Here is an 85739-nt window from a genome sequence, read left to right as displayed (position 1 = left end):
GTAAAATTCAAGTCCTTCTGGGCCCACCAATGATAGCTAAACCCGGGATTAAGTTTAATTCCGGGTTTTTTGTTTTTAAATCAGCGGGTCGGAGGCCCGCCTGTGGCGGGTAAAATTCAAGTCCTTCTGGGCCCACCAATGATAGCTAAACCCGGGATTAAGTTTTAATTCCGGGTTTTTTGTTTTTAAATCAGCGGGTCGGAGGCTGCATGTGGTGAGTAAAAATTTAAGTAACTCAAGATCATAAAAATTAAAACCGGCAATTTTTTTATACGTTTGTTTATATCTTATTTAATCTTTACAGATAGTTGAATTTAATTTAAGTAAATAAAAAACCTCATTCCTGTTAAAGAAATGAGGTTTTTTAATTTTATTGTATTGCCCATTCGTAAAGCTTATAATCGAGTTACTATTTTCAGGACATATCTTTCTTTATCATCATTAAAATGAAAATTTGTTAGATTATTTAAAAAGAGACGTCCCAGACTTTTGTCAATTCATCATTACCCTCCGGACCTTCAACATAAAGCGTTACATTGTAATCCCCTCCTTTTTCATATTGATGAATTGGGTTTTGCTCGTATGAAAAGTTACCATCGCCGAAATCCCATTTCCACTTTTTAATATTACCTATCGATTGATCCTGAAATGCAACAATCCGTTTGTCAAAATTGATTATCTTAAAATCCCAGTCTGCTTTAATTCTGGGAAGATATTCTGGCAGCATCGGCATTAATTTGAAAAGACACAAATAAGATGCATTGCCGTACATTGTATGTTCACGCGAGAGATTCCAGAATCCATTATGACTTGTTGAAGTCGAATCGTCATAATCGATAACCGCCCACGATAGTCCAATAAAATTATTTTCTTTCAGTTTTGATTCTACCGCTCTCGTAGGACCATCAGCAGGCGCATAGTCAAACAGTGTAATGTAAAATTCGAGGATCAACTTACCGGCGTCACCAGCTTTATTAAAATCATATCTGCAGGCTGAGAGAGCGTACGGGAATTCTTTTATCCATGGCTGTACACCCCACACCATACACCAATCCTTTTTACCCGGCGGTGTAAAGATATGATAGTTTTGAGCGTGCACTCCGTGCATTGACCTATGTTCGTCCTCCGGTTTAATTCTCGGATCAAGCTTAACTCTTGCAGTACCTACTGCATCTTCGCGCCAGACTTTATAATGAACATGGTCGACCAGAGGACCGCCTGATAAATCGCCGTCGACTACGACTTCGAAAATGTCGTTGTGATGATCCCTTCGTGAAAAATTCCAGAAATTGTCGTAAGCCTCATATAGAAAATAGAGTCGATTTAATCCTTTGACCCAGCCAACTTTTACCTTTACATCAAGATTTTTTTTATCAACTCTATCTTGCTTTCCTGAGTCCTCCCACAGCTGTTCTATTCCAATTGCAAATGAATCGGGTACTATTGACCAATCATTTATATTACCATCGATAACAGGAATTTTATTATGTGGAAACTGGAATATTTTAAAGGTTGTATCCTCCCGCATCTGGGGAAAACTGGATATTGTTATTAAAAGAAGCAACGATATACTTCTTAATGATGTCATCATTTCTTATTCCTATAGAAATAAAATATCGTCATATTGATCTGGATTGGCAGAATTTCCGTAAAAAGATTTAATCCTTACGTTTTCTGAATTTTCAACCTTTATGGCATTTGAGAAATATTCAGGCAAATTTTCGCCCCATTTGACCGAGGAGTTTACTATAGAAACATTTTTTGAATATTTTATACTTATTGCCGGATTGTCTCTGTATTCAATCGGTTCGTAAACTTTTGTAGGACGATTATCAAACAGGCCACCTTTGTATTTAGTCCATCGTTCGAATTTTACCGATACATTTTCTAGTGTAACATTTTCGATAATACTCTCTTTCGTGCCGTTAATACGGATGCTGTTTTCAGCTTTCCCAAAAACATTTTTCACAAGTATATTACGAATTATACCTGAATTTGTGTCAGGATTTCTCGGAATAGCTGTAAATGAAATAGCTTCTCCTCGTCCCCACCATGGGTCAGAATGATATCTCGATATAAATTCGATATTCCTGAAAGCTATATCGCTTACAATTCCGTTATCCCTGAGTTGAATGTTTATTCCTCTGCAGCTCGACTTTATCTTACAATTTTCAAAAACAACATTATTAATATTACTCGTAGTTTCTGTACCAATTTTCAGTCCAGAATCCTGAGTTTCTAGTATACAATCATAAACACGAATATCTGAAGACGCACCGTAATCTTTCTCCTGTCTGGTAGCTTTAACAACAATTGCGTCGTCGCCGCAAACAATGTCGCAATTCTTTATTTCAACTTTTCTACAATGATCGGGGTCAATACCATCGGAATTAGGTACATCCAGATAATTCCTTACCCGTATTCCATCGACAAGGACATTTTCGCATCCGAGCATATGCACGCCCCATTCGGGTGCTTTACTGAAAGAAAAATCTTTCAGTTGTAGGTTTTTGCATTCTTTCAGAATAAACATTTTCGGGCGCCATTCCTTGGGAATCCACCATTCGTTTTCTTCTTCGTAGTGTGACATAAATTCTGTGGCACGTCCTTCAATATTACCGTAACCCGATATAGTCAATCCTTCCGCTCCTTCTGCATAAAACACCGTCGAATTTTTATAATCTGATTGATTTGTACTTATTATTAGTTCGGCACCCTGATCGATAAAAAATTCAATTCCGCTTTGTAAAACAATAGTACCGATCAAAAATTTGTATCCTTCAGGGATAATAACTTTTGCATTGCCTCCGCTTGCATATGCTCTGTCAATTGCTTCCTGTATGGCTTTTGTATCGAGCGTCTTTCCGTCTCCAGTTGCACCAAATTTAAGTACGTTATATTCTTTTCCCTTTCCTCCTTTTGATGCAAAGATAAAAGGACTCAATGACGGCGAAATGGTAGTCAATGCAATGGCGCCAACAGTTTTTATAATGGCATCACGACGTTTCATAAAATTTCCCTTGTTATGTTTTTGTACAAAATATCAGACCTATAAAAAACTAACTCTATTTTACAAAAAAGAGCAGAATATTATAAATCGTATTAGACCTTAGTAATCTACTTTGTCTAAAAAAGTAATATTTAGGATGGAATAAAAATTACCGATATATCATCGTAAATAATTGAGTAAATGAGATGAAAGAAGTTAGACGGTTTATAATGATCTGCCCTTTACAAATAAATTACTTTCTCTTACTGAGTACATCTTTTTCGTAATTTTCAATTACTGTAATATAATCTTCGCCCACAGGGACGTCGTTAATAAGGCAATAATAATCGTATACAGCTCCGAATGGTTTTGTCTTCAGCAATTCAAGAAAAGCCAGGCGTTCAAAATATTGTCCGTTTTCTTCATATTCTCTAAGCTTATCAGTTGGTTCAAGCAGTGCAAAGAGAAATGCAAGTTGTGTTGCTCTTGTGCCAATGACGTATGCCCCGATGCGATTCATGCTTCCGTCGAAGAAATCGAGACCAATATTAATTCTTTTCAGAGCATTGGCTCTCACAATCTCTTCAGCTATTAATTTAACTTCGTCGTTAAAAATTACAACGTGGTCGCTGTCCCAGCGGACGCCCCTGCTGATATGCAGAAGTAATTCATCAACGAATAATAATAATGAAGAAATCTTATCCCCGATTTGTTCAGTTGGATGGAAATGACCGCTGTCGATACAAATCAATTTATTATTCTTAACTGCGTAACCGGTATAAAATTCGTGAGATCCAACAACCATCGATTCGGAGCCGATGCCAAAGAGTTTGCTTTCGAGCGAGTCTTTAAGATATTCTTTTGGAAATTCCGTTTCGAAAATTTCATCCAGCGATTTCTTTAACAGAGCGCGATGTGTTGCTCTGTCTACTGGTATATCTTTCGAACCGTCGGGAATCCAGATATTGTTAACTGAAGGTTTACCCAATTGTTTTCCTATTTCAGCAGCAATTTCTCTTGTACGTTTGACGTGTTCGATCCAAAATTTTCTGTGCTTTTCGTTTTTGCTCGATAAAGTATATCCATCTTCGGCGTATGGATGTGAAAAGCAAGTAGGATTGAAATCAATACCAATATCGAGTTTTTTTGCCCAGTCGATCCAGCTTTGAAAATGTTTTATTTCAATCTGGTCGCGGTCAACTTTTTTACCCTGGAAATCTCCGTAGATAGCATGAAGGTTAAGACGCTGTTTGCCAGGAAGCAAGCTCATAACTTTTTCAATATCAGCTTTTAGTTCTTCAAGAGTTCGGGCTTTCCCGGGATAATTTCCTGTAACCTGGATTCCTCCTCCACTCAATTCTGCATCGGGAGTTTCGAATCCGCCGACATCATCGGCCTGCCAGCAGTGAAGACTTATGTTCACCTCTTCCATTTTTTTAAGTGCTTCGTCGGTATCTACACCTAACTCAGCATATACTTCTCTGGCAATTTGATATGCCTGTTCAACTGCTTTTGGATTTTTCATTTAATCCTCCGTATTAGTGTATGATTATAATTTGATTACAAATGTGGAAAGAATTAATATCACTAAACCGACAATCAAAGTAGCAAGTGTACCGGCACCCGCATTTTTCCATTCCTTAAGCAACAAGCCCCATACATTGCTGAATAGAATATTAAGCGCCATCAAAATACTCCAGCCAAAGACAAACATTTCTTCGGGTAGTTTGCTCTGCCCCATTCCAAAGAAAAAAAATTGCAAATACCAGAGCGTTCCACCAAGGAGACTGAAAAGCAGATTATTTAGCAGTACCTGTTTATTTACATTTACATAATCGCTGAAGGTTTTGTTCTGATAATTTAGATACATGCAATAAACAAAATTCGTCACAAAACCTCCGAACATCACAATAATATATACGGGATTTACAACGAAGAGAGGGTCAGTCCCATAAGAAGCAGCAACTTTTTGAATTTCATAGCCTGCGTCGATTACACCGGGAATACCGTTAATTCCAAAATTAAAACAGGCACTCATTAAACCCGAAAGAACGGCTATCAGCAATCCTTTTTTAAGAGCAAAATCTTTTATGGCTTCCCTTCTGGCTTCCTCAGGCATATTGCGTGAACGGAGAACGCCTGCGTATCCGACGATTGCAATACCAGTCACACAGAGAGCCACACCTAATAAAATTAATCTTCCTTCATAAGTTGTAAATAAATTTCTTCCCGAGACAAAAGGTGGAATCAAAGTTCCAAGGGCAGCCGTAAAACCGAGCGCAACCGATTGTCCGAGTCCAACTCCCAGATATCTCATACTCAATCCAAATGTCAAACCGCCCACGCCCCAGAGTGCTCCAAAGATGAATGCGGCCCATACAGCATTGCCGTCAGAATTAATCAAAACGTCCAGAAGATTTGGAACTGTGAAATAAGCAAAAATCCATGGTGCCAGTATCCACGATACCACTCCTTGAACAATCCAGTACGATTCCCACGACCATTCTTTGATCTTTTTAATGGGGACATAAAAGCTGGCAGCGCATATACTGCCGAATGCAATAAGAATAATACTCATTAATGAGTCCATATTATTTATCCTTTTATTTATTAGTCCATATGAAATACCATCTCGAGAGGGACGGTAACAGGTGAATTGTCTGGATTGGTCTCCATTATGTCAGCCATATATTTCCACCATTTCTGGACAATAGGATTTGAACCCAGATCCTGCGAGGAAGAATCGCCCGCAAGTTTTTGTACGGCAAAGAGAGTATTTGTTTCTTCATCCAGAAATATTGAATAATCTCTAACACCACTTTGTAACAATAGAGTTTTTAACTCCGGCCAGATGGCGTCATGCCTTTTTTTGTATTCTTCTTTGTAGCCGGGTTTAAGTTTCATTTTAAAGGCAAATGTTTTCATAAATTCACCTCACTTATTTTTCAATTTCTCTTTTAACCTGATGATTTCAATTCCTGCATCTATTACTGAACCGATACCATGTTTTTCATTTAATCTGGCAGGACGTTCATAATAAAAAACAAGATTATCCTCAATACCTGTACCTACGCAAATATCGTTTACCTGACCATCAGACCTGATTTTATATTTTTTCAAGCCTTCCCATCCTTTAAGTGCAACGGATGCGTAGCGTTTGTCGATCCATCCCTGGTTAACCGCACGTGCTATCGAATAGACAAACATTGCCGAACAGGACGATTCGAGGTAAGAATCATTTTTATCGAGCAATTGATGCCATAGACCTTCAGGACTTTGGTATTTGGCAATGCCGAGTATCTGTCTTTCGAGGTCTTTTCTAACTTCTTCCCTGCCGGGATAATTTTCAGGTAAGATATTTAAAAGATGAACTTTAGCCATCATTACCCATCCATTGCACCTACCCCAATGTGCCACACCATTGCGTTTCACATCGCTATAGTAACAATGCCAGTATAATTCTTTATTATCATCCCACAGGTATTTTGTAAAGTTTTTAATCTGAAGGATTGCATCGTTCCAATATTTTGTATCGCCCGAGAATCTACCCATTCTTGCCAAAAACGGGACGCTCATATAAAGATCGTCTGCCCATAGTGTCATTTCGTGTGGAAATTTTCTGACCAGTGTTCCATCTTCAAGACGTTCCTGACCTTCGGAAATATGTCTGGCGGCATCTTCAATGTACTTTTTGTAGTCATCGCGTTTAACATATTCATAGACATCCATCATGCTTGCCCCCATTGCACCGCAATCGTCGAGTTCACTCATTGTCCACAATTGCCCAAATGGGAAGTTATAGTGTGGTCCATCTTTTTCTTCATTATATCTCGTCTGGAAATATTTATAATTGTCCATGCCAAAGGATACGTGCGCTGCAGCGTAATCTGCATACTTTTTATCACCGGTGAATTTAGACAGATTAATTAGAGCCATATTAATAACGCCGTTTGTATAATGCCATTCACCGAAGGGAGAAATAAACCGTAGTTGTGCCCCATCAGGAGCATCCTGGGTTGACTGATAAATTTTTCCCGTCTTCAAGTCTTTAAAACCAAGAACTCCATGTTCCACAATATAGTCGGCTACTTTTCTGATTACTTTTTCGTCTTCACTATTGACCTGTGCAAATAAGACTGAACTGCTAAATAAGATTATTGCAAAAATTAACGTTCGTTTCACAGTTTATCTCCTTTTTATTTTTTAAATAAGTAAATGTCGCTAATCTTATTACTTGAGCCAATTATCCGGAAGAGGAATGATACAAATATTCATCGATTTGCCATCTTCTGAAAGCATTGCAGATTGAATCATAATTTTAGTACCATCAGGACTGAAAGAAGGATGAGGATGATCTGCGGCTGTAGTTTTATGGCCAGCAGAGAGTAAGATCATTTCATGGGAATGTCGGTTGATTAAATAAACTTCGCGTGCAAAATTATCGCCGGCAACAAATCGCCCGTCAGAAGATCCGGTGACATGCCAGAATCCACTTCCATATGGTATTTGGCCTTCGATTATCATTTCTCGTGTCTTAATGTTTACTATTGCCAGTCCCGTCGGTTTTTCTCTTGTTCCGCAATTGCCCCATTCGATTTCCTGTCCTGGTTCGTCTATTATCGTATCGTTTGAAACGTTGCTATTATCGAAGTGAATTTTACGGTGCCCCATTATTGCGAAGGCAACTTCTTCGGGGGTAATTACTACTTCGTGAGTAACCCATTCATATGGAGCTTCTGGATAAAGTGGTCTTAAGCCAGTACCATCTGAATTTACAATCCATGTACGTTGAGGAGATTTTCCGCCAGTTTCCCAGCAGAAAATAATCTGGCCAGGCACCCAGGGATTAGTTTGAATGTGCCCAACCTGAAATGGGACTGATACTACATACTTAATTTCTCCCGTATTAATATTAATACCGGCAATACCTCCTGGACCGGCACCCATATTACGCGGGCCGAAGTTATTTTCGATTTTAGTACCTTCAGGTAGATACTGCATTGCTTTTTTTCTTCCTACACGGAACCACAGCCATTCTTCGTCTGCATCAAAAGCAAGTTCGCCGTTGGCTTCGTATTCAGCCGGAATAATTCCACAAACTTTTTGATAAAAAGATGCATCTTTCAAAGTGCCTTTTTCACTGTCTTCAAATAATCTGTCAAGTTTAACTTCGATAATTTCTCTTGGACTATTTTCGTCGCTAAATCTTTTCATATAATAGAGTTTCATCGATTTTCTGGCAACTATTAACGTTCCAACGTAACCTCCTTCGGTAACCTGTACGATATCGCCGCTTGTTTCGTTAACGGCCAGAGCTTCGCCTCTAACTCTTCTCGACCTGAAAATAATCCAATTACCGTCTGATGTCCATTGATTGTGTGTAGGATAAATTTTAGAATCGCCCGCTGCAGTGCTTGTTAAAAAAATCAGTTTTACTCCCGTAATAGGATCTTTAATCACCTTCCGTTCGGATGGAAATCTTTTTCCTATTTGTGAAAAGACATTTGAATAAAATACCCCGTTTATTATTAGAGCAAGCCATATAAATATTATTTTTGTTCTCACTTTTAATTCCAGTATGAATTAAATTATTTCAAGCGGTACACTTTAAAGTCGTCAACTTCCTGGTGCGATTTAACAGTGCGGAACCCGAAATATCCTTCGGTCAATGGTTCGCTATCTTTGTAACTAAAGTATAAATTGCCGTCGACAAAAAAACTTGTAGTACCGTTATAAACTACAATCTGTATAAAGTAGGTTTTATTAGGTTGAAGTAGATGTTTTTCGTCATTAAAGTCGTAAATGAGAGTCCGTTGGCCATTGCCCTGATATTTACGGAATCTCGTTGTTGTATTACTATTACCACCAATGCCGGCATAATAAAGGCACAGCGAATCATATGAAGAAAATGTGCCGTCGCGTGTAAACAAATTTTTATTACGTGGATCTAAAGCCATCCAGAATTGATTGAGATCTGATAATCTATCGTTGTAACCTTTGTCAACAATTACTTTTCTTTTATATTCAATCAACAAATTGCCTTCGAGTTTTTCTTTGAACCAAATAGTAGTGCCGTATTCGACATCGATACTCAATTTCCCGTTAATGATTCCGACTTTTGAAAAGGGAGATTTTTTTGTTTCAACGATCCAATTATTCAGTCCATTTTCAAAGTCGTCACTGTACAACAAATCGCCTATCTGGTATTGTTCTGTACAAAGGCTATCGCTAAATTTTTGGATAATACTTTCAGGAATTTTATCGCCCACAAGTTCAAGTAATTCAATTGCATTCAGACACCACTGTACCGTATTGTTCGTAGAAACTCCCTGAACTTCACATACAGGTTGCAAACTCTGAATACTATCGAATTTAGTTATATTGAAAACTGTACGGAAGTATCTTGGTTTTGCATCAAGAAATTCTTCCCAGGCACGGACAGCATAGACAGAATCTTTTGAAACTTTAGCATACCAGGCAGGTAATCTGGCGTACCATGAACCTGGAGTACCAAGTTCGACTTTCTTTCCGAATTCCTTCTCTATTTCCGAAACAGGTGCGCCGTATAATTTGCAAAATTGATTCCACAGTTTATTCCATTTTTCATTCTTCAATAAATTTGTTAATTCGAATGCAACTTCCGGTCCTCCCATTAATACCGAAAGATGCGCCGAACCAATATCATTGTCATTGAGACGATAGAGCTTATAAGTTTCAGGATCGTATCCAAATGCTGCATCTTTTCCAGAGAAGAAACCATACGGCATTTCGTAGAGACTATTAATACCAGTCATAATTCTGTTACGATAAATAGTATCGCCAGTTCTCTCCCATTCAGTCATCCAGTTGCCAACAAGCGCAAGCCAGTCGGGACCGAAGCGAACGTGTGTAGGATAATTACTTTTTTCTTTAATTAAACGCAAAGGGTCAATTCTTCCAATAGCTTCGTTAGCTGCGTCAGTAACTTCATGCATTATATCGCCCAACCTTTCATCGGTGGTAAGATAATAATAGAATCGATTTAATGCTGCTTGAGATATACGTACTTCTTTTGCACCGCATCCCCAATGAACAACATTATGTCTGCTGCCCAATCCTTTTAAAGGTCCGAGATGATAAACATCCACCTCGCTGTTGTGTCGTGTCATAGCCTCTGCCATTCTAAAAATGTCACTTCGGCCGGTTCTTAAAAAGCTATACCAGAGCCATAAATTAGGCATCAGTTCTGTATTAGCCCAGGCGAAGCCTCCCATATCGTACTTCCACGTATGTCGGCGACGGTCGTAACTATGTTGTATATCCCCGTAATGCCAGAAACCGTACCAGTGACGCTGCTCTACTTCCAGTTGATAATACTTGAATGCGTTTTCGAGCTGGTTTTCAATCCAGCATTTTACATTATTACTTTTATCTGGCAAACTCCATACCCCGAAGACGGGGATACTGTGTAAGTAATCAGGAGTAGCCACAAGAAGCGGAGGTTGATTGACCGTTTTTATCATTCGATGAAGGGTTTCGTAACTGGGTACATTGTCAGAAAGGAACAGAACTAATTCGCTTGTGCGGGCAACACCTGTTGCAATACTGAATCCTGGTTGAACGTCTTCGTAACTTGCATCGAGATTATGACCCCAGGCTAATGTATCGTAGTGGCGCATGTCCATTGCCTCTGCGTCTGGTGTCCACAACCAGGTTTTTAAGTGTGCTATATCTTTTTTGACATCAGATATTTCAAAAGCGGAAGGAAATGATTGCCAGAAATCTCTCAGACACACAGTCAATCCACCAGATACATCGCCGACAAAAGCCAATCCACTCGCCCGATTACCGTAACCTGCATCTATCCATGTACTTTTATCGTTTGTTCTTTTCAGGATTCTGAAGCCGTCAGCATTGAGCTGAATTAATTTATAGTCGTTCCACGAAGCCCAATTATTTATGAGGAATTGCTGTTGTTTTGAAAGCGAATCCGGCTCCGGAATTCGTAGACCTCTTAGCTGTCTGTCGTAATATTCTTCTCTGCGGTCTAACGGATATCTCCCGCTCAATGGCTGACATGGCTCATCCCACAATCTACCATTGTCACCAGAAAATCGAATATGTCGATTGTACAATTGTTCGTCGAGCGGGATATCAAACACAAATCCCAATCCTTTTATGAAATCTACATTCTGATCACCATCATAAATTATTGTATGAACAATACGCATCGATTGTTGCCCTGCATAGAAATAGAGTCGCACAATAAATGGTAACCAGCTTCTGTTTCTCGATTCAGAATGATGTTTACCTTCAATTTTTATTACTGCTCTCACTGGACCATTCTGTTCTATTGTTACCTTTTCAATCATTCCTACAAATCTTTCAATAGACGGTTGCTCTCCATATTCTTTAGAAGAACCATTTTGCAATAAGCATATTAAACTTCCGCTACTTGAAATCAATTTATTATTATATAGAATTTGTTTAATCAATCGAGTACCACTTTTGGGTACTCTACATTCTATAACACCTGTATTAATTTCAATATCGTTATCGTTTTCATTCACTATTACTTTTTGTTTCGTAAGTTCTTCAGTAATATCTTCATTTAACATTAAGTGTAATGAAGAACCGACACTCGGTGTGACAACAGTGCTCAAGCCGATCCATTTCAACGTACCGTCTGGCCAATAAGCCAATGGCCAGAATTGAAGCGGTAAGGTTTTACCGGATTCATCCTTTAAAATAAATTTTGCGGATGTATCGATTTTACCTTCAGGAAATGGTACACCCCAGCTAACTCCAGTTGAAAATTCAGGAGGAGCATTGTCTAACCATTTTAGTTTTACCGATTTGAAATCCTGTGCATCTGCTAAACCAAGGTAGAGGCTATGAATAATTATAAAAAGTGATACATTAATTATTCTATTGATGCAGACCTCGTAAACAAAATCGATTTTTTTCATGATATCTTATTTATCGTTGAATAGTTATTTCATATAAACTAATTTTTCCATAAAAACTTTATTAGCTTTTTTGTATCGTATAATTATTTTGAGTAGATAAACACCGTTAGATAAATACTTCCCTTGATAATTTATTTTATGGAAACCAGCGTTAAGCGTTTTATTGAGAAAGGTTTCTATTAATTGACCTTGCAAATCATAAAGTTCAATTCTAACATCGCTTATTTCTGGTAAACTAAATGAAATCGTTGTTTGAGGATTGAATGGATTTGGATATGCAGGATAAACTACTGCTTCTGCAGGAACATTCGATGTATACGATGAAATATCTGTAATGTCACCTGCCATTTTATATATTTCACTCCCGGCAAGCAGGAAAGCTCCAAGTCCATAGTCTTCAAAATTTGGAGCTTTGTCGTAAGTAACTGGTTGACCATCGGATGGTTGTTTCCCTGTACTTTGAACGTAACCTAAAAATCCGTTTTCATGGAGTGCATCTTCAGAAAGCGCAATCCAGCCTTTGATTGCTGATTGTTTGTAAGTCGGAGCGCTCAATAACCCTTTATTAATACCCCAGGCTAAGCCAAACGTAAACAACGCCGTTCCCGATGATTCTTTTCCACCATATTCGCTGGGATCGTGTAAGCTTACATTCCAGAATCCATCTTCTCGCTGGACACTAATTATTGCTTCTGCCATTTCGATAAATGTTTCAATGTACTCATCTCGATGAGGAGCGTTTTCTGGAAGTACATCCAGGACGCGAGCGAGTGCTGCAAAGACCCAGCCGTTTCCTCTTGACCAGTAAGTATCTTCACCATTTGGAGATTTGTGGGGCGGGTCGAAGTTTTTATCCCGCCACCATAAATGATCAATTTTATTGTACAAACCCGAATCACCTTCAACAGTTTTTGTGTGCATATACATTTCATACATTCGATTAAAATATGTCGTATCGTTATAGATAGTACCAAGTTTTGCAAATACAGGCATTGCCATATGCAAAGCATCAATCCACCACCAATCGTTAATCTCAGGACTGTTAATCATATTGTCGATGACAGATTTAATTTTCTCGATTCGTTCCGGCTTCGGATCAATTTGATATAACTCAATGTAAGTTTGACCGCAGGCTTGATTATCAGCATTACGAGTCGTAGTGCCTCCGTACGCAGGTTCCCAGTTGTGACTTTCTGCCCATTGAACTGCATAGTTATAAAACTTTTCGTCAGGATCAATTCTGTATAATGCCATTAATCCTTCGTAATACGTAGCACGAGTCCATATATTGCTTGGTCTTCTTTTGTCTGTAACAATGTCAATAGTTGGGTCCGGCCATTTATTCATAAAATATTCATTAGCCAGGAGCATCTTTCCAAGTATGACAGATCTATCGGGTAAGTTTTGAGCTATTAAACTTGTGGTACTTATACAAATCAATAAGAAGAGAGAACGAATAACTCGTAGTTTAATGTAAAAGAGAAAATAATTATTAAAATTTTTTTTCATAATATATGATAAGATTGTCATGCCAGGCTGTGCCTTAGATTTCACAACCTGGCGTTGAAATAGGACTGGCTACTTCAAAAGCATAAGTTTTTTTACACTGATAAAATCATCTGCTTCGATGCGATAGAAATATACTCCAGATGAAAGATTGGCTGCATTGAACTGAACCGAGTAGACTCCAGGATCATACTCCGCATTTACAAGTTGATGAACAAATCTACCCAATAGATCATAAATCGTAATTTTAACATTACTTTTTTTCGGCACTGAAAACTTAATAGTCGTTGTAGGATTAAACGGATTGGGATAATTTTGTTCTAAAGTATAGGTCTTTGGTAGATTATTTTTTTCATTGACTGAGACAGGTTTTGGTACCTTTCCAAGCGAAGCCATACGAACTATCTCATTTTGAATTACCTGTCCGCTAACCTTTGTATAATTATAGAAATTGAACAAAGAAGCATTTCCAGTGGTAGCGTAGGCATGGTCGTTACCATTACCAATCAAAGTCCGATATCCAGCCGGCATGTCGCCTGAACCATTATAAAATTCGACCCACGGTTCCCATCGAACAAAGAGTACATTATTATTTCCAGCATCTCTTGCTAATACAGTGCCGTTACCACCATCTGACGTCTCCAGGTAATCATAAGGCGAAGTAGCCCAGGGCAAAGTGCTATCGGAAGAAAATACAATCCCCTGGAAAACAGGATCGTCTGGTAATTCTATCTTGGCTTTTAGAGTATCACCTGCGACATCAAAGGTTGTAACAGTTGCTGTAGGCAACCAATTTAATCTATTATTACGAGCAACCCATGGATGCAGGAGTAATAAAGGAGAGGTAATACTATTCCATGCCTCTTTATGAGTTGAACCAAAGTCTGCACTTGCACCAGAGCGCCCGATAATGACTAAATCAACTGAATTCAATGTATCAATCAAGCCCTGAGAAGCATTTTCCAATGCTGCAGAATAAAGTGTGTAAACTTTATACCCCATTTCCAATAAATTATTAATTACTGGCTGGTCTGCACTTAGATTTGTAATTGGGTCGATATTATCCGCCTTAGTTATTAGAGCAATTGTTTTACCCAGGCCGACTGGTCGGGGTGGTGGTTCAGGTAAATTTACCATTCTTTCAACTTCTCTCAGATATACCTGTTTAGCTTCTGGAGTAAAGTTATAATAATTAAAGGGACCTGCATGGTCGTTACCGTTACCAATTAAAGTACGGTATCCTGCTGGCATATCACCTGCACCATCATAAAATTCTACCCATGGTTCCCATCGAACGAATAAGACATTTGACGTTCCGGCTTCACGTGCAAGAACAGTTCCGTTTCCGCCACTGGTTGTTGCCATAAAATCATAAGGAGATACAACCCAATTCATGGTACTATCTTCTGCAAGTGTTATACCTGCAAATACGGGGTCAGCCGGCAATACAATTTTGGCTTTTATAGTATCCCCAGCATTATCATACGAAGTGGTTGTACCAGTAGGCAACCAGTTCAAACGATTGTTGCGCGCAGCCCACAAATGGAGTAGCATAATCGGTGCTTTGATATTATTCCAGGCAGTTTTATGAGAACCGCCGAAATCACCGCTTGCACCTGAACGACCGATAATTACCAGATCTGCTGAATTTAAACTGTCCAGTAAACCTTGAGACGCAGTTTCAAGAGAATTTGTATAAACTGTAAAAACTTCATAACCTGCAGCTATCAAGTCATCGATAAAAGGCTTATCCGCATTCTCATTAGTTGCCGGGTCAATTTTGTCGGGAAGACTCACAAAAGCAATTACCTTCGGAAGCCATTCAGTATTAATGTTAGGATCGAAAGTCTCGCTGGAAGTTATGATGATATGGTCAAGCATGGCATTTGGCTCTCGCCCGAAGAAATCGATAGAATGTACACCTACAGAATCAATGATAAAAGGAGCACTCCCTTTATGCCACGACCATGAACCTCGCGGTTGGCCGGATACCTGTCCAATAACTTTTCCATCAACGCCATAGAAGAAAGAATCGCTATTGCCGTCGGGGAAAAATACATACGCCCAAATATAATGCGTGCCTGTATCAACAAAGTTAACATAGTAAGATAATTTAATATTGATTGTCTCGGCGTTGCTTGTACTACCGTCACCTTTAGCCATATATGCGCGCATATAACCCTGACCCATAAAGCCTTCGATAGAATCCTCCAATGCAAAAGTGTCACCAACTTTAGCCTCCAGACCAGGTCGATATACATCGTACTTTTCTGCTGGCATCACTACCAACCCGAGTGAATCACTTCTTTGCACAAATTGTGCGTTCAAAGCACTTATGCAAAGCACAGAGAACAATAAGAAAAGAAACGTGAACCTATGCTTCATAACCCCTCCTCGTTAATAAATTAGTTATTATTTTTTTTGATATGAATTTAGAAAGGCATTTCAAGAGAACTATATCTCTTAAATTAAATTCATATTTTGCGCCCTTGACGGTGTTATAGTTAGAAATCTATTTCACTGGTTTTAAATCGTCTGTGGATTGTTTTGTATGGAAATCAATAGCTGGTGGGCGATCTTTCTTTTCAAACAGTTCTTCGATGATTGAATAATCCACTTTGTATTCGGGATTAAATTTATTTGACAGCATATATTTTGTTATACTATAGAGTAATTGCCTTGCCACCGGTCGTTCATTTAAGTTATTCTGTAAATCCGCACTGCACACCATAATTTTTCCATTCTCAACCCGCGCTTCAAATAACACTGCCAATCTTCTATTCAAAAACCAGGTATCGATTGTTTGTATTAAAGGTTTAAATTGAGGTGGAAATAATTCAAGGTTCATTACCTGTTGACGATTGAGAATTTCCCACCATTGGAGATTACTATGAAAATCCGTGGGGAAATATGAAAATACCGGATGCTCAGGGTTGCATAGGATTCCAAGCGTATGTGGCGGTCTCATTTTAAACCATGAAGTATTCCAGAAGACGGGATTTAAATACTGAACAACATCCTTCCCATTTTCAACTTTCCCAGCCGCAAATAAAAATACTTTTCCGCCTTTAATTAAGACCGATTTGGCTTCAGCATCAAGTTTATCCGTAAAATAAATTTCACTGTGATCTATTTCAGGAAGTTCAGATGGATAGACCCAGAAATCCCAGCTGTTTTTGTATTGACCAATCGAAACTTCAAGAGTAAGTTTTATTGCAGAATTAAATTGTGAAAGTGGAAAAGTAATACTGCCCAGTTTAGTACAATTATCTATTGGAATATCTGTCGTATTTAATTTCCCTTCAGCAATAGTATTCATCTCTGAATCAATCAATTTCCATTGAGGTGTAACATTCAATAATTGATGCTTGCCGAAATGAAAAGCTTCGATATCAGCCTGGAATATTTCATTGTTATAAAAGACGAATTTTGGAATTCTTGCTAAAGGTACAGTTTCCCCGAAAAATTGTTTGAATTTCTTTGCGTCGATATATCCTTTTTCGTCCCAGAATGCGTCGAGTAGACCAACGAGTGCAGTTCCCTGTCCGGGATAATCGTTAAGAGCAAGCAATTGTATACCGGCTAAACCTTTTGTGCGGAGCGCTGCCTCAATTTCAGCTTTGTAAGAAATCACCTGTAATTTCCCCGAAGCCATTAAAAATTCCTGAGCCATGTCACCCATATGATTCTTTTCTAATAGTTCTTTAAACAATTCAAAATTCTTGGCTTTATATACCCCAGTATATTTTTTTATTTCATTAAAGTTTGGGAAGACACAGTGCTGCCCCATTTCATGAACTACATAAGGGACAGAATAATTTTCGATTCTTTTAGAATAATCGAATAAACTACTGGGGCGTTGATCCCATGGAAGTCCTCTCGGTTCAGAGCGAACAATAAATTGACTTTCCGGAACGAGTGGCCAGCTCTTACCAATTGAAGCAGATGTATAGACGTGGCGATTGTCAATCGATTTCCAATAATTGACAAGATTCCCGAGGTACTGAACCTGGTTTTTACCGGCAGGTTCATTCCCGTAAGCCATCATACAAAAAGAAGGATGATTTCCATAAGTATCTAATATACGTTTGGTTTCTTCATAGATATACTGGTCAATTGGCAAACCATCGCCTAATGTAACTCCGTGATTAGCCCAGCTGGGACCTTCAACCTGAAGATAAAATCCTAACTTATCTGCAGCATGGAATGCGGCTTCGGGCGGACACCAAGAGTGAAATCTCATATGGTTTAGACCAAAATCTTTACAAATCTTGAATATCCTTTCCCACGATTCAACATCTGTAGGTGGATAACCTGTTAAAGGGAATACACAATTTTCAACCGTTCCCCTTAAAAATACTGGTCGATTATTAATTTTGAAGCGGGTACCATTAATTGTAAAAGCTCTCATTCCAAATTGAATTTCTTTTTCGTCTATATTACCCGATTCATCAATTAACTCTATCGTCATTTTATAGAGAGCTGGATTGAATTCATCCCATAATTGAATATTCTCTCCCATCGGATAAATTATCTCAACGTCAGTCTTCCCTTTATTAATTTTAATATCTCTGATCAAAGGAGCTACTTCATCTACTTTTTCAGTATTAAATGATTTTGCTTTTAATACAATCTTTGCAGCTCTCTCTTTCTCAGTAATATTAGATAATACTGCTCTTACAGCTACGGTTTTATTATTGATATCAGGGAAAAGTTTAATGTCATAAAAAGACACTGGAGAAGTTGAACTGAGATAGATATCGCCCACGATTCCATTCCAGTTCCCCTGAGTTTGATCGGTAATACTGTGTGAATCGGGTCCTACATTAATTTCTTTAATTCTATTATCCACACGAATAGTAAGCAGATGACGACCTGGTGTCAATTTATGCGATAAATCGTACCTGTGTGGTGTTGAAAGACTATTTTGCATTCCAATTTCAATGCTGTCAATCCAGAGCGTCGTTTCCCAATGAGGGCGTTCTAAAAACAATTCTATTTTACGACCTTTCCAATCATCCGGGATTTTTACTTCGAGCTGGTACCAGGCAACTCCAACATAATGTTTATTGGGTGTAAGCCAGAATGGAAATTTCAGGTTCTCTTTTTCCCTATATTTTGCCATATCGGGTCGAAAATACCACGAACTGTCGTAAATGCTACCTGTCCATATTGTATTAACTGAAAGATCATCTCCTTTGTTGTTATCTCTCATCGAACCGGGTAGAATAATAACATCCGTAAATTTTGTTTGATACCATTTTTCTTTGACACCAATATCTTCCCGGTCAATTTGAAAGTTCCACTTTCCTTTTAACCAGATGGTATCGTTATTTGATGGTCTGGCGTTGATAATCACCGAGAGAATTGATATCGAACATAAAAAAATTAATGAACTTACAAGTTTTCTTGACATGTTATTCATAACTCTCTACTATATTAGTTAATAATTAATTTACAATGATGTGATAAGATAGAGAAAGAATATTAGCATATTCAGTAGATAATAATTCTGCTAATAGATAAACCAGGATCGAGAAGCGACAGCTGTAGCTTGACCATGCTATTCACGTTTAGATTAAATTCCGTTCTGGCAGAAGCAAAACCCCTGAGAACATTCAGACTCCACTCCGCAGTTCCAGAGATCGTGTTTACGTCGATGATATCGATAAGGCGATTATCTATCGATATTGCCGTGCGAAGTCCGCGTGTCTCATTTACGGAATGCGTCGGCAAACAGATTAATTCAATAATATGCTTGCCTGATGGAAGTTGCAATTGAATGGAGGCAGTTGGAGCATCTAACGCATTTCCTTCGTCATAGATGGGGCCAGTAAAGTTTTTCCATGACAGACTTTCGCCGTCGATTCCCAATCCTGGCAGGAGGCATAATTTTGTTGTATCAAATTTTAATTCTCTGACATAAATAATTTTTATCGGTTTTAGTCGGTTATCCTTTGAAACGGATTTATAAAAATTATTCATTGAATCCGGCGCATTAAAAACTGGTCGATTACGAGGATTCATAGAGATCATACCGTTCCATTTGCCATTGGCAATTTTAGTATTATAAATATCTGTCAGTTTCTTTATTTCATTGTAAGCACGGCTAGCCTTCTGGTAATCTCCCATTCGAGCATAAAATATTTTTTCATTCATGTATGCAGCACTTAAAATGGGATAGAGGATTAATTCAAAATAAGCATTCTGGAGACGTTCTGGAATTATTTCCTTCAAGCTTCTGGCTTTACGTGCAATCTTCTGATACGTTGCAAGACGTTCTTTAACTTCATTTTCTGTAAAATCGATTTTATCGAGATGTTCAGGTTTTCCGGAGGCTGCCAATCGATAATATAAAGTTTTTATTTCAGCTATTTCTTTTGCGTATTCTTTCCCGAAAGTTTTTGATGCCCAATATTCAATATATTTTTCTGAATTTACTGGATTCCACGAATTGATATCCCATGCTAAATCCATAGCAAATTCAATTTCCATTTCGGCAGGTTTAATATCGCCTACATTAAAGATCCATAGACGATCAGCGCCGTATTCATAAGCTTTACTCATTTCATAAGAAATAAGAGAAGGAGATGTTGAACACAACCAGAGATAGTCTTCAGGGTAGCCCCAGTAGGATAAATGGTAATAGACTCCGCTTCTTCCGCTTCTTTTTTGTTCTTCAGATGTCGAGAGTTTGCGAATATAGCCGTAATTATCGTCAGCCCAAACAATCGTAACATCGTCTGGTATTTTTGCGCCAGCATAATAGAGATCGAGCACTTCTTTGTAGGGACAGAATATTTGAGGAATTTCAGCAGCATCTTTTTTGAAATGTTTGGCCAGTAAATCTCTCTGATCTTCTATCACTTTATTCAGGAGTTCAACTTTATCCTCTAATTTGTCAGGTCCGGGCATACCGCTATCGTGAATTCCACGCATCCCGATGGTTACTACAGTTTCCAGATTTAAATACGCTAATTCTTTGATTCTGTCTTCCCAGTATGTTTTAATCTCGTCGGAATTAGTATCGTAACGCCATTCGCTAGGTTCTTTTCCGTACTCATTGATAAAATTATTATTCCATTCATCCACATTATTCCTTAGCATCGGCTCGGCGTGACTTGAACCAAGGACTATATTATATTTTTTAGCCATTAAAGGATTTGCTTTGTAGTAGAAAAATGCTTTCGTGCATGGATGCATTGCAGGCCAAATAAAATTTGCTTTGAGTCTCAGCAGAAGCTCGAAAATACGGGCATATGTTTTAGGACCAATATCCTTAATATCGGTATCTATATTCTTAGCAGCCCACGGCTGCAAACCCCAGTCTTCGTCATTGAGAAAAATTCCGCGATATTTTACTGAAGGCGGCCCCATTACAATTTTATCGATCGATATTTCAAGTTCTTTTTGCTTTTGCGGCAACACATCAGCCCAGTAAACCCAGGGTGAAATTCCAAGAAGTCTGGACAATTCGAATATGCCAAAAGCTGTTCCGCGCGGGTCGCTACCACAAACTACAAGTGCCTGGTTTAAACCATATAAGGGATTATTTATTTTTTGAATTACAAAGCTCTCCCATTTGCCTTCAATTGATGCAACAGATAATTTTCCCGTTGCCTTAATACTGTCGATGATTTTTGATTTCCCAATTGTACCCACAATAATTGCTGACTCATCATTGACTTCTAAATTGTTATGAATATCAGGCATTATATCGGTAATTAGTTTTATATCATTTGCCAGTGCAACTGCACAATTATAAACTACTTCAGCATCGTTCTTATCATAGATGATTGGCACACTATTTCCTTTAGATACAATTCGGAAATTGCCGCTTCCAAAATTGTTGTAGCTCAGTGCAAAATTCGAATTTGTAAGAAAGCAAAAGAGAAGAGGTACTAAACCAATTTTAGCTAAACAAGTTAATCTTCTGGAATAAAATAACATCACAATTTTTTTAATATGCCCATATAAAATTTATTTATCTCTGATAAGTTAAAAATAATACGAAGGGTATACTCATTATTCAGCAACAAGACCAATTAATTTTACTGGACCAACCAAACCTGAATCCAGCGGTTCCCAGTTTTGGGCAGTGAACAAACCATTTTCATCCATGTTTTCTCTTTCATGAGCAGCAAAGTTTATATTGTAAAATTTTTTGTAATTAATTTTATTTCTATCCATGTAGATAATTCTATTTGCCATCAAATTTGTCACTAATATTTCGAGAGTATTTATTTCTCTTAGTTTTTCTAAATCAATAACAACACGATACTGAGGTCCAACAAGTGTTGATAACTTGTGACCGTTAAGAAAAACAACAGCCGATTGAAAAACTTTACCGAGATCCAGTTGAATTGCATCAGTAGCAAAATCTGGCTTTGCGAATGTGATTGTATATTTTGCAGTACCGGAGAACCATTTTAGCTCGTCAGAAAATTTTGTCCATGTATCCAGTGTATGAGTAGACATTGAATCCGGTAAAGTGGGGACTCCTTTAACAAAAGTTACTTTCCATTCGCCGTTTAATTCAACGGTATCTTTTGTTGCACGATAGAATTTATATTCATCGACGTTTTGACTGTTTGAATACCACTGCAAAATTATAGATTCACCTTTGTCGAGTTTAAGATAGACATCTGCAAATTCATTGTTGACGACTTTCACTTTTGCTTTTCCAAACTTTCTTTCCATCGGGTTGAACCAGAGGGCATCACTCCCACTCCTTCGTATTCTGACCCACTTATCAAATTCATTATCGCTCCAGTTACTAATAAAATAACAGAGCCCCTCCTTACGTTTAACTCGATTAAACCAGAGTCCTTCTTTCAATAAATTTTCTGGCTTAATATTTATATCATTCAAAACTTCCTGAATATTTTCAGCTATAATTAATCTTCCTCTTCCTAATTTGCTTAGAAGGCATTGGTCAGCTTTTTCAAATTTAATATTGCTTTTGAGTTTCTCGAATCTTTTTCTTCGCTCTGCGAGGTTATGAAGGCCGGGTACGTCAGCAGGTAAGTTTTTACTAAATACTACTGTTGCTCCTGCTTTAGTTAATTCAATAATTTTTTTGAAGGTATTAAGCGGTAAAAAAATTGTCTCAGGAATTATTAAGACTCTGTATTCTGCAAAATTAGCGGATACAATCTTACCGTTCTTTACCGACAACATTCGCAATAGATTATCGGAAACAAAGTCAAACTGATACCCTTCATTCAAAAACAAATTGCTAAGCCGTTTTAGGTCCTCTGTTAATTCATCATTATTTGTGCCCAGATGTTTTAATAAATTTCCATCTTGTTTTGACCAGATATCATAAATAGGGAAATAGAGTAAAATATCGTTATCAGGTCTGGAGGATTGTAGAAATGCCTGACAATTGGCTACATAAGAATTTACAGCTTTAAGGTCGTCCCACCAGGTATTTGTGGGTGCAAAATGGACAGAGGCGTAAAAGAGCCGTCCAGGCCAGTCTTCTGATTGTGGTGAATACGGCGTGCCGTGATAAACCAGATGATTGACACCATTTGCAAAATAGCGATCGAAATTTTTTTTAACATCCGATAATGTCGATAAAAAATGCTCGTTTAGCCATGTAGCAGCTTCAGCAGAGATTAATTGTTTACCAGATAGATGCCCTGCTGAAGTAGCAAGTTTAATTCGTAGAGGCAAGGTGCCTTCGGTTTCTGGAATATCGCTTGCCGCATAAAGGTCAAGAACATTTGCCGGCGAACCATGTGCTTGATTACGGACAACTGAGTTATAATTACGGGACCATTTTTGCCAGACTTTAGTAAAACGCTTCAATAGTAAATCGGAAACAGTTTCTCTGAAATCAGTGAGCACTCGAGAATTCATCTCATCAGAATCTTTTCCGAAAAGAGCAGGTAAATAGTTCTTCAGGTCGTAGCCTCTCAAACTTTTAAATTCCTCGAACATAAGTGGAGTCCAGTTCGCTTCGCCTATGGCATCGTCTACCTCGTAAGAATCGTTGAAAAATGCTCTTATACCGTCAAGATTTTTCCCTTTTGCATTTTTATCAAATTGCTCTAAAAAATGCTTAAGCGCTTTTTCTGAAAAATGGTCGATTACATTTCCTTCTCCTCCTCTACTTGCTCGCTCTACCATTTTACCGTGCCATCCTTGAAAGAGTGCATAAATTTCCCAATTCCCTTCAGGAGCTGTCCAGAGTAATTTACCACTTTTGTCAACTCTATTTGTTATGTCGAGCATTGCACCGTTACTGTTGTAAGCAATCAGTGCAATTAAAGGCAATTTCCTTTCGAAGCGTACTTGATCCAGCGCTAACTCTTGTAAATTCGGATTTGCATTGATTGGGAATTTTATCTCCGAAATATCAACTTTGCGTCCTACGGCTCTAACTAACGGTTCCTGAATAAATTCTATCTCTTCTTTTAATTTTTCTCCTCCTTTCAAACTATAAATTTTATACTGGATATTCTTACAAGCATCTTCCTCAGAAATCCAGGGACCGCCAAAAGGCCATCCGGATGCATTGGCAACATCAACTCCAAGTCCCAATTCTTTAGCTTCATTCAAAGTATATTTCAAAATATCGATCCATTCCGGAGTCAAAAACTTTATATCATAATCTTCGTAGCCTTTTACACCATAAATTGCAGTTATTTCAACGCCTCCGAAGCCGGCTTTGCTCAATTCTTCCATATTAAATTTCAGGTCATCCTTTGTAACTGCGCTCCCGTGCCACCACCATCTTGTCCATGGTTTTGTAGTATAATTTATTTCAGGCCATAAATCTTTTTGTCCTAAACTGATTTCATTGCGCAAAAAAAAGATTACAACAATTAATAAAAAGAAGAAGAAATCACCACTATGAGAATTATACTTAGTCATATTAATTCTTAATGAATGAATAATTTTTATTTAAGCAGCGTCATTTGTTTCATAATTGATTTATCATTTATATCCAATTTATAAAAATAAATTCCACTTGCCAGACCGTTGCCGTCAAATGTCAATTTATAATAGCCCTGTTTTTGGTACTCATTAACAAGTGTACTAATTTTCTCCCCGATGGAATTATAAATTGCAAGTTTTACTTCAGCTGGTTCTTTCAAATAATATGTAATATTTGTCTCCAGATTAAAAGGATTGGGATAATTCTGATATAAGCTGAAGTTAGCGGGTAAATTAGTGTCGTTATAATTAATAGAAGTGATGAATTCCGATTCGATGGCACCCAAATCGGGTGCATTCCCGAAATAAGGAAATCCAATAATTGTTCCTGCATCAATAACCTTGTTGGTTTGAACAGGACGCATAAAATCGATTTCTGGTAAACTACCGTCTTCCTTTCTTGGAGACATAAGTAAATTTATATCGAGACTTTTAAAATCGGCGTCGTTAAGTGATAAGTTGAACTGCCAGGAATTGGTAATGAGTGTATTTTTGCTTGTATCGATATTAGCAAAATCTATTAAGCCAAATCCCTTTTGATAACTCAAATTATTTATTAATACATGGTCGTATCCATCGCCATCAATATTAGTCGCATCCTCACGTTTTGGGCGATTCAGCATATTAAAGTTGACACTATTTTTATAGGCCGTATTATTATACCACTCATTGCCGCTCAAGTGATGATTTGAATAGAAACCGTTTGATTTGTTTCCAGCTGCAATACAGAATTCGATTTTGTGCTTCGGTACAGGATCAGGAATTTTATCCTGGGTATCGTGAGCAAAGCCACCGGCTTTAAATCCATTACCATCACCCAGACTCTGGAATGAAGTTGAATAGCCATTAAAGAAAGCCCAGCAACTATCGAATATAACAGATTCGTCGGCTCTTATTATATCAAAGCCGTCGTCACTATTAAACCATGCACGACAACCTTTGAAGACATTCCCTTTCCCACCTGCATCTGGGTGGCAACCAAAGCCATCATTGTTTCCACCAAGTTTATTTTCAGAAACATTATCCCAATTCCTGTATGAATCACAATTTAAGAATAAATTATATCCACCCGAATAATGCCTTAAGCCTGTTCCTACGTTGTCGTGCATACTAATTCGTTCAAATATATTGTGATTCCCTTTACTATAAATGCAATATGATTCCGTATGCGTTGTAATTGTGGTCTGAATGCCTGTCATTTCGATTCCCTTCAAATGGATATAGTTGCCTATTACATAAATACCCACTACTCTTTGATTGGCAGGTTTAACTTCCGAAAAATCGAATACAGGAGTTTCACCAGGATAAGCCCAGTATTTGATAGTTTTCCCTTCCGAACCACTTTTATCCAGATAAGTAACACACGCAAAAAGATTCGATACTATTCGGGAAATTTGATCTTCTTTAATTTTGTAAAGTCCTCCTCGTATATATATCGTATCGCCGGCTTTAGCCAGTGCCTGCGCCTTCTGGAGCGATCTGAGTGGTTTATCGATAGTTCCAGGATTTGCATCGTTCCCATCCGCGGCAACATAAATTTGTGACTGAACGTTAAGTGCTGTAGATAATAAAATCGTAAGAGTAAAAATTATTTTTTTATACATACCTTCCTCTTCTTAAATCAAGGGGATTACTCTTGAAGCAGAATTAATTGATATAAAATAGAGTTAGAACTCAGAGAGCTAAAAGATTATTTTTATTGCCAATTTTCTCTCGATTCGAGTTCTTTGAGGTTATACCTGATTCTGGTTCTTTCGACTGATTCTTTATATAGTTCATTCAAGTCAGGCAAAATCAAATTTGAGCCCTTACGTATGAAGAAAGGTGTTTTATAAGATGGAGCATCAACTTCAATAAATTGTCCACCGTTATATTCTTTCTTATCCCACTGATCGATCCACACTTCGCCTTCGGGTAAATAGATTTTCTTTTTTGTTTTACCTTCTTCCCAAATAATCGATACAAGAATATCATTTCCAAATTTATAGGTAGTCCAATCTTTCCAGCACTCTTTTTGCTCGGGATATTCGAGAAAGAGTGGCCTTATAATCGGCATGCCAGTTTCATTTGCAATTTTAGCATGATTATAAATATAGTCTACAAGGTACATTCTCAACTTTGCATAGAATCGCCACACTGCTAGAAGTTCGTCATCAAAAGAAGGTTCATAATCCATATCCCAGAAGACTCGATTATTTGTGGGTCCCACTTCCATAATTGGAGAGAAACATGAAAAACCCAGCCAGCGTTTTGTAACTTCTCTATTAATATTTCTAGGATAGCCACCGGTATCAGAACCCCAGATAGGATATCCCATAATAGCACATCTTTGAGCCCCAATTATTACAGACCTGAGACCTTCGGGAGGATTTCCTGTATCGCCAGCCCACATTCCTCCATATCTTGCGCTTCCAGTGTATTGTGCACGTGGGAATAAAATAAAATCGTCGCCCAAAATCGGTTTAACTGCCTCGTAAGTTGCTTTTACATATTGCCGCGGATAATCGTTATAGTTTTCTCTGTAACTAGTACCAATTGATGTAAATAAATGTAATGAATCCAGAAGCTTTTCACCGTCTGCTCGATCGAGCTTAAAACCTTTTATGCCGATTTTAGCCAATTTTGCAGGTCCGTTTTCCCCCCACCATTTACAGGCTTCTTTATTAGTGAAATCGATTAAAGCCTGTCGGGAATTTTTCCAGATACGACTTTTCAACTCGTAGCCTTTAGCTGCTGCCGTATCAGCCATTTTCCCCATTACGAACGGACCTATCCAGAGCATTGTTTTAATATTTTTCGAATCCAACCATTTAATCATTTTTTCAAAATTGGGTAGGCGTTCATAATCAATTTTGTAGTCGTCAAAACCTCTTACACCCGGTCCCCACGGTCTGTCGATCCAATATGCTGTACATGGTATATCGTAAGCAGCCATTAATAATATTTCTTCGGTTATCTGTGAATTGTAAGGAGATTCTACAATTGTACTGTCATAGTATTTTTTATTATTAAAATGTTCATCGCGCCATCTCCACGGTCCGAAGGCCCATTTAGGAGGCACAAATGACGGACCGGTCTCAAGCGCATGTCTCTTAACAAGTTCTGCAGGCGATTCATCCATCATTAATGAAAAAGAGAATTGAGAACCTTCAAAGGATATATGAACCACATTTTCAAACTCTTTACAAAAATCGATTATACCTGGCCACGTTCCTTTAACAAACAGAGCATAATTTCCCGATGAGATATAGAAGGGAGCATAAGCAGATACTGTTGGTTTTAGCTTTACTTCAACTCGCTGTCCTCTTAAATCAAGTCCTTCTTTGATATCTTTTTCCCACGATTTTTCTTGAGGGCCATCAACAACTCTTTCGAAAATGCCAGTAAAATATTCATCGGGCTCAGCCTTTGTATTTATTATCCAGCCGGAAGGTTGGACATCTTTATTTACCAATCTGAAATTAAATTGAATTTCTTTATCCGTTTCTCTGGTAACTAAAATGACTGTGTCGGAATCGTTTTCCCATAAATACATAAATTGATTATCGGAAGATTTTTTTATTTCGGGTACTCCCATAAGCCAATTAACTTTGCCGCCAACTACAAAACCAATAGCACCCAGAGTATCTGCCGGTACAATTAAAATATTATGGCCGTACCTGTTTTCTATCTTGAATGAAGTAAATGATTCGTTACTATTCAGTACAGTCAATTTGCCAGGTTTTCCGCAAACTGTTAGTCCCATTAAAAATAGTATTACAAATGAAAGTGCTGACAGATTTGATTTTCTTATAGGATTAACTATCATAGATTTTCCTGTATTTTTTTAATCCACAAAATTGAGAAGAAAATGAATCATACAAGTATTGTCAATATAAAAAATTTATTTAAGTAGAATCATCTTCTTTGTCGAGATATAATTGCCTGCCGATAATTGATAAAAGTAGATACCGCTTGGTAAATCATCCGCTTTGAATTCGACTGTGTAAATTCCCGGTTCTTTTTGTTCGTCTACAAGTGTTGCAACCTGACGGCCAAGTGCATCATAAACTTTCAATAACACGTGGATTCTTGAATTATCGGCTTTATTTGATACTGGTATAGTATAACTGATAATTGTAGATGGATTAAAAGGATTTGGATAATTCTGATAAAGTACGAATTTAGCAGGTAACTCGGAGATTGTTTCTACGGTTGTAAGAAAAGTAGATTTGATAATAATTTCATCTAAATTTCCGAAATCTGAACCTGTGGCAGAAAAACTGATTGTGTTATTGTATCCTTCATTTAAATTTACTTCAACACTGTCTATGACATAATTAGTCCAGTCGCCGGTGTTTCGCATAGTAAGATTAGTCGCTTTCCCATTGACTATCAGACTTCCAGTTCTGTCGGTATTTCCCAGCGCATAACGGAATAATAAAGTCTTAGGACCGCCGCCGTAACCGGGCATACTGGTAAATTCAACTGTACTATTGCTGGCGTCGAAATTTGTAAAGGCAGATCCGTGATATCCAAGATGATTATTTTCCACAAAGACAGTTCCAATTAAATTTGCATCCTCTGATTGATAAACAAAAGAATCTGCTGGTGTAATTTGAATTACTCCCGTTCGTAAAGATTCCACATTATTTGTATCTGTAACCGTTAATGCGTAGTAATAATTTTTCCCTTTAGTTAGATTTTTATCCTCGTATGAAGTTACATTCTTTTCCGCCTTGAATTTTACTGGCGAGGATAAATCTTTTGACTCCGATCTGTAAATATTTATTTGTGAAATTAAATTGATATCTGAATACTCCCACATAAGCAAACACGAATTATTATCGTGCCGATACGAAATGGCGGTTGGAGGCTCCGGTCTTAAAGTTGGAGTAACAGAAATTACGTCTGATAAATCTGACTTATTACCGTGAAAATCGTATGCTCTCAATGCATAGAAATATGTAGTATCATATTTAACATTTGTATCGAGGTAAGACGTCACATTGCCGACATCGATCGAGTCGGTGAATTTTTCTGCAGATTTTCCTTTGTAAAGGAGATAACCTGCAACATCGGTTTCTACATTCATATCCCATTCAACCAGGATTGTATCTCCTAAGGATGTCCCTCTTAAATTTATTGGTTTTGCTGGAGGTTTGAGGCTATCGGGAATAAACATGCTTTTACCGACAAAGAAACTTGGATGAGGTGGCTGGTTGTACCCAACATTTTGCCATGCAATTGCAAGACGATATTGCCTATCCTGCATTAAAGTAACAATACGATAAGATGTCGGAATGTTTGTTGTATAAATTCTGAGCGCTGTATTATCGCTTGTTCGCCAGATCACTTCCTCTCTCCAATCGCCGAATAAATCAGCCTGGAGTGAAGGCGTTGCTTTAGTATCATTATTAGAGGCACAACCATTTGCTTTTAGTAACAGTTGGGTGGTGTTACCATATTTCTGAATATAAATATTATCGAGCAATTCACGTTCAAGATCGCCATCCCACCAGACAACAAAATTAGAAGAAGGAGGATTTGGACCTACTTTAATATTATTAACGCTTCTCAATCCATCTGTACCGCCCCAGCATTCCATTCCTTCGTATGAATCTAACAGATTGGCTGCAACACCTCTGCCTACATCACCGGGGCCTGTGCCCCATATAATTTTGCCTGTTCTTCCTTCGAGAAGAGCTGAACCAACTTGAGCTTTTTCATGAATGCCCCATACTTCGAGGCCAGGACGATTAGGGTCAATATCAGAAACGTGCAATGCATCCCCGTGTCCGAGTCCTGAATTCCACAGCCCTGTTCCATCATCATCGACAGCCATAGAGCCATAAATAATTTCATCCTTACCATCACCGTCGAGATCGGCCACGCTTAGGTTATGATTCCCCTGCCCCGCATAAGTTGGGTATCCTTTATCTGTATCAAAGACCCACCGTGAAGTCAATTGTCCATTGCGCCAATCCCATGCAGCAAGAACAGTTCTAGTATAATAACCACGGCACATAACAACACTTGGATGTTCTCCATCAAGATATGCGACACAAGCAAGAAAACGATCGACCCTATTTCCATACGAATCACCCCAAAGGCTTACGTTACCTCGAGGCGGTAAATAATCGGTAGTCGCCAGTGCTTTGCCTGTCAATCCATCAAATATTGTAAAATATTCTGGGCCCGCTAGGATATAACCGCTTGAATTCCGATAGTCTGCATTGGGATCACCAATTACATTTCCCTGACCATCAATAGTACCATCAGCTGTTTTGCAAGCTACTTCAGCGCGACCATCGCCGTCGAGATCATATACTATAAATTGCGTATAATGCGCACCCGCACGAATGTTTCGCCCTAAATCGATACGCCAGAGAAGAGTACCATCGAGCTCAAGACCATCGAGATATACATTGCCAGTATAGCCACTTTTTGAATTGTCCTTTGAGTTGGAAGGATCCCATTTTAAAACTATTTCATATTGTCCGTCTCCATCCAGATCGGCAGCACTAGCATCATTGGGACTGTATGTATAGTCAACTCCATCTGGAGTTCTTCCACCTTGCGGTCGCTGGAGCGGTATTGTTTTATAAATATTCTCCCACGGTGTTACTACTTCTGATATTGAAGTTTCATTGCCATCGATGACAGCTACAATTTTATAATTATCATTTAGAGTTCCAGCTGAATCTATAAAATTAGTCGTCGATAATGGCATATCGTTAATTTTAGTGTTCCCTCTGTAAATATTAAACTTTATACTGTCGGGATCGTCAGCGAGTAATCGCCACCCGATAAAAATCCCCCCATCTTCTGCGGGCACTGCAATTACTCCCCTTCCCAGATTTTCATTTCGAAACGATTGCCCGAATAAATTAATCGATGTGTAGTTCAATACCATAGTTGCTATTATGATAATCCTCAATACTAATTTCATTAATACCCTCCCACTATAAATTTTTCGATTTGATTCAGATCACTGCGGGATTAAAAATTGCTGAATAAAAAAGAGAATACTAATTTGAAATGACTATAAATGTAATCCATTTATCTCACTACTATCACTCAAATTAAATGTACTCCTTATAAATAGGAATGTCTCTTTCCACATTCATAAATCTCTTTGACATTTTTGATCATCGTAAAGATAAAAGTTAGTGGTCAATCTGATTACAGACTGACCACTGATCCAATAAGCGGCACAAAAATAAGCTACATTATTTCAGCAGCATCATTTTTTTGGAGGCAACAAAGTTTTTACCGTTTGTACCTGTAGCAGATAATGTATAGATGTACAAACCGCTACTTAGATTAGAAGCGTTGAAGTTGAAGGAATGATTTCCAGCAGAGAGATTTTTTTCGGTCATTTCATATACCTTTTGACCCAGAACGTTGTAAATGGTCAAAGTAACGGTGGCTTGTTCTGGCAAACCGAAACGAATTGTAGTAGTCGGATTAAAAGGATTGGGATAATTATTACCGAGATAATATTGATTTGGAACATTATTATCGTATGTTTCAACAGAGACAAGATTTTCTTTTGTAATGAATGCTGAGAGGCTATCGCCCGGGATATAAACAAATTTCGCATTCGTCATGGAATCTCTCAGAGCTGCAAGATACTGGTCTCGGTTTGCTAGATAAATAGCTTTTTTATCCGGGAACCAGTTCAAATCGCCAAGCGGCAATCCGTCGGTACCTCCCGTAAGTAAAGTATCATTCGTATAACTCAAATCAAATTTCGGAGGCCAATTCAGTATCGGTTGACCTTCTGCATCGTAATCAACTACTAATTCAATGCGCCAGTCTGGCCAGGTTGCTCCTTTAAGCCAGTAATATTTATCCCATGCCAGCATACTATCAAGCTTACTGGTATTATTAACAAACATGGGATCAAACTGCCAATAATTTTTTCCTATTGTAAAATCATTATCTACAGTAATCGTGGTATCAACACCTTTTGGCCACAAAAAGCATGGAATAACTTTGTCAGAATCAGATGCAACGAGAGGATTAATTTCCTTGTTCCAGAATTCAGGGAAAGCGGGGTCAAGATAAAATGCATTCATACCTTCATAGAGTGATATAGAATCCAGCTTTTCGGCTATTTCATAATGATGCTCCCATGTTGTAAAAGGTGCTTCATAAAAATTCGTTCTTAGAGTCCGTCCTCTATAACTCCAGTTATAATAAATATTATTTGCCTGCAAAGCTTCGTACCAGTGTAGTTCATGCCCATTTATCTGCATATTGAGAAAAGTATTATGAACTTCGATTTGCTTTGATGTAAAGAAATTGCCACCGTTGCCAAATAACCTGCCTGAATTGATTGAGGTATTGTTTTCAAATATAAAGTTTTTTACACCTGCATCGATACGGAGGAGCATACCGTTAAAAGGTGAGCTGGCTTTACGAACCATATTGATAAAAAGACAGTTGGTAACACTGATTGTATCAGCATAAGCCTGGTTTCTCATTGTAAACCACTGACATTCGCCAAATGCACAATTGTCATAAATTACTTTATTCCCTCCTTGATTAACTATAAACGCGCCAACAAGTTCACCATTAGATAGATTGCCATCGAAAATGACATTTTTAAGCTTAACGCTTCCGCCACTTTTGATATGGATCATATCTCTTGCAGCTCCATTTGCAGCGGGAATTTGCAAGAATACAGGCGGTGCAGTTTGATTTTTGATCCATGTATTGTCAGGTCCTAAAATAACAAGGTCAAAATCGACATCGAGAGTACCATCAAATGCATAAATCTTGCCGCTTTCGGCTAAATAAACAGTCTTAGCTGGATCGTGCGTCCCGTCAGCGAGTGTATCTGCAGCAATTTGCACATTTACAAATTGATTTGGATCCAGCACCTTTTGTGCAAGTAAATACGGCGATAGCATAACAAAAAACATAAAAAGTAATACTAACTTTTTCATTGAGTCCTCCTAGATTTTAATTTGATAATTAATTTAATGGGAGCATTTGGCATTGTGATTAAAATTTTCACTTAAATTTCATCACCTCCTTTATTTCATAACCTTGCAAAAGGAAAGATAGCTTAAAACGAATATCGTATTCCCAGATCAGCTGTCGTACCATAATACTCGACACCTGAAAGTTTTTCCAGAACACTTACATATTGACGATCCGGTTCATTCGTTATATTATTAATGTTGAGATAAATTTGAAGACCTTTTAGCCACGGAAGTTTTTGATATGCAGTAAAATCCCATCGTGAATAAGGCGAGGTATATGAGTCTAATTCCTGATAAACTGTATGAGCACTTCTTAAAACATTATCAGTATACTGGAACGATAGCCTTGCGGAGAAATCACCTATGTCATAACCGACAGTTAAGTTCAAAATATCATTGGGTTGATTAACTAATCTGCCCGAGCGAGTTGTATCAATATAAGTATATTTTTTAAAGATGCCGCTGCCTATTGCTACACTTTTGAAGTATGGATAACGAGTTTGAGAATTTATATGTGTATAGTTGATATTTAGGACCAGCCCTTTAAGGAAAGATGGCATGTACCAGAAATGAGTTTGCCAGTCTACTTCAAAACCTCGTACATAAGATTTTTCTTCGAGATTTGTCCAGGTATAAATAGTTGTTCTTTGATTTGGAGTTAGCGGGTAGCGATAATTTATTTTGGAAGCATCTTTGGTAAAGTAAGTAATAGGTACAATTAAATTCTCAATTTCTTTATAAAATAATCCTGCTGTGAAAAGTCCAATGTAATTATCATAAACAGAGACATAAGCATCATAATTTTGTGTGATGGCAGATTTTAGATAAGGATTACCCATGCGTAAAACAGGATCTCCGTAAGTATCGATAAAGAGATAAGGGGAGACAGCACGATAGTCGGGATAAATAATACTTTTTGTGCTTGCCAGGCGAATGTCAAGCCAATTTGTCGGTTTAATACGCAGTAAAATTTGAGGGAACCAATTTTCACCTTTTGTTGAATCCCAGTGTACTTCTTTATAGTCATAATAATATTCGCCCGGTGTTGTCAAGCGACCAAATACATACGTTGAATCTGCAGTATAATCGAAACCAAATTTTTCATATCTTACACCTGGAGTCAAAGTAATAAATTTCCCGATGTTCATTTCGGTCATTACATAAAAGGCATAGAAGTTTCTTGTATAGTGATAATCATACTGAGTCGACTCAAGGGGTGAAATAAGATAGTACCCGTATTCTTTAGCCAGATCAGCTAAATGATGCATTTTCCAGATCGAGACTTTATTATAGAAAACATTGCTGCCAATTCCTTCCTCGCCAGATAGAAAATCGCCGATATCATATTCTGGATCGGCAAATAAAGAAGCCTTGAGACCGTTATCCTGGGTAGAAATGCCAAGGTCTGTCCATATTACATCTCTTAGCAAAGTATTGAAATCCAGGGCAAGACCTCCTCTATCTACATCAATACCCCACGCAGTTTCGTCATTTTTTCTAGTATTCCTTTCGTATTTACCGCCTAATTTTACTTCGCCTCTAATAAAACTTAAAAAATTATACGGCATTTTAACATTTAAGATGGCCGATTGAGCAGTTTCATCGACATCACGTTTGAGAGTGCTGGCGTTATTAATAATTTTATCCTGCTCAAGAACCTGCAGATGATTTAAAAGCATACTCGGGGAAACCTGATTTTCTTTACCGGCTATAACAGAATCTGGCACCCAACCCTGAACACCACCAGAGCGAGTTCTCATGTCGAGTGTCAGATCACCAGGATGACGTTGCGTGGTAATTGAATTAGAAAGAGAGAAATCGAGATTTAGATTTAGAAATTCAAATTCACCTTGCAGAGCGTTACTTATGACTGTATTTGTAAATTCCTGGTCATAAGCATACCCTCTCCAATCATACGAGGTTGTGAAATAGTTTCTCTGCTCGACTTGATGCTCTTTTAGACTGCCAATGAAGTTATTTAACAATAACGTGCCGTTTGTGAACTGATAATCAAACACAAGGCTACCACCCAATCTTTTCCTATCTCTAACTATGTCATAAATATTGACATCATTTAATAGTGTCGGTATTAGTCCCTCATTTGTTATTGATTCAACGTTGGTCGTATAGGAGGCACTTAGTCTATCAGAATTCCTATTGTAATTGTCGAGATAGCCAGAAATTTGTATCCCCAGTTTATTGTTAAAAACACGGTTGCTTACAAGCGCAGTAGCTCTGTAATTACCATAAGGATTGTCGTTAGCCAGCGAAGCATATCCACCTTGCATAGAAAAGTTAGTATGCAAGCCCTCGCGAGCTTTGCTGATTCTAAGATTAACAGTTCCGCCAACGGCATCTGCATCCATGTCGGCGGTAAGAACTTTAGTAACTTCAATGCCAGAGAGAATATTTGGAGCAATCATATTGAGATCGACACTGCGATTTTCACGATCTGTTGATTGTAATCGTACACCATTGACCATCATAACATTATATTGAGGTGAAAGACCTCTTATTGTAACTTTTTGTCCTTCACCACCACTGCGTATTAATGAGATACCGGGTAAGCGAGCTACCGATTCAGCAGCGTTTACATCCGGTATATCTTTAATGCGGTCGGACGATACGATATTTTTAATAGTATTTGCTGAGAGTTGCTGGTTGATAGCCTCCATCTGTCCTTCTGCCTGAGCTGTAATTACAACCTCGCCTGTTTCAAGAGCCACGTATTCAAGTTCAACATCAAGTTCAATAGTTTTACCTGCGACCACCGTAACAGGTATTCTTTCATCTTTGTAACCCAGATATTTTACAATCAGAGTATAATTTCCGGGGGGAACGCTACGGATGTAATATTCACCTTCAAATGATGCTGCAGCGCCAATACTGGTACCTTCCAATAATACATTTGCACCCGGGAGAACTTCGCCTGTTTCTTTATCCAGAACTTTACCTCTTATTCTGCCCGAGCTCTGAGCCTGAATAATACCTGCCATACACAAGATTAGAATCAAACACTTGAGTATTGTCTTACTTACTTTCATAACTTAACTCCCTTTTTAATTAGAGAATTATTAATTATAGAATTATTTTTTCATCTCAATACTTTATTATATCGTTCGATGTTTTTATCAAAATAGTCTTTGTTATTGGGTAAATAGGTCTTCAGTTTGGAGGAATTACCGACAATTTCTCTCCACTCATTGATATTCTTAACAATCCCCTTTGAAATTGCCTGCACTCCGATATTACCCAACACCGCTCCTTCAACCGGCCCGGCAATTACTTCGCATCCTGTTGCGTCTGCCGTTAATTGAGTAAGTAGTTCGTTTTGAATACCACCACCAACTACATGAAGTCGTTCTATTTTTTTAGCGGTAACCGATTCGATTTTTTTTAATGTATCCCTGTAACTGTATGCAAGACTTTCGATTATAACCCTGATGACAAACCCGTAATTATTGTCGTGCTTTTGTGCGGTCTCTTTTAGAAAAGCAATTATTTTTTCGGGCATATCGCCTGATTTTAAAAATCTCGAATCAGAAAGGTCTACCCAGGCTCCTGCACTACCATAATTATCAGCCATTTCAGTTAATTCTGCATAAGTAAATTTCTTCTCTTCTTTTTCGTCCCAGTAACGTTTGCATTCCTGAATAGGCCAAAGTCCCAGGATATTTTTTAAGAATCTAATTGTATTGTTAAAACCGCCTTCATTTGTAAAATTATTATTAAGTGCATCATCACTTAATACAGGTTGATTAAGTTCCACTCCCATTAATGACCATGTGCCCGAGCTTAAATATGCCCAGCTATCACTTAAGGCCGGAACACCGACTACAGCCGAAGCAGTATCGTGACACGTTGTAGCTATAACAGATATGTTTGGATCCAGCTGGGTTAAATTTGCCGTCGAAGCTGAAATTTTTCCCAGTACTAAACCTGGTTCAATAAGTTTTGGGAAAATGCCCTTCCTGAGACCTAAAGCTTCAATAACTTCCCAGCTCCAATTTCTGGTAACAGGATTAACCAGTCCTGAAGTTGATGCAATCGAATACTCGGATACTTTTTCTCCAGTAAGCAAAAAATTTAGGAAATCAGGGATAAAAAGAATTTTATCGGCGACGTCCAAAAGACTTGCTTTTCTTTTTCGTTCGGATAATAATTGATAAATGGTATTAATCTGAACGAATTGTATGCCGGTGGATTTATATATTTTTTCTTTAGGCAAGAGTAAGAAAGCTTCTTCCATCATATTATCAGTACGATCGTCCCTGTAATGGTAAGGATATCCAAGAAGTCGGTTTTCGGAATCGAGCAGTACATAGTCCACTCCCCATGTATCGATACCAATCCCGTCGAAATAATTACCGAACTCTTTCTTTGCCTTTTTCAGTCCTTCGATAATTTCTTCATAAATTGCCAGAATATCCCAGTGGAATCCGTAATCATATTTAATTGATGGAGTTCTGAAACGATGCACTTCGTGGAGAGATATAATTTTATTATTTAAAAGACCCACCATGCATCTGCCGCTTTCGGCGCCGATGTCGAATGCAATAAATTTTTTTTCAGCCATAAATTACCCGTGATTATTATTTGTCGAAAGAAAGATTGATATTCTTTTTAAGAGAAAAGATGAGCCTATGATTCTATGAAGTTAAATGGGAATAACCCGTTTGTACAAATAAATCTATTACCTATTTAATTTGCTTCGATAAAAGAATAGATAATTAGTAGAAATGGAAAAGAAAGAAACCCCAAGGAAAAATGTCCAGACATTTTACGCTATCTTTTGAGTATGCTGTATTCTACTGTTACGTCTTCGTAATCGTCGTAGCTTTTTTTATTTTCGAGCATATCGATAAGGATGTCGGTAGCAGTTTTTCCAATTATATATGGATTTTGCTGGACGGAATAGTACGGCACACCAAGACGGGAAACAATCGTGTTATCGCCAAATTCGCCAAGGAGTATATCATCTGGAATAGAAAGATTCTTATCGAGAATAGCTTTGCCTGCGCCATAAGTAATCAAGCCACCGATACTAATTACAGCGTCGATTTTAATGCCGGTATTTAGAAGGCCTGTCATTTTATTATAGCTGTCTTCAATGCTACGGAATGTTTGAAGTACGAGGTCGGGATTAAAATCGATGTTATTATCCTCGAGTGCTTTTTTATAGCCCTGGAAACGGTCCTCGCAAACAGGTATGAGTGTATTCGGTCCAAGAAAAAGGATGTTTCTGCGACCTTCTTTAATCATGTCGGTTGTAAGTTCGTAGGCAGCGTCGACGTCGTTAATTTTAACGGTAGTAAATGGCAATTGATGAATTTTACGATCCCAGCACACAATTTTGATTCCTTCTTCGTCCATTTTTTTGTAGAGTTCTAAATTTTCGTCACCGCCAACAGCATTCAATAAAATACCGTCCACGCCGATATCCGATAAGAATTCAATTTTTTTCCTTTCTTTTTTAGCATCCTCGTCGTGAACCATTAAAATGCATTCGTATCCTTCGTTGCCCGATTCTTCATACATACCTCGAACAGCTTCTGAGAAAAACGAAATTCTGAGATCAGGAATGAGGACGCCCAGGATTTTGCTCCTGTTTGTAATAAGCGATCGAGCCAAAATATTCGGGCGATAGCCCATCTCTTTACACTTTTCTTTAACAAGAGTTTTGGTTTCTGAAGAAATATCGGTTGAATCTCTCAGTGCTTTTGACACAGTAGCAGGAGTAAGAGATAGTTCGGTAGCTATATCTTTAAGGGTAACTTTTTTCTTTTTAATGCTCACAGTCAAAACTCAAAAGTAGTATTATTGATGGCTAATATTACGATATAAAGTAATTAATTTCAAGAGTATTTAAGGAGAAGGTCTGGGTACAGCTCCGCCACGTAAGTCCCAAATTTTGAATGACTTATAGAGAAAAAGGAGAAATAAACAACAGTCGGAAAAGGTTTTCGAAAACCTTTAAGTAATTTAACCCTAAAAAAGAGCCTTCTAAGCTCCTCGTACCATTACTTAAACGTTTTCGATGTCGACAGGAAAATATTAAGAATATTTTCTTCTGTCAAGTTATTTTTTTAGTATAAAACTTTTTTTATCCGCCATTCTTAACGTCTATTTTCACGTCAATCAAACTATTTAAATACTCTGCAGGATGATAAACTTTTTCTATAGTTTCAGAATAATTTTTTAATTGCTCTCTACAAGAAGTTCCACTTGCCAGTATTATTATTTCGTCCTTGTTTCCAAATTTATTCTTTATTTGTTCCCACAAACTGATCCCTAATGACTTACTGATTTTATAGTAATGCTTTTTATATCCAAAACTGCCGGCCATCCCGCAACATTCTTGAGTCGATACTTCTACGTTGAAATCGAGCTTTTTAAAAAACTCAGAAACTTCATTTCCCAGACCAATCGACTTCAATTGACAATGTCCATGATAAAATATTTTCTCGCTGACTGGTTTAATAATTTTTCTTAGAAAATTTATATCGATTATTCCATCAGCAATCTTTCGATTCAAATACTCGAACATATCAAAACATCTTCCTTTTATTCCGTTAAACAATTTATCGTCATGTAATAACTTTTTGTAATCAGAGCGTATCATAGCCAATACACTCGGTTCGAGTACGATGATATCGTAGCCCTCGTCTATTAAGTTTTTTAGATAAGATGCTGTTTGTGCTGCTTTTTTTTCTGCGTATTGAATCATGCCCTGCGACAACGCTGCTCGCCCGTCATCAAATACCTTGCTAATTTCCGCATGAATTCCAAGTTTATCTAATAATTCAATTGCACTCAGGCCTACATTGGGATTATTGTAATTTGTAAAGACATCCGCAAAGACAATAATTTTTTGTTTTCTCTTATCGGTACTTATTGATTCTCTTTTTTTATACAATTCAATAAACGTATGTTTGGGGAATTCAGGAATTTTTATTTCTTTTTCGACTCCTAAGAAATTATCCATCAATAGTTTAACTGGACTCAACTTCATAAAATTATTTACGATCGAAGGAAATTTAGCAGCAATCTTCGCCAAAGAGCTGAAGTAAGCAAAGAATATCTTTTGAAAAGAAGGAGCCTCGAGTTTTAATAATCTATTCTTGATAACTGTATTCAAAGCCGGTATATCAATTTTAACCGGACAATTTGGAATGCAACGTGAACAGCCAGTACACAGTTCTGCGAAACGTCCTTCTTCCAGTTTACCGGTAGTTCCGACAGCCCAGCTTGCGCCGATACCACCGGTATAACATTCGCCTCCGAATGCGTGTCCTCCTACAGTCTGAAAATTTGCGCATACATTCATACAAGCACTACATCTAATACAGTAGAGTGCTTCTTTTAAATCGGGATCATCTCTCATATTCATTCGACCGTCGTCGATTAAAACCAGATAGAATTTTCTCTCTTTATCGGATCTTTTGTTAAGATTGAGTACTGGCGCTTTCAAAGGAGGTTCAAGTATATTAGTGTAGGACGTCAACACCTGCCCGGTAGCACTGGCAGCGAGTAATTCGATAAAAATTCCAAAATCTTTTCTGGTGGGAATAATTTTTTCAATGCCAGCAATTGCGATGTGAATTGCTGGCAGATGCGTCGTCAATCTTATATTCCCTTCGCTCTCAACCAGAAGGATTGTCCCTTCTTCTGCAGAGATTAAGTTTGCACCTGTAATTCCAACATCTGCTTTGAGAAATTTTTCGCGTAACGTTTTGCTGGCAAATGCAGTCAATTCTTCTCCTGTTTCAAGAGGGTCAGTAGTTTTAATATTTTCTTTGAAGAGCTTTGAAATGCTTTCCCGGCTGCGGTGAATTGCAGGGGCTACAATATGCGAAGGCTGTTCATTGGATAACTGCAAAATAAATTCTGCCAGGTCGGTTTCGACCACTTCGATATTTTCTTTTTTAAGTGTTTCGTTCAATTTAATTTCTTCTGAAGTAATCGATTTGGATTTTACGGCTAATTTAACCGAATTTGCCAGGCAGATTTCTTTTATGAAATTTACAGCTTCCTTTTTATCTTTTGCATAAAATACTGTTCCCCCTCGCGCTTCGATTGTTTCAGTAAGTTTTTCGATCAAGAAGGGGAGATTCCTGATCGAGTTCTCTTTGATTTCACGTGCCCTCACCTTTAGTCTTTCATAATCCTCAATTTGACTTATTGCCCTGTAACGTCCATTATTAAAAGTTTGTGTGTTATGTCGAATTGAATCGGTTTCAAATGCCAGAGAATAATCGATTGCTTTAAATAAATTATCTTTAATAGCTTTGCTTGCAAAATCTTTCGGATGAATTGATTTATCGTTCATTACTCTTCCATTACAATTATATGCAATTTACCTGGTCCGTGTACACCCCGCACCAGAGGTCCCATGTCGGCTGTAGCGCTCGGCCCTGTTATGATTGAGTAACTCCCATTCAAAAATATATTTCCTTTTTCTTCGTCAAAAAGTTCGCGCGGTCTGCTTACAATATTTTTAACGTCGAGTATTACTATATGATTTCGTACTAACATGGAAATATAACTTGTATAGTCGTCGAGAATTGGAACTACAACCGAGCCCGAAGAAGCGATGCCGCATATTGCTGGTGTAATTCCCGTGCGGGTATTTTTTAATTTCTCTTTGTCGAAACTTTTTAAATATTTTTTTTCATCGAATAGCCTCTCGAAAAAACTGTGTTCTATAATGCCTGGATTCGATACGAGTATTTCATTTTCGCCTTCAGTAATTTTTTGTAAAGTTGATTTAATTGAGGAAATGTCCCCTCTTACCGTAACTACATTTGCACAGGCAGCCTCTGCATTGATTATAAACTCTTTCAACAATTCTTCTTTTGTTTTCATTAATTTTTTTTATCCAGAAATTTTTTTACCTCAGAGGCAACAATGAACTCTTCGTTAGTAGGTATAATTGCAATTTTAACACGTGAATTTTCGCTTGATATCAACCCTTCTTTAGGATTCATTTCGTTCTTTTGGTCATCGAGGATGACACCGAGATTTTCCATGTTTTCCGTAATCCTTTTTCTCAATAAAATGCTATTTTGTCCTCCACCAGCAGTAAATACTATACAATCAGCACCATTAAGTATTGCAAGATACTCTCCAATATACCTTTTCACGTTATAGACAAAAGTATCGAAAGCGAGTTTTGCGCGGTAATTGCCTTTCCCCATTTCTAATTCAATATCTCTTAAATCGCCCGATCTAATGCCGGAGATACCATAGAGTCCACCTTTTGTCATTAATATTTCGACTGTATCTTCGATTGATAGATTTTCTTTTTGCATTAAGTAAAGAAGTGCATACGAATCGAGGTCGCCAACACGTTTGGCATTTATCAAACCACATTGAGGACTCATTCCCATCGAAGTATCAATCGATACTCCATTTTTAATGGCACAGACCGAAGAACTGCCGCCAAGATGACACGAAATTACTTTGTTTGCATCGAACAATTCTTTTGCGCGCATTGCAATATAACGATGCGATGCACCGTGAAAGCCATACTTTCTAATTCCATGTTTTTCGTAATATTCATAAGGGATCCCGTACATATAAGCTTCGGGAGGAATATTTGTATGAAAATGTGTTTCGAACAAACCAACTAAAGGAACGGAGTGCAACAGATCTTTGAAAATCGATATGGCAGTTAAATAAACGTCTGTGTGTACCGGAGCCAGAGGACGATATTCTTTCATTGCTTCTAAAACTTCTTCACTTAATTCAACGCATCCCGATATTCCTTTTGCATGAACAGTTTTGAAACCAACCGCTGAAATCTCGTCTGTCGAATATTTTTCTTTAAGTGCAGTTAAAGTCATATCAACTGCTGAATAATAATCTTTAATCTCAAGATAATTTATAATTTCTTTCTCTCCTTTGAAAGCATATCTGAATATTGCATCCTTTTGACCTATCTTTTCAACTACTGCCTGAAACACTATATCCATATTTTCGGCATCATAAAACTTGCACTTGTACGATGTGCTACCCGGGTTAGCAATTAATATTTTCATGGCGATCTATTTTGTTAATTTATTCTTTAAGTTTGCCATCACCTGTTCCACAATATCCTGAATCATACTTTCATTTAATTTCTGTGGCTGAGTGTTTTTAGTTTGAGTTATTGGCAGAGGATCCGTACTGCAGACTGTAACTCTTCCTGGTAGATTGAATTTCTCTCTCAAACCAAGCAACCGATCGCGTTCTTCAGGCGAAAGAATATTTAAATTGCCCAATTGAATGGCTTTCCAGACAATGCTGGCAGTGTGTTCAAGAGTTTCCATTTTATAATAAGCATTGAACAAGTCACTGCCAAGAGTGAGAGCCCCGTGGTTTTCGAGCAAGATTGCATCCGAGTTTTTAATGTAAGGTCGAATTTTATCTGGTATTTCAGAGGTGGATGGTAAACCGTAAGGGGCTATAGGCACAGCACCTATTACAATAATTGCTTCTGGCAATACGCATTTGTCCAGAGGGATGCCGGCAACCGCGAAACTTGTTGCAAATGGCGGATGCGCATGTACCACAGATTTGATATCGGGTCGTTCTTTGTAGACTTCGAGATGCATTTTTAATTCGCTCGAAGGACGATATTTCGAATTTTTTGTAATTACGTTCCCTTTTCTATCACATTTAATTATCATGTCGGTTGTCATGAAACCTTTACTGACTCCAGTTGGAGTAGTTAAAACCTCATTGTCGTTTAATAAAACTGTTATGTTGCCGTCGTTTGCAGCTACATATCCCCGCGTCCAGATCCTTTTACCGACCTCCACAATATGTTTACGTAGTTCCCATTCGTTTTGCATGGTTTATTCCTTTATTATTATTTTCTTTTGTAAACATCTAAATAAAATATCCAATATTTTTCTGAACATGCAATATAATCTTTATAAATGCCAGCTGATATTTTATAATTCAGTTTTGTTATAATCAATTTTGTCTACGATGGCAATAATAAGCGTCCTGATGGGGGCCAGGTTGAGACCGAAAATAGATTGAGCCACACCTGGGGCGCCACCACAAACAACAATGTCGCCCACACCAGCTCCAATATAATCGAGAGCCACATGTTCATCTTCTAATATCGTACCGTCTGGAAGCACAGGTCTAACGACATAAACTTTTTTACCGTTATAAGCTTCGTGCTTAACGACGGAAACTATTTTTTTTGTAACTTTTGCAAGATACATTAAACCACACTTTCAACTAATTCAACTATGCTTGCATTAACGGGCGCAAATCCTGAATCGAACGCTTGCGTCGCGTCGGTGCTTGTAACGTAGACCACCAGGTCGCCTTCGGCAGCAATATTTTTTGGATCGGCTACTACAATTGGATTGCCGATCGGTTGTATTTCCGACGAAACAGGTTGAACGATATACAAATGACATCCTTCCAGTTCTTTAACTTTTTTAGATGCCCAGGTTTTTCCAATAACTATTCCCAATTTCATGACTAAGCTGTAATCTTTTTAGTAATCTGGACGTCATCAATAATAGCTACAATAACTGCATCGATTGGAGAATCTTTTGTAATTTCCGTCATACGGGCAGACGAACCATAAGTCAAAAGTACAAAATCGCCATCGCCTGCTTGAACGGCATCGATTGCCACATGGTACGAGCCGATCGGTTTCCCCTCGTGATTGACTTCTTTACATAGTAGCATTTTTTTCCCTATTAATTTAGGATCTTTATGAGTTGAAACTACAGTTCCTATTACTTTTGCAAATATCATTATTTAATATCACGATTAAATGATTCTTCCAATTCATCTACCGGTCGTGGAATTACCAGTTGAGAAATAACCTCTCCGACTCTGGAGGCTGCTTCGTTGGCAGCGTCGATTGCCGCGCGTACTGCAGCCACATCGCCTTCAATTACAAACGAAACGTATCCGCTTCCCACCTGCCGCCATTCCACAATATCGACATTAGCGGCTTTTACCGCTGTATCGACACCTAATATTAAAGGCGCAAAGCCTTTTGTTTCCAGAATACCGATTGCATTTTTAATTGCCATTGTATGCTCCTTCCATTAATATTTTTATACAAATCTGAAAGATTTATGCGTCATTATACGGCGTTTTCTAACAAAGTGAATTGGAGTACAAATGCCTTCACCGGTTGGCGTTGCAATTGTGTGAGAAAAATAACCTTCACCGAGGTCGCCGCCATTTCCTCTCAAAGTTCCGCCGTTAATTACATGAACGTCACAGTCCAAAATGCGAGTAAATCGTGTGACCCGCTCTATATCCTTTGAAAAAATACTGGCAGTGTGTTTAAAACCGTGCTCTGCTTTTAATGCAGCCTGAAGCCCTTCTTCGAAATCTCTTACTCTCACAACTGGTATGCAGCAAGTCATCTGTTCAGCAACCACCCAGGGATGATTCTTTTCAACTTCACCGAACAGTAAAGGTACATCCTGCTGCAATTTGAGACCTATTGCACTTCCTAAAAAGGCGGCACTTTTCCCAGCGAATTCTCTTTTTATCAACCAGTGTTTGCCCGATAATTCAAGAGCTTTTTCAGCCAGTCGATTCATCTCTTCGTTTGAAAGGCGATAATTCCCTGCTTTTTTCATTTCATCCATAAATTGTTCAAAGACAGTATCGACAACAAAAATTTCTTTTTCAGCGATGCAAAGAATATTGTTGTCGAAACTTGCACTCATAGTAATCTCTTTTGCTGCGAGTTCGAGGTCGGCGGTTTCGTCAACTAATACAGGAGGATTTCCTGGACCAGCCGCAATAACTTTTTTGAGATACTGCAGAGCCATTTTAACCACCTGAGGTCCCCCGGTGACCGACAAAAGTTCAACTTTTTCATGTCCAAACAAAATTTTTGCCGTTTCAAGCGTGGGCTCGGCAACGCAGGTTACCAGATTTTTCGGAGCACCTGCGGCGACCATATATTTATTTGCAAGTTGAATTACTTTTGCACTCACCTTTTTAGCCGACGGATGTGGATTAAAAACAATCGTATTTCCGCCTGCCAATTGAATTATGATATTGTTAATTATAGTGGGACCAGGGTGTGTACTTGGTGAAATATTACCAATAACACCAAACGGCGCATATTCGTCAATTGCCAGACCGTTTTTGCCCGACCATGCTTTTGGATATAAATATTCTACCCCGGGACTATGATTAGCGGCATTCACAAATTTTGCTATTTTATGGTCGACACGCCCCATCCCTGTTTCTTCAACAGTCATTTCAGCTAATTCTTCTTTATTTTCGAGAGCCATTTTTCGTACTGCATCGATAAAATTTTTACGGCACTGAAGGCTTCTTTCTTTATACTTCTGGAAAGCTTCGTGAGCGGCTTCGACTGCTTCGTTCATATCAGTATATACTCCCCAATCACCCTTGTCCGAGCTTACTTCAGCTGAACGGGTCATTGTTTGCGACACTACTTTTTCGACTACCTGTTCGACAATTTTTCTAATTTCATTTTCGTTCAGATTCACTGCAATCCTCGTTTAGCTTTTATTACTTCTTCAAATTTAGAGGTTCAATAGGAAATTTACCCGACAATTTTTCTGAAGGACGAGGGATAATAATTTGGGATAATACATTTCCAATATTCGAAGCTGCCTGTGTGCCGGCTTCTACAGCAGCTTTAACGGCAGCTACGTCGCCTCTTATAACAATGCTCACTCTGCCGCCTCCTACTTTAATCCATTGTGCTAATCTGATATTGGCGGACTTAACTGCTGCATCAGCAGCTTGAATTGCAGCCGTAAAACCCAGGGTTTCAATTATTCCCAATGCTTCCAGCATATCATGCTCCTATTTTTTTAACATTAATAGTTCGAAGACTTCCTCGTGTGCCGACGGTATAATATTGGTACAGACCAATTCTCCCACTCGTGCAGCCGCTTCTGCACCTGCTTCGACAGAAGAACGGACAGCACCCACTTCACCTCTTACCAGAGCAGTTACATATCCTCCGCCTATTTCAACGCGCTTCACAAATTCTACATTTGCCGTTTTAAGCATGGCGTCGATTGCATTAACTGCTCCTGTATTACCTCTTGTTTCGATAAAACCAAGAGCAACTCCTTTTGTCATTTTTTCTCCTATCCGATTTGTTTATAATTTATTTTTATTCTTCTTTGATTCAAAAACTCTTTTGCGCCAGGTGTAATAACTGTGCCTGTGGGAATTATAATCTCAGAAAAGTTTTTTTCAATCTGCATTAGCATGTTTTCTGTAAGCACAGGTGTTTTGAAATTACTCATATCAATCTCGAATGAGTCGTTTTTACTTTTCTCGATTTCTTCATAGGTAAATTCGTAACCTCTCTTTTCTAATTCTTTTATAACTTCTTTAATAATTACTTCGATTAGTGTTTTGATATTAATTTTGTCCAAGACTAACTTTTTTGTTTTTTGTAAATAATTTTATTCCCGTGTGAAACCGAGTCGACAATTCCGATGATCGTATTGTCGGTTGCTACCTCTTTAGTTTGTGCTGTTAATCTTGCCGATGATGACGAGCAAAGCAAAACAATATCCCCTTGACCGGCATTAACTGTATCGATACACGCGGCAGTGTGAGCAGTCTGTTCTAAATTTTCATTAAGATAATTAACCACAAGAATTTTCAAGCCTTTCATTCTACCTGCTTTTCTGGTTGAGACTACGTTTCCTATGACTAGACCAAATTTCATATTTACATTTTCCCCAAAAATTCGGCATACACTTCGCCTTTTATGAATGCTGCATTTGCGTCGTCTGTATCAAGGTGCATCTGAAGCCGCCAATTGTCATTAATTCTAATCAAAACATTTTCGAATATAGTGCTTTTGATTCCTGCTATTCTAACCTTACAATTGTCGCCGTTCTTGACTCCAAGAGCGAGAGCGTCTTGAGAATTCATGTGAATATGTCTATTTGCAATTATTGCGCCTTTTTCTAGGAAAACCGAGCTATTAGGACCAACGAGGGTAATAGGGGCCGCTGAATCGAGTGAGCCCGAGTTTGTAACCGGCGGTTCCAGCCCGAGATAGATCGAATCAGTAAGTGAAACTTCTACCTGATCATACTTTCTCAAAGGCCCAAGTATTCTTACATTCTCGATACATCTCATTTTTGGTCCGACGATTGTGAGTGTCTGTTTCGAGGCAAATTCTCCCGGTTGATATAAAGGGCGCATAACTTCGAGGTTAGCATCTAAACCGAAGAGTTTTTTAAATGTCTTTTCGGTAAGATGAACGTGCCTGTTTGACACACCTACGGGGATTGGAGGGAAGGTACTTCTAAAGAAAGTGCTATACTTTCTTTCAATCGAGCGGGAAATTTCATCAACTATAGCTGTAATAAACTTTTTCTCTTCCGAGTCGTAATTTTTAGCCGCATCATTATTTATGTCGAAGCCGGGCAAAACAACCCTCCTCTTATTTAATTTTATAAAGAGGACAAGAAACAGAGTCTAAATTCAATAACGAAAAGGTTTTCGAAAACCTTTAAGCGAATCTAACACTTCCTCATTCTTTTGTCAAGTAGATTGCTCAATTTTTTATTAAAATTTACCGCCTGTCAATTTTTTTAACGACTCAAATAACTTTAATCCATCATTTATTCTTAAATTGTGTTCCATTTTATTTTTTACTGAAAATGATGGACATGAAAAATAAGAAGACGGGTCTTGCGCTTGGTACAGGCGCCGCAAGAGGACTTACTCATATTGGAGTGCTTAAAGCCATTGAAGAATACGGAATTCAAATTGATTACATATCGGGCAGTAGTATTGGTGCATTGATAGGTGGCGCTTATGCAATGGGAATGAGCGCAAAAGAAATTGAAGAAATTGCCCTTAAGACCAACTGGAAATTGATGGCTAAAATTTTTACCCCTACTTTATCTTTATCATCCCTTGTTAATTCAGATTATCTGGATGAATTTTTGAGTACTATTTTCGGCGGCAAAAATTTTAATGACCTAAAGATTCCATTCTCTGCAATTGCCACCGATATTTTAACCGGTAAAATGGTGGTTCTTGACAAGGGAGATTTGACAACTGCTATACGTGCCAGTATCTCTCTGCCGATTATTTTTTCTCCGGTTACTTACGGTAAATATAAACTTCTTGACGGAGGATTGGTTAATCCGACTCCTGTGGATATTGTAAGGAAACAAAATATCGATACCGTTATTGCCGTCAACTTACGAAGATTCGAAACCTATGGAATAAATCAAATTCACGAAACGGAAAACAAAAAGATGTCCGACAACGAACTCAAAAAGTTATCACTAAACGAAAAGATTCAGTACTTTATAAAAAATCCTCTTCATTACATCAATAGCCGGAATGAAACACCCGACCCAAAGTTTTGGGAAATTTTGTATCAGATGTTCATTATAGTCCAAGTTCAAATCAGCGAGCTTACACTACGAATTGCCAGACCCGATATTTTGATCGAGCCGGATACCTGCAAATACAAACTCCTCGAATTCAATAAAGCAGAAGAATTAATTGAAATCGGTTACAGAACTGCAAAAAGTAAGCTGAAACAGATTAAAAATTAATAGCACACAAGTCATTCCTTATTTATGTATTTAATACACTAATTTTATTAACTTACAATCGTTATTAATTTTCAATTGCTTAATTAAAGACGGGGGAAATATGAAAATTCTTTTAAGTTTACTAAAATCATCTGTAAAAAAATTACTCTTATTTATAATGTTTAGTACTCCTCTTTTAGCACAACCTTCCGGAGGTCCTTATGGACCGATGACTTTGAAATACGATTTGCCCAAAGTAAGCGGTACGATTTATTATGTTTCTCCAAATGGTAATATCGGAGCTGAAGGAACAAGTCTCGATAACCCTACAACAATCGAGGAAGCTATTAAAAGAGCAAAAACCGGCGATGCCATTGTTATGCGCGGTGGTGTGTATCGAACTGGCAACCTGATATTCAATCAAGGGATAACAATTCAACCTTATAAGGACGAACAGCCAATTCTTAAAGGTACGTACGTCGCCGATAAATGGGAGAACCTGGGTAATGGTCTCTGGATTACAAAATGGGAACGTCTATTCCCTTCCAAACCACAAAGCTGGTGGCGCAGGGATCGTGAAGGCAAAAATACGCCATTGCATAAATTCAACAATGATATGGTTTTTGTCGACGGGAGATTCCTCCAATCTGCTGGATGGGAAGGCGAAGTGGACGAAAACAGTTATTACATCGATTACGAAAGAGGACTGGTTTATATTGGCATTAATCCCGAAAATCATTTAATCGAAATTACAGCTTTCGATGCGGCGTTTATTAGAACAACCAAAGAAATCAATGGAAAGACTCCAGATAAAAAAGGTTTTAAACTCAGAGGCATTACATTGACGCAATATGCATACCGCGCCATCGAAATCGAAGGCAAAGACCCTGAAGGTTTGTCTAATGAAAAAGATCATGGAAAAGACGTCGTCGGTACAGTTATAGAAAATTGTACAATTACTTACTGTTCGCGCGTAGCTGGATATTTCCGAGGCGATAGTCTCGTAATTCGCAACTGCTTAATCAGCGACACAAGCACGGAGGGAATCTACATCCTCAGTTCTTCTGACGTGTTATTAGAAAAGAATATTATTAAACGAAACAATATTGAACAAATCACCGGCTACTATCCGGCAGCAGTAAAAATATTTAATCAATGTTATCGGGTAACATGTAATGATAATCTTGTAATTGACCATCCATACTCGAACGGAATATGGTACGACGTAGGTAATGTAGACGGCGTTTTCATAAATAACTGGATTGAAAATATCGGGAACTTCAAATCGCCTTATTCAATCGAACAACCGTGGCCGAGTAACAACGGTTTTTTCTTCGAAATTTCGAAGGGAGCCATTTGTGCAGGTAATGTTTTCGTTAATTGCGACCACGGCGTCTGGGCGCTCAACAGCTCAAATGTGAAGTTTTATAATAATACATTTATAAATAGTATGGCATGTATTTCCCGCAATGCACGAAGCGCTCAGGGCGACCATTTCGGATGGCATCCAAGCACAGGCCCTGATGTAGACGAAAGAGTGGGACACGAATTCGTTAACAATCTATTATATGCCGACGAAAGTTACAACAGACCTTTGCTTTATATATGGCAGCCTGCAACTATTTGTGATTCCATTAATGATCCTCAGGTATTAAAATTGGATTATAATGTTTATATTCATAAGTCAGTCGACCCACACAAACCGGCTTTTATCTGGAGTCCTGCTAATAACGAACGCTGCCAATATCTATTTGATTCATACGATGAATTTGCAGTTGCATTTCCACAATACACAGAGCATAGTAAATATTACAAAAACTATAATGGTCCGTTGTTCAAAAATATAGAACTACATAACCTTGAACTCTTAAAAGAATTTCCTGCTGCAAAGGCCGGTACGGAATTGCCGACTTATATTGAAAAGTTAATCGGGAAAAGATACAAAGCCGTTGGAGCTTATATTGCAAAATAATAAAAAAGCAGGCTGAAAGTGGCTCAATACCAATTCAGCCTGTTTATTATTTCTCACTTAATTAACTCAGTAACTGATTAAATGAACATTACTTTTCAATATTAATTAAATATACTGCAAAAAGAGCTATCCTCTCAGGAGCCTGTGCTTTAGCTATAATAATAAGTAATGTAAGAAAGAGATTACAATTCCTGCTGCAATTAGATATTGAACTTTATTGATCATAATTACTCATTAAAATAACCTGTTCTTTCTGTAAATATCTTTTCGTTTTTGTCTTTAATAATCGTTAGAGTTCCCGTTATTTCAGGTCCGTTTAAAAGTGTTTTATCATTAATTCGTACTTTTTCTCGTGGTCCTCTATCCTTGTTGAGATTCCACATATATTCACCCTGAGCGTCAATATAAATTCTTTTCATCGTCAGTTTCAGCTGATTACCACACAACTCGCCAACGAGATAATCGAGTGTGTTTACTATTTCTCTTCCCCACGACGAACCGTGAACAATCTGCCATATACCTTCTGACTGAAGAATTGTAACGTCGTGAAATTCACCAGCAAGATATAAGTCGACATTATAATCTCTCAAAGTTTTATAGAATTCACTCTCTTTTCCTCCATTGAGCATCAATTTACTGGAGGAACGTGCATTAATATTCCCCCATATCGGAACATGCCCCTGTACAATTTTGAATTTTGCATCTTGATTTTCGCTCAATACCTTTTTTAACCAGTCGAGCTGTTCTCCTATAACTCCAAGATTCATAGTGTCTGATACGACTTCAAATGTTTCTACAGTTATCAATAACAAATCATTTTCCCTGTAATAATATGCCAATCCTTTTTTCCCTTCGGGACCATTTTGAGGCATGTCAAGAATTTTCCGGTAAATCTCTTCAAAATAGGGGATCAATTTAATTTTTTCGGGCGGCCAGGGATCGTCGCCCAATTCATGATCGCCCACAGCTGTAAAGTATTTTAAGCCGTATCGGTTGAGTCGTCGTACCCATCCAGAATAGTAAACAGTGCCCATATGTTCAACGCATTGAGGACTGTCCCACCAGTGGCCATTGACAAGATCACCAGCAATCAATACAAAATCGGGATTTTCGTTTTTAACCTGAGTCAGAAAATAGTCAACCGCAGTATCATAATCTGGCCAGGGCTCCGGTATATCGAAATTGAAAAAGTCCGGGAAACTGACAAACTTCAGAGTATCACAATCATTAATGTTTTCATTACTCTCTGCGCCTGTAGAGTTTACAAACGAAAATAATATTATGGTTAATATAAAAACTTTTGTAGCTCTCATATCGTTGCTCTTCTTTGATTGAATATTAACGACGGCAAGTATAAAAAAATATTTCGATAAACGCTCGAAATAGAAAGAGAAATAGTGGAGTTTAATTATTGTAATCGATACTGATAGTTAATTATACTTATTCGCTCAACTCAGAAAAAATCAAACAGGACACTATGGAATCAACATAGATGAATTTTATTAAGTAGAGTTGTTAAAATTTCATATCAACAGAATCATTTTTCTTATTTCCGATTTGCCATTATAAAAAATACCGTAGTAGTATATTCTCAAAGCAAATTAACTCGCATACCATTCGATGCTCTGTTTGCCCTCGTGCTTATTTCCACTATAAAGTAGTACTCTGCCTAAAGCATCAATAACAATAATTTTTACTTCGCCAGCTTCAGGGATATAATAGTCGATATTCGTAACAGCATTGAACGGATTCGGATAGTTCTGTTTAAGATAAAACTTGTCGATTCTTTTTAATCCTTTTTCACTTACAGAGGTTATTTTTTCAGTGGTATGGTAACGTCTATGTTTTTATTGTTGTTCGGATTTGTTACCATTATTCGTAACGAATCGATACTGGAAGCATAAACTTCGTCGGGTATTTCGAATAAGATCTCGTTTCCTGAGTAGGGATCTGGTTTTATATTCCGTTTAAATACTACGATAAAATTTGTATCGCCTTCTGCTTTCACATAAACGATATGGTCAACGGCGGGGCTATCTGTGGCAAATTTAATTTGAATTTCTCTGTTGTTATAAAAATCTGTGGTATCTAAGGAGAGGATAAAGTTATAATTTGCCCGTGTTATTTTATTGATATTTATAGTAGGAAAAAATTTTTCCTGCCACTTAAGCGTAGAACCAGCTGGTAGAACTGCTGGTTCAAAAAATTCATGTGAATTGCCAGCCCATAATTCCACATAAGGTCTTCTCATATTTTGCGGATTAACAAGTGGATTGATACTTTCATAATCGTCGTATTTCCATGCCCAGATTTTTGTACCAGGAGTAATGTTATTATCAGCAATCCTTATCAATCCCTCTTCGTTGTTGCGATTTATTGCTCCCCAGTAATTACGATTTTCGTCATCCCAGATATAAGCGATGCCGTCGTTTGTCCAATTTTTCCAAAAACGTAATTCCTCGAAGTAATAGATGCCTCTTTGACCAATCACTTGTTTTTCTTGTCGAGCAATGTCAGGATACCAGGAAGGTATTTTAATTTTTTCGGCAGGGACAATTATTTCAAGACCGCCCGTACAAAATGTATTATCTGGCGTTGAGCCTGGCGCTAGTCTCATACATGTCCAGTATTCATACTCAATGTCTTCACCTTTATTATTCTTAAGTACTACTTCTGTATTAAGAACTGGCATTCCTTTAACGAGTGTAATGATATAATCGCATAGGATATCGGTCATACCGTATTTCCACTTATACGGATCTGCATCTTTAAATTGAATTGTATCCCACCACCTAATAACGCAACTTATGCTGTCCACAGATTGATGAAGAGTATCAAAATCCCAGGGTAAGAATCAGGTTTTACCATGCTCTGGCTCAGTTAATGTAGGGAATATGCCACCATAAACCATCAACCATTTCTAATAGAACCAATCCTGACCAACTCCATACGGTACACCAACGGGATTTCTGTATAGCTGTTCGTGTCCTGTTGGTTTATATATCATGGAAAGTTTTCTTACTACAAATTAAGGTACCAATAAAATTTTTAAATAATCGTTTTCGAGGATAAAAGCATTTAATTTAATTGATACTGTATCGAATGGCTCTTGTGAATAGTATGCAATCGTATAATCGTCATTAAGGTTGTACTTGAATGTATACCATGTTATAACTGTATCTTTCAGTATAACTTGTGCCTCGATAGTAAAAATTGTTAATAGAAAAAAAATCGTGGTAAAAAATTTCATTGCGCCACTTATATGCCGATTATTCGCTGATTTTATAACTATAAATTGAACTTCTTGCAACGATATAAAGCTGATTCTTTTTATTGTCGACCACCACATTAGTTGGTCTTTCTGGTACTTTAATTCTTTTCAGCAATTTACCAGTTTTATCGTAGACGTAAACATCGCCTGCAGGAATGTAGACATTTCCTTGCGAATCGACTGCTACGTCGAGTTCTCCCTGTTCTGCAAATAATTCAGGATCGGTAAGCATACCGTTATTCCTGACTTTGAATTTCCAGGTTTTTTGACCGAATTCATCTGCCATATAAAATTCTTTACCGGGAAATGCGAGTCTGAGCGCGACTGCTCTGTTAAGGTCATTGTACTTTGGAATAATCAACGTACTGTCTATCGAAATAAAATATTCTTCGAATGGATTGTTATTATTTCGGAAATAGATAGTATATGAAGAATGGCTATATGGGTTGCAAGCAATGGAATCTGTTGTAATCGTCAGGAAATCGTGTTCGTCCCGCCATAGATGAGATGGGTGCGCAGCATATTGAGGCTGTATAATTCCAGGTTTAATTGTTTTCAAGGGTAAAAGGTTTTCATCAGTTCTGTCTAAGTTTGTACTATAAACTCCTCCTGAAGTTGAAGTAATTATTAAATTGCCACTTTTATCAAAAGCAAGAGCCAATGGCTCAAATGTTAAATCCTTAACGGTAGAAAGTGTGCTGTCATTTGCCGACCATTTATATATCCTCTTAAAACGTGAATCAGTAAAATAGAGGTTGCCTTTTTCATCGAGAGTAGCACCAGCAATAAATTCAAAACCGCCTGTCAACTTTACTAAGTTGCATTTTTTATCTGGCGATTCAGTGCCTTTAATTAAGAGTCGTGCAATTTCTCTTTCACGAACGTAAATTTTTTTATTTACATCATACAATGTATTGTCGTATGAAAATACTGTAGGGCTGTAAACGTGTATGCCGCGGAAGTCAATATTTTTGCTTTTATTTACAAGGATGCCGTACGGATATGGAGTTTTAATTCTAATTACCCTATAGAGATAGAGATTCGCAAATAATAAATTTGATGAGTTTTCAATTTTCAATGGGAGCGCTTCGGGGCTTTCGGCACTCTCTTCTTCCATCTGTAAAGCATAAATTTCCCAATTAGAGACGTTCTTAAAAATAACTTCATTGCGTACGTGATGCTCCACAGACATAGCATAAATTTTACCCGGTGTAGAAGTCTCGGAAATGTAGACACCTGCTGTTGCGTACGTATTCGGTGTCCAGATATCTTTAAATATTCCTCCACCTCCATTGGTAATCCACAAACTCCAGTATTGTTTATCCCAGTCCCAATCCTTCAAAGGATCTCCTGTTCTGTATTCATTATAAATTGGGACGTACTTACCTGAAACAGTATAAGTACCGTGTCCACCAAGAAGCCGTACGTCATTCATTAATGATTTACTCCCTGCCATCCACTTTACTGCAACTGCTCTGTTGTTATATAGACCTGGATCGATACCTAAACCAGTCACTATGTTATTCCCACCTTTTGAAGTTTCCACTAAAGCAATTGGACTGCCTTCACGATTGAATTCAGGTGATTTTTCTTCTAAAACTATTTGTGTAGTAATAGGATTCAAGCCGATTAAAACAGTATTATTCTTTAGCTGGATAGTTTCTTTAACTTTATATCTACCCGAAGGGAAATAAATAACATCATATTTTGAAATTGCTTCTTTGATAATTTCTGTGTCGTCATCAATTCCATTCCCCTTCGCTCCGAGTCTTTTGATATTTACCCAGTCTTTTTCTTTAGGAAGTGGAGGAATTTCTTTAGTATAGTTTATTAAGGGCTCATTTTCATTGTCATATTCAAAGAGTGTCTTGATTTCAGATCTGGCAGATAGACTATCGATTTGAAGTCCATGTATAAAATTAATTATCCGAAATTTTTTATCGGGCACTTTTATTGTCTTCCCACTTTTTCTAAAAAATGCAATAGTATCAACATTTATACACAATACATCTTTCAAATTATATTGCGCAGTCGAATTATATTCTTCGCTAAGTGTAAGGAGTGTGGCGCGGATGTTTTCAAAATAAGAATGGGTGATGAAAAGTTTTTCTGATCTATCTGGATTAACAGTAATTGCGTTATATAAATTTTTGAAAACAGAATTAACAATAGTAAGACCGGCTTCTTCAGTTTTAATTGCGGCATTTTTCTGATTTTCGAAAGTACAATCTATGATAAGAAATGGCCAGCTTGGTGAGGTTTTAGTTGCAATAATGCCATATTTCCCATCCACGAAGCTACAATCTTCAATTTCATTACCAATCTCTTCAATGCCTGCCAGAGCATTACCAACATAAAAGTCGACATGTGAAATAAAAGAATGCTGTGCAAAATGCGATCGAACAGCAACTGCTGAAGAATTGCCATCTTTTATTACAATTGCAACATTACTCAGTGCACTGTAAAACGTCCCAGGATTGGCATCAATTATTTGTTCTCCCTCTAAGGGTTTATTGCTAGCAAAATGAAACAGATATTTATGCTTAAGGTTGCTAAAACCAGGCGTATTTTCCTTAAGAACAAAAATAGGTTTTCTTTTGCCAATACCAATTACTCTTATTCCTTTCCAGATATAGACGGTACTCGAAATTTCATACTCACCTTCGGGAATAAAAACGATACCATATTTAGATTTTCTTTCGACCTCGTCGATTGCCTCCTGCAGTGCTTTTGTATCATCCCCTTCTGCATCTGGAGTCACATCAAATTTATCCGGCGTTAAATAGACTGCAAGTGAATCGAATAGATACGGTGGATAAAATGATTCTGACATTTTTTGTGGATGAAGTTGAAGTGTAACAAAAAAAAATGAAAGAATGGTGAGTATAATTCTTTTGCCGCTCATTGCCTCTCCCGTTATTAAAAAAAGAAGATAGAAAAATTCAGGGCGCCCAATAAATTGAGCGCCCCGAAATGGAGGCTATTTAAGTAATGTCATTTTCTTGACCTGGATATTATTTTCCATCTCAAGCTTGTAGAAATAGATACCAGCAGGTACATTGATTCCCGCGGAATTTTTTCCATCCCATGTTACAAAATGACTGCCTGCATTTTTAACTTCGTCAACTAAAGTAATTACTTTTTCTCCGAGAAGATTGAATACGTTTAATTTAACGTAGCCGGATTTGTTCAAATTGAATCTGATAATTGTAGAGGGGTTGAACGGATTTGGATAATTTTGCAACAGTTCGAAATTATTCGGAACACTCTGTGAATTTTCTTCTACACTGACCAATCCAGGATAATAATTCAGATCACCCAGCGGAAGACCGTCTGTTCCTACCAAGCCAGCGTAAGATTTGAAGTTCTCTGGAAGTGGATATGGATTGAGCAGGCGATAGAACTGTGGATCTGAAACCTGGTCTGCATCCCAGTCCCATTCGTGTGTAGAACCGGCTCTTATATCTTTACATACTTGAACTAACTTTGCAGTAGCTTCAGGAAGTTTTGGGAAATCGTTGAACATCGGGTCCTGATTCCAGGTATTTTCTTCAACTAAACCTGGCCATTCGGTATCATTATCAAACATGGCCCTGGTACAGCTGTTCATCCATAACTGAGCTTTAACGCTATCATTACTAGCCCAATAATCCTGTAAGTCCTGTGTGAAATAATAAAGATTGTTCTTTACAATAATTTCTCTCTCGCTTTCTGGAATTGTGTACTCACCAGGTTCGCCCAGTTCATTTGCTGCAAGTGTATCAACATTAATAAGACCATATTCAAGATGGTCAGGGTCCTGTCCTTCTTCTTCCTTTTCGGTTAAAGAAAGTGCACTTACATTATAGAAAATATTATTGGTAAATTTTGCTTTGAGCCATTGGGTTTCATGGAAAGGCCATTTCAGCAGGTTCACAAAAGTACAGTGATCAACTTCAATATATTGAACAACATCTGGCGGGAATATAAAGAAGCTGTTCGATTGGAAATATGTACAATTTTTGGCAACAAAGGTGTCAACAACACCTGCCTGTTCAAAGAAAAATACAAATGTTGTCCATTGGTCACCAGGGTTTTGTTCATTACGAGCATGCAGATTATTTATGAACCAGCTTGTATGTGGCTGAGCAGTTGCAATGGCAGACCATCCATTATAATCGAGCCATACGCCGTCAAGCGTTACAGTCACAAAAGAATCCTGAACGGCCAGCGCCTGTCCAAATCCCCATCCTCTATTTTGACCGCCTACATCAATACCTGCAAGCCAAACATTTTTAATAGTAATGTCTGCCCAGGTATTGATCAAATTCATTGTAGCTGTTCCACCATCTGCTGTTACATTCGATAAGATTTTCGGTGGGGCTTTTTGTGGATCATTTTCTACTGGAGGATCAGCAACTATCTTAACTGGATTCTTTAAATCGACTGCCTTATCTACTATATAGAAATTTCCTCTTTCAAGTTTATAAACAGAATGCAGTTGCTCACCTGCAGCGTTAGTGTCGGCTACAATATAATCGATTAGTGAATTTACATATGGCTCGCCATTAGATTTGTTTGCTGGAACATAAACTGTATCTGTCTGCTGTGCAAGTGTTACTCCCCCATAGAGTGTTAACATCAAAATAAACAGTAAAAGTTTTTTTAGTTTCATTGTACCTCCTAATTGATTGGTTTGTTATAGTATTTAACTGGACAATTAATAATTTTGCTATTTATCAAAAGACCTCCTTAAGATTAATTGAGTGAATAAGTAATACCAAGATCAGCTGTCAGACCGTAATAACTTCTATAGCTGAACCATCCCGTACCGTAATTTGATGTCTGGTCCACTGCTTTGGTCAGATTATTGATATTAAAGTAAATCTGCAGACCATCAACTGGTAGCATTTGTCTTACCTTCACAGTCCAGAGTGTGAGGGGATCGGTTGTTTGTTGTAACTCTTTGTACCAGTTGTCAGCACGGAATACGTCGGATTTGAACTGAGCTGAACCACGCACTGAAAATCCTTTGTAATCGAATCCGACGGTAAAATTGAAAATATGCGTAGGTTGGTCAAGAAGACGTGCATTATAACTTCCGTCGCCAGTGCCAACTATTTTAGGTATTTTAATAGGTCCTACCTGTACATATTGATAAATAGGCACTGTCCTAGGATACTTGAGATCGGAGTTGGTATAAGTGTAATTGACGTTAATAACAAGTCCACGCCAGATGCCAGGCAGAAACCAGAAATTCGATTGCCATTCTGCTTCAATACCCCAAAGTTTTGCAGTGTTTGGATTGTTGATAAATCCGTTAATTTGTCCGCCTGGTTTTACACTTTCCGGCCATTCCGGTTGTAAATAAGAAGAATCGGCAATCCATGTTGTAGTGCCGTAAATAAAACCTTCGATTTGCTTGTTGAATACGCCAAAAGTTAACAGTCCCAACTTATCAGAGTAGAACGATAAGAAGAGATCTAAATTTTTTGCTTCAGCAGGCTTCAGATTTACATTGTTCCAGGTAATACTGTTGCCATAGGTAGTCCAGGTGGGTATTATTCTGACATAATCGGGACGAGATAGAGTTTGTGTGTAGCTGGCTCTGATATCAAACCAATAGTTAACCTGATACTTTAGATGAACCATCGGGAGCAGATACTCATTCTTCCGTGTTGAAGTGTATGGAAAGTAAACATAAGGATCGGTATCTCTTCCCGGACTGTTCGACCTGTTAGCAGTATATTCTGTTTTGTTATACTCATATCTGAAACCCGGAATAAATATCACTTTGTTGCCACCCAAAGTGATCGTAGGCATTATATATGCGCCAAAATAATTTTCGTAACCGTAATAGTCATTTGAAATTGAAGGTACATAGTCATAATAAACTGTTTTTCCTGTAGGAATACCACGCACACTTGTTAGATTTTCAATTTCGTGATAAACATCTACCATTGTATTTTTATTGGGAACACGACTTATGGTATAATCAACACCTGCCTTAAAATCACCGGCATTGTAATTCCTATCTATAAAAGGAGCATAAGGAAAATCTCCAGCAATATCATAGTTTGTTAATCCAAATCTATCTTTAAGATATAGCCTTACAATGTCGAGGTCATTCCAGGCAATTGGGATTTCGCTTTGCTCATAGTCGTACTTTTTATATTTATGTTTATATTCACCGCCGAACTTCAGTTTTAAATCTGCACTACCAATCTTAAATCCAAACTCGAAATTTAAATTTGCAGCCTCTTCTTCTTCGAGCATATCACTGCTGCTCTTAACAAGTCTATTAAGGTATGTCTTTGTGGTATCATTCAAAGCTTTAGTAACAATATCAAAAGGATAGATCTGATAATCGTCCCACGTCCAGTTTCTTACGAACGCATTTGCTTCTTGAGCATTCATCGAAATTTGTTCGGGTAATTTATTTGATGATCGGGAATAACTTACACCACCTGTTATTTTTACGTTACCAATAAATTGTTCAACGTCAAGAGCGTTAATCATTGTGTGTAAGTCACGTTCTGAATAATTACCATAATAATTATGATTTCTTCCAACAGCGTCAAAATTTTCCTGTCGCAAGAAGGTGTTGATATCGATTTTATTCAATGTGTTCGACAACTTAATTTTTGTGGTTGCTGACTCATAATCGAATACGAGTACTCCGCCCATACGTTTATTGACGCGATCGATATCTTCCAGATTTAAACTGTTAGCTAAAGTAATAGTATCGTGCTGCATTTGGTAGCCCGCGCCTGCGCTGTTATTGCTTCTATCTGTTCTTTCAAGATTAATCTGAGTAAACACACCGAGTTTATCGTCGAAGAATCGTTTACCTCCACCCAGTACATAATAATAATTGCCAATTTCGTCGCGTAAACCGTTATAACCTCCCTGAGCTGTAAAATTAAACGACGGTTTTTTGGGAGCTCCTTTCAAAATAAAATTAACTGTACCACCCAAGTGATCGGCTTCCTGGTCAGCCATTGCTGTTTTACTGACTTCAATTCCCGATAGTATGTAAGGTGATATCATACTCAGATCGACGCTTCTGTCTGCTTCACCTGTGGCAGCCATACTAACACCGTTCAATTGAATTTTATTGTACTGAGGCGACAACCCTCTAATTACAACTTTGCTACCTTCGCCTCCTTCACGTAACAAAGATATTCCGGGCAAGCGACCAACAGCCTCTGCTGCATTTGCTTCTGGAAGCTCTTCAATCTTGGCTGCTGATACTATATTCTTCACAGTTAATGCACTTTTCTGCTGGTTAATTGCCTGTACCTGTCCTTCAGCTTGTGCTGTTATTAATATTTCCTCTCCTTCAAGAACCATGTATTCGAGTTGTGCATTAAATTCGAGAGTCCTGTTGTCGGGGACTTCAATTTCGTACTGCTGGGATTTATAGCCCAGATAAGAAATTTGAAGCGTATATTTTCCAGATGGAACAGCGATAATCATATACTCGCCTTCAATATCGGTTGCCGCTCCAAGATTTGTATTTTTTAGAATTACATTTGCTCCAGGTATCGGTTCCCCCGTCCCCTTATCGGTCACCTTGCCCCTGATCTTTGAACTTCCATAAATAATACCGTGGATCAATAAGAACAGAAGTAACGGTATCATAAGATAGTTTTGTAACCTCTTCATAAGCCACCTATGTTTATTACTTATTTATATTATTTATCAATACAATAATGCTCGATATTTTATTTTCTCTCCGGAATATCGAACTACTCCATTTTTCTGAAAGGTGTAAACCTGTTTCCACTTCACGTTCGCCGTCATTTAAATTGACAATAATCTTTGATTCATCCGAAATTGAATAAACAATCGGTACCTGACAGAATGTGAATATTAACATGCCTGCATTTAGTATCATTGTTTGTTCTTTACCAGAGACATCGAAATAGTTGAATATCTGGGATTTATTCAGAAATTCATCATCGTTTAAAAGCTGAGGTATAAAAGAAATTTTTCCTTCATTGATAACAATTCCGAGTTCGCCCAATCTTGAAATTATATCTTCTTTTACCTGCCCAGTAAGTCCAGGCTGTTGAACGCCAGAATTTAACGGCGTATGTGAATATGGATCGGTAGTAAAGGCACCGTACTTATCTGGCGATTTATGTATTCCTAAACCTTCCTTTATTTCATAATAGTGTTCTTTTAGTTTATTTAATAGATTGAGATTTTTACCGGAATAAAGAACTCCATAAAAATTTTCTTCTACTGCCAGTAACAACTTTGAAACCATATGCCAGTAAATACTGCCGATGCCTTCATACTTATAAAATGTTCCAGATCTGCCTGTGAAATAGAGATGCTGAAATACTTTTTCGTATATTTTTATGACCAAATCTTTCTCCTTCTCAACCAGACTTTTGTAATCATCAACTAATTTTTCCATCTCTTTTTTGAGCAATGCTGAGTTGCGTAAATGTTTTTTGAAGTGATAATTACCTTTTTTATCTTGAACAATAATTCTGTAATCGCACTTGGAAAGCATTACTTTAAAAAGTTCCGACTTTTCAACTTCTTCTTTCGGTATCAAATTTTTTTCATGAAATGCGGGTAATACTTTTTCAGGATAGAGCATATAACTATTTTGATCTGCGCGGTATAATGCGCTGTTTCTAAGACTGTCGAGCAGGTCGCATACTTCACTACCGGACAAATAGCCTGAACTAAGAATTGCTACCTGTCCTTCGAGCATTACACTGAGACGACGTATCGAGATAGCATTATCTTTAATGTCGATCAAATTATACGAATGGTATAATCCGTCTTCCCTCGCATTGAATTTAATTGAATGATCAACTATCTGCAGCATTAATTTTAATAATTCCAGCAGTTCTATTTTGTTATAACTTATTTTTGTGTTGCTGAAACCGTTCTTGTAAATCTTATGACGATAATCGCTCCCTGCTTTCCCTAAAGCGTCAACAATTTTTTTCCTGTTTTCGTCATTTAATTTTTCATTGAATAAATTCTTTGTTTCTGAAAATATTTTTGCAATAGCATCAACAAATTCGAATAGCTCTTTTCTAAGTGTAAGATTTTCTTTGTCAAGAGTATCGATTAAATCGAGCATAAAAGTAATATAGCGTCGTATGTAATAAAGAGTGACCATCGAAGCTCCATAACCGGCAAGGGCATTATTAGCGTCGTTCCATTCGGGTCTTTGAGTATTCATCCAGATACCGGCTTCGGGCACAAAATTCGAAATTTTTGTCAATAGCGGAATTAATAGTTTTTCAGCCAGTGTGGCTCTAATAGGTAGTTCATTTTTATCAAGCAGATATTTAGCCGTCTCGCCCAGCATTAACACTTTTTTCTTGATTGTGCGATTCAAATCATGGTCGAAGTTGATTGAATTCCTGGGGTCTTTTAGAATTTCATCATAAGGTCTTATTCTATATGGTACGTTAGAGAAGACAAATAAATCTTCCTCGAGCAATTCTTTTAATCTGCCAGGTTTGAATTTAGCCAGGTTTTCGAGAAGTCGTAAAAGGTAAATAATTTGATGATCCCCCCAGTATCCGATATAAGACCATTCATCCTCAGGATCCAATTCTTCCCAATCAAAACTTTCTTTGGTAATTCTATATGGATTGTATCCATCTGCAGTAGAAGCATTCAGGAATTTGAATATCATCGACTCGATATATTCAGGAAAAGAATAAGACAAGGCTTCCCAATTCTGGAATATATCTCTCCAGTTACCTTGGTAATTATAAACTCTGCTTCCGTCATCATTTTTAATATTAATCGAGAATAAATTCCACGGTCTGCTCGGGTCGCCATGCCTTCTGCTGAACGACAAAGGCAAGTACTCGATTGCAATCCTAAGTAATTCTTTTTCACCCGTTTTATGGACAAATTGTATAAGCTCATCCCTCGTAAATTCATCAGGTAGATTTTCCAGCATTGATAGATATTTATTATATAAAAAGAAGCTTATTGAACGCAGGTATTTTACAAAATCGGTTTTGTCGATATAATAATTATTCTCGAAAACTCCGCCTCTCATAATGTTAAACATTACATTCGACAGGTGACGATAATTTGTCAATCGATCGCTCGACAGTTGGTAGCCATCAGCTTTTGCAATTAATAAATTTAGTTTAGAAGTATCAGCATCAATTTCTTTTTCAATTGACGATGCGATATCGACACCCGAATCGAGTAACGAAATTAGTTCAGTCAGTTTTACATGGTCATAATCAACATCGGCAACAATATACCAGCTCTTTAGTTCATTGGATCTTAAATTAATTTCAGAATGGAGGAAATAACATCCTCGTTGACCGTTAGAGTGTAGTTCTTTAGTAATATCCGAATCGCTTCTGAACTTATCGAATTGATTAGTTGAAAGGAGAATGTCTGGTTCATGCAAGCCACAAGACCAGGCGACAGTAGTTTCGAGGGATTCATTCGGTTCGGCTCTATCTGTAGGCACAGAACTTAGTGTAAAAATGCCGAGGTTAACATCTTCGATCAGCTCATTCTTTTTATATGCATCGAGCAGAACGCTATATTCAAGCTGGAATCTTCGATTCGTTCCCGAAGGCATAATATTCATTATCCCGTCGAGCAATCTGACGGCTACATCGTAATCGTCTAAATTTACTAAAGACGATTTTTTTATGAATCCATATTTATCGCACGATGTCCATTGATATTTGAAAGCTAATTTCAGGTCGTGATTTACTTCTTCAAAAATTATTTTATTACCCGAAATACTTTTATATATATTTCTTTCAATGTTATAAATGCCTTCATATTTACTAGAGAAAGGTTCCCACAAAAAATTATTCGAATCTTTTCGTACGATAAATATTGTTTTGCTACCAGTAATGTCGCGACTGTCGTGAATTTTGTCTTCCGTATAATAAGGAAATAATGCATGGTCGGGATCGATACGGCCAGCAGTAAGGCTACCGTAACTCGAAATGAACATCCAGAGGTCCGAACTGCTTACAATACTCATCAGGAAAGAATTCATTAAATCAAAATTGCGTATACAATTAAATTCTTCGTTATCGATTTTCAATATCTCGTTTTTAACGTTTTTAGTTTCGTAACGAAGAGGATAAAAACCAATTTGTATACTATTTTTATTCATATCAACAATTATTTTATTAATACAAGCTTACGACTTTTTGTGTGCCCCCCGGCATTTAATGAATAAGTATAAATTCCAGAACTCAGATTCGTTGCATCAAAAGAATATTTATAGCTACCTGCATTGTGATATTTATCCACCAATACACCGGTAGTTTGTCCATACATGTTGTAAAGAGTAATTTTAACATTAGAAGCTTTGGGCAGCCTGTATTCTATTACAGTTTGTGAGTTAAATGGATTTGGGTAATTTTGTCCCAGATAAAAATCCGCCGGTTTTCCCGAATTATTTTCGTCATTAATATCCGTACTAACTTTTTGATAAACTCTTACATAATCGATAACAAATTCTTGTGGGAATTTAGTAGAACCGTCGGGATTACCTGGCCAGTTACCGCCCACAGCCAGATTGATGATTAGATAAAATCGCTGGTCGAAAGGTGCTGGAAAACTATGCCCAGATGTATACCAATGCGTTTGCGTTTGATACAATTGTCCGTCAACATACCAATCGATTCTTCCTTCTTCCCAGATTAGAGTGAAAGTATGGAAGTCTTCATTAAAACCACCTGATTTGAGGGTGTAAGATTTACCCGTATGTACATTATTTGGCCACGTACCACCGTAGTGAAGAGTGCCATAAACTGTAGTAGTGTCGTGACCGAGATATTCCATAATATCTATTTCACCACTTGCAGCCCATCCGCCATAAACATTATCAGTTGGCATCATCCAGATTGCGGGCCAGAGTCCTTTACCTTTTGGCATCTTCGCGCGGATTTCAAACTTTCCATATTTCCAGTCTCCCTTGTGGAGAGTCCTTATGCGTGAAGATGTATAAGAAAAACCTTGATAATTTTCTTTCTTTGCTGTAATGGTAAGAAAACCGTCACTTACAGTTGCATTTTCTTTTCTGTAGTATTCAAGTTCATTATTACCCCAACCTGCTGGCGGCCCGTTGCCAATCTGAAAATCCCATTTATCTGGGTTTAGTTCAGTGCCGTCAAATTCGTCTGACCAGACCAATTGATATTCCTGGGAATATGTCAATTCTACCTGTAATGTCAGAGCTAAGAAAATAATACATAAAATTTTGGTTTTCATTTTATAGCCTCCTGTTGTACTTCACCTTTTCTCAATTTTAGGTCAAGTTCAATTTTCTTCATTGTATTATCGTCAAGTTCATAAAAGAACGCGGCAATAGTGGCAACAAAAGTTCCAACTGCGGGAATAAAACTCATCATCATTTTAATTCCATTTAAAGTTTCAGGGGTTTGGTCTGTATTTGGAACAAAGCCGAAAAGAGCCAGCAGCCATCCTGCCAATCCTCCTCCGAAGGCAATACCAAATTTCTGGGCAAACGTAGCTGCAGAAAATACTAGTCCGGTAGCTCGTCTTTCATTTTTCCATTCAGAATAGTCAGCCGTGTCGGCATACATTGCCCACAACAATGGAGCCTGCGGTGCCATTATGAATGAGATTAAAACATGGAGAGCGAAAATCAAAAAAATCTGGTCGGCTGGCAGGAAATAAAAAAGGACTGTCAATATTGTAGTCAATGACATTACGAAAATGTAGAATCTTTTTTTACCGAATTTTTTCGCAAAGAATTGAGTGGATGCCACGCCTGCAATAACGCCAATTGTACCGAGTACCATAAAGAGCGACGCAAGAGCTTCGCTACCGACGTAATACTTAAAATAGTAAATAATTGTGCCGCTTCGAATAATTATATAGCCGAGCGTAAAAACTCCCATTACAAGTAAATACATCCAGGGGCGGTTCCGAATTAAATCTTTAATATCATCTTTCAAAGAAGATTTTTGTTCTGACGAGACAACGACTCTTTCACGAGTAGTTTTAAATGTAATATAGAATAAAATGCAAGCAAGGATTCCGTAGACACCCATCGTAAATGGGAAGCCTAATACCTGATTGCCTCCGCCAAAAAAATTAACAAGTGGTAAAGTTAAACCTTGAACTATAAACGCACCAACAAATGCAAGCACGAAACGATAAGTCGAAACGCTCGTTCTTTCAAGAGAATTTGGAGATATAACTCCCATCAAAGCCGAATAGGGAATATTTACTGCAGTGTATGCCATCATTACAAGAGTAAAAGTTATGTAGGCATAAATAATTTTACCTGTTACATCGAAAGGTGGAGTTATGAAGGCCAGCACTCCAAATATTGCCAGAGGAGCGGACATCCAGATCAAATATGGTCTAAATTTTCCCCACTTTGAATTGGTTCTGTCTGCTATAACCCCCATAATCGGGTCGTTAACTGCATCCCAGATACGGGAGACCATCAACATCGTGCCGGCAGCTGCTGCTGGTATTCCGAATATGTCCGTATAAAAGAACAACAAAAAATTGACAAACATCTGGAAATAAAGATTCGAAGCAGTATCTCCCAGACCGTATCCGATCTTCTCTTTCAGGGATAATTTCTCGCCATTATGCTCCATTTTTTACTCCAATATTTTCTAATAATGCTGGCTCGATGGTTGCAAAAAAAATAATTTATTAAAGTATACACTCGGCTTATAGTAACAATCTATAGTACAATAGTAACACGGGCTAATTGTATCTAATTTCGTTATTTTCAAACGTTTTCATGGATCCTGTTAAATGAAAAAGTTCGGCTCCATTCTTCTTTCTGGCTAGGATTTAATTCAATTTTTTTGAATAATTCTGGACTCACTACATGGCGTTTTCCCCATAAATTAATTTTATATGCAGTAAAATCCCCTTTCTCGGATATTTCGCACCCTAACATCCTGTTTGAAATTGTCCATATTGCACTACAATTACTTTTTATGGTATCCAGAAAAAATTCTGTCTTTGGTTCATCATTCCAGCTAATTAAATTTTCGTGAAAAATTAACTTGTTTTCTTTATCGTTAACTTTTTTAATATCATCTTTTATGATTTGAAAAGGAAAGATCAGTCGATAATTTTTCGATAGATTATTCGAATTAATGGAAATAAAATTGTGAACATACTCATTGGTCTGGATTACTTTTTCGCCCGTATTTTCAAATTTATATTTTATATTGAACCGATTGCCGGTTAGAACAATTTCTTTTAGGACTTCAAAACCGTAACCATTGAAATCGCATTTATAATGGTAGATAATTTTCTCTTTGTCGATCCAATAATCATAATTGAAAGGGCGAAACGAGTACTCATAAAAGAAATCGTAAAGATCATACGACACCTTTTTCAGATAACCAACTCCTGGTTTGACAAACTCCTCACCTACATCAACTTCATCGTAACCTAAAGGTGAGTCGATACCAAATTCATTAAAAAACCCACAACCTTTTTTAGTATCATAAATTTCTGTTTCCGATGTACCGATATGCAAATCTTCATAAATGACCTTCCTAATTTTCCCTGTGTAGTCAAACCGTGAACCTGAATAGCCTTCATGGGGCAGGTCAATTATAAGACTCAAGCTATCGCTATTTAATTCTACGGGCATATCATTTAATAATGATCGTTTGTAATGAATTTCCTGGGATAGAGTAATTGATAAATTTTCCTTCAATTTCGATTGAGTATTTATATTCTTTTTCTGTCGGATTGAAAATTTCCACTGCAATCGATTTATCTCCGTTGATGGCCGCCGTCGACATGATGTCGGAATTATTGATATCAAGTTTTATTCTGTGGGCGCCTGGTCTTATATACTTACTGAAATGTGACATTATGTAATAGAGCGGAGTGTAATAGACTTCGTTTTTTTCTGGTTTAACGATGACCGGTGCAATACACCAGTTCTTTGCATGATTTGGCCCGCCCTTGTCGTCAAGCACAATATTCCAATCGATCCACCCTGTCAACCAACTGTTAAGTCCTCCTATAATATCACGTGCGTATCTAAAAACAGGAATATATTTTGGATGGAGGTGCCTGGTTTCAGGAGATGCCCAATCATACCCCCAATCGGTTGCCTCTTTGCTCCAGTACCAGAGGTCGTCTTTCCATACAGGAACTTCAGCATCGATGCAGCCTTCTGTATGCATTAAATGTTTGTTTGGAAATTTTGCATGAACTTCGTTTAAAGCTTCAGGATACCACGAAATCGTACTGCTGTACCAGTGAACAGCAGTTCCCCATACATATTTTGCTGCTTCCTGGTCTTTAAGAATTTTTTCTGCCCACTGAACCACTTCATCTCTGTTCTGATCATAAATCAATATATTCGCATCAATACCTTCTTTTCTGAAAAGAGGGCCTAAATGATTTTTAATAAAATCTGCCATTTGTTCTGGGGTATAAATCATACTTTCCCATTGCTCACCGTTACCCAGTGGCTCGTTCTCAACGGTTACACCCCATATATCAATACCAAGGCTGTCATAAGCTCTTATATATTTAACAAAGAATTTAGCCCAGACGGGATAGAATTCGGGTTTTAATGCTCCACCGTTCCAGTCGTTATTATCTTTCATCCATGGTGGGGCTGTCCATGGAGAAGCCAATAATTTAAAACCATCCGCTGAAATTTGTTTTGCATCTTTTATTAATGGTACCAGGTCATCAATATCTTCCTTGATACTAAAATGTTCGAGTGCCGTATCACCAGGAACTTCATCGTAAGAGTAATTCCTCAATGAAAAATCACAACTATTGATGTGAGTTCGCATTAATGAATAATCAGCTCCCGATTCTGAAAAATATGCATTAAGTACCTCAGTTCGCTTTTCACGACTAATCTGATTTAGAACGTAAGCTGAGGCTTCGGTAAATGCCCCGCCAAATCCAATTATTTGTTGATAAAGTGAATCTGGGTAGAGTTTAATTACAATGTCGGTGTTATTCGATTGTGAGCTTAAATTGAAAGTTCCTTTGTTGGTCAACTTATCGCCCGACTTTGAAGTCTGGACAACAATTGCTTCCTTATAATAATATTCCTTATGGGCACAGGCTGTTGCAATAACTATCAATAAAATAAAGAATAATTTTTCCCCCTTCATAATTCCTCCAGTAAAAAAATGGCTAAAAGACAAAATACCTGAAATTAACATTACAGTCTTGTACGTTAGTAACAAAATTTAGGACTATAGTAACATTCTGATAAGGAAAGAAATAGGTCAGTTATTTTTATTAGACATGTATTCAGAAGGCGATTTGCCGTATTGTTTTTTGAAACAGCGGGCAAAATACGTCAGGTCGTTGAAACCTACGGCATAGGCAATTTCCGTAATGGTCATTTTCTTCTGCTCGAGCAGCTGTGTTGCTTTTTTCAACCTTATGTTTCGAATGAATTCGTGTACTGTCTGGTCAGTCAAACCGCGAAGTTTTCTGTATAACTGCATTCTGCTCATGCCAATTTCTTTACTCAGCATGTCAGCGTTGAATTTTTCGTCGGAGATATGATCTTCAATTATTTTCACAAGGTTATCGAGGAACTGAGCATCGATGTCGGTTAAAGGAATTTTCGAATCTCCGAAAATAAATTCCTTACTAAATTTTTCCTGCATTTTCTTTCTTGACTCAAGAAGGTTCGTTATGTATGCTTCGAGAACGCTAATATTAAACGGTTTCGGTAAATAAGCATCGGCACCCTGATTAATACTCTTAATGTGATAATCTTGTGTATTATAACTGGTTAGTATAATAACCGGGATGTGACTTGTTTTGTCGTCGTTTTTGAGTTTATTGCATAATGTGATACCGTCTAATTTTTTCATTTTGATATCAGTTATTATAATATCGGGTATAATCTGCATTGCTTTTTTAAATCCCGTCTCCCCGTCCTCAGCCTCGTGAATGCGGTAGGCATACTGGAATGAATTTTTTATATACTCCCTTATTTCATAATCGTCTTCAATGATTAATAAAACAGGAACGTTGTGTAATTTATATTTACTGAGTGATGCCTCACCGTTCTTATTGTTAATTTGCTCGCCTAAAAATTGATTACTCGACGACATTTTGAATTTTGCAACAAGCTGATTTTCCTCCAGAAAATGTTCATCAACAGGAATTTGTACTGTAAATTTAGCTCCCTCGCCTTCCTTACTATCAACCAGTATACAACCTTTATAAAGGTTAACCAGTTCATGGACAAGTGCGAGTCCAATTCCCATACCATCGTAGCGCTTGCCTTTATAATCTTCAATATGATAATAGCGTTCGAAAATATGTTTAATTTTATGTTCAGGAATACCTATACCATTATCCTCAACAATAATTTCGAGGTAATTTTTCGCTTTCTCTTCAGAGCTGTTCCCTTTGTAAGCGTTAGAATCAATTATATTTGCAGAAACTGAAATAGTACCGCCGTCGGGTGTAAATTTAAAAGCATTTGAAAGCAAGTTATAAAGAATCTTGTCGATTTTATCGGCGTCAAACCAAGCCGTATAATTTTCAACTCCAGCTGAAAAGCGAAAATCGATATTATGGTCAATAGCAAAATCATGGAAAGAAAATGTACTCTCCCGTATGAAATTAATAATATCCCCTCTCGACAGGTATAATTTTAGGTCTCCAGTATCGAGTTTATTCAAATCTTTCAATTGATTGGCCATTCTATGAAGTCGTTTGGCATTGCGATAGATGACCATCAAGTTGTTCTTTATTTTATCCCCGACTTCTTCGGAAGAAATCAGTTTTTCAAGAGGACTGAGAACGAGGGTAAGCGGCGACTGAAGTTCGTGTGATACGTTTGTGAAAAATTGATTTTTTAGGTGGTCGAGTTCGTACATTTTTTCGAGTTCAAGATGCTCTTTTTTTAATGCATTTCTGAGGCGTTTTCTGCTGATGTAATAGTTTGATATAAAATATGCAATACTGCTTAACATCAAAAATTCAATAAGGTAAGCCCACCAGGTTTTGTAGAATGGCGGTTCAATCACAATATTTAATACCGCTCCCTCTTCGTTCCAGACTCCATCATTATTCGATGCTTTAACTTTGAATCTGTACTTGCCAGCATCGAGGTTTGTATACGTAGCTGTTCTTAGGTTACCCACATAATTCCAATCTTTATCGAAGCCTTCTAACATATAAGCATACTGATTTTTTTCTGGACTGTTGTAATTTAATGCGACAAATCCAAAAGAGATAACCGAATGCTTATAAGAAAGGATTAATTGTTTTGTGTCGACAATATTTTCTTTCAATGGGGAATCTTCTTTATTGACTGCTACCGGTTTATTAAAAATTTTCAGGTCGGTAATATAAACAGGTGGTATCGATTTATTGTCAATTAGTTTGTCGGGTTCAAACAGATTAAATCCATTATTCCCGCCAAATAAAATTTCTCCTTTAGAAGTCATATACCCGCAACGTGCAGTAAATTCACCGCTCTGTAGGCCATCTGATACGTCATAGTTTTTAACCGAACCGTCGGATGGATTAAAACGAGTAATCCCTTTAGTAGTACTAATCCATAAAATATTATTCTTATCTTCTACAATTGCCATAACTTCGTCGCCAGCTAAACCGTCTTTAGTAGTATAATGAATGAATCCATCTGTTTTTGGTTCATATTTATTGAGTCCGCTTGTAGTGCCAATCCAGAGTGAAGAATCATGAGCTTCTAAAATAAAAGTGACAAATCCCTTAGTAATACTTTTGGGATTCTCGTTATTATGCCTGAATAACTTGAATGTTTCGGTCTTGGGATTGAAGAGTTCGAGGCCTATATCCGTTCCGATCCAGAGATTGTTTGAATGGTCTTTAATTATGGCTCTCAAGTCGTTGTCACTTATGCCCGAATTTCTCGTATTGTAAATTTTTACACTTCCAGATTCAATATCCAGACGGGTAAGTCCACCCCAGAAAGTACAAAGCCACAATCGATGATGGTCGTCTTCAACCATCTGAAAAATATTATCACTTGCTAATCCGTGACTCTCTTTGGTATAATGAGTAAATTGTTCAGTTTTAGGATTATACTTGAAAAGGCCATTACCCCATGTGCCTATCCAGAGATTACCTCTACTGTCCTCATAAAAAGAAAGTACTACATCAATACTGCCATCATTTTTTCTTAGTTTTTTGTGCAAAAAACGATTGGTTTTTCTGTCGAAAATATCGATCCCACTTCCACCTGTAGCAATCCAGATATTTCCTTTATCGTCTTCCCAGAAGTTATTTACAATATTATGTCCCAGAGAATAATTATCGCCCGGTAAATTTTTATAATGATGAAAATATGCTTTCCCTTTTACCACAAGATTAATTCCCCCAGCATAGGTTCCAAGCCATACATTACCGTCTCTATCTTCAAAAATTGTATAGATCGAATTATTATTTAAACTAAATGGATCGATCGGGTTTGCTTTGTAAGTTAAGAAATAATCGTTGAACGGGTCATATATTGATAAACCTTCGTCTTCTGTTCCAATCCAAATAAATCCGTTTTGGTCAATCATAAGAGAAAAGATAACATTTCCGCTTATACTGTTTTTATTGGCAGGGTTATGGTGATATCTTTTTACTGTAAACGAATCATCCTCATCGAAAGAAAGTCTTAGTAGTCCATCGCCCTGTGTTCCAATCCAGATAGTTCCGTCCTTCGATTGGGAAATTGCAGTGATGGGCATATTTGTAAGTTTTTTACCGTTTAATTTGAGCGGCTTAAATACTGAGTCGCCTTTATGTTTTATATCGATTGCCCCGCTCCAATGACCTATCCAGAGCCTCCCTTTTTTATCTTCGAAAATTTCTCTTACAAAATTACTGCTAATTCTAAAGGGACTATTTTTTCCATAATAATAATGTTTGAACCTGTTGGTTTTCTCGTCGTATAAATTAAGTCCACCATTACGTGTACCGATCCAGAGCCGCTTTTGTCTATCTTCATAAATTGTTTCAATTTGATTGTCGCTGATCGAAAAAGGATTTTTTCTATTTTGACGATAACGTACAAATTCATCACGTGAACTTACATATTTATTCAAGCCATCGCTTGTACCCACCCATAGGTTACCTTTGTAATCCAGTGCAATCGAAGAGATGTAATTATGACTCAAACTCGAAGAATCATTTTGAACATAATGATATATATGAAAATCGTAGCCGTCAAAACGGTTTAAACCGTTAAATGTTCCAGCCCAGATAAATCCTTTTTTATCCTGAATAATACAGGTGACACTTGCTCGCGATAATCCTTCATTTGGTGTGAAATGCTCGAAACGTAGACTTTTATATTGAGCACTAACTGAAATGTGAAATGTCAACAATAATATAAAAACAATTTTAAGTCGGAAGCCCGACATAAATTTCACCATAAAATTTTTATCAAAATGGAATCCCCCATTCTTATTTCCGTACACTAAAATAATAAATTCCAACTGATTGGGAAATGAAATCGGAATACTACTTTAAACGTGTATTACAATATATTTTTCACTAATATTTTTCAGAAAAAACTAAAAATATAATGAGGGCAAATCTATTTTAAGATTAACCTGTTATTTTGAGATGTTTAAGTAAAGTGTATCAGTAAAAATTTTGTCAATTCTAAAACATCTCATCTGCTTTATTTGTTTACTAATATTACCTTTTCCCTATAAAATCGTTTAGGTTAAGACCATTATAAAGATTAGAGTATTGCAATATTATATTAATTAAAGCAGCATACTGTAGTATATTTTGATAAGAAACATTAAAATCAAACGTATTAATAATTTTAGGCAGAGATAACCATTAAAAAGTTGGCTATTTATTTGTAACAAAAGATAGTATTTCTAAAAGCAAGGATAGAAAAATCATGGGCTCAAATAGAATTCCTGTAAGACCATTTATGGAATTAAACAATCAGGATATTGAGAATATTAAGGAGAAGATAGTTCTGGCATTGACAAGGGATTGATAAAATGATAGATTTGATTAACGGTGTAAGGTGCTTCCGTGAGCATAACTTTGCATCGTCTGTAAGCAGGCACGGACCTGGATAATGCTTACAGTATTGAGCCCCGATTTATCGGGGCTTTTTTGTTTTTAGATTAAAATACCTATATGAACCCTGTCAATATCTTTTAGATTATATGAGAAGGCATACCAGGATAATGTTGAATCTTTCTCCATTCTTTAAAACAAAAATCTCGTATTTGGATAATCCAATATAAGTTTTTCTGTATTCAAGAAAATCCTTATCAGATTTTTAAATACTTTGATAAACTTCAAAAGACTCTTGCAAAGTTTTAATATTAGTGGAGCGAACTATTCTCTCCATCTTGTTTTTCACAGAAGTGTTTTAACCTATTATATGCAAAAAGAATTTTATCGCCCTCTTAGGTATCAAAAAGCGAAAAAATCATTTGGTTCAAGGTTAAAAAAACTTTTTAACTTGTTTTTCAAAAGCATCCAACCCGATTTTTTTATTGGAAGTAGTAGTTCCGGCATATCTTCAAAAAAACGTCTGGCAAATCTTTTATAGAAGGTCGGTTATAATCAATTAATGAAAGCTGATTTTTATATAGAGAAAATCCCGAAATTATAAGAGCAGCTTTTCCAGTGTTGTAATCCCAGCAATTGCGTTGTTTAAGTTTATTAACAAATTCATCGCTGCCTTTAAATATTTTGAGAATCATTTATTTGAGATTTCCTTTATCGTGAGTGGAAACGAAACAGCGGTAATTATTATTGTTCGTTGGATATGGACATTTAGTTTTAACAGGTTTAATCCACGCACGCCTGACTGCCGTCAGGCAGGCACACGGCGTGCGACGGTAACGGTTATAACAAATTAGGAGATAGAATTATGTTTCAATCCATGCACGCCTGACTGCCGTCAGGCAGGCACACGGCGTGCGACTATATTATAATGTTCTTTCAGATATTTTACGTGTGTTTCAATCCACGCACGCACACGGCGTGCGACAAATTCGCACGGATTAACTTCGGATGATGTAGGGTTTCAATCCACGCACGCACACGGCGTGCGACCCTGATCCAAACACAGCAGGATTGCAACTAGCTGTTTCAATCCACGCACGCACACGGCGTGCGACCAAAATCGAAGATTTGATTAAGCAGCACGATGCAGTTTCAATCCACGCACGCACACGGCGTGCGACATTTTCTTTGTATTAGGAGTATACATTCTCAGTTGTTTCAATCCACGCACGCACACGGCGTGCGACATAATAGCAATAAGGCGGTACTTGATATAGACACGTTTCAATCCACGCACGCACACGGCGTGCGACGCTCTTAAAAGGTTAAAAAATAAACGATATAATGTTTCAATCCACGCACGCACACGGCGTGCGACTAATTTAAAAACATATTTAGAAAATGGTTATAAAGTTTCAATCCACGCACGCACACGGCGTGCGACGTAAAAAATATCGATTTAATTATATATTATAGTGTTTCAATCCACGCACGCACACGGCGTGCGACGCTCAAGTGTACCTGTGTTTGTAAAAGTATATTTAGTTTCAATCCACGCACGCACACGGCGTGCGACTTATATTCTGTCATTCTTTCCTTTCTTAATTTAGTTTCAATCCACGCACGCACACGGCGTGCGACTCGTCTGAGTAGATCTCTTCTGCGTACTCTGTTGTTTCAATCCACGCACGCACACGGCGTGCGACGCCATTTCTGCTCGATACTCGTCCCTCTCGGGATTGTTTCAATCCACGCACGCACACGGCGTGCGACTAATTAGAGCAGACTGGGCAAATAGTATGCTAGAGTTTCAATCCACGCACGCACACGGCGTGCGACTCTATAATTTTCCCTTCTTTGCTATTATCTATCTGTTTCAATCCACGCACGCACACGGCGTGCGACTATAGCTTTTTTATTTCTTCAGGCGATTTATCTTGTTTCAATCCACGCACGCACACGGCGTGCGACTTTTTACCTCCATTAATAGTTATTATTATCATAGTTTCAATCCACGCACGCACACGGCGTGCGACGTTTCCTATTTTTGGGCAGGGATTAACTATATCGTTTCAATCCACGCACGCACACGGCGTGCGACCTCGTCTTTCATTGCTAAAATCGAGCCTACATCGTTTCAATCCACGCACGCACACGGCGTGCGACTATTCCAAAAGCAGTAGAACAGCGAATAAATATAGTTTCAATCCACGCACGCACACGGCGTGCGACTAATACTTTGATAGTATTAAACCGCACTGGGACGGTTTCAATCCACGCACGCACACGGCGTGCGACAATTGCAACTTGCGCGATCGTATAATGAGTGATGGTTTCAATCCACGCACGCACACGGCGTGCGACTTTCACCGGGGGCTATTGTTTTGCCCCCGTATCCGATGGTTTCAATCCACGCACGCACACGGCGTGCGACTCCGTAAGTACTACCCTCGTTTACATTGTCGAGTGTTTCAATCCACGCACGCACACGGCGTGCGACAGCATCACTGAACAAAACGCACAGAGATTAGCTAGTTTCAATCCACGCACGCACACGGCGTGCGACTACATTAATTTAATAAAGCAAAATCCCGCTTTCGTTTCAATCCACGCACGCACACGGCGTGCGACTGTTTTGCTCTTAGAGTTAACGGCAACAGCATGGGTTTCAATCCACGCACGCACACGGCGTGCGACTAAAATACAATTGAGCTTTTACAAAGAAAGAATTGTTTCAATCCACGCACGCACACGGCGTGCGACTTTAACATTGCTGTGGCATAATTACCAGTACTTGTTTCAATCCACGCACGCACACGGCGTGCGACTTTGGAAATTGCGGCGCTTAGTCTATTTGTCCTTGGTTTCAATCCACGCACGCACACGGCGTGCGACTTTGGAAATTGCGGCGCTTAGTCTATTTGTCCTTGGTTTCAATCCACGCACGCACACGGCGTGCGACGTAGGGCACAAATTTCATAGTTGCTTTATCTCGTTTCAATCCACGCACGCACACGGCGTGCGACATCCTCATTAACGCCCAAATTTTTTTTGATCCCGTTTCAATCCACGCACGCACACGGCGTGCGACTTCGTTCATTAGTTAAGCCTGCCTTTGCTTTTAAAGTTTCAATCCACGCACGCACACGGCGTGCGACTCCTGACCCCACAAATGACCCATTAAGACTTGCTGTTTCAATCCACGCACGCACACGGCGTGCGACTTTCAGAGGAAGCAATTGAGGAGCTTAACAAATTAGTTTCAATCCACGCACGCACACGGCGTGCGACCCAAAGAATGCCTGCTCCTCGTTAATCAAACCTGTGTTTCAATCCACGCACGCACACGGCGTGCGACTGCACCGCTTGGTGACGTGTTAGTAGGCTATATTGTTTCAATCCACGCACGCACACGGCGTGCGACGGGGAACCTGGCAACAAGAGTTGCCTTGACCACGTTTCAATCCACGCACGCACACGGCGTGCGACGCGAGTTTGATCGGTTTGTCTGATTCCCTTTATAAGTTTCAATCCACGCACGCACACGGCGTGCGACAAGATATTAACATTATGAACACTGAATTGAGACTGTTTCAATCCACGCACGCACACGGCGTGCGACTATCAGGTTGTATCTATAGGTTATGGTATGTGTCAGTTTCAATCCACGCACGCACACGGCGTGCGACAAGTTCCAGAGGGACATTATACAGATGAATCAATGTTTCAATCCACGCACGCACACGGCGTGCGACGCAATTTAGGATTTATGTTCATCCTCGGTGCACGTTTCAATCCACGCACGCACACGGCGTGCGACTAAAAGCAGGAGACTTTTACATAAATACATCAAATGTTTCAATCCACGCACGCACACGGCGTGCGACGCTTTTATTAATTTAGTTATCGCATCATTTTCAAGTTTCAATCCACGCACGCACACGGCGTGCGACTCAAACCAAAAAACAATTCAATATTTTCTATACTGTTTCAATCCACGCACGCACACGGCGTGCGACTAAAATACAATTGAGCTTTTACAAAGAAAGAATTGTTTCAATCCACGCACGCACACGGCGTGCGACTTTAACATTGCTGTGGCATAATTACCAGTACTTGTTTCAATCCACGCACGCACACGGCGTGCGACTTTGGAAATTGCGGCGCTTAGTCTATTTGTCCTTGGTTTCAATCCACGCACGCACACGGCGTGCGACTTTGGAAATTGCGGCGCTTAGTCTATTTGTCCTTGGTTTCAATCCACGCACGCACACGGCGTGCGACGTAGGGCACAAATTTCATAGTTGCTTTATCTCGTTTCAATCCACGCACGCACACGGCGTGCGACATCCTCATTAACGCCCAAATTTTTTTTGATCCCGTTTCAATCCACGCACGCACACGGCGTGCGACTTCGTTCATTAGTTAAGCCTGCCTTTGCTTTTAAAGTTTCAATCCACGCACGCACACGGCGTGCGACTCCTGACCCCACAAATGACCCATTAAGACTTGCTGTTTCAATCCACGCACGCACACGGCGTGCGACTTTCAGAGGAAGCAATTGAGGAGCTTAACAAATTAGTTTCAATCCACGCACGCACACGGCGTGCGACCCAAAGAATGCCTGCTCCTCGTTAATCAAACCTGTGTTTCAATCCACGCACGCACACGGCGTGCGACTGCACCGCTTGGTGACGTGTTAGTAGGCTATATTGTTTCAATCCACGCACGCACACGGCGTGCGACGGGGAACCTGGCAACAAGAGTTGCCTTGACCACGTTTCAATCCACGCACGCACACGGCGTGCGACGCGAGTTTGATCGGTTTGTCTGATTCCCTTTATAAGTTTCAATCCACGCACGCACACGGCGTGCGACCGAGATATTGTATCCGCCAGTCGACGACTTTAATGTTTCAATCCACGCACGCACACGGCGTGCGACAATTGCCAGCATCGAGACTGTCTTGTATAGTCACGTTTCAATCCACGCACGCACACGGCGTGCGACTATTTCAGGTAATTCTATAGCTTTTCCCATATTGTTTCAATCCACGCACGCACACGGCGTGCGACCCCTTATTCCGTCAGCCCCCGCGTTCAATAGAGGTTTCAATCCACGCACGCACACGGCGTGCGACCGCATACACGCGCAGAGCTATCAGATATGCGATGTTTCAATCCACGCACGCACACGGCGTGCGACTTCAGAAGCAGGTACGTATTCTTCTCCAACGTTGTTTCAATCCACGCACGCACACGGCGTGCGACTCCAGCTAACTTCTTTTAGCGCTGCATTTACAGAGTTTCAATCCACGCACGCACACGGCGTGCGACCTGGATGGCAAGACAACATAAAGAATTACTTATCGTTTCAATCCACGCACGCACACGGCGTGCGACTGTACAATGTCTAACTTATTTGAACATAAGCTCTTATAAAATAATACCTGCTAACATTAAAATAATTCATCACGAGAATAATATTTTATTAATTATTGTCTGTTTTTTGCAATTTATTCACTTGCTAATCCCCCCATAATTTTGTGTGGACTTAGATTAGCAATTCGTATTACTTAAATAATAAATGGATCATCTGCTTTAATATTCTTGCTAACTCCGAAATTTTCTAATCTTCTTTGCCAGTTTGACCCAAGGTAATAAAACCTGAGATTATCTTCTTCTGGATTATAAATTGACAGTAATTCATTCTTCAATAATTCCCATTGGCCGGGTTCAACAACACATTCAAAAACTGAATACTGTGCTCTGATTCCATAATTTAGACAGGCTTCCGCTACTTTTCGTAACCGCTTTTGCCCGCTTTTTGTTTTTGTAGATACATCATAACTAACTACAACCATCATAATTACCTCATTTTAAGTAAAATGGTGGATATTCAGTTATATCACCTCTAATGTATCTTGCAAGCAATTGTGCCTGAATATGTGGCAATAAACCGATAGTTATTTTCTCACCTAAAAAAGGATGAGTAATTTCTTCCTGCTTTCTCTTCTGATATGCTGCAAGAATTTCTTTTCTTGCACCGTCTGAAATTCTTACTTCACCCGATTCCCTGAAGTCAAAATCTTTAATTGTAACTTGTCGAAGATTTATCAGATTTAGCATTATTCTATCTCCAAGATATGCTCTGAACTCCTCCATTAAATCTAACGCAAGTGATGGTCTTCCCGGTCTTATTTGATGAAGAAAACCTACCTGAGGGTCTAAACCAACAGTTTCAAGTGCAGATCGTACATCATTTGCTAATATAGCATAAAGGAAAGAAAGAAGTGCATTTGCTGGATCTAAAGGTGGTCGTTTTGACCTCTGTAAAAACACGAAATCCTCGCGTTGTGCAGTAATTAAATTCGAGAGTTCCCCAAAATAAATATTCGCACATTCACCTTCGTAACCGTTTAACTCAAGAAGGCTGTTTGCATTTAGAATTTTTTGAATACGTTTTCTTAACCGTTCTGCAGCATGATAAACCGAATCAGGACATATATCCGGGTGGTTTCTTTGATGCCTAGATAAAAGATATCTGTAATTGGCTACTTTTGCTGCCACGATAGACCTGGCAATTTTCAATGATTCAAGCTCACTATCTGAAATTGCATATTGCTGTTTGCGCAATAATACACTTCCTTTTTGTGCCCCGTAAACTCTTGCAAGAAATTTTCCCTCAGGAGTTAAATAACTTATACCGACATTATTTTCAGCACAGAAAGCCATAAGCTGCGGAGTTAATGGTTTGAATCCAAAACAAACAATATTTTCAATTGTACGAATTGGTGCCTGAAATGCTTTTTTTGAATTACCTTCAGAATCTTTTACTTCTACGACAAAAGTTTCGTGCTCCTTTCTTACAAAAGCATCATCGGAAGTTATATAAAGTGTGTTGAGATGTTTTCTCATAAGTTATAAAGTTCCTTTAGATATTTCTGCAATTTAATTTGATTTAATGCTTTAGGCTGACAAATATTAATCAGTGAGCAATTGCGGCATTTGGAGGTGTATTCAATTACAGGGACTTTTTTATCAGTTATAATTTTCCGCACACTTGCTATTACTTCTACTGTTTGATTCCTTAATTCAGAATCAATATCAATAAAATTTCGTCTTCTAATTTTTCCATAGAAGAATGCTGCTCTTTCAATCGAGATATTAAGCATTTCTTCGAGACAAAATACTTGTGCACAAAGCTGAACTTTATCACTTATATCCTCTTTGGGTTCTCCTGCTTTAAACTCAACTGGCAAAATTTCTTTACCATTTGGAGTTTGTCTGAATTCTACAACATCACATCTACCTACTAGTCCATATTTATAAGAATGAATTCTTAATCCACGCACTGTTTTAACATCTCCTCTTGTTTCGTATGTATCAGTATCAACTTTTTCGTGAAGTATTTCACCACGCACAGTAAAAAGATTATCCAGCCACACATCATCAATATGAATTAACCCGCATTGACGTGGACAGAATATATAATGCTGTAAAGCACTTATCATTACGAAATCATCTTCGGTGTACATAATAAGTGTTTTGTTATTATTTTATCTATTAGAATATTTCAAAACCCTTGGCGTCCGCATAAAGTATAGGGAGAAGTCCTTTCATATACCCGAGAAAATCTGGATCATATTCATAACACCATTCATAAATGCCACTATTAAAAAAACTCCTTAGTGGCTTTAAGCCAAGATTATCAATTTTGTTTGCCCAAATTTGTACGCTATTATACAAAATTTCTCTTGGCTCAACTTTTTCGTGATTTTCAATTTTAGCTATTAAGTCTTCATCGATAAGAACAAAACGAGTATCTGCTGCAATAACTTTATAAAGATTATCTACCTCTGGATAATTCATATCCTCTTCCATCTGAAGTAAACGCTTATGTTTATTCTGAGTATCTGACATAATTTCTCTTCTCAAGGCTTCCGTTATTAAGTCAGCAGGCGCATCAGTTTCAAACCGTTTTTCCTCAAAAAGTTTTTCTAAAATTTGACGAGAAATAGTAAAGGCAGGGTGACGATTAAAAAGAGGACCTTCTACTTTAAAGTCAATCAGAGTTGGTTCAAAATCTTCTATGTTTCTTCGAACACGGCCACCAACCTGAATTAAATTTGCTGCACTAGCACTTTCTCTAAATGCAGTTCTAAATGAAAAGTCTAATCCTGCTTCAACGCAGCTCGTTGCAACCAGAGTAAAATCCCTATCCTGATCATTCAATGGTAAATTCAATCGTCTTTTAATTTCCTCTACAATAACGTTTCTATGTTTAGGTGCCAAAGAAGTTGAAAGGTGCAAGACTTTGGAAGTTCTTATATCTACTGAATAAGTTTCTGCTGCAAAGAGTTTTTTAGCCAATTTATCAGCTAATACAGCTGCCGATTGAACAGTGTTCAAAATAACTAAACGTGGCCCATTTTTAGAAAGAACTAAATGCATTAATTGTTCGTCATTGAGAGTTGAGCGATAGCTTACAGGTTGTATTCTTTCAGACTCTTGTTTTAATGCTTCATCTCTAAGGGATTGGGGTATTAATTCTGGGATTGAATGCTGTATTTCCATTAAGTCTTTAAGCTCCCAGAATCTTGGGAGAGAACCAGAAGCGATAACAAAATAACAAGACCATCTTTTAGCAAATTCATTTATCCATTTCCAAGTCAGAGGCCATAAATGATTTGGTATTGCTGAATGTGCTTCATCAATAAAAATCCCACTACCCGGAAGTTCGTTCAATTTTCTAAGTTTTGAGGGATGGTTACTCGCAATCGTCTCAAAAAACTGAACAGCAGTTGTAACAATAATGGGTGATTTCCATAGAGTTGACAGATGTCGTGTTTCTAAAGAATCAAAATCGGCTTGGTGATGGTGTTCGGCGACAACTTCATATGGATTTTCACCCTTAAGAACTAATGCCTTTCTGTAAATATCAACTGATTGTTTAATAATATTTGTGTATGGTAATACAATAATAATGTGCCGTAAATTTTTTGCAATTGCTGTCCTTAATAAATGGACCATTACAGCAGTTGTTTTTCCAGTACCAACTGGGCTATCACAAGAATAAATTGGGAGATTTGTGTCTGTTTCTTTACAAGCATTATAAATTTTATTTCTCAATTCAGCTCTTTTACTTCCGTCGTATTCCTTTTGAAGTCTTTCTATATATTTATCAAGGGAATCTAATCTTTCTTCCCATCGAGGTTCTATAAATCTAGTTAGAGATTCTTTTCCATAATTGTAAGCAGTGTCACCGTGATCAGCATCTACCAAACAGGATAAAGCAATACGTCTTGTAAGACCATTCCAATCAGAAATTAGATTAGATTGCTTTTCTATGAGTTCGCAATCTGCTTGTACATGCTTCATGAGATAATCATTCAAAAACTGCTCTGTATGTTTATATATATTTGCGTCACGAAGAAATAATTCAGCCTTTGCCTGTTCTTCAGGTATGGATTGTAAACCAATATGATGTGAATAGACCAAAAACGCCGATTCAACCATATTATTATTTAGAGACATCTGAAAAATTCAATTAGAGGAACAGATTTATAAGTATTGTCGTTTTCATTGAAAAAATAAATCATG

53 protein-coding genes and 1 CRISPR repeat array are annotated in these 85739 nt (G+C 37.9%); of the genes, 2 read left to right on the top strand and 51 right to left on the bottom strand.

Features of this window, described 5'->3' with window-relative positions; genetic code table 11:
* Window positions 1-466: 466 nt before the first annotated feature.
* The 34 genes from ACSSV9_RS13595 to ACSSV9_RS13430 form a co-directional block, all read right to left on the bottom strand.
* Window positions 467-1591, bottom strand: a complete 1125-nt coding sequence (locus ACSSV9_RS13595) for a PKD domain-containing protein (RefSeq protein ID WP_437347807.1) — start codon at window positions 1589-1591, stop codon at window positions 467-469.
* Between the two features lie 9 nt (window positions 1592-1600).
* Entirely contained in the window at window positions 1601-3010 is a 1410-nt protein-coding gene (locus tag ACSSV9_RS13590; protein WP_437347806.1) for a glycoside hydrolase family 28 protein, read from the bottom strand.
* A 232-nt stretch (window positions 3011-3242) separates the two neighbouring features.
* On the bottom strand, window positions 3243-4514 hold the full coding sequence (locus ACSSV9_RS13585) for an L-rhamnose isomerase (protein WP_437347805.1): 1272 nt from the start codon (window positions 4512-4514) through the stop codon (window positions 3243-3245).
* Window positions 4515-4538: 24 nt separating this feature from the next.
* Entirely contained in the window at window positions 4539-5579 is a 1041-nt protein-coding gene (locus ACSSV9_RS13580; protein WP_437347804.1) for an L-rhamnose/proton symporter RhaT, read from the bottom strand.
* 20 nt (window positions 5580-5599) lie between these two features.
* Entirely contained in the window at window positions 5600-5914 is a 315-nt protein-coding gene (gene rhaM, locus ACSSV9_RS13575) for an L-rhamnose mutarotase (RefSeq protein ID WP_437347803.1), read from the bottom strand.
* 9 nt (window positions 5915-5923) lie between these two features.
* Entirely contained in the window at window positions 5924-7171 is a 1248-nt protein-coding gene (locus ACSSV9_RS13570) for a glycoside hydrolase family 88/105 protein (RefSeq protein WP_437347802.1), read from the bottom strand.
* A gap of 48 nt (window positions 7172-7219) precedes the next feature.
* A complete protein-coding gene (locus ACSSV9_RS13565; protein WP_437347801.1) occupies window positions 7220-8554 on the bottom strand; it encodes a beta-propeller domain-containing protein in 1335 nt (444 codons plus the stop codon).
* A gap of 23 nt (window positions 8555-8577) precedes the next feature.
* Window positions 8578-11937, bottom strand: a complete 3360-nt coding sequence (locus tag ACSSV9_RS13560; RefSeq protein ID WP_437347800.1) for an exo-rhamnogalacturonan lyase family protein — start codon at window positions 11935-11937, stop codon at window positions 8578-8580.
* Window positions 11938-11961: 24 nt separating this feature from the next.
* Entirely contained in the window at window positions 11962-13446 is a 1485-nt protein-coding gene (locus ACSSV9_RS13555; protein WP_437347799.1) for a glycoside hydrolase family 88 protein, read from the bottom strand.
* 69 nt (window positions 13447-13515) lie between these two features.
* Window positions 13516-15828: a T9SS type A sorting domain-containing protein gene (locus tag ACSSV9_RS13550; protein ID WP_437347798.1), complete on the bottom strand. Its 2313-nt coding sequence runs from the start codon at window positions 15826-15828 to the stop codon at window positions 13516-13518.
* A gap of 127 nt (window positions 15829-15955) precedes the next feature.
* Window positions 15956-18868, bottom strand: a complete 2913-nt coding sequence (locus ACSSV9_RS13545; RefSeq protein ID WP_437347797.1) for an exo-beta-1,4-galactosidase — start codon at window positions 18866-18868, stop codon at window positions 15956-15958.
* A gap of 71 nt (window positions 18869-18939) precedes the next feature.
* Entirely contained in the window at window positions 18940-21246 is a 2307-nt protein-coding gene (locus ACSSV9_RS13540; protein WP_437347796.1) for a glycosyl hydrolase 115 family protein, read from the bottom strand.
* Window positions 21247-21468: 222 nt separating this feature from the next.
* Window positions 21469-24327: a glycosyl hydrolase gene (locus ACSSV9_RS13535; protein WP_437347795.1), complete on the bottom strand. Its 2859-nt coding sequence runs from the start codon at window positions 24325-24327 to the stop codon at window positions 21469-21471.
* A 26-nt stretch (window positions 24328-24353) separates the two neighbouring features.
* Window positions 24354-25994, bottom strand: coding sequence for a right-handed parallel beta-helix repeat-containing protein (locus tag ACSSV9_RS13530; RefSeq protein WP_437347794.1), 1641 nt, complete (start codon window positions 25992-25994; stop codon window positions 24354-24356).
* A 92-nt stretch (window positions 25995-26086) separates the two neighbouring features.
* The gene (locus ACSSV9_RS13525) at window positions 26087-28198 is read right to left on the bottom strand and encodes a TIM-barrel domain-containing protein (protein ID WP_437347793.1); all 2112 of its coding nucleotides are present in this window, start codon (window positions 28196-28198) and stop codon (window positions 26087-26089) included.
* A 75-nt stretch (window positions 28199-28273) separates the two neighbouring features.
* Window positions 28274-31321 carry a rhamnogalacturonan lyase family protein gene (locus ACSSV9_RS13520; protein WP_437347792.1) on the bottom strand — a complete coding sequence of 1016 codons (3048 nt, stop codon included), beginning with the start codon at window positions 31319-31321 and terminating at the stop codon, window positions 28274-28276.
* A gap of 280 nt (window positions 31322-31601) precedes the next feature.
* Window positions 31602-33326 carry a T9SS type A sorting domain-containing protein gene (locus tag ACSSV9_RS13515; protein WP_437347791.1) on the bottom strand — a complete coding sequence of 575 codons (1725 nt, stop codon included), beginning with the start codon at window positions 33324-33326 and terminating at the stop codon, window positions 31602-31604.
* Window positions 33327-33448: 122 nt separating this feature from the next.
* The gene (locus ACSSV9_RS13510; RefSeq protein WP_437347790.1) at window positions 33449-36409 is read right to left on the bottom strand and encodes a TonB-dependent receptor; all 2961 of its coding nucleotides are present in this window, start codon (window positions 36407-36409) and stop codon (window positions 33449-33451) included.
* A 50-nt stretch (window positions 36410-36459) separates the two neighbouring features.
* The gene (locus ACSSV9_RS13505; RefSeq protein ID WP_437347789.1) at window positions 36460-37941 is read right to left on the bottom strand and encodes a rhamnulokinase; all 1482 of its coding nucleotides are present in this window, start codon (window positions 37939-37941) and stop codon (window positions 36460-36462) included.
* Between the two features lie 209 nt (window positions 37942-38150).
* On the bottom strand, window positions 38151-39161 hold the full coding sequence (locus ACSSV9_RS13500; RefSeq protein WP_437347788.1) for a LacI family DNA-binding transcriptional regulator: 1011 nt from the start codon (window positions 39159-39161) through the stop codon (window positions 38151-38153).
* A 307-nt stretch (window positions 39162-39468) separates the two neighbouring features.
* A complete protein-coding gene (locus ACSSV9_RS13495; protein WP_437347787.1) occupies window positions 39469-41694 on the bottom strand; it encodes an LUD domain-containing protein in 2226 nt (741 codons plus the stop codon).
* On the bottom strand, window positions 41694-42230 hold the full coding sequence (locus ACSSV9_RS13490) for an LUD domain-containing protein (protein WP_437347786.1): 537 nt from the start codon (window positions 42228-42230) through the stop codon (window positions 41694-41696). Before ACSSV9_RS13490 ends, ACSSV9_RS13495 begins: the two co-directional genes overlap by 1 nt.
* Complete coding sequence (locus tag ACSSV9_RS13485) at window positions 42230-43405, bottom strand: acetate/propionate family kinase (protein WP_437347785.1); 1176 nt, start codon at window positions 43403-43405, stop codon at window positions 42230-42232. The genes ACSSV9_RS13490 and ACSSV9_RS13485 overlap by 1 nt, the downstream gene beginning before the upstream one ends.
* A 6-nt stretch (window positions 43406-43411) precedes the next feature.
* A complete protein-coding gene (locus ACSSV9_RS13480) occupies window positions 43412-44200 on the bottom strand; it encodes a class II aldolase/adducin family protein (protein ID WP_437347784.1) in 789 nt (262 codons plus the stop codon).
* 102 nt (window positions 44201-44302) lie between these two features.
* Entirely contained in the window at window positions 44303-44584 is a 282-nt protein-coding gene (locus ACSSV9_RS13475) for a EutN/CcmL family microcompartment protein (protein WP_437347783.1), read from the bottom strand.
* The gene (locus tag ACSSV9_RS13470) at window positions 44584-44847 is read right to left on the bottom strand and encodes a EutN/CcmL family microcompartment protein (RefSeq protein WP_437347782.1); all 264 of its coding nucleotides are present in this window, start codon (window positions 44845-44847) and stop codon (window positions 44584-44586) included. Before ACSSV9_RS13470 ends, ACSSV9_RS13475 begins: the two co-directional genes overlap by 1 nt.
* A gap of 2 nt (window positions 44848-44849) precedes the next feature.
* Entirely contained in the window at window positions 44850-45131 is a 282-nt protein-coding gene (locus tag ACSSV9_RS13465; protein ID WP_437347781.1) for a EutN/CcmL family microcompartment protein, read from the bottom strand.
* Window positions 45131-45415 carry a BMC domain-containing protein gene (locus tag ACSSV9_RS13460; protein ID WP_437347780.1) on the bottom strand — a complete coding sequence of 95 codons (285 nt, stop codon included), beginning with the start codon at window positions 45413-45415 and terminating at the stop codon, window positions 45131-45133. Before ACSSV9_RS13460 ends, ACSSV9_RS13465 begins: the two co-directional genes overlap by 1 nt.
* 24 nt (window positions 45416-45439) lie before the next feature.
* Window positions 45440-46864, bottom strand: a complete 1425-nt coding sequence (locus ACSSV9_RS13455) for an aldehyde dehydrogenase family protein (protein ID WP_437347779.1) — start codon at window positions 46862-46864, stop codon at window positions 45440-45442.
* A gap of 22 nt (window positions 46865-46886) precedes the next feature.
* Complete coding sequence (locus ACSSV9_RS13450) at window positions 46887-47177, bottom strand: BMC domain-containing protein (RefSeq protein ID WP_437347778.1); 291 nt, start codon at window positions 47175-47177, stop codon at window positions 46887-46889.
* Window positions 47178-47186: 9 nt separating this feature from the next.
* Window positions 47187-47468, bottom strand: a complete 282-nt coding sequence (locus ACSSV9_RS13445) for a BMC domain-containing protein (RefSeq protein ID WP_437347777.1) — start codon at window positions 47466-47468, stop codon at window positions 47187-47189.
* A gap of 8 nt (window positions 47469-47476) precedes the next feature.
* Window positions 47477-47770 carry an HAD family hydrolase gene (locus ACSSV9_RS13440; RefSeq protein WP_437347776.1) on the bottom strand — a complete coding sequence of 98 codons (294 nt, stop codon included), beginning with the start codon at window positions 47768-47770 and terminating at the stop codon, window positions 47477-47479.
* Window positions 47771-47772: 2 nt separating this feature from the next.
* Complete coding sequence (locus ACSSV9_RS13435) at window positions 47773-48069, bottom strand: EutN/CcmL family microcompartment protein (RefSeq protein WP_437347775.1); 297 nt, start codon at window positions 48067-48069, stop codon at window positions 47773-47775.
* A 2-nt stretch (window positions 48070-48071) separates the two neighbouring features.
* Window positions 48072-48782 carry a PduL/EutD family phosphate acyltransferase gene (locus tag ACSSV9_RS13430; RefSeq protein ID WP_437347774.1) on the bottom strand — a complete coding sequence of 237 codons (711 nt, stop codon included), beginning with the start codon at window positions 48780-48782 and terminating at the stop codon, window positions 48072-48074.
* Between the two features lie 242 nt (window positions 48783-49024).
* On the opposite strand from ACSSV9_RS13430, the gene ACSSV9_RS13425 reads away from it, so the two are divergent.
* A complete protein-coding gene (locus tag ACSSV9_RS13425) occupies window positions 49025-49927 on the top strand; it encodes a patatin-like phospholipase family protein (protein ID WP_437347773.1) in 903 nt (300 codons plus the stop codon).
* A gap of 100 nt (window positions 49928-50027) precedes the next feature.
* Entirely contained in the window at window positions 50028-51878 is a 1851-nt protein-coding gene (locus ACSSV9_RS13420) for a right-handed parallel beta-helix repeat-containing protein (RefSeq protein ID WP_437347772.1), read from the top strand.
* Between the two features lie 227 nt (window positions 51879-52105).
* Here the strand turns inward: ACSSV9_RS13420 and ACSSV9_RS13415 are convergent, their stop codons facing one another.
* From ACSSV9_RS13415 to ACSSV9_RS13335, 17 genes are all read right to left on the bottom strand, one after another.
* A complete protein-coding gene (locus ACSSV9_RS13415) occupies window positions 52106-53191 on the bottom strand; it encodes a metallophosphoesterase family protein (protein WP_437347771.1) in 1086 nt (361 codons plus the stop codon).
* Between the two features lie 288 nt (window positions 53192-53479).
* Complete coding sequence (locus ACSSV9_RS13410; protein WP_437347808.1) at window positions 53480-53662, bottom strand: T9SS type A sorting domain-containing protein; 183 nt, start codon at window positions 53660-53662, stop codon at window positions 53480-53482.
* Window positions 53663-53691: 29 nt separating this feature from the next.
* Window positions 53692-54696, bottom strand: coding sequence for a DUF5107 domain-containing protein (locus ACSSV9_RS13405; protein ID WP_437347770.1), 1005 nt, complete (start codon window positions 54694-54696; stop codon window positions 53692-53694).
* A gap of 210 nt (window positions 54697-54906) precedes the next feature.
* Window positions 54907-55128 carry a hypothetical protein gene (locus ACSSV9_RS13400; RefSeq protein WP_437347769.1) on the bottom strand — a complete coding sequence of 74 codons (222 nt, stop codon included), beginning with the start codon at window positions 55126-55128 and terminating at the stop codon, window positions 54907-54909.
* Between the two features lie 19 nt (window positions 55129-55147).
* Window positions 55148-58054 (bottom strand): glycosyl hydrolase family 28-related protein, encoded by a 2907-nt coding sequence (locus tag ACSSV9_RS13395; protein WP_437347768.1) that lies wholly within the window; start codon window positions 58052-58054, stop codon window positions 55148-55150.
* Between the two features lie 75 nt (window positions 58055-58129).
* Window positions 58130-59803, bottom strand: a complete 1674-nt coding sequence (locus ACSSV9_RS13390; RefSeq protein ID WP_437347767.1) for a T9SS type A sorting domain-containing protein — start codon at window positions 59801-59803, stop codon at window positions 58130-58132.
* Window positions 59804-59886: 83 nt separating this feature from the next.
* Window positions 59887-62796 carry a TonB-dependent receptor gene (locus ACSSV9_RS13385; protein WP_437347766.1) on the bottom strand — a complete coding sequence of 970 codons (2910 nt, stop codon included), beginning with the start codon at window positions 62794-62796 and terminating at the stop codon, window positions 59887-59889.
* Between the two features lie 16 nt (window positions 62797-62812).
* Window positions 62813-66274: a 1,3-beta-D-glucan phosphorylase, GH149 family gene (locus tag ACSSV9_RS13380; RefSeq protein WP_437347765.1), complete on the bottom strand. Its 3462-nt coding sequence runs from the start codon at window positions 66272-66274 to the stop codon at window positions 62813-62815.
* 8 nt (window positions 66275-66282) lie between these two features.
* The gene (locus ACSSV9_RS13375) at window positions 66283-67377 is read right to left on the bottom strand and encodes a glycoside hydrolase family 16 protein (protein ID WP_437347764.1); all 1095 of its coding nucleotides are present in this window, start codon (window positions 67375-67377) and stop codon (window positions 66283-66285) included.
* Window positions 67374-68744: an MFS transporter gene (locus ACSSV9_RS13370; protein ID WP_437347763.1), complete on the bottom strand. Its 1371-nt coding sequence runs from the start codon at window positions 68742-68744 to the stop codon at window positions 67374-67376. Before ACSSV9_RS13370 ends, ACSSV9_RS13375 begins: the two co-directional genes overlap by 4 nt.
* Before the next feature lie 137 nt (window positions 68745-68881).
* A complete protein-coding gene (locus ACSSV9_RS13365; protein WP_437347762.1) occupies window positions 68882-69763 on the bottom strand; it encodes a hypothetical protein in 882 nt (293 codons plus the stop codon).
* Between the two features lies 1 nt (window position 69764).
* Complete coding sequence (locus ACSSV9_RS13360; RefSeq protein ID WP_437347761.1) at window positions 69765-71261, bottom strand: glycoside hydrolase family 30 protein; 1497 nt, start codon at window positions 71259-71261, stop codon at window positions 69765-69767.
* A 117-nt stretch (window positions 71262-71378) separates the two neighbouring features.
* Window positions 71379-75515: a two-component regulator propeller domain-containing protein gene (locus ACSSV9_RS13355; protein ID WP_437347760.1), complete on the bottom strand. Its 4137-nt coding sequence runs from the start codon at window positions 75513-75515 to the stop codon at window positions 71379-71381.
* 1575 nt (window positions 75516-77090) lie between these two features.
* Window positions 77091-81539: a CRISPR direct-repeat array (repeat unit 32 nt; unit sequence GTTTCAATCCACGCACGCACACGGCGTGCGAC).
* A 173-nt stretch (window positions 81540-81712) separates the two neighbouring features.
* Window positions 81713-82003, bottom strand: coding sequence for a CRISPR-associated endonuclease Cas2 (gene cas2 / locus ACSSV9_RS13350; protein WP_437347759.1), 291 nt, complete (start codon window positions 82001-82003; stop codon window positions 81713-81715).
* Between the two features lie 7 nt (window positions 82004-82010).
* On the bottom strand, window positions 82011-83054 hold the full coding sequence (gene cas1c / locus ACSSV9_RS13345; protein ID WP_437347758.1) for a type I-C CRISPR-associated endonuclease Cas1c: 1044 nt from the start codon (window positions 83052-83054) through the stop codon (window positions 82011-82013).
* Window positions 83051-83674 (bottom strand): CRISPR-associated protein Cas4, encoded by a 624-nt coding sequence (cas4, locus tag ACSSV9_RS13340; RefSeq protein WP_437347757.1) that lies wholly within the window; start codon window positions 83672-83674, stop codon window positions 83051-83053. The genes cas1c and cas4 overlap by 4 nt, the downstream gene beginning before the upstream one ends.
* A gap of 28 nt (window positions 83675-83702) precedes the next feature.
* Window positions 83703-85655, bottom strand: a complete 1953-nt coding sequence (locus ACSSV9_RS13335) for a CRISPR-associated helicase/endonuclease Cas3 (RefSeq protein WP_437347756.1) — start codon at window positions 85653-85655, stop codon at window positions 83703-83705.
* Window positions 85656-85739 lie beyond the last annotated feature (84 nt).

Origin of the sequence: Melioribacter sulfuriphilus, assembly GCF_051488685.1 — a bacterium.
In the GTDB taxonomy this organism is placed as follows: domain Bacteria; phylum Bacteroidota; class Ignavibacteria; order Ignavibacteriales; family Melioribacteraceae; genus Melioribacter.
The sequence above is the reverse complement of the archived record's forward strand: the minus strand, read 5'-3'. Positions and strand labels throughout refer to the sequence as shown.

What these genes read in the sequence shown, in the direction of transcription:
- ACSSV9_RS13595 (WP_437347807.1), bottom strand. Translation starts at nt 1,591, where the DNA reads ATGATGACATCATTAAGAAGTATATCGTTGCTTCTTTTAATAACAATA.
- ACSSV9_RS13590 (WP_437347806.1), bottom strand. Translation starts at nt 3,010, where the DNA reads ATGAAACGTCGTGATGCCATTATAAAAACTGTTGGCGCCATTGCATTG.
- ACSSV9_RS13585 (WP_437347805.1), bottom strand. Translation starts at nt 4,514, where the DNA reads ATGAAAAATCCAAAAGCAGTTGAACAGGCATATCAAATTGCCAGAGAA.
- ACSSV9_RS13580 (WP_437347804.1), bottom strand. Translation starts at nt 5,579, where the DNA reads ATGGACTCATTAATGAGTATTATTCTTATTGCATTCGGCAGTATATGC.
- rhaM (WP_437347803.1), bottom strand. Translation starts at nt 5,914, where the DNA reads ATGAAAACATTTGCCTTTAAAATGAAACTTAAACCCGGCTACAAAGAA.
- ACSSV9_RS13560 (WP_437347800.1), bottom strand. Translation starts at nt 11,937, where the DNA reads ATGAAAAAAATCGATTTTGTTTACGAGGTCTGCATCAATAGAATAATT.
- ACSSV9_RS13555 (WP_437347799.1), bottom strand. Translation starts at nt 13,446, where the DNA reads ATGAAAAAAAATTTTAATAATTATTTTCTCTTTTACATTAAACTACGA.
- ACSSV9_RS13550 (WP_437347798.1), bottom strand. Translation starts at nt 15,828, where the DNA reads ATGAAGCATAGGTTCACGTTTCTTTTCTTATTGTTCTCTGTGCTTTGC.
- ACSSV9_RS13545 (WP_437347797.1), bottom strand. Translation starts at nt 18,868, where the DNA reads ATGAATAACATGTCAAGAAAACTTGTAAGTTCATTAATTTTTTTATGT.
- ACSSV9_RS13535 (WP_437347795.1), bottom strand. Translation starts at nt 24,327, where the DNA reads ATGACTAAGTATAATTCTCATAGTGGTGATTTCTTCTTCTTTTTATTA.
- ACSSV9_RS13530 (WP_437347794.1), bottom strand. Translation starts at nt 25,994, where the DNA reads ATGTATAAAAAAATAATTTTTACTCTTACGATTTTATTATCTACAGCA.
- ACSSV9_RS13525 (WP_437347793.1), bottom strand. Translation starts at nt 28,198, where the DNA reads ATGATAGTTAATCCTATAAGAAAATCAAATCTGTCAGCACTTTCATTT.
- ACSSV9_RS13520 (WP_437347792.1), bottom strand. Translation starts at nt 31,321, where the DNA reads ATGAAATTAGTATTGAGGATTATCATAATAGCAACTATGGTATTGAAC.
- ACSSV9_RS13515 (WP_437347791.1), bottom strand. Translation starts at nt 33,326, where the DNA reads ATGAAAAAGTTAGTATTACTTTTTATGTTTTTTGTTATGCTATCGCCG.
- ACSSV9_RS13510 (WP_437347790.1), bottom strand. Translation starts at nt 36,409, where the DNA reads ATGAAAGTAAGTAAGACAATACTCAAGTGTTTGATTCTAATCTTGTGT.
- ACSSV9_RS13505 (WP_437347789.1), bottom strand. Translation starts at nt 37,941, where the DNA reads ATGGCTGAAAAAAAATTTATTGCATTCGACATCGGCGCCGAAAGCGGC.
- ACSSV9_RS13495 (WP_437347787.1), bottom strand. Translation starts at nt 41,694, where the DNA reads ATGAACGATAAATCAATTCATCCGAAAGATTTTGCAAGCAAAGCTATT.
- ACSSV9_RS13490 (WP_437347786.1), bottom strand. Translation starts at nt 42,230, where the DNA reads ATGAAAACAAAAGAAGAATTGTTGAAAGAGTTTATAATCAATGCAGAG.
- ACSSV9_RS13485 (WP_437347785.1), bottom strand. Translation starts at nt 43,405, where the DNA reads ATGAAAATATTAATTGCTAACCCGGGTAGCACATCGTACAAGTGCAAG.
- ACSSV9_RS13480 (WP_437347784.1), bottom strand. Translation starts at nt 44,200, where the DNA reads ATGCAAAACGAATGGGAACTACGTAAACATATTGTGGAGGTCGGTAAA.
- ACSSV9_RS13475 (WP_437347783.1), bottom strand. Translation starts at nt 44,584, where the DNA reads ATGTATCTTGCAAAAGTTACAAAAAAAATAGTTTCCGTCGTTAAGCAC.
- ACSSV9_RS13470 (WP_437347782.1), bottom strand. Translation starts at nt 44,847, where the DNA reads ATGAAATTGGGAATAGTTATTGGAAAAACCTGGGCATCTAAAAAAGTT.
- ACSSV9_RS13465 (WP_437347781.1), bottom strand. Translation starts at nt 45,131, where the DNA reads ATGATATTTGCAAAAGTAATAGGAACTGTAGTTTCAACTCATAAAGAT.
- ACSSV9_RS13460 (WP_437347780.1), bottom strand. Translation starts at nt 45,415, where the DNA reads ATGGCAATTAAAAATGCAATCGGTATTCTGGAAACAAAAGGCTTTGCG.
- ACSSV9_RS13450 (WP_437347778.1), bottom strand. Translation starts at nt 47,177, where the DNA reads ATGCTGGAAGCATTGGGAATAATTGAAACCCTGGGTTTTACGGCTGCA.
- ACSSV9_RS13445 (WP_437347777.1), bottom strand. Translation starts at nt 47,468, where the DNA reads ATGACAAAAGGAGTTGCTCTTGGTTTTATCGAAACAAGAGGTAATACA.
- ACSSV9_RS13435 (WP_437347775.1), bottom strand. Translation starts at nt 48,069, where the DNA reads ATGAAATTTGGTCTAGTCATAGGAAACGTAGTCTCAACCAGAAAAGCA.
- ACSSV9_RS13425 (WP_437347773.1), top strand. Translation starts at nt 49,025, where the DNA reads ATGAAAAATAAGAAGACGGGTCTTGCGCTTGGTACAGGCGCCGCAAGA.
- ACSSV9_RS13420 (WP_437347772.1), top strand. Translation starts at nt 50,028, where the DNA reads ATGAAAATTCTTTTAAGTTTACTAAAATCATCTGTAAAAAAATTACTC.
- ACSSV9_RS13415 (WP_437347771.1), bottom strand. Translation starts at nt 53,191, where the DNA reads ATGAGAGCTACAAAAGTTTTTATATTAACCATAATATTATTTTCGTTT.
- ACSSV9_RS13400 (WP_437347769.1), bottom strand. Translation starts at nt 55,128, where the DNA reads ATGAAATTTTTTACCACGATTTTTTTTCTATTAACAATTTTTACTATC.
- ACSSV9_RS13395 (WP_437347768.1), bottom strand. Translation starts at nt 58,054, where the DNA reads ATGAGCGGCAAAAGAATTATACTCACCATTCTTTCATTTTTTTTTGTT.
- ACSSV9_RS13390 (WP_437347767.1), bottom strand. Translation starts at nt 59,803, where the DNA reads ATGAAACTAAAAAAACTTTTACTGTTTATTTTGATGTTAACACTCTAT.
- ACSSV9_RS13385 (WP_437347766.1), bottom strand. Translation starts at nt 62,796, where the DNA reads ATGAAGAGGTTACAAAACTATCTTATGATACCGTTACTTCTGTTCTTA.
- ACSSV9_RS13380 (WP_437347765.1), bottom strand. Translation starts at nt 66,274, where the DNA reads ATGAATAAAAATAGTATACAAATTGGTTTTTATCCTCTTCGTTACGAA.
- ACSSV9_RS13375 (WP_437347764.1), bottom strand. Translation starts at nt 67,377, where the DNA reads ATGAAAACCAAAATTTTATGTATTATTTTCTTAGCTCTGACATTACAG.
- ACSSV9_RS13370 (WP_437347763.1), bottom strand. Translation starts at nt 68,744, where the DNA reads ATGGAGCATAATGGCGAGAAATTATCCCTGAAAGAGAAGATCGGATAC.
- ACSSV9_RS13365 (WP_437347762.1), bottom strand. Translation starts at nt 69,763, where the DNA reads ATGCCCGTAGAATTAAATAGCGATAGCTTGAGTCTTATAATTGACCTG.
- ACSSV9_RS13360 (WP_437347761.1), bottom strand. Translation starts at nt 71,261, where the DNA reads ATGAAGGGGGAAAAATTATTCTTTATTTTATTGATAGTTATTGCAACA.
- ACSSV9_RS13355 (WP_437347760.1), bottom strand. Translation starts at nt 75,515, where the DNA reads ATGTCGGGCTTCCGACTTAAAATTGTTTTTATATTATTGTTGACATTT.
- cas2 (WP_437347759.1), bottom strand. Translation starts at nt 82,003, where the DNA reads ATGATGGTTGTAGTTAGTTATGATGTATCTACAAAAACAAAAAGCGGG.
- cas1c (WP_437347758.1), bottom strand. Translation starts at nt 83,054, where the DNA reads ATGAGAAAACATCTCAACACACTTTATATAACTTCCGATGATGCTTTT.
- cas4 (WP_437347757.1), bottom strand. Translation starts at nt 83,674, where the DNA reads ATGTACACCGAAGATGATTTCGTAATGATAAGTGCTTTACAGCATTAT.
- ACSSV9_RS13335 (WP_437347756.1), bottom strand. Translation starts at nt 85,655, where the DNA reads ATGGTTGAATCGGCGTTTTTGGTCTATTCACATCATATTGGTTTACAA.